The sequence below is a fragment of the Plantactinospora sp. B24E8 genome (assembly GCF_039871735.1).
In the GTDB taxonomy this organism is placed as follows: domain Bacteria; phylum Actinomycetota; class Actinomycetes; order Mycobacteriales; family Micromonosporaceae; genus Plantactinospora.
The window spans coordinates 171,292-285,171 of the sequence record NZ_JBDPMH010000007.1; the positions used below are offsets into that span (position 1 = coordinate 171,292).

103 protein-coding genes, 2 tRNA genes, 3 pseudogenes and 1 riboswitch (2 of these 109 cut by a window edge) are annotated in these 113,880 nt (G+C 72.4%); of the genes and pseudogenes, 66 read left to right on the forward strand and 42 right to left on the reverse strand.

Features of this window, described 5'->3' with window-relative positions:
* From ABGB21_RS13985 to ABGB21_RS14000, 4 genes are all read left to right on the forward strand, one after another.
* A protein-coding gene (locus ABGB21_RS13985) for a dipeptide ABC transporter ATP-binding protein (protein ID WP_347678075.1) crosses the window boundary here: on the forward strand, positions 1-853 show its 3' portion. It extends 188 nt beyond the left edge of the window; the window shows 853 of its 1,041 coding nt (coding positions 189-1,041); its start codon lies off the left edge, out of view; it ends in the stop codon at positions 851-853.
* Complete coding sequence (locus tag ABGB21_RS13990) at positions 850-1,866, forward strand: ABC transporter permease (protein ID WP_347652917.1); 1,017 nt, start codon at positions 850-852, stop codon at positions 1,864-1,866. Before ABGB21_RS13985 ends, ABGB21_RS13990 begins: the two co-directional genes overlap by 4 nt.
* 12 nt (positions 1,867-1,878) lie before the next feature.
* Positions 1,879-2,877 (forward strand): ABC transporter permease, encoded by a 999-nt coding sequence (locus ABGB21_RS13995; protein WP_347678077.1) that lies wholly within the window; start codon positions 1,879-1,881, stop codon positions 2,875-2,877.
* A 152-nt stretch (positions 2,878-3,029) separates the two neighbouring features.
* Positions 3,030-4,784, forward strand: coding sequence for an ABC transporter substrate-binding protein (locus ABGB21_RS14000; protein WP_347652915.1), 1,755 nt, complete (start codon positions 3,030-3,032; stop codon positions 4,782-4,784).
* A 44-nt stretch (positions 4,785-4,828) separates the two neighbouring features.
* On the opposite strand, the gene ABGB21_RS14005 is transcribed toward ABGB21_RS14000, so the two are convergent.
* Both ABGB21_RS14005 and ABGB21_RS14010 read right to left on the reverse strand, forming a co-directional pair.
* Positions 4,829-5,578, reverse strand: a complete 750-nt coding sequence (locus ABGB21_RS14005) for a hypothetical protein (RefSeq protein WP_347678079.1) — start codon at positions 5,576-5,578, stop codon at positions 4,829-4,831.
* Positions 5,579-5,607: 29 nt separating this feature from the next.
* Positions 5,608-6,102 carry a type II toxin-antitoxin system PemK/MazF family toxin gene (locus tag ABGB21_RS14010; RefSeq protein WP_347678081.1) on the reverse strand — a complete coding sequence of 165 codons (495 nt, stop codon included), beginning with the start codon at positions 6,100-6,102 and terminating at the stop codon, positions 5,608-5,610.
* 162 nt (positions 6,103-6,264) lie between these two features.
* On the opposite strand from ABGB21_RS14010, the gene ABGB21_RS14015 reads away from it, so the two are divergent.
* From ABGB21_RS14015 to ABGB21_RS14025, 3 genes are read left to right on the forward strand one after another with little or no spacing between them, the layout of a single operon-like run.
* Entirely contained in the window at positions 6,265-6,966 is a 702-nt protein-coding gene (locus ABGB21_RS14015) for a hypothetical protein (RefSeq protein WP_347678083.1), read from the forward strand.
* Entirely contained in the window at positions 6,963-7,325 is a 363-nt protein-coding gene (locus ABGB21_RS14020; protein WP_347652911.1) for a transcriptional regulator, read from the forward strand. Before ABGB21_RS14015 ends, ABGB21_RS14020 begins: the two co-directional genes overlap by 4 nt.
* On the forward strand, positions 7,322-8,524 hold the full coding sequence (locus tag ABGB21_RS14025; RefSeq protein WP_347678085.1) for an acetylhydrolase: 1,203 nt from the start codon (positions 7,322-7,324) through the stop codon (positions 8,522-8,524). Before ABGB21_RS14020 ends, ABGB21_RS14025 begins: the two co-directional genes overlap by 4 nt.
* An 83-nt stretch (positions 8,525-8,607) precedes the next feature.
* On the opposite strand, the gene ABGB21_RS14030 is transcribed toward ABGB21_RS14025, so the two are convergent.
* The 3 genes from ABGB21_RS14030 to ABGB21_RS14040 form a co-directional block, all read right to left on the reverse strand.
* The gene (locus ABGB21_RS14030; RefSeq protein WP_347652909.1) at positions 8,608-9,246 is read right to left on the reverse strand and encodes a hypothetical protein; all 639 of its coding nucleotides are present in this window, start codon (positions 9,244-9,246) and stop codon (positions 8,608-8,610) included.
* A gap of 105 nt (positions 9,247-9,351) precedes the next feature.
* The gene (gene metH, locus ABGB21_RS14035) at positions 9,352-13,035 is read right to left on the reverse strand and encodes a methionine synthase (protein WP_347678087.1); all 3,684 of its coding nucleotides are present in this window, start codon (positions 13,033-13,035) and stop codon (positions 9,352-9,354) included.
* A 17-nt stretch (positions 13,036-13,052) separates the two neighbouring features.
* A riboswitch (S-adenosyl-L-homocysteine riboswitch) is annotated at positions 13,053-13,140 on the reverse strand.
* Positions 13,141-13,210: 70 nt separating this feature from the next.
* Positions 13,211-14,038: an alpha/beta hydrolase gene (locus ABGB21_RS14040; protein ID WP_347678089.1), complete on the reverse strand. Its 828-nt coding sequence runs from the start codon at positions 14,036-14,038 to the stop codon at positions 13,211-13,213.
* A 197-nt stretch (positions 14,039-14,235) separates the two neighbouring features.
* Here ABGB21_RS14040 and ABGB21_RS14045 point away from each other — a divergent pair, with 197 nt between their 5' ends.
* Complete coding sequence (locus ABGB21_RS14045; protein WP_347652906.1) at positions 14,236-14,676, forward strand: VOC family protein; 441 nt, start codon at positions 14,236-14,238, stop codon at positions 14,674-14,676.
* A 118-nt stretch (positions 14,677-14,794) separates the two neighbouring features.
* Positions 14,795-15,274, forward strand: coding sequence for a GNAT family N-acetyltransferase (locus ABGB21_RS14050; protein WP_347678091.1), 480 nt, complete (start codon positions 14,795-14,797; stop codon positions 15,272-15,274).
* Positions 15,275-15,293: 19 nt separating this feature from the next.
* Here the strand turns inward: ABGB21_RS14050 and ABGB21_RS14055 are convergent, their stop codons facing one another.
* From ABGB21_RS14055 to ABGB21_RS14065, 3 genes are all read right to left on the reverse strand, one after another.
* Positions 15,294-16,547 carry a DUF6596 domain-containing protein gene (locus ABGB21_RS14055; protein WP_347678093.1) on the reverse strand — a complete coding sequence of 418 codons (1,254 nt, stop codon included), beginning with the start codon at positions 16,545-16,547 and terminating at the stop codon, positions 15,294-15,296.
* An 8-nt stretch (positions 16,548-16,555) separates the two neighbouring features.
* On the reverse strand, positions 16,556-16,969 hold the full coding sequence (locus ABGB21_RS14060; protein ID WP_347653071.1) for a YciI family protein: 414 nt from the start codon (positions 16,967-16,969) through the stop codon (positions 16,556-16,558).
* A 134-nt stretch (positions 16,970-17,103) separates the two neighbouring features.
* Entirely contained in the window at positions 17,104-19,275 is a 2,172-nt protein-coding gene (locus ABGB21_RS14065; protein ID WP_347652903.1) for a prolyl oligopeptidase family serine peptidase, read from the reverse strand.
* A 190-nt stretch (positions 19,276-19,465) separates the two neighbouring features.
* On the opposite strand from ABGB21_RS14065, the gene mshB reads away from it, so the two are divergent.
* From mshB to ABGB21_RS14080, 3 genes are all read left to right on the forward strand, one after another.
* Positions 19,466-20,443, forward strand: coding sequence for an N-acetyl-1-D-myo-inositol-2-amino-2-deoxy-alpha-D-glucopyranoside deacetylase (gene mshB / locus ABGB21_RS14070; protein ID WP_347653070.1), 978 nt, complete (start codon positions 19,466-19,468; stop codon positions 20,441-20,443).
* A 101-nt stretch (positions 20,444-20,544) separates the two neighbouring features.
* Positions 20,545-20,970 carry a hypothetical protein gene (locus ABGB21_RS14075; protein ID WP_347652902.1) on the forward strand — a complete coding sequence of 142 codons (426 nt, stop codon included), beginning with the start codon at positions 20,545-20,547 and terminating at the stop codon, positions 20,968-20,970.
* A 93-nt stretch (positions 20,971-21,063) separates the two neighbouring features.
* Complete coding sequence (locus ABGB21_RS14080) at positions 21,064-21,528, forward strand: hypothetical protein (RefSeq protein ID WP_347652901.1); 465 nt, start codon at positions 21,064-21,066, stop codon at positions 21,526-21,528.
* A gap of 28 nt (positions 21,529-21,556) precedes the next feature.
* On the opposite strand, the gene ABGB21_RS14085 is transcribed toward ABGB21_RS14080, so the two are convergent.
* Positions 21,557-22,561 (reverse strand): GNAT family N-acetyltransferase, encoded by a 1,005-nt coding sequence (locus tag ABGB21_RS14085; protein WP_347652900.1) that lies wholly within the window; start codon positions 22,559-22,561, stop codon positions 21,557-21,559.
* Positions 22,562-22,639: 78 nt separating this feature from the next.
* On the opposite strand from ABGB21_RS14085, the gene fdxA reads away from it, so the two are divergent.
* Positions 22,640-22,963 (forward strand): ferredoxin, encoded by a 324-nt coding sequence (gene fdxA, locus ABGB21_RS14090; RefSeq protein WP_331209664.1) that lies wholly within the window; start codon positions 22,640-22,642, stop codon positions 22,961-22,963.
* A gap of 104 nt (positions 22,964-23,067) precedes the next feature.
* On the forward strand, positions 23,068-24,147 hold the full coding sequence (dapC, locus tag ABGB21_RS14095; RefSeq protein WP_347653069.1) for a succinyldiaminopimelate transaminase: 1,080 nt from the start codon (positions 23,068-23,070) through the stop codon (positions 24,145-24,147).
* Between the two features lie 50 nt (positions 24,148-24,197).
* Here dapC and ABGB21_RS14100 read toward each other — a convergent pair whose 3' ends face one another.
* Positions 24,198-25,274 carry a hypothetical protein gene (locus tag ABGB21_RS14100; RefSeq protein WP_347652899.1) on the reverse strand — a complete coding sequence of 359 codons (1,077 nt, stop codon included), beginning with the start codon at positions 25,272-25,274 and terminating at the stop codon, positions 24,198-24,200.
* A gap of 69 nt (positions 25,275-25,343) precedes the next feature.
* The gene (locus ABGB21_RS14105) at positions 25,344-26,096 is read right to left on the reverse strand and encodes a hypothetical protein (protein ID WP_347678095.1); all 753 of its coding nucleotides are present in this window, start codon (positions 26,094-26,096) and stop codon (positions 25,344-25,346) included.
* Between the two features lie 176 nt (positions 26,097-26,272).
* Between ABGB21_RS14105 and ABGB21_RS14110 the strand changes: the two genes are divergently transcribed.
* The 7 genes from ABGB21_RS14110 to ABGB21_RS14140 all read left to right on the forward strand — a co-directional run bounded on the left by ABGB21_RS14110 (position 26,273) and on the right by ABGB21_RS14140 (position 35,018).
* Positions 26,273-26,938, forward strand: coding sequence for an SIMPL domain-containing protein (locus ABGB21_RS14110; RefSeq protein ID WP_347652897.1), 666 nt, complete (start codon positions 26,273-26,275; stop codon positions 26,936-26,938).
* Positions 26,939-27,231: 293 nt separating this feature from the next.
* The gene (locus tag ABGB21_RS14115) at positions 27,232-28,710 is read left to right on the forward strand and encodes a methionine--tRNA ligase (protein WP_347678097.1); all 1,479 of its coding nucleotides are present in this window, start codon (positions 27,232-27,234) and stop codon (positions 28,708-28,710) included.
* Positions 28,711-28,929: 219 nt separating this feature from the next.
* Positions 28,930-29,343 (forward strand): GntR family transcriptional regulator, encoded by a 414-nt coding sequence (locus ABGB21_RS14120; RefSeq protein ID WP_347652895.1) that lies wholly within the window; start codon positions 28,930-28,932, stop codon positions 29,341-29,343.
* On the forward strand, positions 29,340-30,275 hold the full coding sequence (locus tag ABGB21_RS14125) for an ABC transporter ATP-binding protein (protein WP_347652894.1): 936 nt from the start codon (positions 29,340-29,342) through the stop codon (positions 30,273-30,275). Before ABGB21_RS14120 ends, ABGB21_RS14125 begins: the two co-directional genes overlap by 4 nt.
* Positions 30,272-30,907, forward strand: coding sequence for a hypothetical protein (locus tag ABGB21_RS14130; protein WP_347652893.1), 636 nt, complete (start codon positions 30,272-30,274; stop codon positions 30,905-30,907). Before ABGB21_RS14125 ends, ABGB21_RS14130 begins: the two co-directional genes overlap by 4 nt.
* Before the next feature lie 66 nt (positions 30,908-30,973).
* The gene (locus ABGB21_RS14135; protein ID WP_347678099.1) at positions 30,974-31,681 is read left to right on the forward strand and encodes a nucleoside/nucleotide kinase family protein; all 708 of its coding nucleotides are present in this window, start codon (positions 30,974-30,976) and stop codon (positions 31,679-31,681) included.
* A gap of 160 nt (positions 31,682-31,841) precedes the next feature.
* Positions 31,842-35,018: a bifunctional diguanylate cyclase/phosphodiesterase gene (locus tag ABGB21_RS14140; protein WP_347652891.1), complete on the forward strand. Its 3,177-nt coding sequence runs from the start codon at positions 31,842-31,844 to the stop codon at positions 35,016-35,018.
* 237 nt (positions 35,019-35,255) lie between these two features.
* Here ABGB21_RS14140 and ABGB21_RS14145 read toward each other — a convergent pair whose 3' ends face one another.
* Positions 35,256-35,852, reverse strand: a complete 597-nt coding sequence (locus tag ABGB21_RS14145; protein ID WP_347652890.1) for a sugar O-acetyltransferase — start codon at positions 35,850-35,852, stop codon at positions 35,256-35,258.
* Between the two features lie 30 nt (positions 35,853-35,882).
* On the reverse strand, positions 35,883-36,836 hold the full coding sequence (gene dapD, locus ABGB21_RS14150) for a 2,3,4,5-tetrahydropyridine-2,6-dicarboxylate N-succinyltransferase (protein ID WP_347652889.1): 954 nt from the start codon (positions 36,834-36,836) through the stop codon (positions 35,883-35,885).
* A gap of 127 nt (positions 36,837-36,963) precedes the next feature.
* On the opposite strand from dapD, the gene dapE reads away from it, so the two are divergent.
* Positions 36,964-38,037, forward strand: a complete 1,074-nt coding sequence (gene dapE, locus ABGB21_RS14155; RefSeq protein ID WP_347652888.1) for a succinyl-diaminopimelate desuccinylase — start codon at positions 36,964-36,966, stop codon at positions 38,035-38,037.
* Between the two features lie 90 nt (positions 38,038-38,127).
* On the opposite strand, the gene ABGB21_RS14160 is transcribed toward dapE, so the two are convergent.
* Positions 38,128-38,295, reverse strand: a complete 168-nt coding sequence (locus tag ABGB21_RS14160) for a hypothetical protein (RefSeq protein WP_347652887.1) — start codon at positions 38,293-38,295, stop codon at positions 38,128-38,130.
* Positions 38,296-38,465: 170 nt separating this feature from the next.
* On the opposite strand from ABGB21_RS14160, the gene ABGB21_RS14165 reads away from it, so the two are divergent.
* Positions 38,466-39,317, forward strand: coding sequence for a TIGR00730 family Rossman fold protein (locus ABGB21_RS14165; protein ID WP_347652886.1), 852 nt, complete (start codon positions 38,466-38,468; stop codon positions 39,315-39,317).
* A 43-nt stretch (positions 39,318-39,360) separates the two neighbouring features.
* On the opposite strand, the gene ABGB21_RS14170 is transcribed toward ABGB21_RS14165, so the two are convergent.
* Together ABGB21_RS14170 and ABGB21_RS14175 are read right to left on the reverse strand one after the other, a co-directional pair.
* Positions 39,361-39,828: a hypothetical protein gene (locus ABGB21_RS14170; RefSeq protein WP_347678101.1), complete on the reverse strand. Its 468-nt coding sequence runs from the start codon at positions 39,826-39,828 to the stop codon at positions 39,361-39,363.
* 80 nt (positions 39,829-39,908) lie between these two features.
* The gene (locus tag ABGB21_RS14175) at positions 39,909-40,523 is read right to left on the reverse strand and encodes a dihydrofolate reductase family protein (RefSeq protein ID WP_347678103.1); all 615 of its coding nucleotides are present in this window, start codon (positions 40,521-40,523) and stop codon (positions 39,909-39,911) included.
* A gap of 176 nt (positions 40,524-40,699) precedes the next feature.
* Between ABGB21_RS14175 and ABGB21_RS14180 the strand changes: the two genes are divergently transcribed.
* Both ABGB21_RS14180 and ABGB21_RS14185 read left to right on the forward strand, forming a co-directional pair.
* Complete coding sequence (locus ABGB21_RS14180) at positions 40,700-41,038, forward strand: hypothetical protein (protein WP_347678105.1); 339 nt, start codon at positions 40,700-40,702, stop codon at positions 41,036-41,038.
* A gap of 40 nt (positions 41,039-41,078) precedes the next feature.
* The gene (locus ABGB21_RS14185) at positions 41,079-41,585 is read left to right on the forward strand and encodes a hypothetical protein (RefSeq protein ID WP_347678107.1); all 507 of its coding nucleotides are present in this window, start codon (positions 41,079-41,081) and stop codon (positions 41,583-41,585) included.
* 65 nt (positions 41,586-41,650) lie between these two features.
* Here ABGB21_RS14185 and ABGB21_RS14190 read toward each other — a convergent pair whose 3' ends face one another.
* Positions 41,651-41,842: a DUF397 domain-containing protein gene (locus ABGB21_RS14190; RefSeq protein WP_347678109.1), complete on the reverse strand. Its 192-nt coding sequence runs from the start codon at positions 41,840-41,842 to the stop codon at positions 41,651-41,653.
* A complete protein-coding gene (locus tag ABGB21_RS14195) occupies positions 41,830-42,582 on the reverse strand; it encodes a helix-turn-helix transcriptional regulator (protein WP_347678111.1) in 753 nt (250 codons plus the stop codon). Before ABGB21_RS14195 ends, ABGB21_RS14190 begins: the two co-directional genes overlap by 13 nt.
* Positions 42,583-42,809: 227 nt before the next feature.
* Here ABGB21_RS14195 and ABGB21_RS14200 point away from each other — a divergent pair, with 227 nt between their 5' ends.
* The 10 genes from ABGB21_RS14200 to nudC all read left to right on the forward strand — a co-directional run bounded on the left by ABGB21_RS14200 (position 42,810) and on the right by nudC (position 57,667).
* The gene (locus tag ABGB21_RS14200; protein WP_347678173.1) at positions 42,810-43,253 is read left to right on the forward strand and encodes a hypothetical protein; all 444 of its coding nucleotides are present in this window, start codon (positions 42,810-42,812) and stop codon (positions 43,251-43,253) included.
* 52 nt (positions 43,254-43,305) lie between these two features.
* The gene (locus tag ABGB21_RS14205) at positions 43,306-46,851 is read left to right on the forward strand and encodes an ATP-dependent DNA helicase (protein WP_347678165.1); all 3,546 of its coding nucleotides are present in this window, start codon (positions 43,306-43,308) and stop codon (positions 46,849-46,851) included.
* Complete coding sequence (locus tag ABGB21_RS14210) at positions 46,848-50,375, forward strand: UvrD-helicase domain-containing protein (protein ID WP_347652880.1); 3,528 nt, start codon at positions 46,848-46,850, stop codon at positions 50,373-50,375. The genes ABGB21_RS14205 and ABGB21_RS14210 overlap by 4 nt, the downstream gene beginning before the upstream one ends.
* Before the next feature lie 229 nt (positions 50,376-50,604).
* Complete coding sequence (locus ABGB21_RS14215) at positions 50,605-50,808, forward strand: cold-shock protein (protein ID WP_007072850.1); 204 nt, start codon at positions 50,605-50,607, stop codon at positions 50,806-50,808.
* A gap of 233 nt (positions 50,809-51,041) precedes the next feature.
* Complete coding sequence (locus tag ABGB21_RS14220) at positions 51,042-52,493, forward strand: DEAD/DEAH box helicase (RefSeq protein WP_347653066.1); 1,452 nt, start codon at positions 51,042-51,044, stop codon at positions 52,491-52,493.
* 218 nt (positions 52,494-52,711) lie between these two features.
* Entirely contained in the window at positions 52,712-52,921 is a 210-nt protein-coding gene (locus tag ABGB21_RS14225; protein WP_347652879.1) for a hypothetical protein, read from the forward strand.
* Positions 52,922-52,996: 75 nt separating this feature from the next.
* Positions 52,997-53,929 (forward strand): hypothetical protein, encoded by a 933-nt coding sequence (locus tag ABGB21_RS14230; RefSeq protein ID WP_347652878.1) that lies wholly within the window; start codon positions 52,997-52,999, stop codon positions 53,927-53,929.
* A 92-nt stretch (positions 53,930-54,021) separates the two neighbouring features.
* Positions 54,022-55,335: a pitrilysin family protein gene (locus ABGB21_RS14235; protein ID WP_347652877.1), complete on the forward strand. Its 1,314-nt coding sequence runs from the start codon at positions 54,022-54,024 to the stop codon at positions 55,333-55,335.
* Positions 55,332-56,657 (forward strand): pitrilysin family protein, encoded by a 1,326-nt coding sequence (locus ABGB21_RS14240; protein WP_347652876.1) that lies wholly within the window; start codon positions 55,332-55,334, stop codon positions 56,655-56,657. The genes ABGB21_RS14235 and ABGB21_RS14240 overlap by 4 nt, the downstream gene beginning before the upstream one ends.
* A gap of 86 nt (positions 56,658-56,743) precedes the next feature.
* Complete coding sequence (nudC, locus tag ABGB21_RS14245) at positions 56,744-57,667, forward strand: NAD(+) diphosphatase (protein WP_347653065.1); 924 nt, start codon at positions 56,744-56,746, stop codon at positions 57,665-57,667.
* Positions 57,668-58,029: 362 nt separating this feature from the next.
* On the opposite strand, the pseudogene ABGB21_RS14250 reads toward nudC, so the two are convergent.
* Both ABGB21_RS14250 and ABGB21_RS14255 read right to left on the reverse strand, forming a co-directional pair.
* Positions 58,030-58,266, reverse strand: a pseudogene (locus tag ABGB21_RS14250) (hypothetical protein); the annotation flags it as partial.
* 293 nt (positions 58,267-58,559) lie between these two features.
* Positions 58,560-59,534 carry a helix-turn-helix transcriptional regulator gene (locus tag ABGB21_RS14255; protein ID WP_347658531.1) on the reverse strand — a complete coding sequence of 325 codons (975 nt, stop codon included), beginning with the start codon at positions 59,532-59,534 and terminating at the stop codon, positions 58,560-58,562.
* A gap of 204 nt (positions 59,535-59,738) precedes the next feature.
* Here ABGB21_RS14255 and ABGB21_RS14260 point away from each other — a divergent pair.
* Positions 59,739-60,920, forward strand: a pseudogene (locus ABGB21_RS14260) (MFS transporter); the annotation flags it as partial.
* Positions 60,921-61,208: 288 nt separating this feature from the next.
* Here ABGB21_RS14260 and ABGB21_RS14265 read toward each other — a convergent pair.
* A complete protein-coding gene (locus ABGB21_RS14265) occupies positions 61,209-61,454 on the reverse strand; it encodes a mycoredoxin (protein ID WP_347658530.1) in 246 nt (81 codons plus the stop codon).
* 136 nt (positions 61,455-61,590) lie between these two features.
* Here ABGB21_RS14265 and ABGB21_RS14270 point away from each other — a divergent pair, with 136 nt between their 5' ends.
* From ABGB21_RS14270 to ABGB21_RS14280, 3 genes are all read left to right on the forward strand, one after another.
* Positions 61,591-63,798, forward strand: coding sequence for an ATP-dependent DNA helicase UvrD2 (locus ABGB21_RS14270; protein WP_347658529.1), 2,208 nt, complete (start codon positions 61,591-61,593; stop codon positions 63,796-63,798).
* Between the two features lie 128 nt (positions 63,799-63,926).
* Positions 63,927-64,187, forward strand: coding sequence for a hypothetical protein (locus ABGB21_RS14275; RefSeq protein ID WP_347658528.1), 261 nt, complete (start codon positions 63,927-63,929; stop codon positions 64,185-64,187).
* A gap of 133 nt (positions 64,188-64,320) precedes the next feature.
* Positions 64,321-64,686, forward strand: coding sequence for a WhiB family transcriptional regulator (locus ABGB21_RS14280; protein ID WP_347658527.1), 366 nt, complete (start codon positions 64,321-64,323; stop codon positions 64,684-64,686).
* Between the two features lie 434 nt (positions 64,687-65,120).
* Here ABGB21_RS14280 and ABGB21_RS14285 read toward each other — a convergent pair whose 3' ends face one another.
* The 3 genes from ABGB21_RS14285 to ABGB21_RS14295 all read right to left on the reverse strand — a co-directional run bounded on the left by ABGB21_RS14285 (position 65,121) and on the right by ABGB21_RS14295 (position 68,211).
* Entirely contained in the window at positions 65,121-66,521 is a 1,401-nt protein-coding gene (locus ABGB21_RS14285) for an AarF/ABC1/UbiB kinase family protein (RefSeq protein WP_347678113.1), read from the reverse strand.
* A 228-nt stretch (positions 66,522-66,749) separates the two neighbouring features.
* On the reverse strand, positions 66,750-67,811 hold the full coding sequence (locus ABGB21_RS14290) for a PqqD family protein (protein WP_347658525.1): 1,062 nt from the start codon (positions 67,809-67,811) through the stop codon (positions 66,750-66,752).
* A gap of 232 nt (positions 67,812-68,043) precedes the next feature.
* Positions 68,044-68,211: a DUF5679 domain-containing protein gene (locus ABGB21_RS14295; RefSeq protein WP_347658524.1), complete on the reverse strand. Its 168-nt coding sequence runs from the start codon at positions 68,209-68,211 to the stop codon at positions 68,044-68,046.
* 499 nt (positions 68,212-68,710) lie between these two features.
* Between ABGB21_RS14295 and ABGB21_RS14300 the strand changes: the two genes are divergently transcribed.
* Together ABGB21_RS14300 and ABGB21_RS14305 are read left to right on the forward strand one after the other, a co-directional pair.
* Positions 68,711-69,241: a M48 family metallopeptidase gene (locus ABGB21_RS14300; RefSeq protein ID WP_347658523.1), complete on the forward strand. Its 531-nt coding sequence runs from the start codon at positions 68,711-68,713 to the stop codon at positions 69,239-69,241.
* Positions 69,242-69,315: 74 nt separating this feature from the next.
* Positions 69,316-69,915, forward strand: a complete 600-nt coding sequence (locus ABGB21_RS14305; RefSeq protein WP_347678115.1) for a hypothetical protein — start codon at positions 69,316-69,318, stop codon at positions 69,913-69,915.
* 57 nt (positions 69,916-69,972) lie between these two features.
* Here ABGB21_RS14305 and ABGB21_RS14310 read toward each other — a convergent pair whose 3' ends face one another.
* Positions 69,973-71,277 carry a zinc-dependent metalloprotease gene (locus ABGB21_RS14310; RefSeq protein ID WP_347658532.1) on the reverse strand — a complete coding sequence of 435 codons (1,305 nt, stop codon included), beginning with the start codon at positions 71,275-71,277 and terminating at the stop codon, positions 69,973-69,975.
* Positions 71,278-71,503: 226 nt separating this feature from the next.
* Here ABGB21_RS14310 and ABGB21_RS14315 point away from each other — a divergent pair, with 226 nt between their 5' ends.
* From ABGB21_RS14315 to ABGB21_RS14340, 6 genes are all read left to right on the forward strand, one after another.
* Entirely contained in the window at positions 71,504-72,520 is a 1,017-nt protein-coding gene (locus tag ABGB21_RS14315) for a PDZ domain-containing protein (RefSeq protein WP_347658521.1), read from the forward strand.
* A gap of 104 nt (positions 72,521-72,624) precedes the next feature.
* On the forward strand, positions 72,625-75,615 hold the full coding sequence (locus tag ABGB21_RS14320) for a UPF0182 family protein (protein ID WP_347678167.1): 2,991 nt from the start codon (positions 72,625-72,627) through the stop codon (positions 75,613-75,615).
* A gap of 139 nt (positions 75,616-75,754) precedes the next feature.
* Positions 75,755-75,828: transfer RNA gene (locus ABGB21_RS14325), tRNA-Met, on the forward strand.
* A gap of 163 nt (positions 75,829-75,991) precedes the next feature.
* Positions 75,992-76,065 (forward strand) — tRNA-Met (locus ABGB21_RS14330).
* Between the two features lie 431 nt (positions 76,066-76,496).
* A complete protein-coding gene (locus ABGB21_RS14335) occupies positions 76,497-77,885 on the forward strand; it encodes a serine hydrolase domain-containing protein (protein ID WP_347678117.1) in 1,389 nt (462 codons plus the stop codon).
* Between the two features lie 64 nt (positions 77,886-77,949).
* Positions 77,950-78,681, forward strand: a complete 732-nt coding sequence (locus tag ABGB21_RS14340; protein ID WP_347653428.1) for a MerR family transcriptional regulator — start codon at positions 77,950-77,952, stop codon at positions 78,679-78,681.
* 40 nt (positions 78,682-78,721) lie between these two features.
* Here the strand turns inward: ABGB21_RS14340 and ABGB21_RS14345 are convergent, their stop codons facing one another.
* Both ABGB21_RS14345 and ABGB21_RS14350 read right to left on the reverse strand, forming a co-directional pair.
* Complete coding sequence (locus tag ABGB21_RS14345; protein WP_347678119.1) at positions 78,722-80,494, reverse strand: MFS transporter; 1,773 nt, start codon at positions 80,492-80,494, stop codon at positions 78,722-78,724.
* On the reverse strand, positions 80,491-81,042 hold the full coding sequence (locus tag ABGB21_RS14350) for a MarR family transcriptional regulator (RefSeq protein WP_347653430.1): 552 nt from the start codon (positions 81,040-81,042) through the stop codon (positions 80,491-80,493). The genes ABGB21_RS14345 and ABGB21_RS14350 overlap by 4 nt, the downstream gene beginning before the upstream one ends.
* A 185-nt stretch (positions 81,043-81,227) precedes the next feature.
* Here ABGB21_RS14350 and ABGB21_RS14355 point away from each other — a divergent pair, with 185 nt between their 5' ends.
* Positions 81,228-81,473, forward strand: coding sequence for a hypothetical protein (locus tag ABGB21_RS14355; protein WP_347653431.1), 246 nt, complete (start codon positions 81,228-81,230; stop codon positions 81,471-81,473).
* Between the two features lie 58 nt (positions 81,474-81,531).
* On the opposite strand, the gene ABGB21_RS14360 is transcribed toward ABGB21_RS14355, so the two are convergent.
* Complete coding sequence (locus tag ABGB21_RS14360; protein ID WP_347653432.1) at positions 81,532-82,836, reverse strand: ABC transporter substrate-binding protein; 1,305 nt, start codon at positions 82,834-82,836, stop codon at positions 81,532-81,534.
* Positions 82,837-83,013: 177 nt separating this feature from the next.
* On the opposite strand from ABGB21_RS14360, the gene ABGB21_RS14365 reads away from it, so the two are divergent.
* Positions 83,014-83,844, forward strand: coding sequence for a phosphoribosylaminoimidazolesuccinocarboxamide synthase (locus ABGB21_RS14365; protein WP_347653433.1), 831 nt, complete (start codon positions 83,014-83,016; stop codon positions 83,842-83,844).
* Here the strand turns inward: ABGB21_RS14365 and ABGB21_RS14370 are convergent.
* From ABGB21_RS14370 to ABGB21_RS14385, 4 genes are all read right to left on the reverse strand, one after another.
* Positions 83,825-85,021, reverse strand: a complete 1,197-nt coding sequence (locus tag ABGB21_RS14370; RefSeq protein WP_347653434.1) for a glycosyltransferase — start codon at positions 85,019-85,021, stop codon at positions 83,825-83,827. The two genes, ABGB21_RS14365 and ABGB21_RS14370, sit on opposite strands and share 20 nt — an antisense overlap.
* 104 nt (positions 85,022-85,125) lie before the next feature.
* Positions 85,126-86,343 (reverse strand): glycosyltransferase family 1 protein, encoded by a 1,218-nt coding sequence (locus tag ABGB21_RS14375; RefSeq protein ID WP_347653435.1) that lies wholly within the window; start codon positions 86,341-86,343, stop codon positions 85,126-85,128.
* 161 nt (positions 86,344-86,504) lie between these two features.
* Positions 86,505-87,596: a hypothetical protein gene (locus ABGB21_RS14380; RefSeq protein ID WP_347653436.1), complete on the reverse strand. Its 1,092-nt coding sequence runs from the start codon at positions 87,594-87,596 to the stop codon at positions 86,505-86,507.
* A gap of 9 nt (positions 87,597-87,605) precedes the next feature.
* A complete protein-coding gene (locus tag ABGB21_RS14385) occupies positions 87,606-91,469 on the reverse strand; it encodes a hypothetical protein (protein ID WP_347678121.1) in 3,864 nt (1,287 codons plus the stop codon).
* Between the two features lie 148 nt (positions 91,470-91,617).
* On the opposite strand from ABGB21_RS14385, the gene ABGB21_RS14390 reads away from it, so the two are divergent.
* A complete protein-coding gene (locus tag ABGB21_RS14390; protein WP_347653438.1) occupies positions 91,618-92,163 on the forward strand; it encodes a hypothetical protein in 546 nt (181 codons plus the stop codon).
* Between the two features lie 110 nt (positions 92,164-92,273).
* Here ABGB21_RS14390 and ABGB21_RS14395 read toward each other — a convergent pair whose 3' ends face one another.
* Positions 92,274-93,149, reverse strand: coding sequence for a sigma-70 family RNA polymerase sigma factor (locus tag ABGB21_RS14395; RefSeq protein WP_347653439.1), 876 nt, complete (start codon positions 93,147-93,149; stop codon positions 92,274-92,276).
* 142 nt (positions 93,150-93,291) lie between these two features.
* Between ABGB21_RS14395 and ABGB21_RS14400 the strand changes: the two genes are divergently transcribed.
* On the forward strand, positions 93,292-93,750 hold the full coding sequence (locus tag ABGB21_RS14400; RefSeq protein WP_347653440.1) for a carboxymuconolactone decarboxylase family protein: 459 nt from the start codon (positions 93,292-93,294) through the stop codon (positions 93,748-93,750).
* A gap of 145 nt (positions 93,751-93,895) precedes the next feature.
* On the opposite strand, the gene ABGB21_RS14405 is transcribed toward ABGB21_RS14400, so the two are convergent.
* Positions 93,896-94,354 carry a hypothetical protein gene (locus ABGB21_RS14405; RefSeq protein WP_347678123.1) on the reverse strand — a complete coding sequence of 153 codons (459 nt, stop codon included), beginning with the start codon at positions 94,352-94,354 and terminating at the stop codon, positions 93,896-93,898.
* A 14-nt stretch (positions 94,355-94,368) separates the two neighbouring features.
* Here ABGB21_RS14405 and ABGB21_RS14410 point away from each other — a divergent pair, with 14 nt between their 5' ends.
* From ABGB21_RS14410 to ABGB21_RS14420, 3 genes are all read left to right on the forward strand, one after another.
* On the forward strand, positions 94,369-94,953 hold the full coding sequence (locus ABGB21_RS14410) for a DUF5753 domain-containing protein (RefSeq protein ID WP_347653442.1): 585 nt from the start codon (positions 94,369-94,371) through the stop codon (positions 94,951-94,953).
* A 7-nt stretch (positions 94,954-94,960) separates the two neighbouring features.
* On the forward strand, positions 94,961-95,170 hold the full coding sequence (locus ABGB21_RS14415) for a DUF397 domain-containing protein (RefSeq protein WP_347653443.1): 210 nt from the start codon (positions 94,961-94,963) through the stop codon (positions 95,168-95,170).
* Between the two features lie 449 nt (positions 95,171-95,619).
* Entirely contained in the window at positions 95,620-96,069 is a 450-nt protein-coding gene (locus ABGB21_RS14420) for an MmcQ/YjbR family DNA-binding protein (protein WP_347653444.1), read from the forward strand.
* Here the strand turns inward: ABGB21_RS14420 and ABGB21_RS14425 are convergent.
* The 3 genes from ABGB21_RS14425 to ABGB21_RS14435 all read right to left on the reverse strand — a co-directional run bounded on the left by ABGB21_RS14425 (position 96,029) and on the right by ABGB21_RS14435 (position 99,062).
* Positions 96,029-96,994, reverse strand: coding sequence for a phosphotransferase (locus tag ABGB21_RS14425; RefSeq protein WP_347678125.1), 966 nt, complete (start codon positions 96,992-96,994; stop codon positions 96,029-96,031). The genes ABGB21_RS14420 and ABGB21_RS14425 overlap by 41 nt on opposite strands.
* Positions 96,991-98,496 (reverse strand): glycerol kinase GlpK, encoded by a 1,506-nt coding sequence (gene glpK / locus ABGB21_RS14430; protein ID WP_347653446.1) that lies wholly within the window; start codon positions 98,494-98,496, stop codon positions 96,991-96,993. The genes ABGB21_RS14425 and glpK overlap by 4 nt, the downstream gene beginning before the upstream one ends.
* 77 nt (positions 98,497-98,573) lie before the next feature.
* Entirely contained in the window at positions 98,574-99,062 is a 489-nt protein-coding gene (locus ABGB21_RS14435) for an ATP-binding protein (protein WP_347653447.1), read from the reverse strand.
* Positions 99,063-99,208: 146 nt separating this feature from the next.
* On the opposite strand from ABGB21_RS14435, the gene ABGB21_RS14440 reads away from it, so the two are divergent.
* Positions 99,209-100,480 (forward strand): DUF5931 domain-containing protein, encoded by a 1,272-nt coding sequence (locus ABGB21_RS14440; protein WP_347653448.1) that lies wholly within the window; start codon positions 99,209-99,211, stop codon positions 100,478-100,480.
* 71 nt (positions 100,481-100,551) lie between these two features.
* The gene (locus tag ABGB21_RS14445; protein ID WP_347653583.1) at positions 100,552-101,187 is read left to right on the forward strand and encodes a response regulator transcription factor; all 636 of its coding nucleotides are present in this window, start codon (positions 100,552-100,554) and stop codon (positions 101,185-101,187) included.
* A gap of 49 nt (positions 101,188-101,236) precedes the next feature.
* On the opposite strand, the gene ABGB21_RS14450 is transcribed toward ABGB21_RS14445, so the two are convergent.
* Positions 101,237-101,824: a DUF5709 domain-containing protein gene (locus ABGB21_RS14450; RefSeq protein WP_347653449.1), complete on the reverse strand. Its 588-nt coding sequence runs from the start codon at positions 101,822-101,824 to the stop codon at positions 101,237-101,239.
* 241 nt (positions 101,825-102,065) lie between these two features.
* On the opposite strand from ABGB21_RS14450, the gene ABGB21_RS14455 reads away from it, so the two are divergent.
* On the forward strand, positions 102,066-103,265 hold the full coding sequence (locus ABGB21_RS14455; RefSeq protein ID WP_347678127.1) for a glycosyltransferase: 1,200 nt from the start codon (positions 102,066-102,068) through the stop codon (positions 103,263-103,265).
* Here the strand turns inward: ABGB21_RS14455 and ABGB21_RS14460 are convergent.
* Complete coding sequence (locus ABGB21_RS14460) at positions 103,223-104,155, reverse strand: hypothetical protein (RefSeq protein WP_347653584.1); 933 nt, start codon at positions 104,153-104,155, stop codon at positions 103,223-103,225. The two genes, ABGB21_RS14455 and ABGB21_RS14460, sit on opposite strands and share 43 nt — an antisense overlap.
* A 56-nt stretch (positions 104,156-104,211) precedes the next feature.
* Positions 104,212-105,018: a histidinol-phosphatase gene (gene hisN, locus ABGB21_RS14465; protein WP_347678129.1), complete on the reverse strand. Its 807-nt coding sequence runs from the start codon at positions 105,016-105,018 to the stop codon at positions 104,212-104,214.
* Between the two features lie 51 nt (positions 105,019-105,069).
* Here hisN and ABGB21_RS14470 point away from each other — a divergent pair, with 51 nt between their 5' ends.
* Complete coding sequence (locus tag ABGB21_RS14470; RefSeq protein ID WP_347678131.1) at positions 105,070-105,657, forward strand: DUF2087 domain-containing protein; 588 nt, start codon at positions 105,070-105,072, stop codon at positions 105,655-105,657.
* A gap of 49 nt (positions 105,658-105,706) precedes the next feature.
* Positions 105,707-106,564, forward strand: a complete 858-nt coding sequence (locus ABGB21_RS14475; RefSeq protein WP_347678133.1) for an alpha/beta hydrolase — start codon at positions 105,707-105,709, stop codon at positions 106,562-106,564.
* Between the two features lie 51 nt (positions 106,565-106,615).
* Here ABGB21_RS14475 and rsgA read toward each other — a convergent pair whose 3' ends face one another.
* Together rsgA and aroA are read right to left on the reverse strand one after the other, a co-directional pair.
* A complete protein-coding gene (gene rsgA, locus ABGB21_RS14480) occupies positions 106,616-107,677 on the reverse strand; it encodes a ribosome small subunit-dependent GTPase A (RefSeq protein WP_347678169.1) in 1,062 nt (353 codons plus the stop codon).
* Between the two features lie 65 nt (positions 107,678-107,742).
* Positions 107,743-109,050, reverse strand: a complete 1,308-nt coding sequence (gene aroA, locus ABGB21_RS14485; RefSeq protein WP_347678135.1) for a 3-phosphoshikimate 1-carboxyvinyltransferase — start codon at positions 109,048-109,050, stop codon at positions 107,743-107,745.
* Positions 109,051-109,227: 177 nt separating this feature from the next.
* Between aroA and ABGB21_RS14490 the strand changes: the two genes are divergently transcribed.
* From ABGB21_RS14490 to ABGB21_RS14520, 7 genes and pseudogenes are all read left to right on the forward strand, one after another.
* Positions 109,228-109,968, forward strand: a complete 741-nt coding sequence (locus tag ABGB21_RS14490; RefSeq protein ID WP_347678137.1) for an SOS response-associated peptidase — start codon at positions 109,228-109,230, stop codon at positions 109,966-109,968.
* Between the two features lie 201 nt (positions 109,969-110,169).
* Positions 110,170-110,574 carry a WhiB family transcriptional regulator gene (locus tag ABGB21_RS14495; RefSeq protein ID WP_347653456.1) on the forward strand — a complete coding sequence of 135 codons (405 nt, stop codon included), beginning with the start codon at positions 110,170-110,172 and terminating at the stop codon, positions 110,572-110,574.
* A 121-nt stretch (positions 110,575-110,695) separates the two neighbouring features.
* On the forward strand, positions 110,696-111,310 hold the full coding sequence (locus ABGB21_RS14500; RefSeq protein WP_347678139.1) for an alpha/beta family hydrolase: 615 nt from the start codon (positions 110,696-110,698) through the stop codon (positions 111,308-111,310).
* A gap of 234 nt (positions 111,311-111,544) precedes the next feature.
* Positions 111,545-112,417, forward strand: coding sequence for a sigma-70 family RNA polymerase sigma factor (locus tag ABGB21_RS14505; protein ID WP_347653458.1), 873 nt, complete (start codon positions 111,545-111,547; stop codon positions 112,415-112,417).
* Between the two features lie 6 nt (positions 112,418-112,423).
* Positions 112,424-112,708 (forward strand): mycothiol system anti-sigma-R factor, encoded by a 285-nt coding sequence (gene rsrA, locus ABGB21_RS14510; protein WP_347653459.1) that lies wholly within the window; start codon positions 112,424-112,426, stop codon positions 112,706-112,708.
* A 550-nt stretch (positions 112,709-113,258) separates the two neighbouring features.
* Positions 113,259-113,474, forward strand: a complete 216-nt coding sequence (locus ABGB21_RS14515; protein WP_347653460.1) for a biotin/lipoyl-binding carrier protein — start codon at positions 113,259-113,261, stop codon at positions 113,472-113,474.
* Positions 113,475-113,484: 10 nt separating this feature from the next.
* Positions 113,485-113,880: pseudogene (locus tag ABGB21_RS14520) on the forward strand (GNAT family N-acetyltransferase); its annotated part runs 102 nt beyond the window's last position; the annotation flags it as partial.

Sequence of the window (113,880 nt, forward strand, 5' to 3'; positions counted from 1 at the left end):
GCTGCTGGTCCGGCTGCTCGAACCGACCGGTGGCCGGATCGTCTTCGAGGGCCGGGACATCAGCCACCTTGGTCGGGGTGCGCTGCGACCGTTGCGCCAGGACCTGCAGATCATCTTCCAGGACCCGTACGCCTCGCTGAACCCCCGGCACACCGTCGGCGAGATCGTCGCCATGCCGCTGCGGGTCAACCGGGTCTCCCCACCCGGCGGGATCCGGACCCGGGTACGGGAACTGCTGGAACTGGTCGGGCTGAATCCCGAGCACTACAACCGCTATCCGCACGAGTTCTCCGGCGGCCAGCGGCAGCGGATCGGGATCGCCCGGGCGCTGGCGTTGCGGCCCAAACTGATCGTCGCCGACGAGCCGGTCTCCGCCCTCGACGTCTCGATCCAGGCCCAGGTGGTGAACCTACTCCGCGACCTGCAGCGGGAACTCGGGCTGGCGTTCGTCTTCATCGCACATGACCTGGCGGTGGTCCGGCACTTCAGCCAGCGGGTCGCGGTGATGTACCTCGGGAGGATCGTGGAGATCGGGGACCGGGCCGAGATCTACGAGCGGCCCCGGCACCCGTACACCCGGGCGCTGCTGTCGGCCGTACCGGACGTGACAAAACTCGGCCCGGCCGGGCGGATCCGGCTGACCGGCGACGTACCGACACCGCTGGATCCGCCGTCCGGCTGCCGGTTCCGGACCCGGTGCTGGAAGGCCCGGGAGGTCTGCGCGACCGAGGAGCCGGCGCTGACCGTACGGGATCCCGGTGGCGCGGCGGTGGCCTGCCACTTTCCGGAGGGGGCGGTGGAGTCGTCGATCGGGTCAACTGTGGACGGCGCCGAGGGAGGTGACGGCCGGTGAGCGAGCAGCAGGTGACCGCGCAGGTCGAGGCGGCCGCGGCCCAGGTCGAGGCGGGCGGCGGGAACATCGGCACGGCCGGCGCGACGGAGTTCGTCGGCCGGTCGCCGGGACAGCTCGCCTGGCTGCGGCTGCGCCGGGACCGGGTGGCGATGGTCAGCGGTACGGTGCTGGTGCTGTTCATCCTGCTGGCGGCGGCCGCGCCACTGGTCGCCCGGCTCTACGGCAAGGGTCCGCAGGAGCGGTTCCCGGAGCGGCTGGACCGCAACGGTTTTCCGCTCGGCTACGCGGGGGTCAGCGGCGAGCACTGGTTCGGCATCCAGCCCGGGATCGGGCGGGACATCTTCATCCAGGTCGTCTACGGCCTCCGTACCTCGTTGATGATCGCCTTCACCGCGGCGGTGCTGACCATCGCGCTCGGGGTGGTGGTCGGAATCGTCGCCGGGTACGTCGGCGGCTGGGTCGACGCGGTGATCACCTGGGTCGTCGACCTCGCGTTGGCGTTCCCGTTCTACATCTTCTGCTTCGCGTTCGTGCCGCTGGCGGTGAACCAGTTCTACGGTCCGCGCGACGAGGTGGCGTCCTGGTTCCGCCCGGCGCTGCTGGTGTTGATCTTCGTGATGTTCAACTGGACCACCTCGGCCCGGCTGGTCCGCGGCCAGGTGCTGTCGCTGCGGGAGCGGGAGTTCGTGGAGGCGGCCCGGGCCTCCGGCGCCGGTCTCGGGCACATCCTGTTCCGGCAGCTGCTGCCGAACCTCTGGGCGCCGATCCTGGTCACCTTCTCGCTGAACGTGCCGGCGCTGATCACCGCCGAGGCGGCGCTGTCGTTCCTCGGCATCGGTGTCCTGGAGCCGACCCCGGACCTCGGCCGGCTGATCAACGACAGCGTCCGCTACCTGCGGGACGTACCGAGCTTCACCATTGTCGGTGGTACCACGCTCTTCCTGCTGGTGTTGGCGTTCAACCTCTTCGGTGACTCGCTGCGGGACGCGCTCGATCCGAAGTCGAGCCGGTAGGGGGGCGGGGACATGCTGCGGTTCCTGGTCAAGAAGGTGCTGCTCGCGCTGAGCACGCTGATCGCGGTCAGCGTGGTGACGTTCGGGCTGTTCTTCGCGGTGCCGAACAACCCGGCCGAGCTGATGTGCGGGGACAGCAAGAACGTCTGCAGCCCGGAGCGGGTCGAGATGATCGAGCGCCGGATGGGGCTCGACCGGCCGATCGTGGTGCAGTACGGCGACTTCATGCGGGGGATCTTCGTCGGCCGGACGATCGGTGCCGGTGAGACGGCCCGGGACTGCCCGGCGCCCTGCCTCGGTTTCTCGTTCCGCAACGACGAGCCGGTCAGCGGCATCGTGGGTCGTACCCTGCCGGTGACGTTGAGCATCGTCTTCGGCGCGGCGGTGGTCTGGCTGATGCTGGGGATCTCCATCGGGATGCTCTCGGCGCTGCGCCGGGGCACCGTCTTCGACAAGCTCGCGGTCGGCACCTCGCTGGTCGGCGCCTCGATGCCGATCCTGCTCTTCGGGCCGCTGCTGCTGATCGGCCTGGTCTACGAGACCGGCCTGCTGAGCTATCCCCGGTACACCCCGCTCACCGAGAACCCGGTGGCCTGGGCGTCCGCGATGCTGCTGCCCTGGTTCGCGCTCGGCTTCCTCAACTCCGCCACCTACGCCCGGCTGTCCCGGGCGCAGATGCTGGAGACGCTCTCGGAGGACTTCGTCCGGACCGCGCGGGCCAAGGGCCTGCCGAAGATCACCGTGTACGGCCGGCACGCGCTCCGGGCGGCGATCACCCCGATCATCACCATCGCCGGGCTGGACCTCGGCGCGTATCTGGGCGGCACGGTCATCACCGAGACCGTCTTCGGGTTCACCGGGCTGGGCCGGACCGCGCTCAACGCGGCGCTGAACCTGGACATGCCGATCGTGATGGCCACAGTGCTGCTCGCCGCGGTCTTCGTGGTGGCGGCGAACGTCCTGGTGGACGTCCTGTACGCGGTGGTCGACCCCCGGGTCCGGCTGGGATGACCAGTGTGGTCTCCCGGTCGGGGTCGGCGCGACCACGGAAACGTTGTCCCATCGTTACTGTCATGAAACTTACCTTCACGGCTGTTTACCTGAATATTTCTTTCAGTACCTGAGCACCTGAACCTGCGGGAACGAGACCAGGAGGAAGTCCGATGCGACCAAGGCTCACGGTGGCCGCGACGAGCGCCGCGCTCGTCCTCGCCGCCAGTGCGCTGGCCGCCTGCTCGGAGAACACCGGCGACAACGGTGACTCCGACAACGGCGGTGGGCGGCAGTTCACCAGTTCGATCGCGACCGACCCCAAGGACTCCCAGGGGCCGGCGGCGGAGGTTCCCGGGGCGCAGCCCGGCGGCACCCTCAAGCTGATCACCCAGGCCGACTTCGAACACCTCGACCCGCAGCGCACCTACACCTTCATCGGCATGTCGATCCAGCAGATGTTCGTCCGGACCCTGACCGTCTTCAAGGAGGACGGCAAGGGCGGCGTGCTGCTCGTCGGCGACCTCGCCACCGACGCCGGCAAGGACGTCAACAACGACTGCAAGACCTGGGAGTACACCCTCAAGGAGGGGGTGAAGTTCGAGGACGGCACGCCGATCCGGGCCGCCGACGTGGCGTACGGGATCGCCCGGTCGTTCGAGGAGAGCATCGACGGCGGACCGACGTACATCCAGGAGTGGCTGGCCGACAACCCGACGTACAACGCCAACTACAAGGGGCCGTACACCTCGGGCAGCGACACCGTCCCCGGGCTGACCGTCTCCGACGATCGGACCCTGGTCTTCAGCTTCGCCACGCCGCACTGCGACCTGCCGTTCGCGCTCTCCCTGCCGACCTCGGTGCCGGTGCCGAAGGCGCAGGACACCCGAACCGAGTACGACCGCCGGGTCGTCGCCTCCGGACCGTACAAAATCAAGGAGTACGCCAAGGACGCCCGGTTCGTGCTGGAGCGGAACCCGAACTGGGACCCGAAGACCGACCCGCTGCGGCACGCCTACCCGGACACCATCGAGGTCGAGTTCGGGCCGGACGACCAGGCGGCCACCGAGCGGGCGCTGGCCGGCAACGGCGCGGACGCCGCCGCGGTCGCCTGGGACGAGGTGCCGCAGGCGCTGGTCAACCAGGTCCTCGCCGACACCTCGCTCGGCGAGCGGGTGATCCGCAAGACCGCGCCGTCGGTCTGGTACCTCTCCATCAACAACGACCGGATCAAGGACCTGAAGGTCCGGCAGGCGATCGCCTACGCCATCGACAAGCAGGGCATCCTCGCCACCCAGGGCGGTGACGCGTCCGGCCGGCTCACCCACACCCTGCTCGCCGACACCACCATCGGGCAGACGAACTACCCGAACCCGTACGACGGCGGTCCGACCGGCAACCCGGAGAAGGCGAAGGAACTGCTCGGCGGGCAGCGGCCGAAACTGGTCTTCATGTCCCGGAGCACCGCCTTCGGCCAGCAGACCGCGCCGATCGTCGAGCAGAGCCTGGAGAAGGCCGGCTTCGACGTCACCGTGCAGTACGTCGACGACCACAACCCGACCGCCCGTACCCGGGGCAACCCGTACGACATCTACCTGAGCAACTGGGCGGCGGACTGGCCGAGCGCGGTCTCCACGATCCCGGTGCTCTGGGACGGCCGCAAGCTCGGCCCGCAGGGCAACTCGAACGTGTCGTACTTCAACGCCGACGACGTGAACGCCGAGATCGACCGGGTCAGCAAACTCCCGGCCGGCGAGGCGGGCCCGGAGTGGGCCAAGATCGACCAGATGATCATGGAGAAGTACGCCCCGGTGGTGCCGATCTACCAGGACAACACCTTCCTGGTGACCGGCCCGAAGGTCGGCGGCCTGCTCATCTCCGAGCAGTTCGGCACCCCGGTCTACTACAACGCCTACCTCAAGCCCTGACGGGATCAGGAAGGGCCCCTACCGCAAGGGGCCCTTCCTGAATCTCAGCCGCCGATCTCGTGCCACCGGCCGTCGGGACCCATCCGGAGTCGCTGCGGCGGCCGCATCAGCTGCACCAGGTCCTGCAGCCGGGCCCGCTCCGCCTGCTCGGCACCGGACGGATCGGTGAGCCGGAACCCGTGCAGCGGCACCCCGTCCGGGTCGACGTCGTCCGGCTCGGGGCGGCCCTCCAGGACAAAGCCGAACAGGGCGCGCAGCGCCGCCTCACCGAGGTCGAGCGGATGGAACGGCAGCGGGTACGGACCCTGCCGCGGCCACCCCGGTGCCGGCCGTACCGGATGATCGCCGGCCCAGTACGGCAGCTCGAAGTCGTACGGCTCGCCGATGTTCTCCACGATGCCGTCATCAGGCGAGAGACTGAGCGACCGGACCAGACGCCCGTCCTCCCAGACGGCGAACGAGAGCGCGTCGACCATCGAGTGCATGCCGTGCAGCAGGATGCGTCGTCCCGCGCCGAACGCGCGCAGCCGCTCCGGCAGTTCGGACGGACGGTGCGAGGTCAGCCGTCGGTCACACAGCAGTTCCGCACCGGCCAGCACCGTCGCGTACCCGACCTCTTCCGGCGGGTACGTCCCCTCGTAGAGGGTCGAGCCGGTCTCCGGTGCGACCTGGTGCTCGGGGTGGACCCGACGGACCAGGCCCTCGGCCTCGTCAACCGTGCACGGTGTCGGATTGCGCAGTGCCGGCCGGATGTCACCGTCGGCGTACGCCAGCATCGCTGTCTTGGCACCCATGCGGTCCCTCCCGATCCGGAGCGGGACGGTCAGCGCCAGCCGTAGCCGGCGCGCAGCGCCTGCCCCACCCGGTCGAACCGGGACCGGTCCAGGATCGCGCCCTCCCGCCGGATGCTGTCCTCGCGCATCGTCAGGACCCGGTCGAGGCGTACCCAGCTCGGCCGGTTGTCCCGGTCCCACGAGCCGGGGCCGAGCGCCAGCCAGTGCCGTTGGCCGTCCCGCTCACTCTGGCTGGAGAGCATCAGGCCGAAGAGGGTACGGCTGGCCCGGCCGACCACCAGCACCGGTCGGTCCTTGCCCTGGCGGGGATCGTCCTCGTACGGCACCCAGGTCCAGACGATCTCGCCCGGGTCGGCCTGTCCGTCCAGTTCGGGCGCGTACGTCAACTGTCGCCGTTGCAGAGCCGCCAACTGCCGCCGACGGGCGACCTGGGCAGGGGTGGGGCTGCCAGCGGTACGCGGGGCGGGGACCCGCCGGGTGATCCGGCTGACCGTCGCGGTCACGCCTCTCCAGAGATTCGCCACGAACCGGCACCCTACCCGTTCGCCGAGGTCCCGTCCGCCGGCGGCTCAGGCGTCTGCGGGCGGCGTCGGGCCGGGGGTGTGGGTCGCGACGGTCGCGGTCAGCGATCGGCTATCAATCGATCGCCACTAGCGCCAAAAGGTTTGTTATGGAAACCTATTGGCATGACTTCCGATTCGGTTCCGGTCAGCGGCGATCCCCGCCGACTGCTGGCTGACGCACGCGACCTCGCGCGCCGGGTTCGGCTCGCCCAGCGGGTGACATGGCTGCCGCTGCTGGTGCTGGCCGTGGTGACCTTCGGCGCGATCCTCGTCTACCGGTTCGGCCACGTGGTCGAGTTCGACTGCCGGTCGGTGGAGCGCGGCCAGCAGTGCAAGGTGTGGTACCAGACCGCGACCATCTATTGGTGGACCGCGCTGGTGCTGGCGTACCTGGTGATCGCCGTCGGGTACCGGCGGGTCGCCTCGGCCCGGGGCCTGGGCACCCGGGTGGCGCCGTACGTCATCGCGGGCATCACGCTGCTCACCCTGTTCACCGCCTTCTGGCAGGTGCGAGTGCACTACCTCCCGCTGCCGGACCCCGCGGGGCCCCCGGCCTGGTCCGTCCTCGCGTTGGGCCGCCTGACCGACTTCACCGGCTCGATCGGGCTGGCGCTACTGGTGCTGGCCTGGCTGGAGCGTCACCCCGCGCTGCTGCTGTTCGCCCTCGGGTACCTGACGGTGGTCGTGGTGCCGATCAACTTCGGGTGGGGAACCCACTGGGGGCCCGATTGGCAGTTCGCGCCGATGCTGGTCATCAGCGGCGGTGTGCTGCTGCTGGGCAGCGCCGGCTTCGCACTGGCGCAACGACTGCGGCGGCCCCGGTGACCGGACCCGTCGACACCCCGACGCCGGGCGAGACCGAATCCCCGCACCCGGTCACCGGGCTCGACGACGTGGTGCACCAGCGGGTCCGGCTCGGCATCCTCACCATCGCGCACGAGGCCCGCCGGGTCGAGTTCGGCTACCTGCGTACCCAGTTGGAACTGACCGCCGGGAACCTCTCCCAGCACCTGGGCGTGTTGGAGACAGCAGGTCTGGTGGAAATCGAGAAGGGCTACGCCGGACGGCGCGGCCGGACCTGGATCACCCTCACCCCGGCGGGCCACACCGCGCTCGTCGAGGAGATCACCCGACTCAAGCAGCTCATCGCCCGCGTCGAGACGATCCACGAGGAGGCGCCATGAACACCACACCGTCGATCGGCGGCGAACGACTGTCCCGCCGTGGCGTCATCACCGCCGCGCTGGCCGCCGGACTCACCGTGCCACTCGGCCTCTCCGGCCGGGCGAGCGCCGCTGCCGTCGCCGCCGGCCCGAGGCGGTTCGTCCTGCCCGCGCCGACCGGACCCTTCCCGATCGGTACGGTGCCGTTGCACCTCGTCGACCGTTCCCGTCCGGACCCCGTCGCCGGCCCGGGGCACCACCGCGAGCTGATGGTCAGCGTCTGGTACCCGGCCCGCGACGTCGCCCGGTACCCCCGGGCGCATTGGCTGTCCGACGCGCTCATGCGCGAACTGTTGACGTACCACGGGTTTCCGGCCGACGCGCTGCTGCCGGCGCTGACCGCCGGGCACGTGGGGGCGCCGGTACGGCGGGCGGGTGGCCGGATGCCGGTCGTGGTGTTCTCGCACGGCGCGCACGACCACCGCGGCCACAACACGATCGTGGTGCAGGAGCTGGTCAGTCACGGGTACGTCGTGGTCACCGTCGACCACACCCACGACGCGTTCAGTGAGTTCCCCGACGGCCGGCTCACCGTCCCGATCATCGGCGGCGAGCACTCCCTGGGCGCGGCGGACTTCGCCGCCGACATCCCGTTCGTCCTCGACCGCATCGCCGCCCTCGCCGCCGGGCGCAACCCCGACGCCGACGGCCGGCCGCTGCCGGCCGGCCTGCCCGGCCTGCTCGACCCCGGACGCGTCGGCATGTTCGGCTTCTCGAAGGGCGGTACGGCGACCGCGCTGGCCATGGGCCTGGATCAGCGCATCCGAGCCGGGCTGAGTCTCGACGCCCAGATGGAACCCCTCATCGAGACTGATCTCGCCCGGCCCTTCATGATGATGTCCGCGGACTACACCCGGGCCGAACCGTCGGTTGCCCAGTTCTGGTCACACCTGACCGGGTGGAGGCTGAACGTCCGGGCCGCCGACGGGCGCCACCTCGCGTACACCGACTACCAGATCATGCTTCCGCACCTGGCGGTCGCGGTCGGCATGACCGAGGAGGACCTGGAAGGCTGGGCCGGCACCCTCGACGCGACCCGGGCGGCGCGCATTCAACAGGCGTACCCGCTGGCCTTCTTCGACCTGCACCTGCGTCACCGGCGGCAGCGCCTGCTCGAAGGCCCGTCCCCGGCCTTCCCCGGGGTGTGTTACATCCCGTGAGGCGACGGGGCGCGGCGGCGATCCACTGACAGACCCGTAGCGGAACCGCCCCGGCGTCGAGGCGCGGTTGCCGGGGGCGGAACTCAGCCGATCCGGGTCAGCAGGTTGCGCAACCAGACCGGCCACCGGTGGCTGTCGTACACCTGCTCGGGGACCAGGTAGTGCTCCTCGTCGACCCGACGGATCACCTCGTCGCTGACCGGCAGCAGGACGAACTCGACGCTGAACGGGCGCAGCGGCCGGCCCAGCGAGCGTTCGGTCTCGTACGCGATGCTGCTGGTCACCGGCGAGCCCGGAGGATGCCGCTCGAACTCGAGGTTCCGGCGGGCGGTGTGCCAGTCCAGTGCCTCCCCGGAGCGTCGGGCGACGATCCGGCGCAGCGTCGGGTACGGAGCCAGGCCGAGCGGGTCAGGGGTGTCGTCGGCCGGCTCCAGGGTGTTCTCCGGGCGTACCGGCTGTCGGGTCGGGTCGACCAGGGAGAGCCACCAGCCGAGCCACTCCTCGCCCAGCACCTCGTCGGTCCCCCCGCCGCCCCGGGCCTGAGCCGCCGGCTGGCCGACCGCTGGGCTCGGCGCCGGTGGCTGGTCGAGGTCGAGTGGCCCGGGCACCAGCCAGTGGGCCGGCGGGTCGATCCGCTCGGCCGCCCGCATCCACAGTGCACAGTCGAGCAGATAGTCCCATCTGCGGATCCCCATCCGCCAGGAGATCGGACCACGGCGCACCTCGCGACTCCTCCCGCCGACCGACATCGGCCAGCGTAGAACGCCCGCCAAAACGCCAGGTCGGCGTCGGAGTCGGCCGGAGAGTCGACGAGGTCGGGGGTCGGCTCAGGCCCCTGGCTCGTACGACAGGTTCGGGCGGAGCCAGCGTTCGACCTCGGCGACGTCGAGCCCGACCCGCGCCGCGTAGTCCTCGACCTGGTCCCGGCCGAGCCGCCCCACCGTGAAGTACCGGGACGCCGGGTTTCCGAAGTACAACCCGCTGACCGCCGCCGCCGGGGTCATCGCGTACGACTCGGTCAGCCCGATGCCGAGCGAGTCGGCGTCCAGCAGCTCGAACAGCCGCCGCTTCAGGCTGTGGTCCGGACTGGCCGGGTAGCCGAGCGCCGGGCGGATCCCCCGGAACCGTTCCGCGTGCAGGTCCTCGATCGCCGGGTCGGCGTCCGGCTCGTACCACTCGCGGCGGGCCCGCAGGTGCAGGTACTCGGCGAACGCCTCGGCGAGCCGGTCGGCGAGCGCCTTCACCATGATCGCCCGGTAGTCGTCGTGCCGGGCCTCGTAGCTGGCCGCCAGTTCCTCGGCGCCGTGGATCGCCACCGCGAAACCGCCGAGGTGGTCCCCGGCCGGGGCGACGTAGTCGGCCAGGCACCGGTTCGGCCGGCCGGCCGGCTTGGCGGTCTGCTGCCGCAGCATCGGGAACCGGACGCCGTCGCCGGCACCGGAGAGCACGATGTCGTCGCCGTCGGAGTGTGCCGGCCAGAAGCCGTACGTGCCGACGGCGGTCAGCGAACCGTCCGCGATGATCTGGTCGAGCATCGTGTTGGCGTCGTCGTAGAGCTCCCGGGCCACCGGCTGCTCCAGGATCGCCGGGAACTTGCCCTTCAACTCCCAGGCGAGGAAGAGGAACTGCCAGTCGATCATCTCGCGGAGCTCGGTCAGCTCCGGCCGGACCGTCCGTACGCCGGTGAAGGCGGGCGCCGACAGTTCGTCGAAGGAGACCTGCTCCCGGTTGGCCCGGGCCTGACCGAGCTTGAGCAGGGCCACCCGTTCCCGGCTCTCGTGCTGTTCCCGCAGCCGCTGCTGCTCCTCCCGGTTGCGGGTGTCGAGGGCCTCGGCCCGCGTCGGGTTGAGCAGGTCCGAGACCACCCCGACCACCCGGGACGCGTCGAGTACGTGCACGGTGCTGCCCTCGTACGCGGGGGCGATCCGGACCGCGGTGTGCTGTCGTGAGGTGGTGGCCCCGCCGATCAGCAACGGCAGCTTCAGACCACGCCGCTGCATCTCGCTCGCGACCCCGACCATCTCGTCCAGCGAGGGGGTGATCAGCCCGGAGAGCCCGATCGCGTCGGCGCCCTCGGCGACCGCGGTGTCCAGGATCTTCGCCGCCGGCACCAGTACGCCCAGGTCGACGACCTCGTAGTTGTTGCAGCCGAGCACCACGCCGACGATGTTCTTGCCGATGTCGTGCACGTCGCCCTTGACCGTGGCCAGCACCACCTTGCCCTGGCCCCGACCGGTGTCGAGCCGCCCCTCCGCGCGGGCCTGCTCCTTCTCCGCCTCCATGTACGGCTCCAGGTAGGCGACCGAGCGCTTCATCACCCGGGCCGACTTCACCACCTGGGGCAGGAACATCTTGCCGGAACCGAAGAGGTCGCCGACGATCTTCATGCCGGCCATCAGCGGGCCCTCGATCACGTCGAGTGGCCGGGCGGCCTGCTTGCGGGCCTCCTCGGTGTCCTCCTCGATGAAGTCGACGATGCCGTGCACCAGCGCGTACGACAGCCGCTCCTCGACCGGGTTCTCCCGCCAGGAGAGGTCGACCGCACGCTTCGTACCGGAGCCGCTGACCGTGGAGGCGAAGCTGACCAGCCGGTCGGTGGCGTCCGGACGACGGTCGAAGAGCACGTCCTCGACGAGTTCCAGCAGGTCGGCCGGGATGTCCTGGTAGACGGCGAGCTGACCGGCGTTGACGATGCCCATGTCCAGCCCGGCCCGTACGGCGTGGAACAGGAACGCCGAGTGCATCGCCTCTCGTACCACGTCGTTGCCGCGGAACGAGAAGGACAGGTTGGAGATGCCACCGCTGGTCCTGGCTCCCGGGCAGCGCTGCTTGATCTGCGGCAGCGCGTCGATGAACGCCTTGGCGTACCCGTTGTGCTCGGCGATGCCGGTCGCGACGGCGAGCACGTTCGGGTCGAAGATGATGTCCTCCGGCGGGAAGCCCACCTCGTTGACCAGCAGGTCGTACGCCCGGGCGCAGATCTCCACCTTGCGTTCCGTGGTGTCGGCCTGGCCGATCTCGTCGAAGGCCATCACCACCACGCCGGCGCCGTAGCTCCGGATCTGCCGGGCCTGGGCGAGGAACGTCTCCTCGCCCTCCTTGAGGCTGATCGAGTTGACCACGCCCTTGCCCTGGACACACTTGAGCCCGGCCTCCAGCACGCTCCACCGCGAGCTGTCGATCATGATCGGGATCCGGGCGACCTCCGGTTCGGTCGCGACCAGGTTGAGGAAGGTGGTCATCGCCCGCTCGCTGTCGAGCAGGTCGGCGTCCATGTTGACGTCGAGGATGTTGGCGCCGCCGCGTACCTGCTCCAACGCCACGTCGACGGCGGCCTGGTGGTCGTCGCCCTCGATCAGCCGGCGGAACTTCGCCGAACCGGTGACGTTGGTCCGCTCGCCGATCATCACGAAGCCGGTGTCCGGGCCGATCGCGAACGGCTCCAGTCCGCTGAACCGGGTCTGGGTGGTCGGCGCCGGCACCGGGCGGGGCGGCTGGTCGGCGACCGCGGCGGCGATCCGCGCGATGTGCTCCGGGCTGGTGCCGCAGCAGCCGCCGACGATGTTGACCATGCCGGCGTCGACGAACTCCCGGATCAGCTGCCCGGTCTCCGCCGGCTGCTGGTCATAACCGCCGAACGCGTTAGGTAGCCCGGCGTTCGGGTGGCAGGCGACGTAGGTGTCGGCGAGCCGGGAGAGTTCCGCGACGTGCGGGCGCATCTCGGCGGCGCCGAGCGAGCAGTTCACCCCGACCGCGAGCGGCTCGGCGTGCGCGATCGAACTCCAGAACGCCTCGACGGTCTGCCCGGAGAGGGTCCGGCCGCTCAGGTCCACGATGGTCACCGAGATCCACAGCGGCAGGTCGGGCGCGACCTCGCGGGCGGCGGCGACGGCGGCCTTGGCGTTCAGCGTGTCGAAGATCGTCTCGATCAGCAGGATGTCGACGCCGCCCTCGGCCAGCGCGGCGATCTGCTCCGCGTACGCCGCCTTGACCTGGTCGAAGGTGACCGCCCGGAAGGCCGGGTCCTCGACGCTGGGGGAGAGCGACAGGGTCACGTTCAGCGGCCCGACCGAGCCGGCGACGAACTTGCCGCCCGCCTCGTCGGCGGCCTGCCGGGCCAGCTGCGCGCCGCGCAGGTTCATCTCCCGGACCAGCGACTGCAGGCCGTAGTCGGCCTGGGCGATGCTCGTCGCGGTGAAGGTGTTCGTCGAGGTGATGTCCGCGCCGGCCGCCAGGTACTGCCGGTGTACGTCGAGGATCACGTCCGGCCGGGTCAGGTTCAGCACGTCCGGGTCGCCGGTGACGTCGTGCGGATGGTCGGCGAGCAGGTCGTTGCGGTAGTCGGCGGGGGTCAGCCCGGCGCCCTGCAGCATCGTGCCCCAGGCGCCGTCGAGCACGACGATCCGCTGGTCCAGCAGGTCACGCAGCGCGGCGACCCGGGACGCCCGGCCGTCGGCACCGCCTGCCCGGCTCGACGTCGGATCGGCAGCGCCACTCGGTGCCGTGTTCATGAGACCACCTCCGTATGGGAACGGAGGCGCCCTTACCGAGGAACCGGGTGGAACCCAGGTCGAGCGTGGCGGGCGTCCTCGCCCGTTGCAGCGCCTCTCGACCCGACCGTCAAGAATACCGGACCACTCCGGGGCGGGTTGGCAACGTTCAGTCTTCGGGACACCGGAATGTTGCTCAGCAGGCACTCCAGGACTCGGCGGCGACCCGGTCCAGCCACTCCCGGACCAGTGCGTCGAAGAGCTCCGGCTGCTCGAACTGCAGGTTGTGGCCGGCCACGTCGAGCACCGCGAAACTGGCCCGGGGGTAGTGCGGCAGCAGGGCGAACTGGTCGACGTACCCGACGACGGAATCCTGTCGTCCGGCCAGGACCAGCGCCGGCCGCTGGTACGCCGGTCCGCTCTCCGGGTCGGTGGTCAGCACCCACCGCTGCCGGATCCGGGCCATCGCCGTACGGTCGGCGAGGTCGAGCCCAGACATGATCTCGTCCTGGAACCGGCGCAGCGTCTCCGCCGACTGCACCACGGCGATCTCGGTGAACTCCTCGGCGAGCCGTGGTTCGAGGGACCCGACCAGATCCGGGTCCGGACGGAGCACCCGGTGCTCCGGGCAGGTCCGGTCGGCCTGCTCCACCGCGGTGCCGGTCGGGCAGATCAGCGCCAGCCCGAGCACCTGCTCCGGACGCGACCGCGCCAACCCCCGGGCGAGGTAGCCGCCGTACGACTCGCCGACCAGCAGGAACGGGGCGTCTCCGATGGTCTCGTCGACGAAGTCCTGCACGGCGGAGAGGACGTCGTCCGAGCTCGCGATGTCGTCCGGGGCGGCCGACCGTCCCATCCCGGGCAGGTCCGGGTAGAGGCGGCGGTACCCCCGCCGGCCGGCAAAGACCGGTTCCAGGCAGCCGGACATCAACCGGTGGTCCGGGGTCCAGCCGTGCAACGCCAGCACCGGCACACCCTCACCGTGCTCGACGAAGTGCAGCTCTGCGGAGGTACGTCGGCTCATGGTGGCCCCCTTGATCGTGGTGCGGTGCGCCCGGCATCCTGCCGTCCGGGGACGACAGGTTCGAGCGGTTTACCGCCGGCCTGTGGTCGAGGTCACCGGAGGCCGGCTCGTCGGTTGACCTCAAGCTTGGTTGAGGTCGCACGCTGAGGGTCGACCGGTCGGCACGATGGCGGTCGACCAGTCAGGAGGAGCAGAAGATGATCAACCCGAGTGCGGCGCTGCGGATCGCCCGACCCAGTCGCGACCTGGCCGCCAGTGAGCGTTTCTACGTGACCGGGCTGGGACTGACGGTGCTCTATCGGGCCACCGGCGGCCCGGGCGAGCACGACCTGGTCATGCTGGGCTGGCCGGAGGCGGGCTGGCATCTGGAGCTGGTCGGTGGCCCGAACCTGACCGTCCCGCCCACCCCGGGTCCGGAGGACCTGCTGGTGCTCTACCTCGCCGGCCCGGTCGACGCTGCGTTGGTCACCCGGCTGGAGCGGGCCGGCGGACGCCGGGTCTCCCAGGGGGCGTACTGGGACCGCTGGGGGGTGACCGTCGAGGACCCGGATGGCTACCGCCTGGTGCTCAGCACCCGCGCCTGGTCCAACGCCGGCACTCCCGCCGCCGGACACCCGCTGGCCGGCCAGCCGGGATGAGACAACTTCCGGGAAGTAGTGGCTTCCGCCCGGGCGCGAGACCACTACTTCCCCGAAGTAGCGCGGTTCCCGGAAGTAGCGCGATCAGGCCGGCGGCCGGGCAGGGCAGACTGCCCGGATGACGATCAGGATCCGACGGGTCGAGCGCGCAGACGCGGCCCGGGTCGCCGAACTGCTCGGCCAGCTCGGCTACCCGACGACGGCGGCCGAGGCCGAGGAACGCCTCGACTGCTGGTCGGACGACCCGGCCAGCCTGCTGCTCGGCGCCGACGCCGACGGTCTGCTGGTCGGGGTCGCCGCACTGCACGTGACCCCGCTCCTGGAGCTCACCGGCCGGTTCGGCCGCCTGGTGGCGCTGGTCGTCGACGAGCGGTGCCGGGGCACCGGCGTGGGCCGGACGCTTGTCGAGGAGATCGAGCGGCAGGCCCGCCAGGCCGGTTGCCTCTTCATGGAGGTGACCAGCAGCCGCCACCGGGACGCCGCGCACCGCTTCTACCAGGGGCTCGGTTACCAGGAGACCAGCGCCCGGAAGGCCCGGTTCACCAGGTTCCTGTCCGCACCCGCGGCACCCGGGGGCGCCGGACCTGAACGGAAGTGAACTGGCGACCGACTCCCGGTCACCGGGCCTCGTCTGGTGGGACGGCGTCGAGCCGGGCCGCCCGGGTACGCAGGTAGCGCTGCTGGGGCAGGCTCATCGCCCGGTCGGCCGCCACCTCGTACGCCGCCCGGGCCGCCGCCCGCTCACCGGCCTGCTCCAGCAGGTGGGCCCGGACGGCGTACCAGCGGTGGTCGTCGGCGAGCCGGCTGTCGGTGCCGAGCTTGTCGACCAGGTCGAGGCCGGCGGCCGGCCCGTGTGCCATCGCCACCGCCGCCGCGTGGTTCAGCGCCACCATCGGATTGTCGGTCAGGGTCAGCAGCAGGTGGTACAGGGCGACAATCTGTGGCCAGTCGGTCTGTTCGGCGCTCGGTGCCTCGTCGTGCAGTGCGGCGATCGCCGCCTGGATCCGGTACGGCCCGATTCCACCCCGGGGCAGTGCCTCGGCGACCAGGCCCAACCCCTCGGCGATCTGGTCGGCGTCCCAGCGGCTCCGGTCCTGTTCCGCCATTGGGATCAGAGTCCCGTCCAGGCCGGTCCGGGCGCTTCGCCGGGCGTCGGTGAGCAGCATCAGGGCCAGCAGCCCGGTCACCTCGGGATCGTCCGGGAGCAGCCGGTGCAGCAGCCGGGTCAGTCGGATCGCCTCGGCGCAGAGGTCGGCGCGGAACAGGGCGGGCCCGGCGGTGCTCGCGTACCCCTCGTTGAAGATTAGATAGAGCACGTGCAGGACGCTGCCCAGTCGCTCGGCCCGCTGGGCGGCCGGCGGCAGGCCGAACGGTACCCCGCTGTCGCGGATCGTCCGCTTGGCCCGGCTGATTCGGCGGGTCATCGTCGCCTCCGGCACCAGGAACGCCCGGGCGATCTCGACGCTGGTCAGGCCACCGACCGCGCGCAGGGTCAGCGCGATCTGGGAGGCCGCCGACAACGCCGGATGGCCGCAGAGGAAGAGCAGGACCAGGGTGTCGTCGTACCCGGTCGGGGGCTGGTCGGCGGGCGGTGCCGTCCACCCCTCCGGCGGCAGCCGGCGGGCCACCGTCTCCTCCCGGCGTTGCCGGGCCTGCTCGGCACGGAGCAGGTCGGTCAGCCGGCGGGCGGCGACGGTGATCAGCCAACCCCGGGGATTGTCCGGTACGCCCTCGGCCGGCCACCGGGTGACGGCGGTGAGCAGCGCCTCCTGCACCGCGTCCTCGGCCGTGTCGAAGTGGCCGTACCGGCGGACCAGCGCGCCGAGGACCTGCGGCGCCAACCGGCGCAGCAGGTCCTCGGTCTGGGTCATCGGCCCGGTTACGCCAACTCCTCGGCGCCGTCGGCGATCGGCCGGACGTCGACGTACCACTCGCTGGTCAGCGACGCGCTCTCCGGGTGCGGGGTGTACGCCAACCGCGCGGCGATCTCGGTGGCCCGGTCGAAGCTGTCGCACTCGACGATGGTGTAGCCGGCCAGCACCTCCTGGGTCTCCGGGTACGGCCCGTCGGTCACCACCGGCGCACCGTCGCGCAGCTGGACCCGGCGGGTGTGCACCGGGGCGGCGAGGCCCCGGGCGTCGACGAACTCGCCCGACTCGACCAGGTCGTTGTTCCAGGCCGCCATGAACTCGTGCAGTTTGGCCACGTCCTCGGCCGGCCAGGCCGGCGAGTCAGGGGTGTCGCGGCCGGTGAGCGCGTCGTAGTCGCGCTGTGAACCGGTCAACATGATCATGTACTTCACGGTCTTCTCCTCTGCGGTCGGCGCCGGGGTGACGCCGTTCATCGGAGACGTCGGAGCACCGACGGCGTTCCGGACATCGGCCGGCCGGAGATCTGGACGGGGTCACAGACCGGGCGGAGGTACGTTCACAGATTGTGGCGCAGGAACTCGAGTTCCAGCGAGAGCAGACGCTCGGCGGTGCCACCGGCCGCCATGTGCGTCGCCCCGGTCAGCGGGATCACCGAGTGCGGTCGCCCGGCGGCGAGCAGGGCGGCGGAGAGCCGCAGCGTGTGCGCGGCCACCACGTTGTCGTCGGCCAGCCCGTGCACCAACAGGATCGGCCGGGCCTCGTCGAAGTGGCGTACCGGCTCGGCGGCGAGTTCGAGCAGCGAATGGTGGGCGTACACCTCGGGACTGTCGGTCGGCGTCCCCAGGTAGCGCTCGACGTACGCGGTGTCGTACAGGCCCCAGTCGGTGACCGGGGCGCCGGCGATGGCACACCGGAACAGGTCGGGCCGGCAGAGGGCGCCGAGCGCGGCCAGCCAGCCACCGAACGACCAGCCCCGGATCCCGACCCGGTTGAGATCCAGGTCGGGATGTTTGCCGGCGAGCGCCTGCAGCGCGTCCGCCTGGTCGGCCAGGATCACGTCGGCGAGGCGCCGGTGGATCACCTTCTCGAACGAGGGCGCCACTCCCGGGGTACCCCGGTTGTCGATGGTGACCACCGCGAAGCCGTGGTCGGCCCACCACTGCCGCTCCAGCCACGCCGACCGGGCCGCGACCACCTCCTGGACACCCGGACCGCCGTACACGTCGAGCAGGACCGGGAGTCGGCGGCCGGCGACGTGGTTGCCCGGGTAGACGACCGCGGCCGGCAGCCGGCGGTCGGTGACCCGTTCGAGCGCGGGTCGCGGCGCGTACGGCGGGGTCGCGGCCAGGTTCCGCAGCCGGCCGACCTCCTCGTCACCCTGCCACACCGCCCAGATCCCGCCGGGCTCGTCGAGCGAGCGGGAGTGCACCACGATCACGTTGCCGCCGACCTCGGCCGAGTGCCAGCCCGGATCGGCGGTCATCCGCCGGGCGTCGACCCCGCCGGCGCCGATCCCGGCCCGGACCCGGAACAGGTGCTGCTGGCTCGGCTCGCCGTTACTCCCCTCGACCAGCAGGTCCGGGGTGCCGTTGCGGGTCGGCAGCCAGCCGACCACCCGGCGTACGTAGAGCGAGGGCGGGGTGAGCAGGGTCCCGTCGGCGAAGAGGCACCGGGCGTCGTAGCCGTCGTGGGCGAGTTCGCCGCCGACCAGTACCCGACCGTCGGGCAGGTGGCGGGGGGTCCCGGCGACCGGGTCGACCCAGCGCGGGTCGGCGAGTTCGGCGTGCACCTGCGTCTCGCCGGTACGCGGGTCGACGGCGAGCACCAGCCCGTGCTGCTGCAACCGGCGCAGTACGGTGATCAGCGGCCCGGTTTCGGCCCACTCCACCGAGACCAGGTAGGGGTAGGTCTCCCGGTCCCAGTGCACGTCGACCCAGCCGCCGTCCAGGTCCAGCAGATGCAGGCTGACCTCGGCGTTCGGCCCGCCGGCCTGGGGATAGGCGATGGCGCGGGGCGGGCTGGCCGGGTCGCCGGGGTCGTGCAGGTACCACCGGGGCAGCCGGGACTCGTCGACCCGGGCGGCCAGGATCGACCGGCCGTCCGGCGCCCACCAGTAGCCCCGGAAGCGGTGGAACTCCTCGGCGGAGACGAACTCGGCGAGCCCCCAGGTGACCCCGTTCTCCTCCCCGGCGAGCAGCGTGTCGGTGCCGTCGGGGTCGATCACCCGGAGCTGCCCGGGCCGGACGTCCGGCGTGCTGCGGGTGTCGCCGAGGCTCGGCTCGACCACGTCGGTGACGTAGGCCAGCCGTTGCCCGGTCGGGTCCGGCCGGGGGTCCACGACCGGACCGGCGGTCGTCACCTCGACCACGTCGCCGTGCACCAGGTCCGCCCGGAACAGACGGCCGGCCAGCGGGAAGACCGCCACCCGGGCGGCCGGGTCGGTCGCGTACCGGGCGATCCCGCCGGTGCTGAGCCGGAGCCGTTCCCGCAGCGCCCGTTCGGTCGGGGAGGCGCCGGTGTCCTCCTCGCCGTCCAGCAGGACGGCCGGGTCGGCGACGAGGCGTTCGGTGCCGGAGGCGACGTCGAACAGCCAGAGGGCGTCGGCCGGGTCGGTCGGGCCGCCGGAGCGGAGGAAGACCACCCGTGACCCGTCGTTGGCCACCGTCACGGACCGCGGCGCGCCACAGGTGAAGCGCCGGGTACGGGCAGCCAGCTCCGGGTAGTCCACACCGTGATCGTAGGGCCGGGCGGAGGCCGATGTGGCCGAGCCGAAGCATCGGGTACCGGTCTGATACCGGTAGCCACCTGCTGACTCTCCGGGTGCGCCAACTCACTGCCTGCCCATGCCCGGGCGGGATCGGCGGCGTAAAGTGGCGCGGGTGACGAACCTGACCGTCCCGCCCGATCCGTCCGGCCCGGTGGGTCGGGCGGTCGACCCGCCCGCCCGGCGGCTGCTGCTGGTGCACGCGCACCCCGACGACGAGGCGATCGGCACCGGCGCGACGATGGCGTACTACGCCGCGGCCGGCGCCGGCGTGACGTTGGTGACCTGCACCCTGGGCGAGGAGGGCGAAATCCACGTACCGGCGCTGGCCGGGCTCGCCGCCGCCGAGGCCGACCAGCTCGGCGGCTACCGGATCGCCGAACTCGCCGCCGCCTGTGCGGCGCTGGGCGTCACCGACCACCGGTTCCTTGGTGGCGCGGGGCGGTACCGCGACTCGGGGATGATGGGGCTGCCGACCAACGACCACCCACGGGCGTTCTGGCGGGCGGATCTGGACACCGCGGCCGGCCACCTGGTCGAGATCATGCGGGAGGTACGCCCCCAGGTGCTCGTCACGTACGACCCGAACGGCTTCTACGGGCACCCCGACCACATCCAGGCGCACCGGGTGACGATGCGCGCGGCGGAACTCGCCGCCGCCGAGGGCTTCGGCCCCGCCAAGGTCTACTGGACGGCGGTGCCCCGGGGGGTGCTGGAGGCGGGGGTGGCCTCGTTCGCCGACGCGGACGTGGCGAACAACCCGTTCGCCGGCACCGAACACGTCGACGACCTGCCGTTCGGTACGCCGGACGAGCAGATCGCGGCCCGGATCGACGGCACCGACCAGCACGCCGCCAAGGAGGCGGCGATGCGCGCGCACCGTACCCAGATCCCGGAGAACTCCTGGCTCTACGCGGTTGCCGGCAACTTCGGCGGCGAGTTCATGGGGGTGGAGTACTACACCCTGGCCGCCGGGGTGAAGGGTCCGGGATCCGGTCCGTACGGCTGGGAGGACGATCTCTTCGCCGGGCTCGACCCGTCGACCGGGGCGGCGGAGCCGGCGGTGGTGGACCAGACGTCCGGTACGCCGACAGCCGCGTCCGGTACGCCGGTGGCGGCGGGCGCCCGGTGACTTTGCCCAGCCACGTGTCCGTGTCGCCCGAGCCGGATCCGGAGCCGTCGCCGCCCGGGTCGGAACCGGCGGGGCCGCTGGCGGCTGGCGGGTCGTCGGGGGTGGCTGGCGGGTCGCCGGCCGGATCGCCGGCGTTGCGGGCCGCGGCGGACCTGGTCCTGCGGATCGTCGGCGGGGTGCTCGCGGTGGTCGGCGCGGTGGTCACCGCCGCCCTCGAACTGGTCCTCGCGACGGCGCGGGTCGGCGGTGTGCTGATCGGGGTGTCGGCGCTGCTCGCGGTCCTCGCCAACGTGGCACTGAGCTGGTTCGCGCCCCGGGCCGTCGGGCGCCGGTGGGCGCTCGCGCTCCCCGCCGTCGTCTGGTTCGTCCTGATGGTGGTCGCGGCCGGCGGCCGGAGCGAGGGCGACATCCTGCTCGCCAACGACAACTGGGTCGGCCTGGCGATGATCTTCGCCGGTTCGGTGGCCTTCGCGGTGATGGGGTTCCGGCTGATCATGGCACCACCCCGGCCCACCGACCGGCCCTGAGTCGCCCCATGGATCCGTACAGCTCCGGGTGGTAGAAATCTGGGTCAGGAACGCCTCCGCCACACCGGGGGCCCGGATCCGGAAGGACGTGCGATGAAGGAGCGTTGGCTGCCGATCGGCGTACTCGCGGGCGTGCTGTTCGGGATCAACGTGGTGGCCCGGCTGGTGGCCCGGTTCGCCTTCGCCGACCGGACCGATCTGCAGGACCGGCTGTCGCTCGGCATGTTCGTCGTGATCGGCCTGATCCTGGCGACCCTCGCGTTCCTCCAGGGGCAGCGCCGGCCGCTGGCCGACTGGGCCGGCGAGATGGCGCTCGCCGTACTGGTCGCGATGGCACTGACGGTTTTCCTCGGGCCCCTCGTCAGCGGCAGTTACCCCTTCGCGAACGGCGCCGGCGAGTTCTTCTCGCAGATCTGGTTCTACGCCGGTTTCACCGCGGGCGGCGTTGTCCTCGGCTACCTGCTGCTGACCGCGCTCGGCCGGGACTACCGGTCGCAGTCGCTCAAGCGGTACGCCGAGGCGAAGCAGTCCAAGCCGCGCCGCGTCGTCCGGCGCTGACCCTGCCACCCGGCCCGGCCGGCGGCGGCTACGGCGCCGTACGGGTCTGGTAGGTGTGGTGGGTGGTGAAGCCCAGCCGCCGGTAGAGCGAGACCGCCGCCTCGTTGTGTTCCTCCACCTGGAGGAAGGCGTCGGTCGCCCCCTGCCCGACAGCCCACTCGACGAGGCCCCGCACCAGGTGCCGTGCGAGACCACGACGTCGTGCCGCGGGCACCACCTCCACCAGGGTCAGCCCGAGCCAACGCCCCTGTCCGGTGATGGTGCCCCGGGCCGCGGCGACCAGTTCCCGCCCGCCGTCGGAGTCGGTCGACGGCCGGTCGTACAGGTGGGCGAAGCGGACCTGGCCCACGGCGGTGAGCACGTGGTGCGCGGCGGGCGGAAGTTCCGCCGGGGCGGCGCTCGGAGCTGCTGCCTTGCGCCGGGCGGCCAGGGCGAGCCACTCCGCCGACGGCGTGTCGGCCAGTTCCACGGGCGGCAGTTCCGGCCGCTCCGCGGTCGCGGCCAGCACCGTGTTCAGCGGTGCGGTCTGGACCAGCACCACGGGTCGGGTGCCCCAGCCGCGTTCGTCGAGCGCCGCGCCGATCGGGGCGGCCAGCGGCAGCGGGACGTTGACCAGGGCCGGCTGACCCCGCTCCGCGTACCACTGTCGGACGGCGTCGATCGCCTCGTCCAGCGGTCGGTCCGGGTCACCGACCGGCAGCGCCGAGTTCGCCCGACCGGTCCAGTTGTCAGCGGCCCGCAGCAGCCAGTCGCCGAGCTGTCCCCGTACCTGTGCCGGCCAGGCCTCGTCGGCGGCCCGTTCCAACTCGATCACGGCGGTGGCACTGGGCCGGCGGGCCGGCGGCACCCGTTTGGCCCGGTGCACCTCGACCAGCGGAACCCGCAGCGGACCCTCCCGGGTGGCCAACGTGAGATGTGTCTCGGTCAGTTCGACGAGTTCGCCGAGAGCGTCGGTGAAGAGCGTGCGACCGCGGGAATTCCCGACAATCCGGCGGACCACGATCCGGTGTCCCACGTCCCGCCGTCCGAGCACAATCGACCCCCTCCCCGACGACATACTAGGCTCTTAGCGTCGCGGTCGATCGCGGCTGGCTTGCGGAGGAGAAGATCGGTGACCTACATCATCGCCGAGCCGTGCGTGGATGTGCTCGACAAAGCATGCATCGAGGAGTGCCCGGTCGACTGCATCTACGAGGGCAACCGGATGCTCTACATCCACCCCGACGAGTGCGTCGACTGCGGTGCCTGTGAGCCGGTCTGCCCGGTGGAAGCAATCTTCTACGAGGACGACGTGCCGGAGCAGTGGAAGGACTACACCACCGCGAACTACGAGTTCTTCGAGGACCTCGGTTCGCCGGGCGGCGCCTCCAAGATCGGCAAGATCGAGAAGGACACCCCGTTCGTCGCGGCCCAGCCGCCCCGGGGCGAGCACTGAGCGGCACGCCGGACCACCGGCCGGGCACCGCCGCGGCGGGGCTGACGGCCGGTGGTGTCTCCACGGCCGGCGGGGCGCCGCCGAGGCGTACCGCCGGTGGCAACCTGCCCGACTTTCCCTGGGATCTGCTCGAGCCGGCGAAGGCGCTGGCCGGGCGGCATCCGGACGGGATCGTCGACCTCTCGGTGGGCACCCCGGTAGACCCGGTGCCGGAGCTGATCCGGGCCGCCCTGGCGGCGGCCTCGGACACCCCCGGCTATCCGCTGACCGCCGGCAGCCCGGCGTTGCGCGCCGCGCTGACCGGTTGGGTGGCCCGGGCCTGCGGCGCCGACCCGGAGACGGTCGGGGTGCTGCCGACCATCGGCTCCAAGGAACTGGTCGCCTGGCTGCCGACGCTGCTCGGGATCGGCCCGGGTGACGTGGTGGTGATCCCCCGGGTCTGCTACCCGACGTACGAGGTCGGCGCCCGGCTCGCCGGGGCCGAGGTGGTCCGGGCCGACTCGCTGACCGCCCTCGGTCCGGATCCCCGGGTACGCCTGATCTGGGTCAACTCGCCGTCCAACCCGACCGGTCGGGTGCTGCCACCGGCCCACCTGCGCAAGATCGTCGAGTGGGCCCGGGAGCGCGACGTGGTGGTCGCCAGCGACGAGTGCTACCTGTCGCTGGGCTGGGAGGAGAGCCCGACCTCGGTGCTCTCCGCCGAGGTCGCCGGTGGCGACTACACCAACCTGCTCGCCGTGCACTCCCTCTCCAAGCGGTCCAACCTGGCCGGCTACCGGGCCGGGTTCGTCGCCGGTGACCGTGACCTGGTCGGCGAGCTGCTCGCGGTGCGCAAGCACGCCGGCATGATCCTGCCGGCACCGGTGCAGGCGGCGATGGTCGCCGCGCTCGGCGACGAGGAACACGTTGCCGAGCAGCGGGTCCGGTACGCCACCCGGCGTGCGGTGCTCCGTGGCGCGTTGACCAAGGCCGGGTTCGAGTTGGCGCACTCCGAGGCCGGGCTCTACCTGTGGGCGACCCGGGACGAGGACTGCTGGACCACGGTGAACTGGCTGGCCGAGCGGGGCATCCTGGTGGCGCCGGGCGACTTCTACGGTCCGGCCGGTAACCGGCACGTACGGGTCGCGCTCACCGCCACCGACGAGCGGGTGGCCGCCGCCGCCGACCGGTTGACGACCTCCTGATCGCCTGACCGCCCCGACCTTCCCCGCCGCTCTTCGGACCGGCGAGGGGGTCAGGGTCGACGGAGGCTGAGTGCGGTCAGGACGGCCCGGACAGTCGCCACGGTGGGTCGGAACACGTCGTCGCGGAGGAACCGGCCGGTCGGTGCCAGCACCGCGTCCCGCAGCCACCGGGCCGCCGGTACGACGGTGGCCCGGCACACCGCCACGATGCCCCGGAACAGCAGCCCAACCGTGTGCCGCCAGAGCCAGGCGATGGCGATCCCGAGCGGGCGGAGCAGGTAGCGCCAGAACAGTACGACGGTGTGCCGCCAGAGCCAGGCGATGGCGATCCCGAGCGGGCGGAGCAGGTAGCGCCAGAACAGTACGACGGTGTGCCGCCAGAGCCAGGCGATGGCGATCCCGAGCGGGCGGAGCAGGTAGGCGTAGGTCAGCCGGCCGATCGCGGCGATGCCGTGCCCGATGGCGACGCAGAGCCAGACCGCCCCCTGCCAGAGCGCGACGACCCCCCGGACGAGCAGCCGGCCCACCGGGCGGAGGATCCCGACCAGCCAGCGGACCGGCACCACCAGCAGGTAGCGCACCAGCCAGCGGACCGGCACCACCAGCAGGTAGCGCACCAGCCAGTACAGCGGCAGCCAGAGCACCAGGTAGCCGAGCCGGCCGAGTGGCCGGAGCAGGTACCGGTACAGGAAGCGACCGATGCCGGGCAGGGCGTGCCAGAACCAGCGGGCCGGGACCACCAAGAGGTTATGGAGCAACCAGCCGAGCGGGATCACCACCAGGTAGCGGAACGGCAGTACGACCAGGTGGCGGACCAGCCAGCAGAGCGGACGCCAGATCGCCTGCCGGACGAACCAGCCGAGCGGCCGGAGCAGGAAACGGTGGGTGAGCCGGCCACTGACGACAACAAGTTCCCAGAGCAGCCGGGCGGGTACGACCACGATCGCGGCCAGTATCCGTACCGGCCAGAGGATCCAGGCGGGTGCCTCCGGCTCGGCCCGGGATCGCGGGGCCGGTGGAGTCGGCTGCCGGGCCGCCGGGGTGGACTGCCGGGCCGGCGGAGTCGACTGCCGGTCCGGGGGTGGCGACTCCCGCAGTCGAGGCGCGTCGGCGTCGTTCGTCGTCACGACGATCACCGTAACGGGCGGGTGCCAGGAGCCGCCCCGGAACCGGTGTGCCCCGGCCGGACGGACAGGTCAGCCGCGCGGTTGCCCCACCGGGTCGCCGACGGTGCGCCGCTGCAGGATGCGCCACTCCGAGGTGTCGGTCCACTCCGGGGTGCCCGTCCGCGGTGCGTCGTCGGTCCATCCCGGAGTGTCGGTCCGGGGCACGTCGTCGGTCCGGTCCGGGGTCCCGGGCGCCTGCGGGGCGGGCGTCCAGCGGGCGTCGATGACCTGCGGCTCGGCGGCGGCGTGCCGGCCCGGGCCGGTGAGGCCGAGACCGTCGGCGCCGAGTGGCCGGTCCTGGTCCGGCCCGGTCGGCTCGACAAGTTCCGGCGGGGATTCGGCACCCTCGCTGGCGGGCCGGGGCCAGCGTCGCCACCGGTGCACACTCGCCACCCCGACGAGCAGGAGCGCGCCCAGGACCAGCGCCGTGCCGCTGCGTACCGGAGCGGCGAGGTCGACCGGGTGACCATTCAGACTCAGTTTGTGGTCGATCACGTTCAGCAGCGTCGGATTCACCAGTGCGCCCACATCCGTGGCCACGTACGCGACTCCGGTCAACGCCGCGCCGAGTGGGGAGAATCGGAGTGTGGCGATGAGGCCGAGGACAATTCCCGCGGCGGCCAGGGTCAGTACGGGCAGCAGGAGAAGATCGGTGTCGACGGCCAAGCCACTGTCTTGCGCGTTCGTGAACTCCCGCGCGGACCGGTCCTGCCCGATGGCGAGCAGGAGCCAGGCCAGCGGAGACACGACGGCCGCACCGATCACCGTTCCGATGTGTCGCATTCTGGCAACGTACCGATCTGTCCGCCGGAATGGGCATGGCCAGATGGGAAATTAAATGAAAGATAAGCTTGCCGCGCACGGCATCCATGTATTGCCATTAATGGTCGACGTTCTGTTTCCTGAGTTCGTGTCGGTGCCGGGCAGCGGCGGTCGGGTCGGCCGGTTAGGGTGACCGGATGACGGATCCTGCGGTCCTGGTGGTGCGCGGCGAGGCGGTCCGGGAGGTGCCACCGGAACTCGCCCGGTTCACGGTGACCGTCTCGGTACGGGATCGCGACCGCGCCGAGGCGCTGGCCCGGCTCGCCGGGCGCAGCGACGCGGTCCGGCGCCTCGTCGACGGTTACGCCGCCGCGATCGAGCGGCGGGAGACCGGCAACCTCTGGGTACGCCCCGAGCGGAAACGCTCCGGTGACCGGGTGACCGGGTACGTCGCCAGCGTCGCCACCACCGTCACCGTCACCGACTTCGGGGTGCTCGGCGAACTGATGCTCCGGCTCGCCGACGAGGACGAGACCGGGATCGCCGGACCGTGGTGGGCGCTGCGGCCGGAGAGCCCGGCGTACCGGGAGGCCCGGCGCGCCGCCGTCGCCGAGGCGATCGGCCGGGCCCGGGAGTACGCCGCCGCGCTCGGCGCGGAGCTGACCGCCCTGCGGGAACTCTCCGACGCCGGCCAGGGCGACGGGCACCCGATGGTGCTCGCCGCGGGCGTCAGGTACCGGAACGGCGGTGGGGTGCCGGACCTCGACCTCGACCCGGAGCAGCAGACGGTGCGGGCCGAGGTGGTGGCCCGGTTCAGCATCAGCCCACCCCGACTGGAGGTCGTCCCCGACGCGGCAGGCTGACCCGTGCCGCGGCACGGGTCGACCCCGGACACCGGAGCAGGGTGGTCGGTCGGGTAACCGGATCGCCGGCGGCGGACGTACCCGATAGGGTGCTGGCATGTCCACCGCGACCCGAGTCATGCGCCGGCCCCTCGGGGGCCGGAGCTAGTCGCGCGGGCAGCCCGCGTCGCACGGGTCCCTCGTCACCGAGGGGCCCGTTTTCCGTTTCTTCCGGTCCGTGCGCCGACCCTGGTCGGCCGGCACGGCGCGCGGGGAGACCGGTCGGGCCCCTCCCGCCACTGTGGAGGATCGCCATGACCTACCTGACCACACCGATCTACTACGTCAACGACCTGCCGCACGTCGGGCACGCGTACACGACGGTCCTCGCCGACGCGCTCGCCCGCTGGCACCGACTCTGCGGGCGGCCGGTGCGGCTGATCACCGGCACCGACGAGCACGGTGCCAAGGTGCAGCGGTCGGCCGTCGAGGCCGGGGTGACCCCGGCCGCGCTCGCCGAGGCCACCGCCGGCCGGTTCCGCACCACCTGGGACCGGCTCGGCATCGGGTACGACGAGTTCGTCCGGACCACCTCCGCCGCGCACCGCAACACGGTGACCGCCCTGCTGACCCGGGTCCACGATGCCGGTCACCTGCGTCCGGGCCGGTACGACGGCCGGTACTGCGTGGCCTGCGAGGCGTACACGGCCGAACCGGTCTGCGGACTGCACCACCGGCCGACCGAGCAGGTCAGCGAGGAGAACTGGTTCTTCCGGCTGAGCCGGTTCGCCGAACCGCTCGCCGAGTGGTTCGACCGGTGTCCGGACGCGGTGCGGCCGGTCAGCCGGCGCAACGAGGCGCTCGGCTGGTTGCACCGGGGACTGACCGACTTCTCGATCAGTCGGGCCAACCTGACCTGGGGCATCCCGCTGCCCTGGGACCCGACCCAGGTGACATACGTCTGGTTCGACGCGCTCGGCAGTTACCTGACCGCGGCCGGCTGGCCGGACCCCGACTTCTCCCGCTGGTGGCCGGCGCGGCACATCATCGGCAAGGACATTCTGCGGTTCCACGCCATCTACTGGCCGGCGATCCTGCTGGCGGCGGAGCTGCCGTTGCCGGAGCGGATCACCGTGCACGGCTTTCTGCTGCAACGCGGCAGCAAGATCGCGAAGTCGGGGGAGCGGACCGTGGCGTTGGACGACCTGCTGGACCGGTTCGGTCCGGAGGGGCTGCGCTACCACCTGCTGCGGGACAACCCGGTCGGGCCGGACGGGGAGTTCTCGGTCGCCTCGGTCGAGGCGCGGTACCAGGCCGACCTGGCCAACACCCTGGGCAACCTGCTGTCCCGGGTCACCGCCCTGGTCGTCTCGCGCGCGGGCGGGGTCGGGCCGGCCCCGCGCCCGGACTCGCCGCTGGCCCGGGTGGCCGACTCGTCTGTCGAGGCGAGTGCGGCGGGCTGGGACGCCGGTCAGCCGGCCGAGGCGTTGGCCGCCACCTGGCGGCTGGTGGCGGCGGCCAACTCGTACCTGGTCTCGGCGCGGCCGTGGCGGGCCACCCCGGGTTCGGCCGAGGCGACGGCGGTGCTCGGTGACGTGCTCGAGGCGTTGCGGATCGTCGCCGTACTCGCCGCGCCGGCGTTGCCCGAGAGCGCCGACCGGATCTGGCGGCAGCTCGGCCTCGACGGGTACGCGCCCCGGGTGCCGGACGACCTGGCCTGGGGCGGTTACCCGGGCGGTCGTCCGGTCAGCCGGGCCGCGCCGCTCTTTCCCCGGCTGGCGCCGGTCGGCTGAGCTGTCCCGGTCGGCTGAGCTGTCCCGGTCGGTCAGTTGGTGAGCAGCACGATGCCGAGGGCGAGCCCGGCGGCGACAAGTAGGAACACGACGAGCAGTACGGGCCGGCCGAAGCGGCGGCGGATCTGCCGGGCCACCTGGGTCATGGGGACCTCCTGGGTTGACGGAAGGGAGTGGATGAACCACGATTCTACTATCAGACTAGTGAAACGAGAGAATGTGATCAGGTTTCAGCTGGACCGCCGGTCCGGGGTCAGCCCCTACCTGCAACTGGTCCACCAGGTCCGCCAGGCGATCCGGCTCGGGCACCTGCGCCCCGGCGACCAGTTGCCCACCGCCCGTGAGGTCGTGGAACAGGTGGCGATCAACCCGAACACCGTGCACAAGGCGTACCGGGAACTGGAACGGGACGGGTTGGTCGCGGCCCGTCCCGGCGTCGGCACCTTCGTACAGGCGTCGCTCTCCGCGCGTCGTCCCGCCGAGGACCCGGCGCTGCGGGTACAGCTCGCCGACTGGGTGGCCGCCGCCCGCCGGGCCGGGCTCGACGAGGACGACGTACGGGCGGTCTTCGACACGGTCGTCCGGCACGCGTTCGCCGGGACCAGCGTCGACCGGTCGGGCGGCGTCGCATGAGCCCGACAACCGCCAACCGGAGGTACGCCCTGGAAACCACCGGGCTGGGCCGGCGGTACGGCCGGCGCGGCTGGGCGTTGCGCGACTGCACCCTCGGCATCCCGGCCGGTCGGGTGACCGCGCTGGTCGGGCCCAACGGAGCGGGCAAGACCACCCTGCTGCACCTGGCCGTCGGGCTGCTGACCCCGACCACCGGCCAGGTACGGGTCGGCGGTCGACCGTTGGGCGGCCGGGCCGAGGACCTCGCCCGGGTGGCCTTCGTGGCCCAGGACAAGCCACTCTTCCGCTCCTTCACGGTCGCCGAGACGCTGCGGTTCGGTCAGGTGACCAACCCGCGGTTCGACCGCGAACTGGCCGAGGCGCGACTGCGCGCCCACCGGATACCCCCCGACCAGAAGGTCGGCCGGCTCTCCGGCGGGCAACGCACCCTGCTGGCCCTGACCCTGGCCCTCGGCAAACGCGCCGAGCTGCTCCTGCTCGACGAACCGCTCGCCGACCTGGACCCGCTCGCCCGGCACGAGGTGCTCGGCGCGCTGATGTCCGCCGTCGAGGAGGGCGGCGCCACCGTCGTACTCTCCTCGCACCACCTGACCGATCTGACCGAGACCTGCGATCACCTCGTGCTGCTCGCCCGAGGGCGACTCCAGGCCTGCGGTGACTTCGACGAGCTGACCGCCGCGCACCGGATCCTGACCGGGCCCGCCGAACTCGCCGACCGGCTCGCCGGTGCCCCGGGCGACGTCGTGCACCTGGACCGGACGGCCCGGCAGACCACCGCCCTGGTACGCGGCACCCGACACGACCACCATCCGGCCACCGTCTCCCGGGAACCGGCGCTCGACGAGCTGGTGCTCGGCTACCTGCGCAACCCGGACGCCACCGCGATACCCCGCCCCGGTCTCGTCCCCGCCGGAGAGGGGGAGGCCCGGTGATCTGGTTCGCCTGGCGGCAACAGCGCTTCCAGTTCACCGCGGCCGCCGGTCTGCTGGCGGTCTACACCGGACTGGCCGTCGGCGCGCGGTTCGACGCCGAACTCGTCACGGTCACCCAACTCTTCGCGGGCTACCTGACCATCGGTGTCTGCATGTTCTGGGGTGCGCCACTGGTCGCCCGCGACATCGAGCAGGGCACCCAGCGACTCGCCTGGACCCAGAGCGTCACCCGGGGTCGGTGGCTCGCCACCCGGCTCGGTGTCGCGGCCCTCGGCGCCCTCGCCGCCACCGCCGTGCTGGCCGGCCTGATCAGCTGGGTCCTGCCCGCCGGGCCGGTCGCCGACCCGATGACCTGGTACCACTACGAGTCCCACGGCGTCGTGCCGTTCGCCCGGGTTCTGCTCGCCCTCGCCCTCGGTGCGGCCCTCGGGGCGCTGACCCGGAACACCCACCTCGCCATGGCCGTCTCCGTACCGCTGCTCGGCATCCTCCAGCTCGGCGGCGCCCGTCGGCTCCGGGAGAGCACCGGGTGGGACTTCTGGCCCCTCCAGTGGGCGGAAGCCGGCTGTTATCTCGGCGCCGCCGCCCTGCTCACCGTCCTCACCTACGTCGCGGTACGCCGTCGGGTCTGAACGCCTCCCTACCCCGGCCGGCCCGTTAGGGACCGGACGGCGTGACGACGGTGGCATAGTTTCCGGGTGTCGTACCCGCACCGCACCCTTGACGAGCTGGTGGCCCGGGCCGGCGGGCTGGTGTCGGCCGGGTCCCGCCGGCTGCTCGGCATCACCGGTGCCCCGGGCGCTGGCAAGTCCACCCTGGCCGGTCAGCTCGTCGCCGCGTTGAACACCGGCTCCGGCACCAGCCCGGATCATCCGGTCGCGGTGCTGGTGCCGATGGACGGCTTCCACCTGGCCGAGGCGGAGCTGCACCGGCTCGGCCGGCACGACCGCAAGGGTGCCCTCGACACCTTCGACGGCGCCGGTTTTGTCGCCCTGCTGCGTCGGCTCCGCGCCGCCGACCCGGAGACCGTCCACCCGTCCGAGGGCCGCCGGGAGCCGGAGACCGTCTACGCGCCGGAGTTCCGCCGCGAGATCGAGGAGCCGGTCGCCGGGGCGATCGCGGTACCGCCGTCGGTGCCGCTGGTCGTGGTGGAGGGCAACTACCTGCTGGTCGCAGACGGTCCCTGGGCCGAGGTGCGGACACTGCTCGACGAGGTCTGGTTCCTGCACCTCGACGAGGCGGAGCGGCTGCGCCGGTTGACCGCCCGGCACGTCACCTTCGGCCGGCCACCGGTCGACGCGGCGGCCCGGGCCCGGGGCACGGACCAGGTGAACGCCACGTTGATCGCCGGTACGGCCGACCGCGCCGACCTGGTGGTCCGGCTGGCACCGGTCAGCGGGCGCTAGATTCGTACCCGCCGATGGTGGGTGCCGGCGCCCGGTTTCCACATCGTCCCGTGAGCAGTACCCGGCGGGGTGATGGCGGAGCGCATCCCGGACTGATAGACCCATCGGCGAAGCTGTTTCGGTCGCCTCGCGGGGCCGTCCGACGATCGGCAGGAGACCGGTGTCAGATCGGAAAGTGTTGACCTGGTACGCCGTCTCGCTCGGAGTACTGGTGGTCTGCTTCTTCGCCGTACCGGCCGCCCGGACGGTGCTGACCGGTGCTGTGGGACTGGTTGTCGTCGTCGCTGTCGCGGTCGGAGTCCGACGACACCGTCCGAACCGGGCGTACGCCTGGTGGCTGCTCGGCGCCGCGATCGGGGTCTTCGCGGTCGGCGACACCGTCTACCTGCTCGGCGCGAACCTGCCGCTCGGCGCCTCCCGATCCACCTCGGCGCTGATCTCCGACGTCTGCTACCTGGTGATGCTGCCGCTGATCGGTGCCGGACTGCTCGGGCTGACCCGGTCCACCACCGGGGCCCGGGACCGTTCCGGACTGCTCGACTTCCTGATCTTCACCTCGGCCGGCGGTTTCCTGCTCTGGGTGCTGGTGATCCGGCCGTACCTGCTCGGCTCCGGGGCGGCCACCTTCGAGAAGTCGGCACTGGCCGCGTACGCACTGGTCGACCTGCTGCTGCTGGCCACCACCGTACGACTGGCGGTCAGCTCGCGGCGCAGCGTCGCCGCGCTGCTGCTGGTGGTCGGCGCGGCCGGGATGCTCGTTGCCGACCTGGTCTACGGCGCCGCACTGCTGCGCGGCGACTGGCAGGCCGGCGGCCCGGTCGAACTCGGCTGGCTGCTCTTCTACGGCGCCTGGGGCGCAGCCGCGCTGCACCCGTCGATGACGGTGCTGACCGAGCCGGCCGCGCGGCGGGACAGCGAGATCACCAAGACCCGCCTGGTCCTGCTCGGCTTCGCGGCGACCCTCGCCCCGGCGGTCCTGCTGGGCCAGGTGGCGACCGGCGGGGTACGCGACGGCGCGGTGATCGCCGTGGCCGGCGGCATCGTCTTCGTCCTGGTGCTGAGCCGGCTCGGCGACGCGGTCGACGCGCACCGCCAGGCGGTCGCCCGGGAGCGCGGGCTGCGTCAGGCCGGTGCCGAATTGGTCGCGGCGGCGGACGCGGCAGAGGTCGACCGGGCGGTACGGCGGGCGGTGGCCCGGCTGGTGCCCCGGCAGGCGGCACACCGGATCATCTGCTCGGTCAACCGAAGCGACGGGGTGCCGGCCGGCGCGGTCAGCATCTGGGGCCGGAGCCTGGTCGGCACCCCGCCGCTCTATCCGGCCCCGACCACGGCGGTCGCCCGGCGCAGCCGGCTGCTCCGGGTCCGCACCCTGCAGCCGGCCCTGGCCGACCAGCTGCACGGCTTCGACACGGTGGTGCTCTGCCCGCTGGTCGGGGACGGGCGGTCCGGCGCGGCATCCCGGGTCGGCGCACTGCTGGTCGCCGCCGACGGCCGGCTGCTGCCGACGCTGCGGGACTCGCTGGAGGTGCTGGCCGCCCAGACCGCGTTGGCGTTGGAGCGGATCAGCCTCGACCAGGAGATCAACCGCCGGGACAGCGAGGCGTACTTCCGCAGCCTGGTGCAGAACGCCGCCGACGTCATCCTGATCGTCAACGACGACCACGGCATCCGGTACGCCAGCCCGTCGGTGCGTACCGTGCTCGGCGTCGACCCGCCGGACTGCACCGACCTCGGCGTCCTGCTCCAATCCGACGAGCAGCTCTCGGTCGCCGCCCTGCTGGACTCGGCGCGGGGCGGCCCCGACCGCCGGGGCGAGGGGCTCGACTGGAGCGTACGGCGGGCCGACGGGCAGCGGGTGCAGTTGGAGGTGACCTGCCGGGACCTGCGCCGGGACCGGTCCGTACGCGGTTTTGTGCTGACCCTGCGGGACGTCACCGAACGGGTCCGCCTGGAGCAGGAGCTCACCCACCGGGCGGTGCACGACACGCTGACCGGACTGGCCAACCGGGCGTCCTACCAGGACCAGGTCTACGAGGCGGTGGAGAAGGCCCGGGACGGCGACCGGACGGTCGGCGCGCTCTCCATCGACCTGGACGAGTTCACCACGGTCAACGACACGCACGGGCACGCGATCGGGGACGCGATGCTGATCGCCGCCGGGCAGCGGCTGCGGGAGGTGGTCGGCCCGGACAACCTGGTGGCCCGGCTCGGCGGCGACGAGTTCGCCGTCCTGGTGCCGGACGCCGACGATCCCGGTGCGGTCGAGCGGGTCGCCGACGAACTGGTCCGGGAGCTCACCGAGCCACTCACCGTCGGCGACACCGTGGTCAACGGCTCGGTAAGCGTCGGGGTGGCCACCACCGCCGACGCCGGCGACGCCGGTGAGCTGCTGCAACGCGCCGACCTGGCGCTGTACGTCGCCAAGGGGGCCGGCAAGGGCCGGTGGTGCCGCTACCAGTCGGAGCTGCACACCGCCATCGTGGAGCGGCTGGAGCTGCGGGCCGCGTTGACCGAGGCGGTGCAGAAGCTGAGTTTCTCGGTGGAGTACCAGCCGATCGTCGACATGCGGACCGGGGGAGCGGTCGGGTTCGAGGCGCTGGCCCGGTGGCACCATCCGGCCCGGGGTCCGGTGCCGCCGGAGCAGTTCATCGGGCTGGCGGAGGAAACCGGGCTGATCGAGCCGATCGGCACCTGGGTGCTGCGTCAGGCGGTCGAGGCGGCCGCCCGCTGGCACCCCGACCGTGGCGGGGCGCCGGACGCCCGAACCGCTGCCGGTGGGCCGTACGTCAGCATCAACGTCTCGGCCCGACAGCTCGGCACCCCCGGCTTCGTCGGTACGGTGCGGGCGGCGCTGGAGGCCGCCGACGTACCGCCGAGCCGGGTGATGCTGGAGATCACCGAGAGTCTGCTGCTCCGGGACCAGGAGCCGGTCTGGACCGAGCTGGCCGAGCTGCGGTCACTCGGCCTGCGGGTGGCGATCGACGACTTCGGCACCGGCTTCTCGTCCCTGAGCTACCTCCAGCAGATGCCGGCTGACGTGCTGAAACTCGACCGCTCGTTCACCGAGACCATCGCCTCGTCGCGGCGGCAGCGGCTGTTGGTGGAGGGGATCATCCGACTGGCCGGCACGCTCGGCCTGGAGATCATCGCCGAGGGCATCGAGACCGAGGCGGTCCGGACCATCCTGCTCGACCTGGGCTGCGCCTCCGGGCAGGGTTACCTCTTCTCCCGGCCGCTGCGCGGCCCGGACGCGCTGCGCTGGCTGCGCGGCGACCCACCGGCCGACCCGCCGCCACCGGCCGCGACACCGCCGCGCCCCCGCCCGCCCGGCGACTGAACCTTGCTGTCACGGCGTCCGCCGGCGTCCGCCTGTTCCGGCTTCTCCGTCCGGACAGCCGCTGGGACACACATGTCCCGTGGAGCCTATGACTCTGAGTCATATTTATGCCCGAGAGTCATACCGTGCATCCGACATGATGTTCCCGGGCAGCGGCCGTGCCGGTGGGGAGCCCAGCCGGGGACGACCGCGCTCGGGAGAGCGGGGACCGGACGTCGGGCGTCCTGAGATGGCGGTTCAGGTCGACGGGTCGGTGGTCGGGGTGATCGGGCGGACGACCCGGGCCGGGTTGCCGACCGCGACGACCCCGGCCGGCAGGTCCCGGGTGACCACGCTGCCGGCCCCGACCACGGTGTCCGGCCCGATGGTGACGCCGCCGAGCACGATCACCCCACCGCCGAGCCAGACGTTGTCGCCGAGCACGATCGGCCGGGCCGCCTCCCACTTCGCCCGTCGCGGCTCCGCCTCGACCGGGTGGTACGCGGTCAGCAGCTGCACGTTCGGCCCGATCTGCACGTCCGCCCCGATGGTGATGGCGGCGACGTCCAGCAGCACGGTGTTGAAGTTCAGGTACGACCGGTCGCCGATCCGGATCTGCGTACCGTAGTCGCAGTGGAAGGGCGGTCGGACCGTCACGCCGGTGCCGAGGTCGCCGAGCAGTTCGCGCAGCAGCGTGTCCCGCCGTTCCGGCTCGTCCGCGCCGACACTGTTGTACGCCCGGACCAGCCGGTCGGCCCGCAGCGCCAGCGCGACGAGTTCCGGGTCGTCGGCCCGGTACAGGTCACCGGTGAGCATCCGCTCCCGGGCGGTACGGGTGTCGGGTTCGCCGTCCATCGCCGCCCGCCCGGTCCGGTCCCGCCACCGTCAGTCGTTCGCGTGCAGGGCCGCGTTGAGTTCGATGCCGCGCCCGGTCCGGGGTTTCGCCTCCAGGGCGCCGGTCACCGAGTTGCGCCAGAAGAGCAGGCCGTCGACTCCGGACAGTTCGCGGGCCTTGACCACCCGACCGTCCGGCAGGGTCACCTTCGACCCGGCGGTGATGTAGCAGCCGGCCTCGACCACACAGTCGTCGCCGAGCGAGATGCCGATGCCGGCGTTGGCGCCGAGCAGGCTGCGCTCGCCGATCCGGACCTTCTCCTTGCCGCCGCCGGAGAGGGTACCCATGATCGAGGCACCGGCGCCGATGTCCGAGCCGTCCCCGACCACCACGCCGGCCACGATCCGGCCCTCGACCATGGAGGTGCCGAGGGTGCCGGCGTTGAAGTTGCAGAAGCCCTCGTGCATCACGGTGGTGCCGGCGGCGAGGTGGGCGCCGAGGCGTACCCGGTCGGCGTCGGCGATCCGGACCCCGGACGGGACCACGTAGTCGGTCATCCGGGGGAACTTGTCGACCCCGTAGACGGCGAGGTGCCGGCCGGCGGCCCGTTCGATGACCCGCAGCTCGTCGACCCGGTCCGGCGGGCAGGGCCCGGCCGAGGTCCAGGCGACGTTCGCCAGCACCCCGAAGATGCCGTCGAGGTTCAGCTCGTTGGGCCGGACCAGGCGGTGGGAGAGCAGGTGCAACCGGAGGTACGCGTCGGCGGCGTCCTTGATCGGGTCGGCGAGCGAACCGATCTCGGTGACCACCACCTCGGTACGCAGCCCGGGCAGCGCCCGCTCGCCGAGCGCGCCCGGCGGAAGGTCGAGTACGTCACCGTTCTCGCCGGCCACCAGCGGCGATTCGCCGAGGCCGAGCTTGCCGGTCGGGTACCAGGTGTCCAGCACCTGGTCGCCGGCGATGGTGGCTACTCCGATCCCCCAGGCGGGTTGTGCGGTCGTCACCGGAAACCTCTCACTCGTACGGGGCGTCCGGCCGTCCCGGTCGGCGGGGCGGTCGGGCGTGGGGGACGTCATTCGCGAGTGTGGGACGCGTCCCGCCGTCACGAGTGTGACGGTACCGTCTCCCACCATGGAGAACCCGCTCACCCCCGAGGTGTTGGCCGATCCGGTGGCGTTGACCCGCGCCCTGGTCGACATCGAGTCCGTCTCACTGAACGAAAAGGAGATCGCGGACTTCGTCGAGGAGGTGCTCGGCGGCGTGCCGCACCTGGAGGTGCGGCGGCACAGCAACACGGTGATGGCCCGTACCCGGCTGGGCCGGGCCCAGCGGGTGGTGCTGGCCGGGCACCTGGATACCGTGCCGTTGAACAACAACTTCCCGTCCAGCCTGCAGGGTGATCTGATCTACGGCTGCGGCACCTCCGACATGAAGTCCGGCGTGGCGTACGCGCTGCACCTGGCGGTGAGCGTGCCGGAGCCGAGGTACGACGTCACGTACTTCTTCTACGAGGCCGAGGAGATCGACTCCCGGTACAACGGGCTGACCCTGGTCGCGGACGCGCACCCGGAGTGGCTGGCGGCGGATTTCGCGGTGCTGCTGGAGCCGACCCACGGCGTGGTGGAGGCGGGCTGTCAGGGCACGATGCGACTGCGGCTGACCACCCGGGGCCGGCGGGCGCACTCGGCCCGGTCGTGGAACGGGGTGAACGCCATCCACGCGGTCGGCCCGGTGCTGGAGCGGCTGGCGAACTACCAGGCCCGGATGGTCACCATCGACGGCTGCGTCTACCGGGAGGGGCTGAACGCGGTCCGGATCGGCGGCGGGATCGCCGGCAACGTGGTGCCCGACCTGTGTGAGGTGGAGCTGAACTTCCGCTTCGCCCCGGACCGGACGGTCGAGCAGGCGGAGGCGCACGTCCGTGAGGTGTTCGAGGGCTACGAGGTGGAGGTGACCGACTGCGCGCCCGGCGCGCTGCCCGGACTCACCGCGCCGCCGGCCCAGGAGTTCCTGGCGGCGGTCGGGGCCGACCCGGTCGGCAAGCTGGGCTGGACCGACGTGGCCCGGTTCGCCGCGCTGGGCGTACCGGCGTTGAACTTCGGTCCGGGTGACCCGAACCTGGCGCACGCCCCGGACGAGCATGTGGAGATCGGCAAGATCCGCGACGGTGCGGCCACCCTGCACCGCTGGCTCGCCTCGCACTGAGCGAGCCGTAGCCGGCCGGCGACTGACCCCCGCCGGCCGGCTACGGAGTTTCCCGCTGCCGCCCAGGCCGGACGGCCGGGGACGGATGGTTCACCCCTCGATCGGTTGACGCAGCGGGGACCCGGTCGGGTCGGGTCCCGGGTCGAGCTCGTCGGTGCTGTCGGGGGCCGTGTGCCGGGTCATCCGACGCTCGGCCACCACTGCCCGGATCCGGCGCTGCATCTGCCGGCGGAGCCGGATTATCTCGACGTTTGTCATCACTGTCGCCCCCCGAAGGTGTGCGCGACGGTGGTGTGGGCGTCGCGCGTCCCCCTGTGTAATGGGTAGACGCAGTCCGGGCCGGTTTGGTTGCTCAGTTGCAGGATGTTTGTCACCGTTACGGGGACGACGCCGCACCTGTGGTTGTCCGCCCGATTACCGTGGACGCCATGAACCACAGCTTGGGGCGGGACGGCGGTCGTGGACCGGGGCCGGAACGGCACCGCGGCGCGGTCACGCTGCGCCGCGAGGCCATCCCGTGGAGTACGGCCGACCAGCGGCTGCTCGACTCCCGCAGCCGGGCCGACTGGAAGACCAAGGACGCCTGGCGGGCGCTGCGGATCCTCTCGGAGTTCGTCGAGGGCTTCGACACCCTCGCCGACCTGCCGCCGGCGGTCAGCGTCTTCGGCTCGGCCCGCAGCAAACCCGACAGCCCGGAGTGTGAGCTGGCCGAGGCGCTCGGCGGTGCCCTGGCCCGGGCCGGCTACGCGGTGATCACCGGCGGCGGGCCGGGCGTGATGGAGGCGGCCAACCGGGGGGCCACCGAGGCGGGTGGGCTCTCCGTCGGACTCGGCATCGAGTTGCCGTTCGAGCAGGGCATCAACGACTGGGTCGACATGGCGATCGACTTCCGGTACTTCTTCGCTCGCAAGACCATGTTCGTCAAGTACGCCCAGGCGTTCGTGGTGCTGCCGGGCGGCTTCGGCACCCTCGACGAACTGTTCGAGGCGTTGACCCTGGTGCAGACCGGCAAGGTGACCCGGTTCCCGGTGGTGCTGATGGGTGAGGCGTACTGGCGTCCGCTGCTGGACTGGCTGCGGGACACCCTCGCCGCCGACGGGAAGATCAGCCCGGCCGACCTGGAACTGATCATCGTCACCGACGACGTCGACGCGGCCGTACGACACATCGTCGAGGCCGACGCGGCGCTGGCGGCCGAGCAGGAGGCGCTGCAGGAGAGCGCGATCGCCCAGGCCGGAGCCGCCCAGGCCGAAGCCGACCGCGCCGCCCCCTCGCGCTGAGAGAAAACGGTCGCGCACCGGAGTCTGTTCGAGTCCTGACGCCTCAGAAGTGGGCGAGGATCTGGCGGACCGGGTGCCCCAGGATGTTGCCGAGTTCGGCGAGTTCCGCCTCGGTGAACTCGTACTCCGGCCGGCAGGCGTCGCGGATGCCGATCTCGAACCGGGCGTAGCCGCACGGCCAGTCGTAGTCGAGGGTGTCCAGCGGGAGGACCGTGCCGCAGCAGGGCATGGTGCCGTCCAGGTTGTCGAATTCCCCCTCGGCCAGGGTGACCAGTGCGTCGAACCAGTCGAGGGAGATGTCACCCCGGCAGCGGGGGCAGGTAATCCGTTCCAGGTTCTCTCCCGGGTGGATCACCGCGATCCGGTCGTGGAACTCGACCTTCACCTCCTGCATTGTGCCGTCCGGGTCCGGGAAGATCCGGCGGACGTAGACCTCCGCCGCCTCGGCGGCGGCGCTGGTCGGCTGCCAGTGGACCGCGGTCGGGATCGCCGAGATGTAGAACTCGCTCATGGCAGGGAATTCTGACCGATGGCACCGACGGAGAGATCGCCTCCACCCCTCGGCAGGTGGAGGCGATCTCCGGTCAGCGGTCAGTCCCTGGTGAAGGTGCCGACCGGGACCTCGCCGACCGGGGCGTACGTGCCGATGACAACTCCGGTGCTGGAGATCGTGCTGTCGACGAGCTTGAGCCCGGCCGGCGTCGTGCCCTCGCCGAAGAGCCGCTTGCCCGACCCGACGAGCACGGGGAAGGTCCAGATCCGGAACTCGTCGACCAGGTTGTGTCGCAGCAGGGTCTGGATCAGGTCGGCGCTGCCGTGCACCTGCAGCTCCGGCCCGTCCTGCTGCTTGAGGGCGGCGAGCCCGTCAGCGGCGTCACCCTCGATCTGGACGGAGTTGCTCCACGCCGTCAGGTCGGGGCGGCCACGGGAGGCGACGTACTTGGTGGCCTCGTTGAAAATCTTGCCGCCCTCCTCCTCGGAGGCGTGCGGCCAGTGCGCGGCCATGATGTCGAAGGTCCGACGGCCCAGCACCATGGCGAACGGCCTGGTGGTCGCCTCGGCCATCACCTGACCCATCGCCTCGTCCCAGTAGTTGACCGACCAGCCCTCGTGCGCGAAGCCGCCGCTGGGGTCCTCGCCCGGGCCGCCCGGGGCCTGCATGACGCCGTCGAGGGTCAGGAACGTGGTGACGATCAGCTTGCGCATGACGGGAAGTCCTCTCGCTCGGTCTGGTTGGTGCCGCGTCTCCGTTGGCCAGAACTCTTCCACCGACGATTCAATCTGTCAAGACAAGAAAAGTTGTCGGTGTGTCTCGGGTGCTTTACTGGCCAGGGACGCGGTACGACATGCGCTACGACGGCTCGGACGGAGGCGCCGACCAGATGAGCGAGATGGATCCGCACATCCACGTCGAGCAGCGGGTGACGCATGCCGGTCACGACGTCAGGAACCTGCTCGCCTCGACGTTCGGACTGGCGGCTGACGCGCCGGCCGTGGTCACCACGGGCTGCGGGCGACAGGTGCCGTACGCGATGACCTCGCCCCGCCCGGAGAGCGTCACCTGCCTCGCCTGTCGGGATCACGCGCACCGGGAACACCTGCGCTTCGCCGACCAGGTCGAGCAGTTGGGCCGGATGCCGGGCAGTGTGATCAGCGACGACCAGGCCACCCTGGCCGCCGAACGGCATCGTGACCTCGCGCAACGGTTCCGGAGCCGGTGACGGGCGGGCGGCCGCCCGACCGTCGGCACAGAATGTCGCAGTGAGCTGGTCGCTGTACGCCGTGCCGCTGCACGACGTCACCCGCGACGGCGGATGGGAGTGGGCGGCTTCCGCTGGCTCGGTGCGCAGACTGCCCGACCAGCCGCCGAAGCCGACGCCACCGGCCCGGGTCGGAGACGTCCTCGACGCCGTACGTGCCGCCGGGTGTCACGGCACGGCATGGTTCGAGGTCGACGGCGTGACCGCTGGCTCGGAACTACCCGGATGTCCGGGCGCCGGGACCTGCGTCACCGAGCAGGGACCGGATCTGGGTGAGGTCGGTTTGCACGTCACCGGACAGGTGCGTCACGGGCAGCCGTTGTCGATCGACGCCGCCGTGGTGGGGATGTCGTTCCGGAAGCCGAACACGCTTGCCGTGCTGCGTGCGGTGTGCGCGCTGGCCTCGGTCGCGGGGCCGCTGCTGGTCCACGACGACTCGGCGGACCAGGTGTTCGTGGTGTGGCCGGGCGAGCGGGCCGACGACCTGCGGGGAGAGTGGCCGTGGTAGCCGAAGGGTCAGCTCGCGCAGCGGGTGCGCCGCGCGGTTGACCGTGCGGGGGAGAGCCCGCCGGGTTACGCCTGGCGGGTCGAGGAGACGAAGGAACGCCAGGCGGTCGGGGTGAAGACGAGGGTACCGCCGGTGCGGTCCTTGCTGTCCCGGACCAGTACCCGGCCGGGCAGGTTGTCGGCCACCTCGACGCAGTCTCCGCCATTGGAGCTGCTGCGGGTGCTGGTGCGCCAACGGGCGCCGGTCAGGTCAGCCATTCTCGTGCCTTCAACAGTGCGATCGACTGGTCGCGTGGCAGTGCCAGCGATCTCAGAGTGTCCCAGGTGCGCCAGAGTCCGGCAACGTGCTTGCTGCTGACCCGTCCCTCCGCCTGGTCGTCCAGGTATGCCTCGTCGGGCCGGCCGTCCAGGCTGGCCAGCACAAACGCGCCGGCCTGACCGGGGTGCAGCCCGGCGTGCAGCGGCAGCACGTGCACCATCACGAACGGCCGCTGGGCCATCTCGACCAGGTGGTCGAGCTGCGGGTGCATGATCTCCGGATGGCCGCGACGTAGCGCCATCTCGTCGATGACAAACACGGTCAGCGGCGGCCGGGGACGGTCGAAGACGTTGACCTGCCGCTTGAGCCGGGTGGCCACGTGGCCGTCCACCTCGTCGCCGCCGAGCGGACCGCTGCTGAGCACCGCCCGGGCGTACGCCTCGGTCTGCAGCAGACCGGGGATCACCGAGTTCTGGAACGAGCGAAGGGCGGTAGCGTCACGCTCGATCTCTGCCCACGGCCGAAACCAGGGCAGATCCCGGCGGCGCAGCGCCTCCGGCCAGAGTTCCTCCACGTCCCGGCCGAGCGCCTCGGCCGCCGCCGTCCGGTGTCGCGGCTGCGGGATCCGACCCGGGCTGACCCACCGGCCCACCGTCTTCGAGTCGACCCCCAACTTCTCCGCCAGGGACTCGGCGGTCTCGCCCAGCTCGGCCATCGCCCGTCGTACGGCCTCGTTCACCGTCGCCTCCCCATTGGACGTCTTGGATGTCTGCCACCATATCCATACGCGGTGTGATTGTCCGACCACAACTCGCAGGCTCTTGGTGAGCGGAACCGTTCGGCCGTGGCGGCAAACACCCGGGCGGAACCGCGCGGGGACCGCCCCGACGGTCCTCCCCCCCGGAACCGGGGTGGTCCCCGCTCCAGAAACCCGTCGACCGCAAGACGAGAGGAGACCGGCATGCGATGGGAAAGCGGGACGCCACGAGAACACCGGCGGGACTGGCGGCGGCTGTGGCGCCACTGCCGGTGCGGACTGCGCTGGCGCTGCCCGGACGACGTACCCCGGCCACGGCCGACAAACCGGGGACCCGCCTGGCCCGGGTCACGCCGGTGAACCCGCCGCACGCGCGCCGCCGCCCGCACACGCCGATGCGGCCGACGTACCGCTGCCGCACCTGCGCGGCGCACTGGCCCTGCCCGACCGCACGGCTCGTGCTGACCCGGCTCTACCGGGACGACCCGGCCGGCCTGCGCCGCCACCTGACCACACACCTGCGGCACGCGCGGCGTGACCTCGCCGAGACGGCACCCGGCGTGGACGCCGACGCGCTCACCGTACGGTTCCTCGGCTGGCTGCCGGCCGACGACGCTGGTAGGCCGGACGGGACGGCCGTAGCGGATCCGTGAACGTCACTGTCCGGCCGTGCCTGCCGAGATCACGTCGGAGCGACATGGTGTGATGGGCGGCGTGCAGGCGTACCGGCTGGTCCGCCGGCCGGCCGACGCTGGGCCGGTACGGCTGCCCGACGCTGCCCAGGAAGAGGTCGTCGCGCACACCGACGGGCCCCTGCTGGTCCTCGGCGGCCCCGGCACCGGCAAGACGAGCACCCTGGTCGAGGCGGTCGCCGCCCGGGTCGCCGAAGGCGTCGACCCGGAACACATCCTGGTGCTGACCTTCGGCCGACGCACCGCCACCGCGCTGCGGCACCGGATCGAGGCCCGGATCGCCGCCGGCACCCGCCGGGTCCTGCACGAACCCCTGGTCAGGACCTTTCCCGCGTACGCCTTCGGGCTGCTGCGCCGGGCCGCCGCGCAGCGCGGTGAACCCTCGCCCCGACTGCTCACCGGCCCCGAACAGGACCTGATCATCCGGGAACTGCTCGGTGTGGTCGGGTTGGCGGAGGGCGAGCCGACCGAGGAGATCGAGGACCCGGTCGGCTGGCCGGAGGACCTGCGGCCCGCGCTGCGTACCCGGGCCTTCGCGCAACAGCTCCGCGACCTGCTGATGCGGGCCGCCGAACGCGGCATCGGCCCGGTCGAACTGGCCCGGCTCGGCGAGAAACTCGGCCGCGCCGACTGGCCAGCCGCCGCCCGCTTCCTCCGGCAGTACGTCGCCGTACTCGCCCTGCGCGACGTCAGCAACCGGGGCTCCGTCGCGTACGACCCGGCCGAACTGGTCCGGGCCGCCAGCGGACTGCTCACCGACGACCCCGAACTGCTCGACGCCGAACGCCACCGCCTCGGGTACGTCTACGTCGACGAACTCGCCGAAACCGACCCGGCCCAGATCGAACTCCTCGAACTCGTGGCCGGCGGCGGCAAACCCCTCGTGACCTTCGGCGACCCGGACTCGTCGACGTACGCCTTCCGGGGCGCCGACCCGGCGATCGTCGGCACCTTCGCCCACCGGTTCCGGACCGCCTCCGGCGCGATCGCCCGCACCCTGACCCTGCGTACGTCGTACCGGGCCGGGCCCGGCCTGCTGGACGCGACCCGGCGGCTGGCCCGCCGGCTGCGCGGCCCGGTTTACCACCGTGACCTGGTGCCGGCGGCCGACGTCCCGGCCGGCACCGTCGAGGTCCGCACCTTCCGTTCCGCGACCAGCGAGGCGGCGTACCTGGCGCACACGCTGCGCGCTGCGCACCTGCTCGACGGGGTGCCGTGGTCCCGGATGGCGGTGCTGCTCCGCTCCACCACCCTGCAACTGCCGCCGCTGCAACGCGCCCTGCACACCGTCGGGGTGCCGACCGTGGTGCACGCCGAGGACCTGCCGCTGCACTCCCAGCCGGCGGTCGCGCCGCTGCTGCTGCTCCTGCGCTGCGCCCTCGAACCGGACCGGCTCGACGAGGAGGCGGCGGTCACGCTGCTGCACTCGCCGCTCGGCGGCGCCGACCCGCTCGCCGAACGGCGACTACGGCAGGGACTGCGGGCCCTCGCCCTGGCCGGTGGTGACCGGCGGCCATCCGGAGACCTGCTGGTCGAGGCGCTGCGGGACCCGGCCGACCTGCTCGCGATCGAGCGGCGCTGGGCCGAACCGGCGAAGGCGGTCGCCACCCTGCTCGCCGCCGCCCGGGACGCCGCCGCGGTGCCCGGGGCCACCGTCGAGGACGTGCTCTGGGCGGTGTGGCGGGCCAGCGGGCTCGCCGAACGCTGGGCCGGCGCGCTGGCCCGGGCCCGGACCGCCACCGGGGCGGCGGACAGCGGACTGCGCTGGCGGGCGTCAGCGGCCGACCGGGACCTGGACGCGGTTGTCGTCCTCTTCGACGCCGCCGCCCGGTTCGTCGACCGGCTGCCGGGTGCGCGTACCGAGGTTTTCCTCGACCACGTGCAGGGACAGCAGCTGCCGGCCGACACCCTCGCCCCGAGCGCCGACCGGGGCGAGGCGGTACGCCTGCTCACCGCCCACGCGGCGAAGGGACTGGAGTGGGACGTGGTCGCGCTCGCCGGCGTACAGGAGGGGATCTGGCCGGACCTGCGGCTGCGCGGCACCCTGCTCGGCTCGGAGCGGCTGGTCGACATCCTGGCCGGCCGGGGCGACGGCACCGGCGACCTGGCCAGTCTGGTCGGGCAGAGCTCGGCGATGCTCGACGAGGAGCGGCGGCTCTTCTACGTCGCCGCCACCCGGGCCCGGCGCCGGCTGCTGGTCAGCGCGGTCGCCTCGGCGGCGGTCGGGCTCGCCGACCAGGAGGAGCAGCCGAGCCGCTTCCTCTACGAACTCGGCCCGACCGTCGAGAACGCCGACGACCCGGCCGACCCGGCTGATCCGGGAGCCGACGCGGTCGATACGGCAGCCGACCCGGCTGATCCGGGAGTCGACCCGGCTGATCCGGGAGTCGACCCGGCTGATCCGGGAGTCGACGTGGCCGAGCCGGGCGGGTCGGTTGAGCCGAACGAGACGTCGGGAGAGGGTCCCGCCGACACCGACCCGGAGAACGACCGGAAGGGCGCCCTGCTCAGCACGGTGCCGCGGGCGTTGACGTTGTCGGCGCTGGTGGCGGAGCTGCGGACCGCGCTCACCGACCCGGAGGCGTCGCCGGCCCGACGGCACGCGGCGGCGACGGAACTGGCCCGGCTGGCCCGGGCGGGGGTGCCGGGCGCACATCCGGACGACTGGTGGGGGCTGCGGCCCCTCTCCGACGACCGGCCGCTGGTGGACGAGGGCGAACCGGTGCGGGTGACGCCGTCCGGGATGGAGAGCGCCTTGCGGTGCAGCCTGCGCTGGCTGCTGGAACGGCACGGCGGGCGGGCGCCGACCAGCGCCGCGCAGGGGGTCGGCAACCTGGTGCACGCGGCGGCGATGCTCGCCGAGGACGCCAGCGTCGACCGGGGCAAACTGCTGGAGTACGTCACCGCCCGGTTCGACATGATCGAACTGGCTGCCCGGTGGCTGGCCGGGCCGGAACGGGCCCGCGCCGAGGTGATGGTCGACAAGCTGCTGCGCTGGCTGGCCGGCAACCCGCGCCGGCTGCTCGCCATCGAGCACGAGTTCGCGGTACGCCTCGACGACCCGAAACGGCCGATCGAGCTGACCGGCCGGGTGGACCGGCTGGAGGTGGACGACGAGGGCCGGCTCGTCGTGATCGACCTGAAGACCGGCCGGTCGACGGCGGTGAGCGCGACCGAGATCGGCGAACATCCGCAGCTCGGGGCGTACCAGGCGGCGGTCGAGGCAGGCGCGTTCGACGACCTGGTCACCGGTGCGGAGCCCGGCGGGGCCGCCCTGGTGCAGCTCGGCACCCCGACGAAGGACGCGAAGGAGCAGGTCCAGCCCCCGCCGCCGGGCGAGGGTGAGGAGGCCGGCTGGGCGCAGGCGATGGTGCGGCGTACCGCCGAGACGATGGCCGCGGCGACGTTCTCCGCGGTCGCGAACTCGAAGTGCCGGGTCTGCCCGGTCCGGACCAGTTGCCCGGTCTCCGGGCAGGGCCGGCAGGTTGTCGAGCCGCCGAGGTGGCGGGGCGGTGGTGGCCAGCGGCCGCCGGAGCAGCGGGGCGGAGGCAGCCGGTGACCCAGCCGTCGTTGTTTCCGGCGACGGCGCCACGGCGGCGCCGCGTCGTGGACGCCGGACCCCGGTTCACCCCGGTCGAACTGGCCCGGCTGCTCCGGCTGCCGGCCCCGACCGTGGAGCAGGCGGAGATCATCGCCGCGCCGGTGGAACCGCTGCTGGTGGTCGCCGGCGCCGGTTCCGGAAAGACCGAGACGATGGCCGCCCGGGTGGTCTGGCTGGTCGCCAACGGGTACGTCCACCCCGGGCAGATCCTCGGGCTCACCTTCACCCGCAAGGCGGCCGGTGAACTCGGCACCCGGATCCGTACCCGGCTCGGGCAGTTGGTGCGCCGGCTCGGCCGGGACAGCCGGGACCTGACCGGTGACCCACTCGGCGGTGAGCCGACCGTGGCGACGTACCACTCGTACGCGGCCCGGATCGTCACCGAGCACGGGCTGCGGGCCGGCTACGAACCGTCCACCCGGCTGCTCACCGAGGCGTCCCGGTGGCAGCTCGTCGACCTGCTGGTCCGCAACCACGACGGTGACATGTCCGAGGTGGAACGGATGCCGAGCACGGTCACCGACGCCGTCCTCGCGCTCACCGGCGACCTGGCCGAACACCTGGTCACCCCGGACGAACTGGCGACCTGGACCGGCCGGTTCTTCGCCGACGTGCAGTCCCGCCCCGGCCGGGTCTACGCCGACGTCCGCAAGGCGCTGCAGATCCAACAGTTGCGGCTCCGGCTGCTTCCGCTGATCCGCGCGTACGACCAGCGCAAACAGGACTTCGAAGCGATGGACTTCGGGGACCAGCTGGCCCGGGCCGCGCTGGTGGCCCGGGACCATCCCGAGGTCGGCGCGATCGAGCGGGGCCGCTACCGGGTGGTGCTGCTCGACGAGTACCAGGACACCAGCCACGCCCAGGTGGTGCTGCTGCACTCGCTGTACGGCGGCGGCCACCCGGTGACCGCGGTCGGCGACCCGTGCCAGTCCATCTACGGGTGGCGGGGGGCCAGTGCCGGCACCCTGGACCGGTTCCCGACCGAGTTCGCCCAGCCGGACGGGCGACCGGCGCAGATCCGTACCCTGACCACGAGCTGGCGTAACCGGCCACAGATCCTGGACGTCGCGAACGGGCTCGCCGCGCCGCTGCGGGCCGCCGGGGCCCGGGTCGCCGAACTCGGCGCCGCGTTCCGGGTCGACGAGGAGATCCCGGCCCGGACGGCCCGGGGACGATCCGGCGGCACCGTGCACTGCGCGCTGCTGGAGACGTACGCCGACGAGGCCGAGTGGATCGCGGACAGTGTGCTGGCCGCCTGGCGGGGCGCGGCCCGGATGCCGGAGGCGTTGCCGGAGCACATTCCACTGGAACGGCGGCCGACCACGGCGGTGCTGGTCCGGCTGCGCAGCCAGATTCCGGCGATCGAGGCGGCGCTGCGGGACCGGGGACTGCCGGTCGAGGTGGTCGGCCTCGGTGGTCTGCTGGACACCCCGGAGGTCCGGGACGTGGTCTGCACGCTGCGGGTGCTCTCCGACCCGACGGACGGGGCGGCGCTGCTCCGGCTGCTGACCGGGGCGCGGTGGCGGATCGGACCCCGCGACCTGGTCGCCCTGCACCGGCGGTCCAGCGCGATCGCCGCCGCCCGGCGGGCGATGCCCCGCCAGGACGACGAGCCGGAGATCGTCACCGACCGGTTGGACGAGGCGAGCCTGGTCGAGGCGCTCGCCGACCTGGGTCCGGCACAGTTGTACTCGGCGGAGGGTTACGCCCGGCTGCGGGCGTACTCCCGAGAACTCGGCCTGCTCCGGCACCGCCTGGACCAGCCGCTGCCGGACCTGCTCGCGGACGTCGAGCGGACCATGGGGCTGGACGTGGAGGTGGCGGTCCGGGCCGGCAGCAACGGTCGGGGTGGCGACGCCGGCCTGGCGCGCGGGCACCTGGACGCGCTCGGGGACGTGGCGGCCCGGTTCGCCGGCGACACCGGAGGGGCGCCGCTGCACGCCTTCCTGGCCTATCTCGCCGCCGCCGAGGACGAGGAGCGGGGCCTGTCGCCGGGTGAGGTCGAGGTGGTCGAGGGGGCGGTGCAGATCCTCACCGCGCACGCCGCCAAGGGCCTGGAGTGGGACGTCGTCTCGGTCGCCGGGCTGAGCCGGGGGGTCTGGCCGGGAGCGGCCCGCGCCTCCGACCACTTCCTGCAGGGTTTGGGGGTGCTGCCGTTCCCGCTGCGCGGTGACGCGGACGGGCTGCCGAGGCTGGCGCTGGAGGACGCGGAGGACCAGAAGGGGGTGGCCCGGGCGCTGGCCGCCTTCGCCGACGACTGGCGGGCACACGACGAGCGGGAGGAACGGCGGCTGGCGTACGTGGCGGTGACCCGGCCGCGTCGGCTGCTGCTCTGCTCCGGCTACTGGTGGGGGGAGGGAACGAAGCGGCCCCGGGGCCCGTCCGTCTTCCTCCGGGAGGTGTACGACTGGTGTCTGGGCACACCGGACGCCGACGGCGCGGGCAGCGGGTTTGTCGTCGACGCGTGGGCCCCGGAGCCGGCCGCCGACGCGACCAACCCGACGACCGAGGTGGTGCTCCGGGCCGAGTGGCCGGCGGACCCGCTCGGCGTCCGGCGGCCCGTGCTGGCCGAGGCCGCCGCCCTGGTCCGCCGGTTGATGTCGGAGGAGTCTGACGGGGAGCCGTCCGGCGAGCCCACGGAGGTCGGGGAGCCTGCCGAGGTGGGGGAGCCGGGGCCGGAGCTGGAGAGCGGGGCGGCGGAGGCGATGGACGGCGGTTCAGTGCCGGCGGTGGATCCGGCGGCGATGGACGACGGTGCGCTGCCGGCGGTGGATCCGGCGGCGGCGGTCGCGGCGGCCTGGCGGCGGGAGGCGGAGTTGCTGCTCGCCGAACGGGACGCGCTGATGCACCGCGCCGGTCCGGTCGAGGTGGCGCTGCCCGGGCACCTGTCGGTCTCCCAACTGGTCGGACTGCGCCGCGACCCGGCGGCGCTGGCCCGCAGCCTGCGGCGGCCGATGCCGGCCCGGCCGGAGCCGCACGCCCGGCGCGGCACCGCCTTCCACGCCTGGCTCGAGCAGCGGTACGGCGCCGACCGGCTGCTCGACATCGACGAGTTGCCGGGGGCCGAGGATGCGGAAGCGGCGCCCGACGAGGTCCTCGCCGACCTGCAGGAGCGTTTCCTCGCCAGCGAGTGGGCGGACCGGACGCCGGTCGAGGTGGAGGTGCCGTTCGCGACCGTGATCGGCGGCCTGCTGGTGCGGGGCCGGATGGACGCGGTCTTCGCCGCCCCCGGCGGGCGGTACGACGTGGTCGACTGGAAGACCGGGCGGCAGCCGTCCGGTGCGGAGGCGGACGCGGCGGCGGTGCAGTTGGCCGCGTACCGGCTGGCCTGGGCGGAGTTGGCCGGTGTACCCGTCGACCGGGTACGGGCCGCCTTCCACTACGTACGGGAGAACGTGACCGTACGGCCGGCCGATCTGCTCGACGCCGCCGGGCTGGCCGCCCTGGTCGCGGGCCTGCCGGAGGCGGACGCGCCGAACTGATCCGGTGAAAGCTGGGTGTGGTGCCCCGTTCCGTGCTAGTGTTACCGCGTTGCAGTTTTGGTTCCCAGAGACTTCGTGTGCGCCTGCGGGATTGTGACCGTAGGCGCCCTTTGTTGTGTCCGGAGTTCTCCGGGCGGGGCGACCAGGGCGACAGCAGCTCACGCTTGCCGCGTGGGCGACTTTCGGGCCGTAAGGTGCGGTCCGAACGTTCCGTCAGGAGACGAAACACATGGCAATTGGCACCGTGAAGTGGTTCAACGCTGACAAGGGCTTCGGCTTCATCACCCCGGACGGCGGCGGCGCCGACGTCTTCGCGCACTTCTCCGCGATCCAGAGCTCGGGCTACCGGAGCCTGGACGAGAACCAGCGGGTGGAGTTCGAGATCACCCAGGGTCAGAAGGGCCCGCAGGCGGAGAACATCCGCCCGCTCTGATCTGAGCCACAGCTCCACCACCACACCCCGACCCGGGGGGTGGTGACGCGGCCAGCCCGTGCCCCAGGCCGGGCTGGCATCCGCGTATTTTCCCGGTCCGTGCCCACGGCCACCGGGCCGGTACGCCGTGGGCGGCCCCGCCGCCCCGGCTCTGGTCGCCGGTTGCCTTCCTCGACACGTACCGCTGTCAGGAAGGTCCCGTGTTGACCCGTACCGTCGGATCCACCCGTCCCATCACCTCGTTCGCGGACGCGCCGCTGGCCACCGGCCTGCACGCCGCGTTGGCCGCGAACGGCATCGTCGAGCCGTTCCCGATCCAGTCGGCGACCCTGCCGGACTCGCTGGCGGGTCGGGACGTGCTCGGCCGGGGCCGTACCGGCTCCGGCAAGACTCTCGCCTTCGGGCTTCCCCTGCTGTCCCGGACCGCCGGCCGCAAGGCCCGCCCCCGGTCCCCGCTCGCCCTGGTCCTGGTCCCCACCCGGGAACTGGCCCAGCAGGTGACCACCGCCCTGGCCCCGTACGCCGGCGCGGTCGGCCTGCGGTGCGCCACCGTGGTCGGCGGGTTGTCGCTGGTCCGGCAGGCCGACGCGCTGCGGGCCGGCGCGGAGGTGGTCATCGCCACCCCCGGTCGGCTCGCCGACCTGGTCAACCGGGGCGACTGCCGGCTCGACCAGGTCACCGTCACGGTGCTGGACGAGGCCGACCAGATGGCCGACATGGGCTTCCTGCCGCAGGTCACCGACCTGCTGCGGCAGGTGGCGCCGGACGGGCAGCGGATGCTCTTCTCGGCCACCCTGGACCGTGGCGTCGACCGGCTGGTCCGCCGCTTCCTCACCGATCCGGTGACCCACTCCGTGGACCCGGCGACCGCCACGGTCACCGCGATGACCCACCACGTGCTGCAGGTCGACGCCGAGGACAAGGGGGCGGCGACGACCCAGATCGCGGCCCGCGACGGTCGCGTGATCATGTTCGTCGGTACCAAGCACCGGGCCGACCGGCTGGCCCGACAGTTGCTGACCAGCGGCGTACGGGCGGCGGCGCTGCACGGCGGCAAGTCGCAGCCGCAGCGGACCCGGACCCTGGAGCAGTTCCGCGCCGGCCAGGTCACCGCCCTGGTGGCGACCGACGTCGCGGCGCGTGGCATCCACGTCGACGGGCTCGACCTGGTGGTCAACGTGGACCCGCCGACCGAGGCGAAGGACTACCTGCACCGGGGCGGCCGTACCGCCCGGGCCGGTGAGTCGGGCCGGGTGGTCACCCTGGTCCTGCCCGAGCAGCGCCGCGAGGTGGCCTCGCTGATGAACACCGCCGGGATCCGGCCGGAGACGGTCCGGGTACGCCCCGGCGACGAGGCGCTGGTCCGGGTCACCGGGGCCCGGATGCCGTCCGGGATCCCGGTCACCCCGCCGACGGCCCCGGCCGCCGCGCCGTCGTCGTCCCGGTCCGGGCGGTCGTCCCGCAGGTCCGGGGCGGGTGCGTCCCGGACCCACGGTGCGTCGTCGTCCCGCAACCACGGCACCGGCACGGCACCGACACCCGCCCAGGGCACGGCGTCGGCCCGGTCCGGCGCGGGGTCGACCCGGGCCGGCACGACGGGTACGCACCGGTCCGCAGCGGCCTTCTCGGCGTCCCGGTCGACCGGCCGCCCACCTCGCCCGCGGGGTCCGCGCCGGTCCGCCTGAACGCGGCTGCCCGGTCTGCCGGGCAACCCGCCCGAGGTCTCCGGCGGTCCGCCCGCCCGGGACGCCGGGCGGCCGGAGCGGCGTCCCCGATCGGCCAGTCCAGTTGTGCCCGCGAATACACCCGATCGGGTCCGATGGGCGACTGTGGATCGACTCTTGACAGGTCATCCTGTCCTGGGATCCGGCGGCCAACGGGGAGGTCGCGGTGGGAGGTTGTCATGACCGTGAGCGTCGGGGCGGGTTCGGTTCGGGAAATCCTGGTGGTACTCGCACTCGCGCTCTGCGGGCTGCTGCTCGCCACCCTGGTCGCCTTCACTCCCTGGTACGGCATGGCCGCCGGCAACTCCGCCGAGGCGGAGGTGGTGGAGGTGCACTCGCCGGCCGGACCACCGATGACCGCCGGGGTCAGCGCCGCCAGCAACGGTTGAACGGTTGTCGGCCGGTCGGACGCCGGTGGGGTTCGCCGCCGTCGGGCACCCGTGGTGTTCACTAGGGGAATGCCGGTGAACCTCACCCCTCCACCCAGCGGGTCCCAGGCACAGCCGGGATCGGCCTGGGCGGCGGGTGCGGTGACCCGACTGGGTACGCCGCCTCCCGTACCGCCGGCCGGACCACCGGCACCACCGCCACCGGGCGGAGCCGGTGGCGGCTGGGACCGTCGCCGGCTCTGGTGGTTCGGCGGGGCGGCCGGTGCCGTACTGGTGCTCGGCCTCGTGGTGGTGCTCGCGATGACCCTGACCGGCAGTCAGGGCCCGAGCCCGTTCCAGGGCAGGCCGCAGGCGCCGGAGGACGTGCGTCCCCCGTTGGCCCGCAAGTGTCCGCCGCTGGCCGGGTCGGCGGCACCGAGCAACCCGCCGGCCGATCCCGGCCCGGCGCCCCGGGTGCCGCGGAACGCGCCGGGCAGGCCGGTGGAGGGCGAACGGACCGTCGACCGCGAGGCCGGTATCTCGTACGCCACCTACGGGGCGCCCTGGGAACCGTGGCGGGCGGTCTGGAACGCGGGCAGCCTGCAGGTGCCGTACAAGGTCGGGCAGCACTTCGTCACCGAGCCGGAGTACGACGGGTTCAGCGACTACCACGCCTCGATCCTGTCGGCGGCGGTGCCAGCGGCGGAGAACGACGCCCTCACCTTCGACCTCGAATGTGTCGGCCGGCAGGTGGCCAGCGACGCCCGGGCTGAGTACTACCCGCAGCCGAACCGGATCGAGTCGATCCGGGACGAGCGGACCACCGTCGGCGGCCGTCCCGCCTGGGTGACCGTGTTCCGGCTGCACTTCGAACAGCGGGACCTGCGGGCCACCGACGAACTCGCCGCGATCGCCTGCATCGACGTCGGCCGGCCGACCGCCGCGGTGCTCTACGTCTCGATTCCCGGCACCCACCGGGAGTTCGACTGGGTGGTCGACCACGTCCTCGACTCGGTGCAGGTCGACTAGGTGTGGCTTGGGAAGGCCGGGCCGAGCCCGGCCGGCGCCCGGCCAGCGGGTACGGCGCCCGCGACGGTGCGGGAACGCGCTAGGGTCGGTGCGTGGCGGCGGGAAGATCGAGAATTCCAGGAGTGACACACCCGGTCGAGCGGTTCACCCTCGACAACGGCCTGCGGGTGGTGCTGGCACCGGACCGCAGTGCCCCGGTGGTCGGGGTGGCGGTCGTCTACGACGTCGGCATCCGGTCGGAACCGGAGGGGCGGACGGGCTTCGCCCACCTCTTCGAGCACCTGATGTTCCAGGGCTCGGAGAACCTGGAGAAGCTCGCGCACTTCCGACACATCCAGGGCGCCGGCGGCACGTTCAACGGCTCGACCCACCTGGACTACACCGACTACTGGGAGACGCTGCCGAGCAACGCGCTGGAGCGGGCGCTCTTCCTGGAGGCGGACCGGATGCGCGGCCCCCGGCTGACCGAGGAGAACCTGCGCAACCAGGTCGACGTGGTCAAGGAGGAGATCCGGGTCAACGTGCTGAACCGGCCGTACGGCGGGTTCCCCTGGCTGAAGCTGCCGCCGGTGCTGTTCAGCACCTTCCCGAACGCGCACGACGGCTACGGCTCGTTCCAGGACCTGGAGAGCGCCTCGATCGCCGACGCGACCGACTTCTTCGACCGCTACTACGCCTGCGGCAACGCCGTACTGGCGGTCGGCGGGGACCTGGACGTGGCGGAGGCGACCGCGCTGGTCGAGCGGCACTTCGGTGACGTGCCGGCCCGGCCGGCCCCGGAGCGGCCCAGTTTCGCCGAGCCGGACCTGACCGGTGAGCGGCGGGAGTCGTACACCGACCCGTTGGCGCCGCTGCCCGCGGTGGCGGCGGCCTGGCGGGTGCCGGACCCGATCGGCGACTTCGCCGGCTACCTGCCGTACGTGGTGCTGGCCGAGGTGCTCACCGACGGCGACGCGTCCCGGCTGGTCGAGCGGCTGGTGCTGCGGGACCGTACGGTGACCAGCGTCGGCGGCTACCTCGGGCTGATGGGCAGCCCGTTCGACGTACGGGACCCGACCGCCCTGGTGCTGCAGGCGCATCTGCCACCGGGTGGGGACGTGGACAAGGTGCTCCGCACCGTCGACGAGGAACTGGACCGGGTCGCCGCCGACGGCCTGACCGCCGACGAACTGGCGCGTACCCAGGCCCGGATGGCCACCCACCTGCTCCGGGAGACCGACGCGGTGCTCGGGCGCACGTTGCAGATGGCGGTGCTGGAGCAGCAGCGGGCCGAGCCGGAACTGCTCGGCGAACTGCCCCGGCTGGTCGGCGAGGTCACCGAGGAGCAGGTGCGCGCGGCGGCCGCCACCCTGCGTCCGCAGCGTCGGGCCGCCGTCGAGGTCGTCCCCGGTGGAGGTGCCCGGTGAGCATCCGTACGCTGCCCCCGCTCGGGCCGAACCGCAAGCTCAAGCTGCCCCGGACCGCCGAACGGACCCTGCCGAACGGGCTGACCGTGATCGCCGTCCGCCGGCCCGCCGTGCCCCTGGTCGAGCTGCGGCTCTGGCTGCCGTTCGGTCGGGCGAACCTGGCCCGGGGCCTGATGCTCTCCCAGACCCTGCTCTCCGGTACCACCACGATGACCTCGGTGCAGCTCGCCGCCGAGCTGCAGAAGGTGGGCGGCGGGCTGAGCGCCGGACTCGACGCCGACCGGCTGATGCTCTCCGGCACCGGCCTGGTCACCGGGCTGGACCGGATCCTGGAACTGCTCGGCGAGGTGCTGACCGGGGCGACGTACCCGAAGGACGAGGTCGACATCGAACGGGCCCGGCTGATCGACGGGATCCGGATGGCCCAGAGCCAGCCGACCCACCTGGTCCGCCGGGCGCTGCTCAAGCGGATGTACGGCCGGCACCCGTATGCGGTGCAGACCCCGGAGCCGGAGCAGGTGGCGGCGGTCCGGCCGGCCGCGCTGCGTACCCTGCACGCCGACCGGGTACATCCGACCGGGGCGATCCTGCTGCTCGTCGGTGACGTGCAGCCGGCCCGGGCACTGGACGCCGCCGAGCGGGCCCTCGCCGGCTGGACCGGGGACGGCGCGCCGGGCGAACTGCCCCCGACGCCACCCCTGGAGCCGGGGCCGCTGCTGCTCGTCGACCGGCCCGGCTCGGTGCAGTCGTCGCTGCGGATGGCGTTGCCGGCGGTGCCGCGTACCCATCCCGACCATGCCGCGCTGCAGTTGTCGAACCTTGTCTTCGGGGGCTACTTCTCGTCCCGCTGGGTGGAGAACATCCGCGAGGACAAGGGTTACACGTACGGGCCGCACTCCACGATCGAGCACTCGGTGGCCGGGTCGGCGCTGGTGGTCGCCGCCGAGGTGGCCACCGAGGTGACCGGTCCGGCGATGTTGGAGACCGTGTACGAGCTGGGCCGGCTCGCCTCGCTGCCGCCGAAGGAGGACGAGCTGGAGCAGGCCCGGCAGTACGCGCTCGGCACCCTGCAGCTCGGCGTCTCGACCCAGGCCGGGCTGGCCGCGGTGGCCAGCGCGTACGCCGGTGCCGGGCTGCGGCTGGAGTATCTCGCCGAGCATGCGGCGCGGCTGGCGAAGGTGACCCGGGACGAGGTGGCGGCGGCCGCCGCGACGTACCTGGCCCCGTCCCGGGCGGTCAGTGTGGTGCTCGGCGACGCGGGGCGGATCGAGGCACCGTTGGCGGTGTTGGGACCGGTCCGGACGGAGGCCGAGGGGTCGTGACGTCCCCGGCGACACCCGGTCCGGATTCCGGGACCGGTCCGGAGGATCGTCCGCTCTCCGGGGCCGGTCCGGCCGACCATCCGCCGCTGGCCCGGTCCACTCTGGACCGGGCCGCCCACCGCCGGACCGACCAACGGTGGCTGGCGGAGGCGTGGTTGCGGGCCCGGGTGCTGCTGGTGGACGTGGCCGGCGGTGGACGGACGCTGGTCGGGCCAGCGACCGACAAGCCGGAACTGGTGCTCTTCGGCCCGGAGAGTGTGTCGCCGGGCGAGCCGGGTGCCCGGCTGTTCCTCGGGGTCGAACCGGACGGGGTGCCGGTCTTCGCGGTCGACACACCGCTGCCGACGGTCGACGGGACCCGGGCGGCCGGGTTGCGTGAGGTCGGGCACCTGCTCAGCGACCGGGACGCCGGGCTGCTCACCACCGCGATCGCGCTCTTCAACTGGCACGCGCGGCACCCGTACTCGTCGGTCACCGGCCTGCCGACGACGATCGGTGATGCCGGCTGGACCCGGCGGGACGAGACGGGGCAGCAGCTCTGGCCGCGTACCGACCCGGCGATGATCGTGCTGGTGCACGACGGCGTGCCGGGGCCGGAGGGCCGCTGTCTGCTCGGCAACAACGCGGCGTGGCGGGCCAGCGAGGGCGTACGACGGTTCTCCTGCCTCGCCGGGTACGTCGAACCGGGTGAGTCGGCCGAGGACGCGGTGCTGCGGGAGGTGACCGAGGAGGTCGGCCTGGTCCCGCACCACATCGGGTACGTCGCCAGTCAGGCCTGGCCGTTTCCGGGTTCGCTGATGCTCGGCTTCTTCGCGCTGGCCGATCCCGGGCGTCCACTGCGGCTGGATCCCACGGAGATCGCCCACGCCGGCTGGTTCACCCGTCGGGACATCGCGGCGGTGCTGGCCGGGGAGCGGGTCGAGGTCGGTGCGGGGCTGCGTCTCGGGCTGCCGCCGGCGTCGTCGATCGCGCTGTTCCTGATCCGTCGCTGGCTCGACACGACGGCCTGACGCGGCGGCCTGACGCCGGCGCGGCGGAGATCGGCGACCGCGGCGGGGGACGGGACAATCTTGGCCCGCGACCGTCGTTGCCGCGACGATCACGGGCCAAGATCATGGGCCGTCGGGGTCGGGTGTGGCGTGGTACGCGGCGGGGGAGCCGCCCGACCGACGACGGTCGTCTAGGTGGGTAGCCCCAGGCGGGGGCCGGTGTGTGCCGGTCGGAACCCGCCCGGTGTCGGGGCCAGGGTGTCGGGTTGCGGGCCGACGCCGGTCGGCCGCGGGGTCAGGTCGGTGGGCGGTACGGTCAGCTCGTCCGCCGGTACGCCGGTGTCGTTCGATCCGGTGTGGAGTGTGGCGGCGCGGTGACGGCGCGGTGGCTCGCCCACCGGAAGCACCTTCACCCGTTGCCGTCCGGCCCGGACCGCGCCCACGCTGGACAGCGCTCTGGCGAGGAGCAGAGCGGCGTCCCGGTCTTCCGCGCGGACGACCTGTCGGCGCTGCTCAGGGGTGGTCTGTTCGTCGCGGAGGCATTCCCCCTGCGCCCATGCGGCGGCCAGCTCGTCGTCGGCGGCGGCACGGATATCCGTGCGAACGATGAGAAACCGCATGCGTGTCTCCGACAAGACGGTGACGGATGATGAGTCTCTGATTACCGAGCGAAGTCGTTTCGTGGAACTTCCACGCGGCCTCTTGGCCTATGTTCACCCATCGCGGGTCATCGGGCAAGTGAAACGCGCCGATTGGAGTAGTCGCTCGTCCGATCAGGTGACAATCGGTCACCACGGCGGGAAGCTCCAACAGGGACGGGGCCGTCGACTCCCGGTCGGGAGTCGACGGCCCCGTTGGCCCGGTTCCGGGCGGCGCCGCCCGGTCCTCGTGGTCGCGTGGTCGGACCGCGCCGCTACTGCTCCGTCAGTCGTCCGGTACGCCGGCTGCGTTGGGCCGGTGGGATCGCCGGGGCCCGGCCGGCGGTGCCCCGGGCCGGTCGGGCCGACCGCCGGGCGGCGTTCTCGGCCAGCCACTCGAGGGTCTCGTCGGGACTGAGTGCCGCCCCCTGCAACCACTCGAAGATGACGTTGTACGTCGCGATCTCGTGCTGGTCGGTGAGGATCAGGTTCTTCGACTGCCCCTCGATCGCCAGGGTCTCCGGGTCCTGCAGCTCGGCGAACCGGTACAGCGAGAACCCGGTGTGCGGCAGGTACCAGTCGGCGATCGCCGTCTCGGCGAGCAGCACCTGGAGCGTGACGTTCGGCAGTGCGGCGAGCTTGCGCAACTGGGCCAACTGGGCGCGTACGACCTCCCGGGGACCGGCCCGGCTGCCCAGGGCCGCCTCCTCGATCACCGCCGAGTAGCGCGGCGGCTCGCTGCCCCGGGTGAGCAGCGACTGCCGGGCCATCCGGGCGGCCACCTCGGTCTCCGGGTCCTCGGTGTCGTCGTGCTCGGGATCGGTCACCAGCTTGCGTGAGGAGAGGATGCGCACCTTGGCGTACCCCTTGGTCTGCAGCAGGCCGGGGACGATCACCGGGCTGTACTCGCGGATCTCGGCGCAACCGGCCTCCAGCTCCGCGAAGACCTGCTGCCGTGGGGTCATCACCTGGTACGACCGCAGCCAGCTCCGGATGTCGCCGGCCTCGCCGACGATGTTGACCAGGTCGTCCCGGACCGGGCCGGTGACCCGGTACAGGTCGAGCAGGTCGAGTACGTCCTTCAGGTCCGGCCGGCTGCGGCCGTTCTCGAGTCGGGAGAGTTTGGACGCCGAGGCCCAGCCCACCGCCTCGATGACCTGGTCACCGGTGAGCTTGGCGTTCTCCCGCAGGCGGCGCAGTTCCGCGCCGAGCCGGCGTCGTCGCAGGATCGGGCTGGGTTGAGGAGGCACTGGATTCTCGCTATCGATCGCGTCGGGCCCTGGTGGGCTGGGTGTGGACGGTCCGTTGCGCGCCCCAGCGGACCAGTATGCCCCTCGCTGCGCACTGTCCGCTGCTGAATCGACACGGCGTGTCGCAATGGGTGATGGTTGCCTGTTGTTGGCGCTCCACCCTGTCCACGTTCGACGACGCCCCCATCCCGAAGGGACCGCCCGATGCGAACCGTCCTGCGCCGCCCCGACTTCCGGCTCCTCTTCGCCGGCCTCGCGTTCAGCATGACCGCAGAGTCGATCATGTTGTTGGCGTTGGCCGTCTGGGTCAAGGACCTGACCGGTTCGGACGGCATGGCCGGCGCGACCATCTTCGCGATGATCGCGCCGATGGTCTTCGCCCCGATCGTCGGCTGGGTGGTGGACCGGTTCCGGCGCCGGCCCTTCCTGATCGCCGCGAACCTCGGTACCGCGCTGGTCCTGACCCCGCTGTTCCTGGTCCGCGACCGGGACGACGTCTGGATCATCTACGCGGTCGGCGCCCTCTACGGCCTCGGCTACGTCGCGCTCAACGCGGCGCTGAACGGCCTGCTCAAGGAGATCATGCCCGAGGACCTGATGGCCGACGCGAACGGCGCGCTGCAGACCGTCAAACAGGGACTACGGCTGGTCGGCCCACTGGCCGGTGCGGCGCTCTACACCACGGCGGGCGGCTGGCCGCTGGCCCTCGTCGGGGTGCTGGGTTTCCTGGCCGCCGCGACCGCGGTCACCCTGCTGCGCGTCGACGAGCCGGGGCCACAGCGCAGCCGGTTGCGCTGGCTGACCGAGATGGGGGCGGGCCTGCGGCACCTGACCGGCGAACCGGCCCTGCGCCGGGCCGTGGTCGGGGTCGCGCTGGCCGTACTGGTGATGGGTTTCAGCGAGTCGTTGATCTTCGCGTACGTCGACCGGGGGCTCGGCCGGGAACCCGCCTTCGTCGGCGTGCTGGTGACCGTACAGGGCATCGGCGGGCTGCTCGGCGGGCTGCTCTCGCCCGTGGTGGTGCGCCGGTTCGGCGAGGTGGCCGCCCTCGCCCTCGGGGTGGCCAGCTTCGGGACCGGCGCGCTGCTGCTCGCGTACCCGACGCTCTGGCTGGCGTTCGTCGCCCTGGTCCTGCTCGGCTTCAACCTGCCGATCGCCCTGGTCGGGATGGCGACGCTGATCCAGCGTCGTACCCCGGGGTTCCTGCTCGGCCGGGTCGGCGCGGCGTCGGCGGCGTTGATCAGCGGACCGCAGGCGGTCTCCATCGGCACCGGCGCGCTGCTGGTCGGGGTGCTGGACTACCGGCTGCTCTTCGTGGCGATGACGGTGGTGATGACCGTGGCGGCGAGCTACCTGTGGGCCGGTCGACGGCTCAGCCCGCCGGCGGCCGCCCGACCGCCGGTGGCGGTACCGGCGGCGATCCCCAGGCCACGCGACGGCCGGTCCGACACCACCGTCCCGGCGGCCCGGTCTGACACTGTCGCCCCGGCGGCCCGGTCCGACACCGTCGTGACGGCGGCCCGGTCCGACACCGCCGTGGCGCCGACGGCGCCCGCCGTCACGACGGGCGCCCTGCCGGGCGGCGGAACGACCGGCGGGCAGCGCTGAACGGACGGGCGGTCGGGAAGGCCCCTTCCTCTGCACGTTGCGACAGGAAGGGGCCTTCCGGACAGGTCAGTTTCCGGCGAGCGCGGCCAGCTGCTTCTTGACGTCGACGATCGACGGGTTGGTCAGCGCGGTGCCGTCCGGGAACCGGACGGTCGGCACCGTCTGGTTGCCACCGTTGACGCTCATCACGTACTCGGCGGCCGCCGGGTCCTGCTCGATGTCCACCACCTGGTAGCCGATGCCCTCCCGGTCGAACTGCGACTTCAGCCGGTGGCAGTAACCGCACCAGGACGTGGAATACATCGTCAACATCGTCGGGACCTCCGCGGTGTGCGTGTCGTCGGGCCAGGTCGGGCCGATGGGGGTCGGCCGGACATCGGATCGGACGGGATGTCGATCACACAGGCTAAAGGTGCAACGTCGGCGGGGGCTGCCATGATTCCTAGCTGTGGCGGCTGACTCAGACCTGGAACGGATCCTGGCCGGGCTCGACCCGGAGCAGCGGACGGCGGTGACCGCGCCGGCCGGGCCGGTTTGCATCCTGGCCGGCGCCGGCACCGGCAAGACCAGAGCGATCACCCACCGGATCGCGTACCGGGTGCGTAGCGGTGAGATCGCCGCCCGGCATGTGCTCGCGGTCACCTTCACCGCGCGGGCCGCCGCCGAGATGCGGGCCCGGCTCGGTGGGCTCGGGGTGCCGGGGGTGCAGGCCCGGACGTTCCACGGCGCCGCGCTGCGCCAGGTCCGCTACTTCGCACCCCGGCTGCTCGCCGGCCGGGAGATGCCCGAACTGCTGGACAGCAAGGTGCGGCTGGTCACCCTGGCCGCCGCCCGGGCCGGGCTGCGTACCGACCGGGCCGCCGCCCGGGACCTGGCCGGCGAGATCGAGTGGGCCAAGTCGTCGCTGGTCGAGCCGGGGGAGTACGTGGTCGCGGCGGCCAAGGCCACCCGGGAGACCCCGTTCGAGCCGGCGAAGGTCGCCGAGGTCTTCACCGCCTACGAGAAGGCGAAACGGGCCAACGGGGTGATCGACTTCGAGGACATGCTGCGGGCCGCGGTCTGGGGGATCGAGGAACACCCGGACGTCGCCGAGCAGATCCGGACCCAGTACCGGCACTTTGTCGTCGACGAGTACCAGGACGTGAACCCGCTGCAGCAACGGCTGCTGGACGCCTGGCTCGGCGGCCGGGAGGACCTGACCGTGGTCGGCGACGCCAGCCAGACGATCTACTCGTTCACCGGCGCCACCTCCGGCCACCTGATCGACTTTCCCCGCCACCACCGGGACGCGGTGGTGGTCCGGCTGGTCCGGGACTACCGCTCGACGCCGCAGGTGGTCGGACTGGCCAACGCGGTGATCCGACAGGCCAGCGGCGCCGAGGCCCGGCTGCGACTGGAACTGGTCGGACAGCGCCCGCCGGGCCCCGAACCGGACGTGCGGATCTTCCCCGACGAGCCGGCCGAGGCCGCCGCGGTCGCGGTCCGGTGCCGGGAGCTGATCGCCGCCGGCACACCGGCCCGGGAGATCGCGGTCCTGTTCCGGACCAACGCCCAGTCCGAGGCGTACGAGAAGGCGCTGGCCGAGGCGGAGGTGCCGTACCAGGTCCAGGGTGCGGAGCGGTTCTTCGAACGGGCCGAGGTCCGGCAGGCGCTGGTCGCGCTCCGGGCGGCGACCCGGAGCACACCGGGGGACACCCCGCTGGTGCCGGCCGTGGTCGAGGCGCTGACCGCGGTCGGCTGGGCACCGGATCAACCCCCGTCCGGCGGTGCCGCCCGGGAACGCTGGGAGGCGCTCGCCGCGCTGGTCCAGCTCGCCGAGGAGTACGCGGCCAGCCCGGCCGTCCTGCCGATCGGTGAGGCAGCCACTGTCGAACGGCCGGCCTCGTTGGCGGACTTCAACGAGGAGCTGGCCCGGCGGGCCGCCGCGCAGCACGTACCGACGGTCGAGGGGGTGACCCTGGCCTCGCTGCACTCGGCCAAGGGACTGGAGTGGGATGCGGTGTTCCTGGTCGGGCTCTCCGACGGCACCCTGCCGACCAGCTACGCCCGCACACCGGAGCAGGTCGAGGAGGAACGGCGGCTGCTCTACGTCGGGGTCACCCGGGCCCGGGAGTGGCTCTGGCTGTCGTACGGACTGGCCCGCTCGCCGGGCGGCCGGTCCCGGCGTCCGTGCCGGTTCCTGCCCCAGTTCGACCGGTCCGGCGGTGGCCGGCCGGGCGGTGGGCGTACGTCGGAGGGCGCCGGGAGCGGTCGGAAAGCCGACCGTCGGCGGGTGGTCGTCTCGTGTCGGGTCTGCGGCGCGACCCTGCTCGCCGGGGCGGACCGGAAGTTGGGCCGGTGCGCGGACTGCCCGTCGGACCTGGACGAGGGGCTCTACGAGCGGCTGCGCGAGTGGCGCAGCCGGGTCTCCGGTGCGCAGAAGGTCCCCGCCTACGTGGTCTTCACCGACGCCACCCTGTTGGCGCTCGCCGAGCGGCGTCCGTCCCGGTCGGAGGAGCTGCTCGCCATCGCCGGCATCGGTCCCCGCAAACTCGGCCTGTACGGCGACGCGGTACTCGCGTTGATCGATGGGTCCGAGGTCGACGACGTGCTGATGGCGGCCGGTCCGGAGGACGGCGGAGCGGCCCCGGAAGAAAGTTCTGTAATCCAGCCGTAAATCGTTTGCCCTCGCCCCCGGGGGAGGCATAGCCTCATGGCACACCTTTGAGAGCGGCGGCTTTCCGGCTGCTCACGAGGGGTTTGAGTCCGATGTTGGTTACGAGTGAGAGTCAGGAGGCGAGTCCCATGGTGACGAAGACGTATCTCGTCGAGCGACCGTGGGCGCTGCCCGCTGTCCTCGCTCCGCTGTCGGAGGCCCGGTGCATCCTGGCCGCCGACACCCCACGGCTTTCGCCGGCGCACCAGGTCTCGACCCAGGCCGAGCTGGGTCAGGCCCGCGTGTCCGTCGAGCGCCAGGGGACCAGTGGATTCACGGGCAATGGCATCCGGGTCGGCGTCAAGCGGATGGATGTCAGCGGGGTTCCACCTCGAGGGAGACCGGTCTAGCACAGACCTGCCGGCTCACCTCGAGGCCGCGGAACCCGTACACCGGGATCCGCGGCCTTAGTTATTTCCGCACTACAGCAGTACGTCGGAACTGCGATCTACGAGATCGGAACGAGAGAGAGGTGACCGGGCGATGAGTCTGGCGTTGGCCACCCTCGACGCGAACGTCGAGTGGGAGGCGAACCTGCCCTGCCGGAAGTTCGACCCTGACCTGTGGTTCGCCGACTCGCCTGCCGAGCTGGAGCTGGCCAAGTCGCTCTGCGGGGACTGCCCGCTGCGCGTCGAGTGCCTGGCCGGTGCGGTGGAGCGGGCCGAGCCGTGGGGTGTCTGGGGCGGCGAGATCTTCGAGCGTGGCGCGGTTGTTCCGCGCAAGCGGCCCCGTGGCCGTCCGCGCAAGGAGGACGTCGCCCGGGACGCGGCGCTCCGGGTCGAGGCCCAGGCGCGGCTGGCGGCCAACGGGCTCGCCGAGTCGCGCAACACGGTCCGGCTGGCGGCCTGACATGAACCCGATCCGTACGACCGCCGGATTCGCTCCGGCACCCCGGGTCGCCGAGGTAACCGCGGCGACGTCGACCAATCAAGCCCTGCCCACCCTGAGCGGAGTACCGAAGATGTATCTCATCCACGAAGCGTTGTCCCGGGCCCGAATGCGGCGGCCTCAGGCCGGTCGCACCATCACGAGCACTGAGGCAACCCGTTCTGCCCGTACGATCGCCATCGAGGCCCGCCGCCGGGCCGCGCGCGATCTGGGCAGCCTGTAACAGATCCCGTCGGCGGGTGTGCCCGCCGACCTGACGAACCGTCGAGCCGAGATGACCGAGGGGCCCGTCGCGGTGGAGAGATCCACCGGCGACGGGCCCCTCGCCACGTCCGACCCGAGCTGGCCTGACTGCCCCGACCGGGCCTGATTTGGCCGGCCTGGCACAGTCTGGTTCAGGGCACCGGGGCGAATCCGGGTAGCCAGCGTTCCACGATGCCCCGGTACGGCGCCTTCGCCTCCAGTTGGCAGAGCACCCCGATCGAACCGAGGGTGACCCGGTGGATCAGCAGGTACGAGGGGGGCAGGTTGAGCTGCCGACCCAGCTGGTAGGCGGGCGACCGGGGGTTGGCGATCCGGGCCGCCTCGACCCGCAGCCAGGCACGGGTGAACCGGAACTCCTCGACCGACAGCGGTTGCAGGATCGGCATCAGGAAGTCGAGTACGGCCTGGGCGTCGATCGGGTTGTCGACCCGGATGAAGCCCTCCTCGCGCAGCCCGGCGACCACGGCGTCGGCCTCGCCGGCCAGGGCCAGCCGGACCAGCCGGCCGATCGGCTCCGGGTGCCCGCCGGGGAGTCGGGCCACCGCCCCGAAGTCGATCACCCCGAGTCGACCGTCCGGGAGCAGTCGGAAATTGCCCGGGTGCGGGTCGGCGTGCAGCAGCCCGGCCCGCATCGGCGCGGAGAAGTGCAGGGTGGCCATCAGCCGGCCGGCCTGGTCGCGTTCGGCCTCCGTACCGGAGTCGATGATCTGGGACAGCGGCTTTCCCTCGACCCAGTCCGTCACCAGGACCTGGGGCGCGGCCGCCACCACACCGGGGACGAAGATCTCCGGGTCGTCGGCGTACGCGGCGGCGAAAGCGCGCTGGCTCTCCGCCTCCAGCTGGTAGTCGAGTTCTTCGCTGATCCGTTCGCGGAGCTCGCTGAGCAGCGGCTTGATGTCCAGGCCGGGCTGGATGGCCCGGAACATGGCGCCGAGCCGGGACAGCTGCTTGAGGTCGGAGAGCAGCGCCGGCCCGGCACCCGGGTACTGCACCTTGACCGCCACCGGCCGACCGGTCGGCGTCGTCTCCTCCTGGCCGGCGGCCCCGGCACGGGTTCTACCGCCCCGGCGCCGACCGGCGGGCGGGACCGGGGCGTCGGTCTTCCAGATCGCCCGGTGCACCTGCCCGATGCTCGCGGCCGCCGCCGGTTTGTCGTCGAATTCGAGGAAGTACGACCGCCAGTCCGGCCCGAGCTGCTCGGCGAGCACCTTGTGCACGCTGGCGGCCGGCAGCGGTGGCGCCGCCTCCTGGAGCTTGGTCAACGCCTGCCGGTACGGTGCCGCGATCTCCTCCGGCAGGGCCGCCTCGAATACCGACAGGGCCTGGCCGAACTTCATCGCACCGCCCTTGAGCTGCCCGAGGACGCTGAACAGTTGCTCGGCGGTGCGTTGCTGGATCTCGTTCGAGATCACCTCGGAGGCGAGCCCGGTCACCCGCTTGCCGACGCCGAGCACGGTCCGGCCCGCGAAGCCGAGCGGCAGAGCGGCGAGCTTGGCGGTCCGGGAGACGGCACGGCGCGGGATGTCGGTCACCAGATCATTGTTACCGACGCGACGCCGTTGCGGCCGCCGTCGGCAGGTGGCTCGGGCCACGTCCTGCCAGCGATGGTGCCCGTTTTCGCAGCTGGCCCGGTGCGCAGGGCGGTTTCGTCACGCCGTGGGCGGGATCGTGCTATTGCCGGAAGCCGCCAGTCGGCCCACCGGACGGTGGTTCAGCCACCCCGGCGTCGGGCTGCCGGGCCCAGCGGGCTGCCACCCCGACTACCGACCCGGTGGGCGGCGGCGACCGCAGCCACAGGCCGGGTGGGGTGGCCAGGTACGTCGCCGGACCCGGCCCGGCCAGGGCAGCTCCACCGCCCCACCGACCGTCTCCGGGGCGCCGCCCTCGAGGAAGGCGAGTACCTCGGCGACGGTGTAGCCGACCGCGCTGATCAGGTTGACGGTCAGACAGGGTTCCGGCGTGGTGCCACCGGCCAGTTGGGCGGCCAGCCCGGGCCAGCCGGGGTCGCGGTCCTGTCTGTGCAGGTCCAGGCAGTTGAGGCAGGGCGAGCCGGAGACCGGGACCAGGGGACCGACGACCGGTGTGCCGTCCCGCAGGTCGAGCAGCAGGTGAGCCTGTCGCCGCTGGGCGAAACCGGCGGCGAGCAGCCCGGCGGGCCGGTCGGCGCCGACCTGGACCACCAGGTCGGCGTCTCCGCGTCGCAGCGGCCGGGTGTCGGTGCCGGGGATGCAGCGGACGATCGCCTCGGCGACGGCCGTGGCGCGCGGTCGGCGTACGTCGGAGGCGGGGAGTCCACCGCCGGAGGAGTCGGTCGGGAGGACCGGACCGGCCAGGTCGGGGTGGACGTGGCCGATCCCGGCCTGGGCCAGGGCGATCGCGAGCGGGGCGGCGAGCCGGCCCGGACCGGTCACCACGACCCGGGCGGCTGCCCGGCGGCGGAGGAGCTGGGCGGGGGTGCCGGGTGTGTCCGGTCCGCGCAGGGCGAGGGCGGCGGCCTCGGCGGCGAGGCGTTGGCGTACCGGCTCGGCGAGGTCGGTGGGGAACAGGGTGTGCCCGGCGACGACCAGGCCGGCGGCCCGCAGGGTGTCGATCAGGGTACGGGCGTCGTCCCGGGTGACGTTGATGTTGTCGGCGTGCTCCAGGACGGCCCGCTCACTCCGGGTGCCGTCGAGCAGGTCGAGGAGCCGGGCGGTGGCCGGGTTGGCCAGCTCGACCAGGACCGCACGGCGGGGGTCGAGGCCCAGTTGCAGGGTGTGCCGGTCCCGCCAGAGACGGGCGAGGCCGGGCAGCAGGGTGGGTCGGGGCAGCACGTTTCGGGTCATGGCGTGACACGCTGTCACCGCGTCGGTTCGGCGTACCGGCCGTTGTCCACAACGTACCGGCGCTGCGCACCGCTCTATCCACAGGATTTGACAGGTTTTCCACAACCCGTAGGTAACTTTTGTCGCCGCGTGGACATGTTGTCCGGTGTCCGTACCGCGACAGCCGGTGGGCTGGAAAGCGGGAAGGGGTGGCTGTTCGCCACCCCTTCCCGCAGCTCGCGTCCTGTCGAGGTCAGACCTTGGCCTTGCCCAGGATCCGGTTGACGGTCGTGCCGCAGACCGGGCACTTGCCCTTGGCCATGTTCATGCCCGTCTTGGAAACCTCGACGTTGCCCTCGAAGTCACGCTTCTCCTTGCACTTGACGCAGTAACCGTTGTAGGTCTGGGCCCTTTCGGCCACGGTGCCCTCCTCGTCTCTTTCGTCGGCTCTTTCGAGCCTGACGTGCGCCCGGCGGCGGGCCACGTAGGCGCCAGCGCTGGGGTTTCTCCGCGGCCACCGCTGTGACCGCCGGTCCGCGGACCCTACCCAGATCTGGGCAGTTCCATGTCAGCAATCTGTCGACACTGTGAGGAAGCCGACGACCAGAGTGTGCATGCCGGAATAGGTCGGATAAGTCAGTTTCGCAGGGACACGCCGGATGAACCGCGTCGAACGGCCGTCCGGGGGGCTGGAAACATCGGTCCAGCATGATCGTCTACCGTGGGCGACGCGGTCCGGCAGAGCCGCCGCAGACCCGCTCGGTGCTCGCGGGACGATCATCTTAATGAATTTTTTCCGGACGGTTCAGGGCTAACCGGTATTTTTCCGGCGGCAATCTCCGTGTTGACTCTTGCGGTCCCCTGGTTGGTAAGCATTAGTTTTCCATCGTGAACGAAACCCGGGGCGGCGCGGACCGGTAATGGCGGGGTTGCGCAAGCCGGTCGTCGAGGTACGGCGCAGTCAGCGTCGGCGCCGGACGGTGTCCGCCTATCGGGACGGCGAGCGCGTCGTGGTGCTCATCCCCGACCAGTTCTCCCGGGCCGAGGAGAGCGAGTGGGTGGACCGGATGCTCGCCCGGCTCGCCGCCCGCGAGGAACGGGCCGGTCGCTCCGACGAGGAACTCCTGCTCCGCTCCCGTCGACTCATCGACCGCTACCTCAGCGAACACGGGCGGGCTGCGGTCCCGGCGAGCGTCCGCTGGGTGACGAATCAGAATGGGCGTTGGGGTTCGTGTACGCCCGCCGACCGGACCATTCGGATCTCCCACCGGATCCAGGAAATGCCGGACTGGGTGATCGACTACGTGTTGCTGCACGAGTTGGCGCACCTCGTGGTGCCGAGCCACAACGCACGATTCTGGGCCCTGGTCGGCCGTTACCCGAAGACCGAGCGGGCCCGGGGCTACCTGGAGGGTGTCGCGGCCGCCGCCGGCATCGAACTGGCCGACTGAGCCGCCGGTTGGGCCGCCGGGCCTGTCCGGCCGCCGGCGTCCGGGCCGTCGTCGGGCCGTACTAGGGTCGGGCGGTGGCCCGCCGTGTGATCGTGGTGATGCTCGGACCCGTCCCCTGGGCGCCGCCGGGGACCGAACCGGCGCGCTGGCGCTCCGCGCTCGCCGAGGACGTGGTCGACCTGGTCGCCACCCTCAACGGGGTGGACGCCGCGATCGCCGCCACCGCCGCCGACCGGGCCCTGGCCGACGCGATCGGATGGCCCGGCATGCCCGTCTACGACCTCGCGACCAACCGGGTCGGCGCGGTGCTCGCCGCCGCCGCCGAGGACGGCTACGACCAGGCGGCCGTCGTCGCCGCCGACGCACCGGACGTGCCGGGGCTGCTGCTCGGCAAGCTGCTTCGCCCGCTGACCACCCGTACGGTCGTGCTCGCGCCCGCGCTCGGTCCGGAACCGGGCCTGCTCGGGGTGGCGGCCCGGCTACCGGCACCGGACTGGCTGCCCGAGATCGATCTGGACGTCGCCGACGTCCGCCTCATCCGGGGCGCCGCCCCACGACCGGCCGAGGTCGCGGTCAGCCCGGGCTGGCGGCGTCTCCGGGGCGCGGCGGACCTGGCCACCCTCGACCCGGCCGTCGAGGGCTGGGACACCACCCGGATGCTGCTCGGCCGCTGAACCGGGCAGGCGGGTGGGCAGGACGGGCCGGTTTCCCGGCCGGCCCTGCCCCGAGACCTACTCCGGCCTACCGGAACCGGCGGCGCCCGGCCCGTCGGACTCGTCCGGCCTGTCGGACTGCCCCGGCCCCGGCTCGTCGGTACGGTCCTCGGCGGACCCGGCGGACCCGGCGGACCCGGCGGGCCGGTCCTGGCCCGGCTCGGCCGGGCCGGGCACGGTGAAGTCGAAGTCGTCGAGGTCACCGAGGTCGAGCTGGGAGCGGGCGAAGGCGTCCGGGTCGGCGAAGTCCGACTCGCCGGGCAGCAGGTCCGGGTGGCCCCAGAGAGCGTCCCGTCCGGCGATGCCCCGGTGCTCGGTCAACGCCGCCCACAGTGCCGCCGCCTCCCGCAGCCGGCGGGGACGCAGCTCCAGCCCGACCAGCGCGGCGAACGTCTGCTCCGCCGGACCGCCGGCCGCCCGACGGCGGCGGAACGCCTCGCTGAGCCGGTTGACGTTCGGCAGCCGGCCCGCCGCGGCGGTGTCCACGACGTGGCACACCCAGCCCTCGACCAGGGCGAGGGTGGTCTCCAGCCGGGTCAGCGAGGCCTTCTGCGCCGGGGTGTCCTCCGGGGTGAAGATCCCCTCCACGGCCAGCGTCTGCATCGACTCCGGGTTCGTCGGATCGAGTCGGCCCATCGCCTCCTCGATCGCCTCCCGGTTCACCGTGATGCCGGCCGCGTACATCTCGACGGCGGTGAGGACGTGGCCGCGCAGCCAGGGCACGTGCTGGAAGAGCCGCTGGTGCGCCGCCTCACGCAGGGCGACGTAGAGGCGTACCTCGTCCTCGGGCAGCTCCAGGCCCTCGCCGTACTCCTTGATGTTGGCCGGGACGAGCGCGGCCGTGCCGGCCGGGCCGAGCGGCAGGCCGATGTCACCGGCCGAGAGCACCTCGGCGGCGAGCGAGCCGAGCGCCTGCCCGAGCTGTCCGCCGAACAACGCCCCACCGAGCGTGCTGAGCATGGACTGCATCGGGCCGAGCTGCGCCCGGGCCTCCGGCGGTACCAGGTCACCCATCGCGCCGACCATCCGCCCGGCGACCGGGTCGCAGAGCTTCCGCCAGACGTCGAGGGTCCGGTAGATCCACTCGTTGCGGTTCCACGCCACCGAGAGACGGATGCCGGAGGGATGTGCCGAGGCGGGTTCGAGCCACAGGTCGGCGAGGCGGAGCGCCTCCTCGACCGCGTTGCGCTCGTACGGCGTCACGGCCGGGTCGCCGGCCGCGGCGAGCTGGCTGGCCGCGACCTGGCGGGCCAGGTCCCAGTTGACCGGGCCGCTGCCCGGCGCGGCGAGCAGTTGCTGCAGCTGGGCCATGAACTGCTGCATCTGCCGCGGGTCGTTGGGGTCGGGCGGTTGACCACCCGGCAGGGCGAAGCCGAACGGAATATCAGGCACCCGTCCACGGTACGCGCGCCGAACCTCCGTACGCCCGCCCCGGTGTTGCGCCGACAGTGAACCCGGGAAAACCCTGAGCTGTCCCACCCACCCCGGCTCGGGGAAGAGACGGGTTCACCCGGCGGGCGGCCAGCCGCCGCTCGGTACGCTTCGGCCTATGAGACGTCGCGGTGTCACGGTTCTGCTCGGTGCGGTGATCACCGCCCTGCTCAGCCTCGGTCTGCTCGCGGCCCCGATCCCGTACGTCGTACTCGGCCCCGGCCCGACGGTGGACACCCTGGGCCGGCAGGACGACAAGGAGGTGATCCAGGTGTCCGGCCGGGAGACCTCCACCTCCGCCGGGCAGTTGCGGCTCACCACGGTCGGCGTCCAGCCCGAGGTCAAACTGATCACCGCGATCGCCGGTTGGTTCTCCTCCGACGAGGCCGTGGTGCCGTACGAGCTGATCTACCCGCCGGGGGAGACGCAGCAGCAGGTCGAGCAGCGCAACGCCGAGGACTTCGCCGCGTCGCAGACCAGTGCCGAGACCGCGGCGCTGCGCGAACTCGGGTTCCCGGTACGGGTGACCGTCAAGAACGTCGTCGCGGGCGGTGCCTCGGACGGCGTCCTGAAGGCCGGGGACGTCATCACCTCGGTCGACGGGCAGCCGGTGCCGACCGCCGGCACGCTGACCCGGTTGGTGCAGGCCAAGCCGGCGGGCAGCACGCTGACGATCGGCTACACCCGGGACGGCGCCGACGCCACCGCGACCGTGGTGACCCGGTCCACCGACGGCGGACCGCCCCGGATCGGCGTCGAAATCGAGCAGCAGCAGCCGCACCCGTTCGAGCTGAAGATCGACCTGGGCGACATCGGTGGCCCGAGCGCCGGCCTGATGTTCGCCCTCGGCATCGTCGACAAGCTCACCCCCGAGGACCTGACCGGTGGCCGGATCATCGCCGGCACCGGCACGATCAACGACGAGGGTCAGGTCGGGCCGATCGGCGGGATCCCGCAGAAGCTCGTCGGGGCGAAGCACGCCGGTGCGACGTACTTCCTGGTGCCGGCCGACAACTGTGCGGAGGCGGTCCGCAACGCCCAGCCGGGACTGCCGATGGCCCGGATCGGGACCCTGCAGGACGCGCTCGCCGCGTTGGCCACCATCCGGGCGGGTGGGCAGCCGCCGAAGTGCTGAACCGACCGGTGGTGGTAGGGGACCGATCGTATTCAGGAATACCCCGTAGTCTAGGTGCCTGATCAGAGCCGGTCACTTCCGAACGTGCGGAGCCAACAGTGGTCATGCGTAGCAGCCCCCTACCAAGAATGAGTCGGCGCGGCCGCGTCACCGTGGGCGTACTCCTCGGGGTGTTCCTACTGCTCACCCTGCTCGGCTGGGGTGTGCAGGCGTGGACCGACTGGCTCTGGTTCCAGGAGGTCGACTACACCGAGGTCTTCTCCGGCGTGCTGGTCACCCGGATCCTGCTCTTCGTCGCGGTCGGTCTGGCGATGGCACTGCTGGTGGCCGGCAACATGTGGCTGGCCTACCGGCTCCGTCCGCTGCTGCGGCCGAACTCGCCGGAACAGGTGACGCTGGAGCGGTACCGCTCGGTCCTGGCGCCCCGGATCGGGGCCTGGCTCGCGGCGATCGGGGTTGTCGTCGGGCTCTTCGCCGGCCTCTCCGCACAGACCCGATGGGGTCAGTGGATGCTCTTCCGCAACTCCCAGAACTTCGGGGTACGGGACCCCGAGTTCAACATCGACGTCGGCTTCTACGTCTTCCAGTTCCCGTTCCTGCGCTACCTGCTCGGGGTCGGCTTCACCGCGGTGGTGCTGGCGGTGATCGGCTCGCTGGCGGTGCACTACATCTTCGGCGGGGTACGGCTGCAGGGTGTCGGCGACCGGATGACAAACGCCGCCCGGGCCCACCTGACCACCCTCGTGGCGGTCTTCGTGCTGCTCAAGGCCGTGGCGTACGTGCTCGACCGGCGGGCCATGCTGCTCGAGTTCAACGAGGGTGTGGATCTCTACGGCGCCGGCTACGCGGACATCAACGCCCTGCTGCCGGCGAAGGAGATCCTGGCGTACATCTCGATCGTGGTCGCGGTCGCGATCATCGTCTTCTCCAACGCGGTGATGCGGAACCTGGTCTGGCCGGGCATCTCGCTCGCCCTGCTCGGCATCTCGGCGGTGGCGATCGGCGGAATCTACCCGTGGGCGGTGCAGACCTTCGAGGTCCGGCCGAGCGTGCGGGACAAGGAGGCGCTCTACATCGAGCGCAGCATCCAGGCCACCCGGGACGCCTTCGGTCTCACCGAGAGTAAGGTTTCGCCCTACAGCGCGTCGAACCTGCGGCCGCCGGAGAACCTGGCCACCGACACCACGGTGGTGCCGAACGTCCGGCTGCTCGACCCGCAGCTGGTCTCCGAGACGTACACCCTGGCGCAGCAGGTGCGGAGCTTCTACGACTTCGGCGAGAAGCTGGACATCGACAGGTACCAGATCGGCGGCAAGACCCAGGACGTCGTGGTCGGCATGCGCGAGATCAACTACCTGAAGCTGACCGACCAGCAGAGCAACTGGATCAACCGGCACACCATCTACACCCACGGGTACGGCATGGTGAGCGCGCCGGCCAACCGGGTGGTCTGTGGCGGTCAGCCGTACTTCGTCTCCGGCTTCCTCGGCGACCAGCGCCAGGAGGGCTGCTCCTCGGCGGCCGAGCAGATCGTCGCCGAGCAGCCGCGGATCTACTACGGCGAGCAGATGGACGACGCCGACTACGCGATCGTCGGCCAGACCGACCCGGAGCGCCACGTCGAGTTCGACCGGCCCACCGGCGAGGGCGGCGAGCAGACCTACACCTACACCGGCGCCGGCGGCGTCGACATCGGCTCGTTCGGTCGCCGACTGCTCTACTCGATCAAGGAGCAGGAGCCGAACTTCGTCCTCTCCGGCGCGGTCAACGACAACTCCAAGCTGCTCTACGTGCGGAACCCCCGGGACCGGGTGGAGAAGGTGGCGCCGTTCCTCACCCTGGACGGCGACCCGTACCCGGCGGTGATCGGCGGGCGGATCCAGTGGATCGTCGACGGTTACACCACCGCCGCCACCTACCCGTACGCCCACCAGGTGAACCTGCAGGAGGAGACGGCCGACGAGCTGACCGGCCTCGGCACCTTCGAGCTGGCCCGGGAGAACATCAACTACATCCGGAACTCGGTCAAGGCCACCGTCGACGCGTACGACGGCACGGTCAAGCTCTACCAGATGGACGACAAGGACCCGGTGCTGAAGGCCTGGAACAAGGCGTTCGGCGGCGACCTGGTGATCCCGAAGTCGGAGATCCCGGCCGACCTGGCGGCGCACTTCCGCTACCCGGCGGACCTGTTCAAGGTGCAACGGAACCTGCTGGCCAGGTTCCACGTGACAAACCCGGGCGAGTTCTTCACCGGGCAGGACTTCTGGGAGGTGCCGAACGCTCCGGACGCGCCGGACAGCGGTAAGCGGCAGCCGCCGTACTACCTGCTGACCCAGTTCCCGGAGCAGGAGGCGCCGCGTTTCCAGCTCACCTCCGCGGTCACCCCGGCCGGCCGGCAGAACCTCGCCGCGTTGATCAGTGGGTCGTACGTCGACGGCCAGCCCCGGCTGGAGGTGCTGGAACTGCCCGACCAGACGGCGGTCTCCGGGCCGGTGCAGGTGCACCAGAACATGACCAACAACGCGACGATCCGACAGCAGCTGAACCTGCTCACCTCGAACCAGGCGCAGGTGCAGTACGGCAACCTGCTGTCCCTGCCGTTCGGCAACGGCATGCTCTACGTCGAGCCGGTGTACGTGAAGAGCAACCAGCAGAACGCCTATCCGCTGCTGCAGCGGGTGCTGATCTCGTACGGCGACGGTGGCCAGTACGTGGCGCTGGCCAACAGCCTGGAGGAGGGGGTCAAGGACCTCGTCCGGCAGGCGAAGGAGGCCAACACCGGCACTCCGCCGCCTCCGCCGCCCGGCGACAACACCAACCCGCCGCCGTCACCGCCGCCGGGCGACAACACCCCGTCGCTGACGCCGGAGCTGACCGCCGCCGCGACCAAGGTGCAGACTGCGATCGCGGAGGTGAAGGCCGCCCAGACCTCGGGCGACTTCGAGCGGTACGGCCGGGCGCTGAAGGCGCTGGACGACGCGATGAACGAGTTCCAGGCGGCCCAGCGGGCGGCGACGCCCGCTGCCGGGCCGACCCCGACGGGTTCACCGGCGGGTGGTACGCCGACCGCGCCACCGTCGCCGGGCAGCTGAGTCCCGGTAACAACAATCCTCGCTGAGTCTTGTCGATCGGGAGGAATCAACACCGGCGGTCGCCCTCGGCGGCCGCCGGTGCCGATTCCGGAATCGTTTTGCCTTGGCGGGGCCGGCTGGGCTAACCTCTACGAGCCGACGCGGGGTGGAGCAGCTCGGTAGCTCGCTGGGCTCATAACCCAGAGGTCGCAGGTTCAAATCCTGTCCCCGCTACTGAACACGACAACGGCCCCTCGGAATCGTCCGGGGGGCCGTTGTCGTGTGGGCTGTTTCCGAGCGCTGGGGCCTCCGTCGCCGGGCCCGGTCGGCTCTGTACGGGCAGTTCTGCCCTCGTTTTGCGGGCGATGGGCGGTGTGCGCTAGGGTTAACAGGCCGACGCGGGGTGGAGCAGCTCGGTAGCTCGCTGGGCTCATAACCCAGAGGTCGCAGGTTCAAATCCTGTCCCCGCTACGAGAAAAGCATCAAAATCAGAGCCCGTCTCCCGCAGGTCAGGGAGGCGGGCTCTGATTTTTTGCCGAGCAATTGGTCAGCAGGTGAGCTGCGGGCGGGCGGGCGGGCGGTCGTCGTCCGGGCCGGTGTCGCACCGTTCGGGTGGACCACGGCCCGATCCCGTACCGATCGACGCGGCCCGCACATTCCCGCCGTGGCGACCCCCTGGCCGGCGGTCACGCCGACGGCACCCGGTTCGCACCGATCAACGTGCCGTCTCTGCCGGGCGCCCGAGGTGATTCCGTACAGGAGATGTCCCACCAGGCTTGACCTTGCCCCTGGGGCAGGGTCCGAGCATTCGTGGCAGGAACGCGCGGAAACACGGAGCGAGCCGGCACGGGGAGGTCGTGGCCGGCTCGGCACCCGGCGCGCAGAGGACGGAAGGAAACCGAATGTCACACGACACGCTCTCCGAATTCGTCGCGGCGACCGCCACGAGGTTCGGCATCCCGGGCGCGGCCGTCGGAGTTTGGGTGGAGAGCCGGGAGGTCTACGCGTGCCACGGCGTGACGAGCGTCGAGAACCCCGTCGCGGTCGACCCGGACACGCTGTTCGCGCTGGGCTCGGTCACGAAGACCTACACGGCGAGCGCGCTGATGTGCCTCGTCGCCCAAGGGCGGGTCGACCTGCACGCGCCGGTGCGGAGGTACGTCCCCGAGCTGGCGCTCGCCGACGAGCGGGCCGCGGCGGAGGTCACCGTGTTGCAACTGCTCAACCACACGTCGGGACTGGACTGGTCGGTCATCGTGGAGCCCGGGGAGGGGAACGACGCACTGGCCGGCTACGTGGCGCGGCTGGCCGACCTGAAGCTGATCGCGCCGCCCGGCACCCGCGTCTCGTACAGTCAGGCCGGCTACAACCTGGCCGGCCGGATCGTGGAGAAGGTCACGGGCCTGACGTATGAGCAAGCCGTCGCCTCGCTGCTCACCGAGCCGCTGGGGCTGTCGCACAGCCTCTTCGCCCCCCTCGACGTGATGACCCGGCGGTTCGCCGTGGGGCACAACCGTGGCGAGGACGGCAGGCTCTCCATCGCGCGGCCGTGGCGGCCGGGTGGACGCGGCAACAACCCCGGCTCGGGTCTGGCGTCCTCGGTGCGTGACCAGCTGCGGTGGGCCCGGTTCCACCTGGGCGACGGACGCGCCGAAGGCGGCGAGCGGGTCCTCCCCGCCGAACTGCTGCGGAGCATGACGGAGCCGACGGTGGCGCTGCGGGGCAGCAGCGCCGGCCAGGCCCTCGGCATCGCCTGGTTCCTGCGCGACGTGGACGGCGTCCGTACTGCCGGGCATGTTGGGTCGTCGGACGGCCAGTTCGCCGAACTGCTCACCGTTCCTGGGCGTGACTTCGCGGTCGTCTCGTTCGCCAACGCCGGTCCGGACGGTACTCCGTTCAACCAGGCCGTGGTGCGCTGGGCGCTCGCGCACTACCTCGGGGTGGTCGACCGGGACCCGGAGCCGGTTCCGTACGACGCGGGGCGCGCCGCCGAGATCGCGGGACGCTACGAGAACGACGCGATGGCGCTGGTCATCGCGACCGACGGGGCGGGGCTGACGCTCGAGGTCGGGATCAGGCCGGAGATCCGCGCGGGACTGGCGGGCGAGGCGCCCCCGGACTACCCGCCGGCCGCGACGGGCCTGCTCCCGGGCGATGGCGACGAGTACCTCATCACCGAGGGCGGGCTGACCGGGCAACGCGGCTTCTTCACCCGCGACGCGACCGGCGGGGTCGTCGGGGTGGACTTCGGCGGCCGCCTCTTCACCCGGGTCCGGACAGCCGTGCGCTAGCCCGCTACCCGGGTGACAGGCGGTACGTTTCGCTTCCGGGCTGGTCGAGGGGAGACCGACGAAAATGATCACCATTGGCCAGCTCGCCGGGTACGCGGGCGTGACGATCAAGGCGGTCCGCCACTACCACGAGCGCGGACTGCTCAAGGAACCACCGCGTGGCTCGTCGGGCTACCGGAGCTACGGTGCCGACCACGCCATCGAGCTGGTCAAAATCAAGACGCTGGCCGAAGCCGGTGTGCCGCTCGCCAGGGTCAGGGAACTGCTCGTGGCCGACCCGGACCGGTTCGCCGCGGCGGTCGCCGAGATCGACCGCACCCTGCGGGAACGGGTTGAGGAGTTGATCCGTACCCGCGAGCGGATCGCCCGACTCAGCGGCGGCGACCGGCTGTTCGTCCCGCCCGAGGTGGCCGACTTCCTCGACCGACTGCGGGTGCTCGGCGTGAGCGAGCGACTGGTACGGATGGAGCGGGACACCTGGATCCTGTTGTACTCGGTCTCGCCGGAGGAGGCGGCCCCGCTCTTTGCCGGCAAGCGCGACTCGATCGACGACCCGGAGTGTGTCGGGATCTACCTGGAGTACGACGCGGCGTTCGACTGGGCTCCCGAGGATCCGCGCCTGCCCGTGCTGGCAGACCGGATGCGGCGCTGGATGGCCAACCGCGACGGTGGGATCGAGGACGAACAGCTTCCGGACCCGACCGCCGCCCGGCTGGTCGGGACCTCGGCCAGCGTGACGTCGCCGGCCTGGGACCGGCTCGCCGAACTCGTCAGCCAGTGGGGCGTACCCGGCTGAGCCCGCTGGCCGGTGTCCGGTGGACGTGTGGCCGGTCGGGTCAATCGGCCTCGGGTCGGCGCGGGAGGTCGGTGGGCGGTTCAGCCGCCGGTGCCTTCGTGGTCAACAGTGAGGCGATCGCCCCGACCACCGCCATCGCGATGGCGAGCCAGAACACCACGGTCAACCCGTGGTGGAACGGTACGGAGATCAGGTTGGGGAAGAACTCCCGACCGACCAGGGTGTGCGCGCTCGATTCGGGCAGCGTGCCGAGCAGTTCTGGGCCGAGCAACTGTTCGATCGGGTTGTAGCCGAGGAAGGCGGCGAAGAGCGTACCGACCGGCGGCAGTCCGGCGATGGAGTGCGCGGTGCTCTCCGGTACGCCCTGTGCGGTCAGCCCGGACTCCAGGGTGCCCGGCAGCGAGCCGGCCAGCCCGGCCACCATCAGCGAGAAGAAGACACCGATCGAGAGGACCATGCCGGCGTTCTGGAAGGTCGCCCGCATGCCGGAGGCGGCACCCCGGAGCCGGGCCGGCACACTCGACATGATCATCGCGGTGTTCGGCGCGGCGAAGAGGCCGCCACCGAGACCGTTCAGGAAGACCAGTACGGCGAAGACCCAGTAGTTGAAGTCGCTCGGGATGAGTAGCAGGCCGGCGAAGGAGGCCGCCATCACCAGCAGGCCACCGGCGGCGAAGATCCGGGCGCCGAACCGGTCGGAGAGCGCCCCGGCCAGCGGGCCGGCGGCGAGGAAACCGATGGTGAGTGGCAGCAGGTAGATGCCGGCCCAGAGCGGGGTCTGCTCGTAGTTGTAGCCGTGCAGCGGCAGCCAGATCCCCTGCAGCCAGATGATCAGCATGAACTGCAGGCCACCCCGGGCGATCGAGCCGAGCAGGCTGGCCGCGTTGCCGCTGGCGAAGGCGGAGATCCGGAACAGCCGCAACGGGAACATCGGCTCGGCCACCCGGCTCTCGACCAGGCAGAACAGCGCGAGGATCGCGACCCCGCCGATCAGCCCGGCCAGCACCCACGGATTGGTCCAGCCCATGGTGTGTCCGCCGTACGGCTGGATGCCGTACGTGATACCGGCGAGCAGCACGGTGAGTCCGATCGCGAAGGTGAGGTTGCCCCACCAGTCGATCCGGGCCCGGACCCGGACCCGGTTCTCCCGCAGTGACCGGTACGCCCAGACGGTGCCGAGCAGTCCGATCGGCACGTTCACCCAGAAGATCGAACGCCAGTTCCACTCGGCGAGCAGACCGCCGAGCACCAGACCGATGAACGAGCCGGCGATGCCGGCGACGATGTTGATGCCGAGGGCGGTACCCCGCTGCTTCGCGGGGAAGACGTCGGTGAGGATCGCCGCCGAGTTCGCCATCAGCATCGCGCCGCCGACGGCCTGGAGCACCCGCCAGCCGATCAGCCACAGCGCGCCCCCGCCCCCGTCGAACGGGTCGAGGGAGAGGACCACCGAGGTGACGGTGAAGAGGGCGAAGCCGGCGTTGTAGATGCGTACCCGGCCGTACATGTCGCCGAGCCGGCCGAGGGTGACCACCAGGACCGCGGTGACCAGCATGTAGCCCATCAGCATCCAGAGCAGGTAGCTGACGTTGCCGGGCTCCAGCGGGTTGAGGTGGATGCCGTTGAAGATCGCCGGGAGTGAGATCAGCACGATCGAGGAGTTGATCGTGGCGAGCAGCATGCCCAGGGTGGTGTTGGTGAGGGCGATCCACTTGTAGCCCGGGTGGTCCGCCCCGCCGCTCAGCGCGCCCCGTACCCGCCCGTCCGGGCGACCGCTGCCGCCGCCGGATCCGGTGTCGGTGGTTGATGTCATCGTGTTCCGCTTCCTGGTGTGACCGAGGGGTTGCCCCCGGCCGTCGGCCCGTGCCCGGCCGAGGTGTGGTGGTTGCCGGGGGATCCGGAGTCGACCGGGGCCCGGGGCGGCCCGGCGAGTCGGTCCAGTACTCCGAGGGTCGTGACGATCGCCGCCCGCTCCTCGGCGGTGACGTCGGCGAGCAGGTCGGCCAGCCGGTCGGCCCGGGCTCGACGTCGGTGGGCCACGAGTTCTCGGCCGGCATCGGTGATCTCCACCGCCACCACCCGGCGGTCGGTGGGGTCGCCGCGTCGGTGCGCCAGGCCGTCCCGTTCCAGCCGGCTGATCAGCTGCGTCATCCCGGGCTGGGTCACCCCCTCGGCGACCGCCAGGTCGGAGATCCGCTGCGCGCCGGCCTCGTCCAGCAGGTACAGCGTCGACGCGGCGGTGAGACTCAGGCCGTCCGGGGTGGTGAGCCGGCGCAGCAGCCGCAGCAGGCGGTCGAAGCTGCCGACCGTACGGAGCGGGTCGACGTCGGCGCCGCCGGGTCCCGGAGTTCGTTCCGTCACCGCACCGTTTTACATCACATGCTTATAGAAGTGTCTTATGATGCGCCCCACAGACTGTTCGGCGTATCGGTGTTGGTCACTTCCTGGTGGCTCGCCCCGCCGGTTCGGCGCGCCGAACGGAGGTTCTGCCGGCATACCCGGCCGCGTCGCCAGCGGGACTTGCTTCCAGCACCGAGGATGGGGGTATGGAGATTTTCAGGAGATGGTGGGTCCGGCTGACCACGGTGCTCGGCGCCGCGGCGTTGACGGTGCTCGTACCGGCGGTGGCCTGGGCCTCGACCGGACCGGGCGAACTGGTCCTGGAGGCGGCGCGTCGTCGTTCCCGGGGCGGTTTCGGCCTCTTCGGCCTGGTGTGCTGCCTGGTCGTGGTCGGGTTGATCGTGGTGGCACTGCTTGTCGTGCTGCGCAACCGCCGATCGGGTCGCGACTGACCGCCGGGTCGCGACCGATGGGTGGGGCCGGCGGCGCCGGAGGCCAGGCCGCCGGCGGTCAGCTGGTCAGAGCGGCGTTGGCCTGACTGATGAAGGCGGCGGCGGCCTCCCGGGGAGTCGCCCGCCCGAACTGGACGCTCTCCGCCGCCTGGACCAGCAGCGTCTTGACCGTGGAGTGTCCCTTCGGTGGGGGCACCGGAGCCGCCCCGAACCGGTCGGCCATCTCGGCCTCGAAGTCGGCCGTCAGTTTCATGCTCTCGTCGGTCAGCGACTCCTGCACCACCCTGCGGACGTCGAGGTTGGCGCTCAGACCGCGCTCGGTGCCGAGGATGCCGCCGGCGGTGACGTCATTGACCAGGAAGTCGATGACGTGCACCACGGTCTCCGGGTGGCGGGTGCCCCGGAAGCCGGCCCAGTAGATCGCGGCCCGGGCCCACTGGGCATCCGGCTTCCCCGGATAGCTGACCACACCGAGTTTGTCCTGGGTCAGCTTCTGCAGTTCCGGCAACTGGTTGGACCAGACGAACGAGGCCGCCGCCCGGCCGGTGGCGACCAGTTGCTTGGTCACGTCGCCGCTGTTCGCCGGCTGGATCACCGTGGCGGGCGGGGTGGCGCCACTGCGCCGGGCGCCCTGCCACAACTCGAACCACTCGGTGAGGTCGTTCTCGGTGAAACCGACCTGGCGGCCCTCGTAGAGTTCCTTCTGCCGCGACCGCAGCCACATCCACAGCGCCTTGTAGTCGGCGGACGGGTCCATGGTGCCGGCCACCTTGCCGCCGCTGGCCACCGTCACCTGTTCGGCCCAGGCCAGGTACTCCGGATAGGACATCCCGATCCGCGGTTCCGGCAGGTTGAGCCGTTGCAACAGGCTTTTGTTGTAGATCAGGCCCGGGGTGTTCTCCGCCCCCGCCGCGGCGACGGTCCGGCCGCCGATCTGGCTGGACTGGGCGAGACCGCTCGGAAACTTACGGAGATCCAGCACATCGGCCCGGACGTACTCGGTCATGTCCAGGAGAATGTCTCGCTGGGCGTACTCGGTCAGGTAGTTGTCGTCGATCTGGAAGATGTCGGGTGCGTTGCCGGCGGCGGCCTCGGTGGAGAGCCGGTCGTAGTAGCCGGCGTTGCCCTGCCAGGTGAAGGTGAACCGTACGTGCGGGTACCGCTGGCTGTAGATCTCCAGGGCCTGCTTGGTCAGCGCGGCCCGCTGGTCGCCACCCCACCAGAAGACGGAGAGCTCGATCCGCTCCGGTCCGGGCGCGGCCTTCGGGCTGGTGCAGCCGCTGAGGACGATCACCGCGGCGAGCAGCGCGGCGCCGAGCCGACGCCGGGTCCGGCCGGTCGGGGTGGGGAGGGGGAGAGGCACGACAGCTCCTGACGACACCGGTCATCTGCGACGGCAACCGGATCATTTACACAGTCGGCCTCACCGGGTGTCAACGGTCATCCGGCCGGGATCGCCGATCCACTACCCGAAACCGGAGCCGTCGGGCGGTTCGGGGGTGTTCCGGGCCCGGCCGGATCCCGTGATGTACTTGGGCGCGTGGAACTGCTGCATTCAGGCAAGGTCAGGGACGTGTACGCCGACGGCGCCGACCTGATCCTGGTCGCCTCCGACCGGGTGTCGGTCTACGACATCGCGCTGCCGACCCCGATCCCGGACAAGGGCAAGCTGCTCACCGCGCTCTCCCTGTGGTGGTTCGAGCAGCTCGCCGACCTGGTGCCGAACCACGTCATCTCGGCGACCGACGTGCCCGAGGAGTTCGCCGGCCGGGCGATCCGGGTGCGCCGGCTGGAGATGGTGCCGGTCGAGTGCATCGCGCGCGGCTACCTGACCGGTTCGGGACTCGCCGACTACCAGCGGACCGGCGCGGTCTGCGGTGTCCCGCTCCCGCCCGGACTGGTCGAGTCCTCGATCCTGCCCGAGCCGATCTTCACGCCGACGACCAAGGCGGCGCAGGGCGAACACGACGAGTCGATCACCTTCGACGACGTCGCGGCCAAGGTCGGCGCCGAGACCGCCGAGCGGCTCCGCTCCATCACCCTGGACGTCTACTGTCGGGGCGCCGAACTGGCCGCCGAACGGGGTGTCCTGATCGCCGACACGAAACTCGAACTCGGCTGGGCGCCGGACGGCACCCTGACCCTCGGCGACGAGGTCCTCACCTCCGACTCGTCACGCTTCTGGTGGGCGGAGAACTACCAGCCCGGCCGTTCGCAGTACGCGCTCAGCAAGCAGTTCGTCCGGGACTGGGCGGTCGGCACCGGCTGGGACAAGACCGGCCCGGCCCCGGAGATGCCGCCCGAGATCGTCGAGGCGACCCGGGACCGCTACATCGAGGTCTATGAACGGATCACCGGTCGCCGCTGGTGACCGGCACAGCCGGCAGGTCGTGGGCGGCCAGGAAACCCGCCACCGCCGCCGACCACGGATAGCGTTCCGCCTGCTGCCGGGCGGCCGTCCGGCGTTCGGACACCGGGCGGGCGGCCAGGGCCAGCACCGCGTCCGCGTAGCCCGGCCCGCCGCCGGTCGCGGCGAGCCCGGCGCCGCCGAGGACCTCCGGTAACGCGCTCTCCGCGCTCGCCACCACCGGCGTACCGCTGGCCAACGCCTCCAGGGCGGCCAGGCCGAAGGTCTCCACCGGCCCGGGCGCGACCACCACGTCCGCGGTGGCGAGCAGCCGCGCGAGCAGGTCACGGTCGGCGACGTACCGGAGGAACCGGACCGGCAGCTTGTCGCGCGCGGCGGTGGCCCGCAACCGGTCCCGGTGCGGCCCGTCCCCGACCACCAGCAGGACCGCCGGTACGCCCCGGGCGCGCAACTCGGCCAGCGCGGCGAGGGACCGCTCGGGGCGCTTCTCCGGCGACAACCGGCCGCAGTGCAGCAGAACCAGGTCGTCGGTGCCGGCGTGGGCGGCCCGCAGTTCCGGGTCGTACCGGTCCGGGCGGAAATGGTCGAGGTCGACCCCGAGCGGCACCTGGTGCAGGTCGGGCGCGCCGATCCGGCGGAACTCGGCCGCCGCCCAGCCGGTCGTGCAGACGATCCGGTCATGGCCGGCGACGGTACGGGCGTTGAGCCGGTCGGCCAGCCGGTCGGCGCCGGACCAACTCCGGGTCGACAGCCGCAGCAGCCCGGCCAGGCTCTCGTGCGACACCATCACGGTCGGAATGCCCTGCTCACGGGCCCACCGTCCAACCCAGCGCAGGGTCGTCCGGTCGGAGATCTCCAGTCGGTCCGGCCGGAGTTCCCGCAACAGCCGGACGAGCCGTCGCCGGTCGAGCAGCACCCGGTAGCCGCCCATCCCGGGCACGGGCGGGCTGGCCAGGGTGATCACCCGACCCTGTCCGGTCAGCTCGTCGCCGTCGTGTCGACCGGGCACCACCAGGACCGGCTCGTGACCGGCGGCAGCGTATCCGGCCCCGAGCTGCCGCAGCGCGGTACGCAGCCCACCCGAACGTTCGGTGACGAAGTTTGCCAACCGGACGATCCGCCCGGCGCCCGCCGATCCGGCCCGACCGCACAACCGGTGACCGTGGTCGAGGCGATCCATCGGAGGCGTCACGTGGTGGCCGCTCGGGGCCGTCAGGCGGTGGCCGGTCGGGGTTGTCTCGGGGCGGCCTGCCGAGGTGGTCAGGCGGTGGCCGGTCGGTGGCGTCACGCAGCGGCCTGCCGGGGCCGGAAGAGGCGGCCGGGGCGGGTGCCGCCGGTGCCGGCCGTACCGGTGCGGTCGATTCCGGTCTCCTCGGACCGTACCGCCAGGTAGTGGTCGATCAGCTCGTCACCGATCGCCGACCAGGTACGGCCACCGACCGCGTCCCGCCCGGCCCGGCCGTACGCCGCCCGGCGCCCCGGGTCGGCGACCAGCTCGGCGATCGCCGTGGTGAACGCCTCCGGATCGTCCGGCGGCACCAGGGTGCCGGTGCGCCCCGGCTCGACCAGGTCCAGCGGCCCACCGGCGGCCGGGGCCACCACGGGCAGCCCACTCGCCATCGCCTCCTGCACCGTCTGGCCGAAGGTCTCGTACGGGCCGGTGTGCGCGAAGACGTCGAGGCTGGCGTAGATCCGGGCCAACTGCAGGCCGTGCCGGGGGCCGAGGAAGAGCGCGTTCGGCAGGTCCCGCCGCAGCGCCGGGGCGGCCGGACCGTCGCCGACCACCACCACCCGGACCCCGGGCAACTCGCTCGCCCCGGCCAGCAGCTCCACCCGCTTCTCCGGCGCCAACCGGCCCACGTAGCCGACCAGGATCTCGCCGTCCGGGGCCAGGGCGTGCCGCAACGCCGTACTGCGCCGGTGCGGGTGGAACCGGACGCTGTCCACGCCCCGCTGCCACAGCCGGATCCGGTGGATCCCGTGCTCGTGCAGGGCGGTCGCGGTGGCGGTGGACGGGACGAGGGTGCGGTTCGCCGCGTTGTGCACGTACCGCAGCCACCGCCAGGCGGCTGCCTCGGTGACCCGGACCCGGTACGCGCGGGCGTACGCCGCCACGTCGGTCTGGTAGACGGCGACCGACGGCAGGCCGAGCGCCCGGGCCACCGCCACACCCCGGGCACCGAGCACGAACGGGCTGGCCAGGTGCACGACGTCGGTGCCGTGCGCGCGCAGCGCGGTGGGCAGTTCCCGGCCGGGCAGGCCGAGCCGGAACTGCGGGTAGCCGGGCGTCGGCACCGACGGCACCCGCAGCACCAGGTACGGCAGCGCCGCGTCCCGGGCCCGGTGGTCGGCGCGTTCCCGGGGCCCGGCCGAGGCCGGCTGCGGAGCGATCACCATCGGTTGGTGGCCACGACGTACCAGGTGCTCCGCCACCCGTACGACCGAGTGGGCCACTCCGTTCACGTCCGGCGGGAACGACTCCGTGACGATCGCGATCCGCATGGGCTCACGGTCGCGGAGGTCTCCACCGTCCAGGCCACGACACCGTGACCGCCCGGCGAACTGTCATCGACGAAGCGACGTGTCGACGCCGGGGCCCGGCGTGGCCCCGGTGGGGCCCTGGAGGGGCACGACGGCGTGACGAGGGCCGGCGTCCCGGCGGTTCAGGCCACGGCGGGTGGCGGTGCCGGGCGTGGGCCGGCGTCGGTCGCCGGGCCCGGGTGGTCCGGGGCGGCGGCATCGACGAGCTGGGCTGCGAGCGGCAGACCGACGGCGAGGGCGAGCAGGACCGCGCCGGGGAGCACGGAGACGCCGTCGGCCGGATAGTACCGACCGGCGATCTCGAACAGGATGGACGAGGTGATCATGGAGAGGAACGCCCCGCCGATGACCAGCACCGGACTGGCCACCGCGCTGACCAGGGTGAGGGTCGTCCAGAGCGCCCCGGTGCGGACGGGCCGGCCGACGGGATGCCGCCGGAGCAGGGCGACGACCAGCACGGCCAGCGGTACGGCGACCAGGGTGGCCCGGCTCGTCAGCGACTGGTCGAGTCCCCGCCCGGTGGCGAGGCCGAGACCGGCCAGGGCCAGGGCCGGCGGTGCCGCCACCCCGAGGACCGCCACCAGCGGGATCCGGCGGGGCCGGGCGGCGACCACGGCGACCGCCGCCAACGCGGTGAGCAGCACCGGCAGCACGGCGGTCAGCACCGACAGGCCAACCGGCAGGAAGGGGTGGTTGACCGCCGGGGTGCCCTGGGCCAGTGGCAGCGGTGCACAGCCGGCCGCGACGATCGCGACCACGGCGAGCCGACGACGGACCACGGGAAGTTCGGTTCCCGGGCCGAGACGCCCGCCCAGCCAGCCGGCGGCGGCGGCCGCGAGCGCGCCCGAGAACAGGGCCAGCGCCAGGCCGCTGCCACCGGCGGCGCCGGACCGCTCCAGCACACTGTCGACCCCGAGCAGCAGTACGGTCAGCAGCACCGGCCCGAGCGCCGCACCACGCCGGCCGGCGAGCACGGTGAGCAGGCCGAGCGCCGCGAGCAGGATCGCCGTCCAGCGCAGTTCGGCGACCCAGAGGAAGATCTCCCCGTCCCCGCCCGGCATCGGCGCGGTCCGGGCCACCACCGGCATCGCCGGGGTGAGCACCGCCAGCGTGTACGCCCAGCCGACGATCGCCGCCGCCAGGATCAGCATTCCGGATCGGACAGTGCCGGTCGACGTGACGTCCCGCCCGGTCGCGGAGTGAGGAAAGATCACCCGGCAAGCCTAGTTCCCGGAACCAGGCTCCGGGGTCCCTGAGCCGAGGAGGAAGGTACGCCGCTCGTCGTCGGCGAACGGGCGGGTCGCCCGGGTGGCGGCGGTGGCGAGGAGCCGGTCGACCGGCCCGCAGACGTCGCAGTGCCAGACCCGTACCGTTCCGTCGGAGTGGACGGTGCCGACCACCCCGTCCGGGGCGAAGGTGAAACCCAGCGGGCCCGGCCCGAGGACACGCAGGGTCACCGGTGTGGTGCCGCCGACGGCGGGCCAGAGCTGCACGCCGGTGAGTTCCTCCCCGCCGAGCAACGCCAGGTGCCGACCGTCCGGGGTGTACGTCAGCCGGGTGGTGGCGTAACCCTGCCCGACCGCGGCGAGGACAACACTCGGGGCCCCGCCGCCCACCGGCCAGACCCGGACGGTGCTGTCCCGGGCCAGCGCCGCGACCCGGCCACCGTCCGGGCTGAACGACACCGAACTGACCGGTTCGGTACCGCCGGTCAGCGTCACGACGGCGCCGCCCGGCGGCGGTACGTCGGCCGGACCGTCGGGGACGTCGTGCAGTCGTACACCGCCGTCGGGGCCGCCGATCGCCAGCCGGCCGCCGTCCGGGTGGAACGCGACCGCGGTGCCGACCTCCGCCAGCCGTACCGGCTCCGGACGCGGGCCGTCGACGCCGCCCCACAGGGTGACACCGCCGGAGCCGCTGGTCAGCAGCCGACGACCGGTCGGGTCGACGGTGATCCGGGTCGCCGGGCCGGCCGGGACGGCGTACCGGAGCCGTCCGGTCGGCCGGTCCCACATCCGCAGCACACCGGCGGCGTCGAGGGTGGCCAGACGTGTCCCGTCCGGAGCGAAGGCGACATCCATGGTCATCCCGGTGTGTCCGGCCAGGACCAGATCGGCGGATCCGTGATCCGGGGGAGCCGGGGTCGTGCCGGGAGCGGGCCGGACCCGGACCGTACCGTCGTGGATGCCGGCGGTGGCCAGGTACCGGCCGTCCGGGCTGAACCGGGCGACGTGCACCAGACCCGGGTGCGGGCGGACCACCGCCGGGTCGTACGCCCCGCCGACGTCCCAGCCGCGGACCGTGCCGTCCTCACCGACGCTGACCAGCCGATCGTCCGCGGTCAGGGTGAGCGCGCAGACCGCGCCGGCGTGCCCGCGCAGCGTCAGCGGGTCGTTCGTTCCGGCGGTGTCCCAGATCCCGATCACGCCGTAGCTGTTCTTGGTGACCAACCGACGTCCGTCCGGGCTGAAGACGGCCGGCAGCACTCCCCGGAGCCGACCGAGCAGCAGCGGTCGGTCGCCGCCGCCCACCTCCCAGATCCGCAGGCTGCCGCCCTCCCCGGCGACGTTGTCGGTGGCCGCGACCCGCCGGCCGTCCGGGCTGAACAGCAGCCCGTCCGCGCTGCCGGTGGAGTCGGCGAGCTCGGTCGGCGCCCGGTCCGACCTGGTCAGGTCCCAGACCCGGGCCGGCGCGGCGACGGTGGCGGCGGCCAGCTGGCGCCCCTGCGGTGACCAGGCCAGCGAGTACACCGCCCCACTGCCGGCCTGCGGCAGGACCCGGGCCCGAGGGCGCCGGGAGACGTCCCAGATCCGGACCGCACCGTCGCCGTCCCCGGTCGCCAGCGACCGGCCGTCCGGGCTGAACCGCACGTCGAGGACCGCGCCGTGGTGACCGGGCAGCAGGACCGGGCCGGCGTCGAGGTCGGCGGTGTCCCAGAGCCGTACCGCCGGGTCCCGGTGTCCGCTGGCCACCCACCGGCCGTCCGGACTGATCGCCACCGCGTGCATGTCCCGCCCGGGATCCGGCAGCGGCACCGACGGTCCGGACGGGTCGGTGCCGTCCCACCGCCACACCCTGCCGTCCGGTGCGGCGGCGGCGACGTACCGGCCGTCCGGGGTCAGCGCGGCGTTCTTGACCCGGGTGCCCGGGACCTGCCCCGGGTCGAGGAGCCGTCGGGTGTCGAGGCCGCGCCAGTGCAGGGTCGCCTGCCGCAGCGCCGTCTCGGCCTCGCTGTCCGGGCGCAGGTCGTACGCCATCCGGGCCAGCATGAACGCCAGTTGCGGATCGCGCGGCAGTTGCGCCCGCGCCCCGGCGACCAGCTGCCGGTGTACGGCGAGATCCCGCTGACCCCGGGCCCGTCCCGCCTGCACGACCGCGACCCCGGCCAGGACGGTCACCACCGTGACTACCCCGGCCAGCGCACCGCCGAACAACCGGCGCCGGTTACGTCGCCGGCGTAGCGCACCGTCCTCGGCCGCCCGGCTGGCGTCGAGGAACTCCCGTTCCGGGCCGGTCAGGCTCTCCGGGTGCGTCTGTGCCCAGGACCGGGCCCGGGACAGCGCCAATCCCCGGTACAGGCCGTCCGGATCGTGGTCGAGGGACCGCCACGACGCGGCGGCCTGGGTCAACCGCCGGTGCACCCGTACGCCGTCGAGGTCCTCCTCCAGCCATCGGCGCAGTCGGGGCCAGGCGTCGAGCAGTGCCTCGTGGGCCAGCCGGACCGACCGGTCGTCCACGGTGACCAGCCGGGCCGCCGCCAACCGTTCCCGCACGCCGAGCGTCAGCGGGTCGGTCTCGTCCAGTTCGGAGCGGTCCACCCGGCGCGCGGTGGGCAGCTCGGTGCGGTCCACCCGGTGTGCCGCGGCCGGTTCGTCGCCGGTGCCGATCTCCACCAGTCGGAGCAGCAGGTGCCGGGCCACCCGGCGCTGCGCGACGGAGAATTCCTGCCAGACCTGTTCGGCGGTCTGCGCGACGGCGCCGTCCACCCCACCGGCCGCCTGGTAACCGGCCAGGGTCACCGCGTTGCCCCGACGCCGCCGCCATGTCTCCAGCAGCACGTGCGAGGCGACCGGCAGCGCGCCGACCCGACCGGCGACCTGGGCGACGATCGTGGAGACCAGCGCGCCCTCGACCATCGCCCCGGCCCGTTCGGCCGGCCGGACCACGGCGTCCCGGAGCTGGCCGGCGGTCATCGGTCCGATCAGCACCTGGGCGTCGGCCAGCGCGCCGACGAGTGCCGGCAGTTCGGCGCAGTGGCCGTAGAAGTCGGCGCGGACCCCGAGCACCACCCGCAGCCGGCTCTGGGGGGCGGTCACCGCGGCGAGCAGGGCGGCCACGAAACCGGCCCGGTCGGCGGGTTCCCGGCAGAGCGTGAAGATTTCCTCGAACTGGTCGACGACCAGCCACAACTCGGACTCCGGCGGCGTGTCGGCGAGGACCTGGCGGACGGTCAGGTGCAGCCGGGACGGGGCGGCGGCCAGGTCGGCGCGGAGCGTACCGGCCGGGATCCGGAGCAGCCGGCCGAGCTGCACGGCCAGCTCGCCGAGCGGGTCCGCCCCTGGCGTCAACACCAGCACCGTCGGCGCCGGGTCGCCGGCCGTCACCGCCGGTACCAGTCCGGCCCGGAGCACCGAGGACTTGCCGCTGCCGGAGGCGCCGAACAGCGCCACGAACCGGCGGTCGGTCAGCCGTCGGCGCAGGTCGGCGACCACGTCCTCCCGGCCGAAGAACCACTCCGCGCGCTCCGGCCCGTACGCCAGCAGGCCCTGGTACGGCGGGTCGTCCTCGGTCGTCGGGAGTGGCCCGGACCGTCCGCCGCCGGTCTCGGTACGGGCGAGCTGCCGCCACCGTTCCGCCCACTCGTCCGGGTCCCCGCCGCAGGCGTTGACGTACGCCAGGGTGACGGCGAGGGTCGGCAACCGGCGCCCGCCGGCGGCCTCGGAGAGCGTCGTCGCCGAGAAGTGCGCCCGCCGGGCCAGCTCCCGGTAGCCCGGATGGCCGGCCTTCTCCCGGAGCAGCCGCAGCCCGGCCGCGAACTCCATCAGCGCGGGGCTGCCCGGCCCCAGTTCACCCTCGGGTCGCGGCACGGCACACATCCATCCGTACGTCGGTTTGTCCGGGGTTGATTGTCCGGTCCGGCGCCCCGAAGCCGGACAACGAGTCGGCGACTAGACATCGATTCATCGGGAGCCGACAGGTGCTCCCACCAGCGGAAAGATCACGAGGTGATCAGAAATGCGGTTCATCCGTACATCGGTCGGCGGGGTACGCGCCCTGGCCGTCCTGCTCGGACTGACCACGGCCCTGCTCGTCGGAACGGCGGCGCCGGCCAGCGCCGCGATCATCACCGTCCAGGACAGCTTCGAGGGAGCGCAGGCGGCGAACTGGAGCTTCACCCACGTGGGTGACGGCACCGGTGGGATCAGCACCCTCCAGGCCCGTACCGGGGCACAGGACGGGTTCATCTCGATGCGTAGCGCCGGCTTCTCGTCGGTCGGCCGGCGGGTGTTCCTGCCGCCGACCACCAGCTGCACGGCCGGCATCTGGGTCAACCCCGTGCTGGCCAACCAGCAGATCAACTTCGAGATCATCGAGCCGAACAGCTTCACGTACGTGGCGTTGAAGACGGTGGTGCTCAGCGGCAGCGCTCCGTACACCTTCATCTCGACGTCGTGGAACCACGGCCCGACGGACGTCCTGGTCCGGGTCTCGCTGATCGGGGTCAACGGCACGACACTGGCCGCCTGGGTCGACGACCTCGGCATCCTCTGCACCACCTGAGGTGAAAGGAACGGGCCCTTCCGGTCGCTTCAGCACCGGAAGGGCCCGTTCCCGCCGGCCCGGCCCGGCCCGGCGCGGTCGATCGGGCGGGCGGGCGCGTCGGGCCGGAGTCAGGAGTCGAAGATCTCCAGGTCGAGGTTCTGGAGCTCGTCGGGGTCGGCGACCACGTCGATCGCGGCGATCCGCCCGCCGACGATCGTGAAGCTGAGCGCCAGGAAGAGCTTGCCGGACGGCGTCCGGACCACCACCCCGGCGGCCCCGTCGACGTACGCGGGAACCGCGGCCTTGGCCCCGCCGTTGACGAGGGCGGCGACCCGCTCGGCGCCCCGTACCTCGGCACCCGCGCCGAGTCGGGCCGCCGCCTCGTCGGCGCGGACCACGACGTCGGGGTCGAGCAGGGTCAGCAGGGCGGCGAACTCCCCGGCCCGGGCGGCGGCCAGGAACGCCTCGACGATCTCCCGCTGTCGGGACAGGTCGGTGTCCGGGGTCGCCGCGTCGGCCCGTACCCGACGTCGGGCCCGGCTGGCGAGCTGGCGGGCGGCCGTCGGAGTCCGGCCGACGATCGGCGCGATCTCGTCGAACGAGACGGCGAACATGTCGTGCAGGACAAATGCGAGCCGTTCGGCGGGGGTCAGGGTCTCCAGGACGACGAGCAGGGCCAGCCCGACCGCGTCGGCGAGCAGCGCCTCCTGTTCCGGATCGGTCGGTCCGCCGCTGGTGGCCGGCTCGACCGGCCGGTCGTGGATCGACTCCTCCCGGCGGGAGGTACGGGACCGCAGCATGTCCAGGCAGATCCGGCCGACGACCGTGGTCAGCCAGGCGTCGAGGTTGTCGACCGCGTCCGCGTCGGTCCGGTTGAGCCGGAGCCAGGTTTCCTGGACCGCGTCGTCGGCCTCGGTGAGCGAGCCGAGCATCCGGTACGCCACCGCCCGCAGTCGGGGCCGGTTCCGTTCGAAGTGCTCGACCAGTACGTCGTTCCCGCTCACGGTCCGCTCCTCGCATGTTCTGTGTCGTTTTGTGGCTTCCGCCACATGTGTCACATCGGTCGGTCGGGGTCCGTCGACATGCCGACGGACCAGACCACACCGATGTGACACCACACCGGTGGAGAGTGGCAAGGAGAGACCCATGCAGGCACGTCTCGACAACCCGGCGACCCTGCTCCCGGAGGTCCTGCCGGCGATCAACACCATCTACAAGACGACCCACTCTGCCGGGGTTCCGGCGCCGACCCTGGAGCTGGTGCACATGCGGGCCAGCCAGATCAACGGCTGCAGCGTCTGCCTGGACATGGGCGCGCGCAAGGCCAGGCAGAGCGGCGAGACTGACGATCGGCTGTTCGCCGTGGCGGCCTGGCGGGAGACGCCGTACTTCACCGACGCCGAACGCGCGGCCCTGGCGCTCACCGAGGCGGTCACCCGGATCGCCGACCGGCCGGAGGCGGTCTCCGACGAGATCTGGGCGGACGCGGCCAAGCACTACAACGATAAGGAGCTTGCCGCGCTGGTGCTCTGGATCGCGGTCAGCAACATGTTCAACCGGGTCAACGCCGCCGTCCGGCTGCAGGCTCCGGTGAACTTCGGCTGACTGACCGGCGTACGCGTCAGGCCGCGGCCGGCGGAACCGACGGCGGTGACCGGGCAGCGATGACCTGGTGGCGGGCCGGGATGGCCGGTCAGGACGGGTTGGCCGCCTCGACGTCGAGGCGGCCAACCGGTGGGCGGGTCGGGGGTCAGGCGGCGGCGGGAACGGGAGTACGTCGGCGGCGGATCGCCCGTGCCAGGGCGAGGATCCAGAACACCGCAGCCGCGACGCCACCCACCACGAACGCGGTGACGAGCAGCCAGGTGTAGCCGCCCTCGTTGGAGAAGACGCCGTTGCGGGCGCCGGTGTCCCGGGCCGCCACCTGCTGTCCGGCGGTCATCCCGTCAGGGTCGTCGTAGAGGATGACGTCGGTGCGCTGCTCGCCGCCCTCGGCGGCGACCCAGTTGCCGTACCAGGTGCAGCTGCGCCGGCCGCAGTCCTCGCGGACGGCGGTGAAGGTGCCCTCGGTACCGCCGCCGGCATTCGCCTGCCAGGACGGGACCAGGTCGGAAAGGCCGAAGGTGAAGCCGATGGCGGCGATGACCGGAAGTCCGACCCAGAGGAAGAACTTCGACTGCCAGCCGCTGAATTTGTCGAAGAGACTCACGGCGCGTCAGGCTAGTGGAAGGGGCGGACAAGAAGGTGCCCCTTTCCCGACTGTCCTCGTTCGAGACGGAGGCGAGCGCCATCTTCGGCTTCGAACCGCTGCTCGTTCCCGGGCTCCTTCAGACGGCCGACTACACGCGAGCGCTGATGAAAGCGTGTGGTGTGCCGGATCCTGACGCCCAGTTCCGGGTCGCCGCTCGGCTTGGTCGGCAGGCCGTCTTGACCCGCGACGAATCTCCTGAGATCCACGCTGTCCTCGACGAGGGCGTACTGCGCCGGGCGCTCGGCGGTCCGGCGGTGATGGCCCGGCAACTGCGCCACCTGCTGGAGATGGCAAGACGTCCGCGTCTGAAGATCCAGGTTGTACCGCTGGCTGTCGGCGGACATACCGGGCTCGACGGGGGTTTCAGCATTATCGACTTCCCTCGGCACAAGTCGGTGGTCCACCTGGAGCACAAGCTTGCATCCCTGTTCCTGGAAGAACCGGCGGACGTGGCCACCTTCCGGCGGACGGCGGAAGCCCTGGCGGGGCTGGCGCTCTCTCCGGCAGAATCGATCGAGTTCATCGCGAGAGTCGCTGACGAGCATGAGCGGGTGTGAGGGCAGGATGGTTAGGCAGGTTCTCGCTGACCTGGTGTGGCGCAAGTCGAGCCGTAGCGGCTCGGACGCCAACTGTGTGGAGGTGGCGGAGTTGCCGAGCGCGGTGGCGGTACGCGACTCCAAGGACCCCGACGGCCCGGTCCTGGTGTTCGCCGCCGGACCGTGGGCGGCCTTTGTCGCAGGCACCCAAAGGGACGCCGTTGGCAGTTCGCACTGAACCTGCCGGCGGTGCCGACCGGCTCCGTCCCGGGATCTCTGCGACGAACCTAGGCTGCGTGCCATGGAAGGAACGGCCTGGATCCTGCTGTGTCCCTGCGCGTTCTTCGTACTGCTGGTCTTCGCCGCAACGACGGTGCTCTGGTTTCAGACCCGGCCGGATGGCGGTAGCTGAGACTCGTGGGGGTCCGGATCCTCGAGGAGCGGTCCCAGGGTCATCTTCCGGTTCAGATGCTCCACGAAGCACGTCCGGTGCGCTGCCATGGTCTGGCCCTCGGTCCCACCGTTGTGGACGTCGACGAACAAGCCTTCCCCGGATTCCGCCGGGTTCACCGACCTCCAGCAGTAGGCGCAGTTCCACCGCTCGGCGCTGTCCACGTCGATACCCTACGCCGTAGTCGATCAGGAGCACGGCATCGCAAGAAGGCGGTCGTGTGCTTAGCTTCCGCCATGGGACACCCGATCATGTTCGACGAGGCGGACCCGTACCTGCACCGGCTGCGGGCGATCGCACTGACCTTCCCGGACGCGGCCGAGAAGGTCTCCCACGGCCGCCCGGCCTTCTTCACCACCAAGGTCTTCGCCTACTACGGGGGTTCGGAGAAGGTCGACGGCGGCCACCAGCGGCACGACCAGTCGCTGGTTGTCCTGGTCGACCCCGACGAACGGGCGGCGCTGCTCACCGAGGAACACGGCTACCTGCCGATGTACCTGGGCGTTGCCGGCTGGGTCGGTGTGGACCTGACCGACGACCCGGACTGGGACGAGGTCGCCGAGCTGCTGGACGCCAGCTACCGGCGTACCGCAGGGGCACGCCGGGTCGCCGCACTCGACGCCGCTCGCGCGACACCGGCAGCGGTCAGGACCGGGGTACGCCGTCCGCCACCCAGTCGCGGATGACCTCCGCCGCCCGGTCCGCGACCGGGTTCCCGAACGGGCGGGTGACGAGGTCGCTGAGCGCGAACATGTCCAGGATCCGGCCCAGCCGGGCCCACTGTTCGACAAGCGGCAGGTCGTCCGGCTGGTGCTCGGCGAAGCCGCGCCGGAACCCGACGACGTAGCGGGCGGGGTCGTCGGCACCGAACCGGACCATGTTCGCCGCGTCGCCGTACGGACAACCGGAGTAGGCGAACTCCCAGTCCAGTACGGCGTCCACCCGCCACCCGCCACCGGTCCGGCTGACCAGGATGTTCTTCGGATTCACGTCGGCGTGCACCAGTCGGCTCCACCCGTCGACAGCGACCAGCGCCGGGGCGTACGCCCGGCAGAGGTCGAGCCAACCGGCCCGGGTGGCCGGGTCCAGCCGTACGTCGGGAGTGTTGGCCATGCAGGCGGCGGCGACCTCCGGCAGCTGCGCCGACCACGGCTGTTCCTCCCGGACGGTGAGCCGGTCGTCGGCGAAGAAGCCGGGGCGGTCGTACGTCACCGCACCGATACCGGCGACGACCCGTCCCACCTCGGCACCGAGTTCGGCCATGGCCGCCGAACCGAACCCGTCCGAGGCGAGCACCTCACTCAGCGGTGTGCCGGCCACGTACTCGATGACCATCGCCGGACGGCTCTGCTCCCCGGCACCGGCCGGCAGCACGAGCAGCACCTCCGGCACCGGAACGTGCCGACGCGCGGCGTCCATCACCGCCGCCTCGACGGCCGGGTCCGCGCCGCCGAACCGGGCCACGACGGCACCGTCGGCCAGGGTGAGCAGACAGGTCTGATGCGAGTAGCCGCCGGCCAGGGTGCGGGCCGCCAGCACGGTGCTGTCGAGCGCGGCGGCGATCCGGGAGATCTCCTCGGCCGGCGGTCCGACCTCCACGTCGGCGGTCACTCCTCCTCTACCCAGTCCAGGGTGCGGGCCACCGCCTTGCGCCAGTTGCGCAGCTCGCGGTCGCGGTGTGCCGGGTCCATCGCCGGGTCCCACTGCGCGTCGGCGCGCCACTGCGTACGCAGCGTCTCCAGGTCCGGCCAGAAACCGACCGCCAGACCGGCCGCGTACGCCGCGCCGAGGCAGGTCGTCTCGCTGACCGCCGGCCGGACCACCGGTACGTCGAGCACGTCGGCGAGGAACTGCATCAGCAGCCCGTTCGCGGTCATCCCGCCGTCGACCCGGAGCCGGCGCAGCGCCACGTCAGAGTCGGCGTTCATCGCGTCGACCACCTCACGGGTCTGCCAGGCGCTCGCCTCCAGCACCGCCCGGGCCAGGTGCCCCTTCGTGACGTACCCGGTCAGGCCGGCGATCACCCCACGGGCGTCGCTGCGCCAGTGCGGCGCGAAGAGCCCGGAGAACGCCGGTACGACGTAACAGCCGCCGTTGTCCTCGACGGTCCGGGCCAGTTCCTCGACCTCCGGCGCGCTGGAGATCAGCCCGAGGTTGTCCCGGAGCCACTGCACCAGCGACCCGGTCACCGCGATCGCCCCCTCCAGGGCGTACGTGGCCGGCTCGTCCCCGATCCGGTAGCCGACCGTGGTCAGCAGCCCGTGCCGGGACGTCACCGGACTCTCCCCGGTGTTGAGCAGCAGGAAACTGCCGGTGCCGTACGTGCACTTGGCCTCGCCGGGGTGGAAGCAGGTCTGCCCGAACAGCGCGGCCTGCTGGTCGCCGAGGGCGCTGGCCACCGGCACCCCGGCGAGCGCGCCGGTGGCGGTGCCGTACACCTCCGACGAGGAGCGGATCTCCGGCAGCATCGGTGCCGGGATACCGAGCGCGTCGAGCAGTTCCGGATCCCAGTCCAGGGTGCGCAGGTTCATCAGCAGGGTCCGGCTGGCGTTGGTCACGTCGGTGACGTGCCGACCGGTGAGTTTCCAGATCAGCCAGCTGTCCATGGTGCCGAACAGGACCTCGCCCCGCTCGGCCGGGTCCCGCAGCCCGTCGACGTTCTCCAGCAGCCAGCGCAGTTTCGGCCCGGCGAAGTACGTCGCCAACGGCAGCCCGGTGCGGTCCCGGAAACGCTGTTCGCCGTACTCGGCGTCGAGGCGGCGCAGCAGCGGACCGGTCCGGGTGTCCTGCCAGACGATGGCGTGGTGCACCGGCCGGCCGGTCGCCCGGTCCCAGACGACCGTGGTCTCCCGCTGGTTGGTGATGCCGATCGCGGCCAGCCGGTCGGCGTCGATCGACGCGCCGGCGAGGGCGTCCCGGACGACCTGCTCGACGTTTGTCCAGATCTCCTCGGCGTCGTGTTCGACCCAGCCGGGGCGGGGAAAGATCTGCCGGTGTTCGCGCTGGGCCACGGCGACGATGCCGCCGTCCGCGTCGAAGACGATGCACCGGGAGGAGGTGGTGCCCTGATCGATCGCGGCGACGTACCGGTCGGCAACGGGGTGATCGGTCACCCGCAGCACCGTACCCGGCGGCGTGGGCCACGTCACCCGTCCAGGTGTCCGGAGCCCGTGCCGCCGCCGGCGGCGGGTCAACCCGCCCCGGTCACCTCTTCCGGCCGTTCGAGGTTGACCTCCGGCTGGCCGGCGCCGACCCGGGCGCTGATCCGTACCGTGGTGCCGTCCGTCCCACTGCGCACCAGCATCTCGTCGCTGAGCTGGCGGGCCAGCCACAGACCCCAGCCGCCGGCCGCGTCCGGCTCGGGTCGTCCCCGCTCGTCCAGCAGGTCGGCGGCGATGCCCGCGCCCGTGTCGGAGACGGCGCAGTGCAGGACACCGTCGGCGAACCAGAGCCGCAACCCGCCCTGCCCGCCGCCGTGCCGGACGGCGTTGGTGATCAGTTCGTTGACCGCGAGTACGAAGTCGGCCAGGCGTTCGCCGTCGAGCCCGACCGCCTCGGCGTGGTCGGCGACGCTGTGCCGCAGCTCCGTGACCTGAGCCCGGTCGAAGGTCCGGAGGAGCAGCGTGCCCGCACGGGCGGGGGCGGAGCCGGCGGGAGAGAGGGGGTCCGAGTCTTTCATCAACCATCCCGCCGCTGGTCGTCAGGCCTTCCGCCGATTTCCCACCTTACGTCAGGCCCGGTGCACCCGCATGCGCTCACCCGGTTCCACCGGATGCCGGCGGGCGCGGGGTCGTCGGGAGTCGCCCGTTGTGGGATCGTCTGGGCGTGTCGGAGTGGTCGATCGACGGGCGGGACGGGGCGGTGCAGCCCGAACCGGCGGCTGCCCCGACCGCGCCGGCTGGTCCGGCGGTCCGGCCGGCTGCCCGGACCGCGCCGGCTGGTCCGGCGGTCCGGCCGGCGGGACGGGGCCCGACGCCCGGCAACCTGCAGGGGCCGCTGTGGCGCTCCATCGCCGTCTACCGGTTCGCCGCCCTGGCGTACGTCGCCGTGCTCGCCGTCCGCAACCTGACCGGGTACGCGCACCCGGTCACCGGTGGGGTGTTGCTGCTGGGCATGGCCGGCTGGACGCTGTTCAGCGCCTACGCCTACGCCAACCCGGCCTGGCGGCGCTGGCCCCTGCTGCTGGCCGACCTGGCGGCGGCACTGACGGTGGTCCTGACCGCCCCGCAGGTGGTGGGTCGGGAGGCGCTGGCCTCCGGGATCCCGCCGCCGAGCGTCGCCTGGCTGGCCGGACCGGTGCTCACCTGGGCGGTCTCCGGAGGCCGTCGACGTGGGGTCGCCGCCGCCCTGGTGCTCGGCGCCACCGACCTGGCGGCCCGGGAACGGCTGACCCAGGCGTCGCTGACCGGTGCCGCCCTGATGCTGCTCGCCGGGATCGCGGTCGGGCACTTCGCCCGGCTGGCGGTGATCGCCGAGGAACGACTGCAGCAGGCCGTCGAACTGGAGGCCGCGACCCGGGAACGGGAACGGCTCGCCCGGGGCATCCACGACTCGGTGCTGCAGGTGCTGGCCCTGGTCCAGCGCCGGGGCGCACACCTCGACGGGGAGGCCGGCGAACTGGCCCGGCTGGCGGGTGAACAGGAGGCGGCGCTGCGTACCCTGATCGCGACCCGGCCCCCCGACGACCTGGACCGGCGGGAGGTCGACCTCCGGGCACTGCTCGGCGGCCACGCCACACCCACGGTCTCCCTCGCCACCCCGGCGACGCCGGTGCTGATGCCGGCGGACCTGGCCGGCGAGGTGGCGGCGGCGGTGGGCGCGGCCCTGGACAACGTGGCCCGGCACGGCGGCGGCCGGGCCTGGGTGCTGGTGGAGGACGACGCCGCCGAGGTGACCGTCTCGGTCCGCGACGACGGGCCCGGCATCCCGGCAGGCCGGCTCGGCGAGGCGGCCGGCGAGGGCCGGCTCGGCGTCGTGCAGTCCATCCAGGGGCGGATCATCGACGTCGGCGGGACGGTACGGATCGTCACCGCACCGGGGGAGGGGACCGAGATCGAACTACGGGTTCCCCGTGGACGGCGCCCGCCGACGTCCTGAGCGGACGGTCGCACCCGTTGGGCGTACCGGACTACGCTGCGGCGGTGACCGACGAGCCGACGATCCGGGTGATGGTGGTCGACGACCACCCGATGTGGAGAGAAGGAGTGGCCCGCGACCTGACCGAGGCCGGGTACGTCGTGGTCGCCACCACCGGCGAGGGACGTCAGGCCATCCGGGTCGCCCGGGCCACCCGGCCCGACGTGGTGGTCCTCGACCTCCAACTGCCCGACATCTCCGGTGTGGAGGTGATCCGTGGCCTGCTGGCCGAACTGCCGGAGGTCCGGGTGCTGATGCTGTCGGCCAGTGGCGAGCAGCAGAGTGTGCTGGACGCGGTCAAGGCCGGCGCCACCGGCTACCTGCTCAAGTCCGCGGCCCCGGCCGAGTTCCTGGCGGCGGTACGCGGCACCGCCGCCGGTGACGCCGTCTTCACCCCGGGCCTGGCCGGGCTGGTGCTCGGCGAGTACCGGCGACTCGCGGTCGCCCCGCAGCCGGCGAGCGACGCAAACCTGCCCCAGCTCACCGAACGGGAGACCGAGGTGCTGCGGCTGGTCGCCAAGGGGATGTCGTACCGGCAGATCGCCACCCGGCTCGGGCTCTCGCACCGCACGGTGCAGAACCACGTCCAGAACACCCTGGGCAAGCTGCAGATGCACAACCGGGTGGAACTCACCCGGTACGCGATCGAGCAGGGCCTCGACAGCTGACCGGCGGAACCCGGTCACGCCGACCGGCTTCGACAGTCGACGGCGCCGGCTACAGCGCGGACGACGACGGCGGCGGGTCGGTCTCGTTGACCGCGAGTTCCTCGGCGCTCGCCCCGCCGCCGGCCGCCCCGGCGTCGTACGCGATCGAGTCGGTCTCGTCGTCGTAACGTGCCCCCTGGTCCGGCTCGACCAGCCGGCCGACCGGCCCGGCGCCCGGCGCGTCGCCCAGCTTGCCGTGGTCGTAGAGCGACACCGCTGACCGGGGATCCGAGGTGGGTCCGTCGTCCAGCACGTCCGCGTCGAGTTGTGCCTCGGCGGCGGCCTCCTCGCTGTCCGCCTCGGCCGCGATCCCCGGGTCCACCGGGCCGGCGAGGGGATCGTCGACCGCCCGTTCGGGCTGCTCTCGCGCGATCTTGTAGTCGAGTGACTCGCCGTCGAGCTGCTCCTCGGCGGTGGTGCCGAACCCGTCGACGGCGAGCGGTCGGTCGGCGGGCAACTGGGCCGGGTCCGGACCGTCCGCCTCACGCCCGGACCGGACGTCGTCGCCGGCCGTCGAGTCGTCGTCGGCGGTGTCGGGGAGGCCCTCCGCCTCGGGATCGGAGACCGGCTTCGGGAACTCGCTGTCACGCTCGCGCATGACTGATCACTACCCAATGCGCCACCGGATAACCCGCCCGGTCCGCCCCGGGGCCTATCGGACCCGCCGTCCAACTCGCCGACGGCGGGGCTGGGCGGCATCGTCGGCGGATCGCCGGACCTGCCCGGTGTCGGACTTGCTGGCGAGCGCCGGACTTGCCAGGTTTCCGCTCGGTCCGGCGTGGTTAATGGGAGCCTCTGATCGAACGGCCGTTGCCCGTAGCCCACGTTGGAGGTGACCCATGCGCGTCGGCCTCGTCTGCGCACACGCCGGCCCGCCGCAGGAGGTCCGCAACCGGCACGCGGGCACCCACCAGCACGTCGCCCGGATCGCCGCCGAACTCGCCGGACGGGGTCACGAGGTACGGGTCTACGAACGCCTCGACGACCCGGATCTGCCGCCGACGAGCGAGATCGCCGGATATCGGGTGGAACGGGTGCCCGTGGGCCCCGCACGTCGTACCGCCGCCGGTGAACTCGTGCCGCACGTGCCCGAACTCGGCCGCTGGCTGACCGGGCGGTGGGCGGCGGACTGGACCCCCGAGGTGGTGCACGGCCATTTCTGGATCGGCGGACTCGCGGCGGCCAGCGCCGTACGGGAGACGGTGATCCCGGTCGTGCAGACCTTCCACTCCCTCGCCGTCGAACAGTCGCGCACCCTCGGCCGGGCGTACGCCGGCCCGGGCGAGCGGATCCCGCTGGAACTCGCCCTGACCCGGGCGGTGGACATGGCGGTGGCCCAGTCCAGCGACGAGGTCGACGAACTGACCCGGATGGGGCTGCAACGCGCCTCGGTGGTCGTGGTGCCGACCGGGGTCGACACCGACCTGTTCACCCCGGAGGGCGAGGCGGCGCCCAGGGACGCCCGTCCCCGGATCCTCGCCGCCGGCGGCCTGAACCCCGGACACGGGCAGGAGGACCTGATCCGGGCGCTGCGGCTGGTCGGGGACGCCGAACTGGTGATCGCCGGAGGTCCGCCCGGCGGCACGCTCAACAACCACGCCGAGGCCCGCCGGCTGCGGGAGGTCGCCGAGCAGAGCGGGGTCGCCGACCAGATCCGGCTGGTCGGCCCGGTGCCGCACGACGAGATGCCCGCCTGGTACCGCTCGGCCGACCTGGTGGCCTGCACCCCCCGGTACGCCTGCGCCGGGCGGGTGCCGTTGGAGGCGATGGCGTGCGGGGTGCCGGTGGTCGGCTACGCCAGCGGCGGCATCGCGGACACCGTGGTCGACGAGGTGACCGGCCGGCTGATCCAGCCCGGCGACGTACGCACGCTGGGCATCACCCTGCGCCGGCTGCTCGCCGCCGACGCGGAGCGGTTCGCGTACGGGCACGCGGCCGTGGACCGGGCCCGGTGCAGCTACACCTGGGATCGGGCCGCCGGTGCGTTGGAGCGGCTCTACGAGCGGGTGGTGAGCCGCCGCCAGCCGGCGGCCAGCTGACCACCCCGGCGGGGTACTTCCCGTACCGGAAGTCCTCTGCCGAAAGTGATGAGCAGGGTCCCTTCCCTACGCTGGCCGGGGAGGGCGGGGTGCTGGTGCTGCGGTTCGGCGTACCGGGTGAGGCCGAGCACCGCGACCAGGGTGATCAGGAAACCGAGGCCGGCCAGCCACTCCCGGCCCGGCCAGATCCGGTCGCCGAGCAGGAGCAGCCCGACGACCGCGGCCGGGACCGCGCCGGCGGCGTCCATCGCGGCGACCGCGGCGGTGGTGGAGCCGCGCTGCATGGCCAGCCCGAGCAGGAGTTGGCCGACGACCGAGTGGGTGATCAGCAGGTACAGCAGCGGGTTGCCGAAGAACGCGTCGGTGGAGTGCACCGAGGCGAGCGGCCGGGCGGCGACCGCGGCGGCGGAGAACGCCAACCCGGCGAGCGCGCCGAGTGCCACCGAGCCGGGCGCGCCGTGCAGGCGTACGGCGAAGAAGCCGAGCCCGCCGATCAGCACGAGTACGACGACCAGCCCGACCACCGCGGCCGGACCGAGCTGCCGGGACGGGGCCGGTCGGGCGGCCAGCACCAGCGCGGTGATCCCGACCAGGAGCAGGACCAGGAGCAGCACCTCGGCGGCGGGCAGTCGCCACTTGAGGACCAGGACACCGAGCAGGGCGGTGACCCCGAGCCCGGCCGCGACACTCGCCTGGACCAGGAACAGCGGCAGGTCGCGGCGGGCCAGGAAGGCGAGGGCGAAGCCGAGGACCTGGCAGCCGATCCCGAGCAGGTAGCTGCGCTGTCCGGCGAGCCGGAGCAGCAGTCCGTAGTCGAACGTGCGGCGCAGTGTGGTCCGGGTCGCCGCCACCGACTGGAGCAGGTTGGCGAGGCCGTAGGCGATGATCATCGCGGCGAGGAAGCACCAGCCGGTGGACACCTGGCGAGGATAGAGGGTGGTCGGGGTTACCGCCCGGTGGGCCAGCCGAGCCGGTCGAGGAGATCCTGGTGCAGCTTGCCGTTGCTGGCCACCGCGCTGCCGCCGGCCGGTCCGGGGCGTCCGGCCAGGTCAGTGAAGGTGCCGCCGGCCTCGGTGACGATCGGGATCAACGCGGCGAGGTCCCAGAGCGACAGCTCCGGTTCGACCATCACATCGACCGCGCCCTCGGCGACCAGCATGTAGCCGTAGAAGTCCCCGTACGCCCGGCTGCGCCAGCTGGTCTGGATGATGTCGAGCACCGGGTCGAGCCGGCCCGACTCCTCCCAGCCGGTCAGCGACGAGTAGCAGAAGCTGGCGTCGGCCAGCCTGCCCACCCCGGAGACCCGGATCGGGGTCGCCGCCGACTGGTGCCGGCCGGCGAAGGCGCCGAGCCCGGTCGCCGCCCACCAGCGCCGGCCCAGGGCCGGGGCGGAGACCAGTCCGACGACCGGCTGGTCGCCTTCCATCAGCGCGATCAGGGTGCCCCAGATCGGCACCCCCCGGACGAAGTTCTTGGTCCCGTCGATCGGGTCGATCACCCACTGTCGGCTGCCGGAGCCGGCGGCCGGGGCGGTCGCCCCGAACTCCTCGCCGAGCACCCCGTCCCGGGGACGGGTCCGGGCCAGCGTCGACCGGAGAGCCCGCTCGACGGCGGTGTCCGCGTCGGTGACCGGGGTCAGGTCCGGCTTCGACTCGACGTGCAGGTCGAGGGCACGGAACCGGGCCATCGAGATCGAGTCGGCGGTGTCGGCGAGCATGTGCGCCAGGGATAGATCGTCCGCGTACCGGGCCATGTCCGGAAACCTACTCGATCCCGACCAGCCGGTGCGTTAGCATCCGGCGCCGTGACCGTTGACGCCGAGAAACCCGAGATCACCTCCGATCTGCTGGTCGGCCTGCTCGCCGAACCGGACCGGCTGGCCACCTTCGCCGCGGTGGTGCTCGGCGCCGCCGACCAGGCGGAGATCGTCGCCCGGACCGGGCTGCCGGTGCGTACCGTCGCCGCCGCGCTGCGCCGGCTGGAGTCCGGCGGCCTGGTCGAGACGGTGGACGGTCGTACGGTCGCGGTGGTCGACGCGTTCCGGGCGGCGGTCCGGGCCCGTCCGTCGGCGCCGCCGGACCCCGCCGAGTTGGACCCGGACCGGGCCACGGCGGCGGTGCTGCGGACCTTCGTCCGGGACGGCCGGATCAGCCAGCTGCCGGCGGCCCGGGGCAAGCGGCGGTTGCTGCTGGAGCATCTCGTGACGATTTTCGAGCCCGGGGTGCGGTATCCCGAGGCGGAGGTGAACACGCTGCTGCGGGCCTGGCACGACGACCACGCCGCGCTGCGGCGCTACCTGGTCGACGAGGACCTGCTGACCCGGCGGGACGGCGTCTACTGGCGCAGCGGCGGCCCGGTCGACGTCGACCCGACCTCGGAGGAGCCGCGCTGACCGACCGGGCCGGGTTTACCCCGCTCGGCGCGGCGGGTACCGGGAACCCGTGTTCGAGGGTTTTGTGGACCGGCGCATCGACGTGGGTGAGGTCGAGCTGCGGGTCAGGTACGCCGGCGACGGGCCGCCGGTCCTGCTGGTCCACGGCCATCCACGGACCGGCGCCACCTGGCACCGGGTCGCGCCCCGGCTGGTGGCGCGCGGATTCACCGTCGTCTGCCCGGACATGCGGGGCTACGGCCGGTCCGGCAAGCCGGTCCCGCGCCCCGACCACAGCCAACAGTCCAAGCGGACGGTGGCGCTGGACCTCGTACGTCTGATGCGCACGCTGGGCCATCCGGCGTTCGTCGTGGTCGGCCACGACCGGGGCTGCTACGTGGCGCTGCGGATGGCGCTGGACCACCCGGACGTCGTACGCCGGCTGGTGGTGCTGGACGGGGTGCCGATCAGCGAGGCGCTGGCCCGGTGCGACGCCCGGTTCGCCGCCGCCTGGTGGCACTGGTTCTTCTACGCCCAACCGGACAAGCCCGAACAGGCGATCCTGGCCGACCCGGACGCCTGGTACGAGGGCCGACCGGAGCTGATAGGCGCGGAAAACCACGCCGAGTTCCGCGAGGTCGTCCGGGATCCGGCGACGATCCGGGCGATGCTCGAGGACTACCGGGCCGGCCTCGGGGTGGACCGGGAACACGAGGAGGCGGACCGCCGCGCCGGCCGTACCGTCTCCTGCCCGACGCTGTTCCTGTGGTCCACCCGGGACGACATGGTCGAGCTGTACGGTGACCCGCTGCGCATCTGGCGGCGGTGGGCGGACGACGTCCGGGGCGCGCCGATCGAGTCCGGCCACCACGTCGCGGAGGAGAACCCCGAGGCGCTCACCCGGGCGCTGCTCGACTTCCTCGGCTGAGTCGTCGCCGCCGTCACTCGGTCTCGCCGGCCCGGGGGCCAGCAACGGCCGTCACTCGGTCTCGCCGGCCCGGGAGGCCAGCAACCGGCGGTACGACGCCAGCCGGCGCGGGTCGGCGTTGCCGGCCGCCACCCAGGCGTCCAGGGCACATTCGGCCTCGTCCGGGGTGTGCTCGCAGTTCGGCGGGCAGTCCACGGTCCCCTCGACCAGGTCGGGAAAGCCGTGCAGCAGGCTTTCGGCCGAGACGTGGGCCAGACCGAAGCTGCGGATCCCCGGGGTGTCGATGATCCAGCCCGGATGGTCGCGGACCTCCGGCACCGGCGGCAGGCGCAGCGCGACGGCACTGGTCGAGGTGTGCCGGCCCCGGCCGATCGCGCTGACCGTGCCGACCGCCCGGTCCGCCTCCGGGACCAGCCGGTTGACCAGCGTCGACTTGCCCACCCCGGAGTGGCCGACCAGCACCGAGACCCGTCCGCCGAGCAGCCGGCGCAACTCGCCGAGATCGGAGTCCGGCCCGACCAGTACGTGCCGCAGGTCCAGTTCGGCGTAGTAGCCGAGCACCCCGTCCGGGGTGGCGAGATCCGACTTGGTGAGGCAGAGCAGCGGCTCGATGCCGGCGTCGTACGCGGCCACCAGACAGCGGTCGATGAAGCCGGTCCGCGGCGGCGGGTCGGCAAGCGAACTCACGATCACGAGTTGGTCGGCGTTGGCCACCACGACCCGTTCCAGCCGCCCCTCGGCGGTGGTCTCGTCGTCGTCGGCGGTACGCCGCAGCACCGACCGCCGGTCGGCGATCCGGACGATCCGGGCCAGTGCCCCGGGCGCCCCGGTGGTGTCGCCGACCAGCGCGACCCGGTCGCCGACCACCACCGAACGGCGGCCCAGCTCACGGGCCCGCATCGCGGTAACCGTGCCGGCCCCGTCGGCCGGGCCGGCACCGGTCACCGTCGGGTCGTCCTCGACCACACAGGTGTACCGCCCCCGGTCGACAGCGATCACGAACCCGTCGACCGCGTCCGAGTGGCGGGGCCGGGTACGGGTACGCGGACGCGACGAACGACCGGGTCGGACCCGTACGTCGTCCTCGTCGTACTCGCGTCGTTTGCCCGCCAGCGTCCGCCCCCTGTCTCGTTCGGTGTCCGTGCGACCGGTGGCGGGACGGGACGCGCCGTCGCCGGCTACCGGTGTCCGCCGCCGGCCACCATCGTCGACCATAGTGCCGGGAACTCCGGCATGGTCTTGGAGGTGCAGGACACGTCGTCCAACCGGATGTCGGGGACGGCGAGTCCGAGCACCGCCGCGGCGTGTGCCATCCGGTGGTCGGCGTACGTCCCGAACGTCCCGCCGCGCAGCGGCCGGGGTCGGATCTCCAACCCGTCCGCCGACTCGGTGACGTCGGCGCCGAGCGCGGCGAGTTCCCGGGCCAGCGCGGTCAGCCGGTCGGTCTCGTGTCCCCGGATGTGCGCCACCCCGCGCAGCCGGGACGGGGCGTCGCCCAGCGCGGCGAGCGCGGCCAGCACCGGGGTGAACTCGCTGACCTCGGAGAGGTCGGCGTCCAGCCCGTGGATCACACCGGTGCCGCGTACGGTGAGCCCGTCGGTGCCCAGGGTCAGCTGACCGCCCATCCGCTGCAGCAGCGTACGGAGCGTGTCGACGGGTTGCAGGCTGCTGCGTGGCCACCCCCGCAGGGTCACCGACCCGCCGGTGACCAGTGCGGCGGCGAAGAACGGCACCGCGCTGGAGAGGTCCGGCTCGATGTCCCAGGCGTGTCCGGAGAGTCGTCCCGGCTCCACCGTCCAGACGTTCGGCACGCTGTCGTCGACGGCGGCGCCGGCCGCCCGCAGCATCTGCACGGTCATCCGCAGGTGGGGCGCGGACGGGACCGGTGGACCCTCGTGCCGGACCACGATGCCGTGCTCGAACCGGGCCGCGCCGAGCAGCAGTCCGGAGACGAACTGGCTGGAGGCGGAGGCGTCGATGGTCACCTCGCCGCCGGTCACCCGCCCGGTGCCCCAGACGGTGAGCGGCAGTCCGCCGCCGGGGGCGGCGTCGACGCGTACCCCGATCGCGCGGAGCGCGCCGACCAGCGGGCCGAGCGGTCGGACCCGGGCCTGCGGGTCGCCGTCGACGGTGACCGGACCCTCGGCCAGCCCGGCGATCGGCGGGACGAACCGCATGACGGTGCCGGAGAGGCCGACGTCGACGTGCGCCGGGCCCTGCAGTGGGCGGGGCCGGAGCAGCCACCGTTCGTCGTCGACGACGGAGACGTGCGCGCCCATCGCGCGCAGCCCGCCGGCCATCAGTTCGGTGTCCCGGGCGCGCAGTGGGCGGCGCAGCGTGGACGGGCCGTCGGCGACCGCGCTGAGCACCAGGGCCCGGGCGGTCAGCGATTTGCTGCCGGGCAGCCGCAGGGTCGCGTCGACCGGTTCGGTCGCGGTCGGCGCGGTCCAGGGTCCGTGCCGGCGGGTCACGGTCAGGTTCGACACGATCACAGTCTGCCCCGTACGTCCGACAGGACGATCACCCGGCTCGGTGACTCTCGCCTGCCGGGACGGTCGGTTCGCACGGAACGACCGGTTCGACCGCGGGGACGGGCCGGCCCGGACCGCCGACGGCGGTGGACGGGACCGCGCGGAGAGCCGCTGAGGCGCTAGCGTGGCGCCATGTGCGGCAGGTACGCGACCACCCGCGGTGCGGCGGAGCTGAGCGCCATGTTCGAGGCGTTCGACGAGACCGGTGAGCGGCTGCGGGCCGACTACAACGTCGCGCCCACCGACCCGGTGCCGATCGTCCGGGTCTCGGAACGGGCCGGCGCCTCGGTGCTCTCGGTGGCCCGTTGGGGGCTGCTCCCGCCCTGGGCCACCGACACCCGGGCCGGCGCCCGCATGATCAACGCCCGGGCCGAGACGGTCGCCACCACCCGGGCGTACGCCCCGTCGTTCGCGCGGCGACGGTGCCTCGTCCCGGCCGACGGCTGGTACGAGTGGGTCCGCCGGGACGGTGTCCGGCAGCCGTACTTCATGACGCCCCGGGACGGGTCGGTGCTCGCCTTCGCCGGCCTCTGGACGGCCTGGCGGGGCACCGGCACCCCGATGCTCACCTGCAGTGTCGTGACCACCGCCGCGCTCGGCGACCTGGCGTCGGTGCACGACCGGATGCCGCTGCTGCTGCCCCGGGACCGGTGGGCGGAGTGGCTCGCCGACGGTGCCGAGCCGGACCGGCTGCTCGCCCCGCCGTCCGAGGAGTGGCTGGCCGGCTTGGAGATCAGGCCGGTGGGCCGGGCGGTCGGCGACGTCCGCAACGACGGCCCCGACCTTGTCGCCCCGGTCTCTGTGCCGCCGTTGCGGCCGATTCCCGGGCAGCCCGCGTTACCAGAAGAGCCCGGGGTAACGACGCTGTTCTGACGACGGATCCGGGCATTCGCCTGCACCGATTTGCCACTGTTCGCGGTAAAACGTCGTACCGAGTTTTCGGAACCTTTGCGATAGACCCTTGTCACCCCTTCTCCGAGTGCGATAGAACACAGCGCCGGCGGTGGGTGTCGGGCTCGCACCGGGCGAGCGGCACCCACGGATTTTTGTCGGTCCCACGGGGGAGGTGGGTGAATGACACGGGCGCGCATGCCACGCCCGCATGAGGTTGCCGCGGCGCGACGAGACCCGAGACTGATCCGGGCACTCAGCGAGCGGCGTCTGGACGAAGCCTGGCGGACCAGGGGTGTCTGCCAGAGCGTGGACCCGGAGACGTTCTTTCCGGCACCCAGCGAGCCGGCGGATTCCGCGGTGGCGTTGTGCCGTACCTGCGACGTACAGGGCCCCTGTCTGGCCTGGGCGTTGGAGGTGGGCGACTGCCACGGGGTGTGGGGGGCCACCACGCCACGGGAACGCCGGGCCATGCTGGTCGCCTGGCGTGACCAGGTGGACGCCGACCCGGACGCGGTCGACGACGCCGGGCCGCCGGTCCGGGACCGGCTGCTGACCCTGATACCGGTCGGATCGGGAGGGCGCTGACCAGCCAAACCGGGCGTTGACGCCGACGTCGGCCGCCGTCGCCGACCTGCCGGGGAACGGCGGCCGACCCACCCGGGGCGATCCCGGCAGTCGTCCGCCCGCGCTGCCATACAGTGACGCGGTGCAGCGCAGCGACGAGATCACCACGCCACGTGGCCCGGCCCGGGTGGACGTCGACCTGCCCCGGAGCCGACCCTCGACCCTGCTGGTGCTCGGTCACGGGGCCGGCGGCGGGATCGACGCGCCGGACCTGGTCGCACTCCGGGACGTCGCGGTCCGGGCCGGGCTCGGCGTGGCCCGGGTGACCCAGCCGTACCGGGTCGCCGGCCGTCGTGCCCCGGCTCCCGCCGGCCAGCTCGACGAGGCGTGGACGACGGTGGTCGGGGACCTGCTCCGTCGCCAGCCGGGTGTCCGGACCCTGGTCGTCGGCGGCCGGTCCAGCGGTGCCCGGGTCGCGTGTCGGACCGCCCGGGCAGTCGGCGCCGCCGGCATCGTGGCGCTCGCGTTTCCCCTGCACCCGCCGGGCAGACCCGAACGGTCCCGGGCGGCGGAACTGGAGACCGGCCTGCCGACCCTGGTGGTCAACGGCGACCGGGACCCGTTCGGCGTACCGGTCGCCGGGCCGACCGTCCGGGTCGAGGTCCGCCCCGGCGAGCGGCACGACCTGCGACAGGATCCACCGGGTACGGCCGACCTGGTGCTGGCCTGGCTGCGGCGGCAGGGCTGGGCCGGCTGACGGCCGTGTCCGGCGCGCCCGGGTGCTCGTTGCTCCTCGTGATGCCGGACACCGGTACGAAGGCCTGTTCACGTACCGGAGCCCGGTTTCATCCTCCCAGGCCCTTCCTGGTCCCAGCGGTGGCGGATCCGCCCGGATTTGCCACGGCGGGGGCCAGGGACGGGTGGCTGTCGGAATGCTCCGCCGGTCGACCGGGTTACTACCTGGCGGAAGCTACCTGAGCGCGCGAGGGGGTTGGAACCGGTGTCGACCGAGACACGGAGCCTGGAGTACGGCCGCGAGACGCGGCGCCCCGACCGGAGGCGGAACGGTCCGGCCTCACGGTCGCCGGTCGACCGGGCCCCGACGTACGCCGGTGCGGGCCGAACCGAATCGCCCGCCCGCAATTTCCGCGTATCCTCGGCGGGACAGCCGAGTGGTGCCGTGGCGGCGTTGTCGGCCGCCGCACCGACTCGGTATCGAGGCGAGGGAGACGCGCGGTTGACACGACCGGAGAGAACGGACGAGCGGACGGACGAGCGTCGGGCCCGGTTCGAGCGTGACGCGCTGCCGTTCGTCGACCAGTTGTACGCGGCGGGCCTGCGGATGACCCGGAACCCGGCCGACGCCGAGGACCTGGTCCAGGAGACCTACCTGAAGGCGTTCGCCGCGTTCCACCAGTTCGAAGAGGGTACGAACCTCAAGGCCTGGCTGTATCGGATCCTGACCAACACGTACATCAACTCGTACCGTCGTCGGCAGCGGCAGCCGGTGCAGGCGCCGACCGAGGAGATCACCGACTGGCAGCTCGCCGAGGCCGAGTCGCACACCTCCAGTGGGCTGCGTTCGGCCGAGACGGAGGCGTTGGACCGGCTGCCGGACAGCGACGTCAAGGAAGCGCTGCAGCAGCTCCCGGAGGAGTTCCGGCTGGCCGTCTACCTCACCGACGTCGAGGGGTTCTCGTACAAGGAGGTCGCCGACATCATGGGTACGCCGATCGGCACCGTGATGTCCCGGTTGCACCGTGGCCGGCGGAACCTGCGCAAGCTGCTGGAGCGCTACGCTGCCGAGCGGGGCTTCACGTCCGCCCCGTCGACCAGGTCCGCGACCGCCGGTCAGGAGGTGTGAGCGAGCATGAGTTGTGGTGAACCGCACGAGACGGACTGCCGTGAGGTGCTCGCCGAGGTCTACGTCTACCTGGACCTCGAATGCGACGACAAGCGGCGGGTGCTGATCCGGGACCACCTGGACGAATGCTCACCCTGCCTGCGGGAGTACGGCATCGAGCAGGAGGTCAAGGCGCTTGTCGCCCGGTGCTGCGGCAACGAGACCGCGCCGGCCGACCTGCGGGAGCGGCTCCGGGCCCGGCTCGCCGAAATGGTCTTCGGCACCGAGACCCGGGAATACCTCCCCGACTGACCCACCCGGCCGGCGAACGGGCTGACACGTCACGCCAGGGAACTCGGCTGACACGTCACGCCGGAGCCGGGCTGATACGCCCGGCCGGAGAATCGGACTGATACGACGCGCCGGAACCGGGCGGCAGGGTTCGGGGCGGGAATCAGCGTGGACGGGTCTGCCGTCCGCGTCCCACCCCACCAGGCCGTCCAGGTCCGGCGTCGTCGCGTCACCTTGCTCAGGAGTTGGGGCGCTTGCCGTGGTTGGCGGCGCTCTTCTTGCGTGCCTTCTTCTTGCGTGACTTCTTCGCCATGTCGACCTCCCGTCTGTCCAGCGGCACCCGGTAGTGCGGTGCCGTCGCCGAGCGGCGGCGAGAACCCGCACTCCGCCCGCGCCCGGCAATCCTCCCATGACCGGACCGGGGGCCTGCGGCGCCGGGGGCCGGTGACCGCGTCCGTCCGGCCCGTACCGGCACCTGATCAGCGCTGCGGGTCCTCGACCGGGCGGCCGCATGGTTGGATACCGTTCGCAGGGCAGGAGCGTTGACCCTGGCGCCGACGAGGGAGGGCCGATGGCCGAGGAGATCCGCGCCGAGATGGTGGCGAACGTGTGGAAGGTCGTGACCGCGGTGGGCACCACCGTTTCCGAGGGCGACACGCTGGTGATCCTCGAGTCCATGAAGATGGAGATCCCGGTTGTCGCCGAGTCCGACGGGGTGGTGCGGGAGCTGGCCGTCAACGAGGGCGACGTGGTGCAGGACGGCGACCTGATCGCCGTCATCGAGTGAGTCGTCGCCGATGGCTGAGGTACTGGTCCGGCCCGCCGAGCCGGCCGACTTCGCGGCGATCGCCCGGTTGACCGTGGCCGCCTACCGGGCCGACGGCCAGCTGGAGGCCGCCCCCGACTACGCGGCGGAACTCGCCGACGTACCGGCCCGGGCCGGGGCGGGCGAACTGCTCGTGGCGGTGGACCCGTCGACCGGCGAGGTGCTCGGTTCGGTGTTGTTCGTGCTGCCGGGTACGCCGTACGCCGAACTCTCCGAGCCGGGCGAAGCCGAGTTCCGGATGCTGGCGGTCGACCCGGCCGCCCAGGGGCGGGGCGCCGGCGAGGCGCTGGTCCGGGGCTGCCTGGACCGGGCTGTCGCGTCCGGCTGCCACCGGGTGGTGATCTGTGTGCGCAGTTTCTCCGCCCCG

Bases quoted from the DNA above. Each gene is read 5' to 3' on its own strand.
- ABGB21_RS14335 (WP_347678117.1), top strand. From the start codon at position 76,497: ATGTCACACGACACGCTCTCCGAATTCGTCGCGGCGACCGCCACGAGG.
- ABGB21_RS14105 (WP_347678095.1), bottom strand. From the start codon at position 26,096: ATGCGACACATCGGAACGGTGATCGGTGCGGCCGTCGTGTCTCCGCTG.
- ABGB21_RS14225 (WP_347652879.1), top strand. From the start codon at position 52,712: ATGACCGTGAGCGTCGGGGCGGGTTCGGTTCGGGAAATCCTGGTGGTA.
- ABGB21_RS14265 (WP_347658530.1), bottom strand. From the start codon at position 61,454: ATGTTGACGATGTATTCCACGTCCTGGTGCGGTTACTGCCACCGGCTG.
- ABGB21_RS14110 (WP_347652897.1), top strand. From the start codon at position 26,273: ATGACGGATCCTGCGGTCCTGGTGGTGCGCGGCGAGGCGGTCCGGGAG.
- ABGB21_RS13995 (WP_347678077.1), top strand. From the start codon at position 1,879: ATGCTGCGGTTCCTGGTCAAGAAGGTGCTGCTCGCGCTGAGCACGCTG.
- ABGB21_RS14055 (WP_347678093.1), bottom strand. From the start codon at position 16,547: ATGACCCAGACCGAGGACCTGCTGCGCCGGTTGGCGCCGCAGGTCCTC.
- ABGB21_RS14275 (WP_347658528.1), top strand. From the start codon at position 63,927: ATGGTGACGAAGACGTATCTCGTCGAGCGACCGTGGGCGCTGCCCGCT.
- ABGB21_RS14420 (WP_347653444.1), top strand. From the start codon at position 95,620: ATGGGACACCCGATCATGTTCGACGAGGCGGACCCGTACCTGCACCGG.
- rsrA (WP_347653459.1), top strand. From the start codon at position 112,424: ATGAGTTGTGGTGAACCGCACGAGACGGACTGCCGTGAGGTGCTCGCC.
- ABGB21_RS14190 (WP_347678109.1), bottom strand. From the start codon at position 41,842: ATGGCTGACCTGACCGGCGCCCGTTGGCGCACCAGCACCCGCAGCAGC.
- ABGB21_RS14515 (WP_347653460.1), top strand. From the start codon at position 113,259: ATGGCCGAGGAGATCCGCGCCGAGATGGTGGCGAACGTGTGGAAGGTC.
- ABGB21_RS14000 (WP_347652915.1), top strand. From the start codon at position 3,030: ATGCGACCAAGGCTCACGGTGGCCGCGACGAGCGCCGCGCTCGTCCTC.
- metH (WP_347678087.1), bottom strand. From the start codon at position 13,035: ATGAACACGGCACCGAGTGGCGCTGCCGATCCGACGTCGAGCCGGGCA.
- ABGB21_RS14205 (WP_347678165.1), top strand. From the start codon at position 43,306: ATGGGCGGCGTGCAGGCGTACCGGCTGGTCCGCCGGCCGGCCGACGCT.
- ABGB21_RS14435 (WP_347653447.1), bottom strand. From the start codon at position 99,062: ATGAAAGACTCGGACCCCCTCTCTCCCGCCGGCTCCGCCCCCGCCCGT.
- ABGB21_RS14160 (WP_347652887.1), bottom strand. From the start codon at position 38,295: ATGACAAACGTCGAGATAATCCGGCTCCGCCGGCAGATGCAGCGCCGG.
- ABGB21_RS14060 (WP_347653071.1), bottom strand. From the start codon at position 16,969: ATGATCATGTTGACCGGTTCACAGCGCGACTACGACGCGCTCACCGGC.
- ABGB21_RS14320 (WP_347678167.1), top strand. From the start codon at position 72,625: ATGCGTAGCAGCCCCCTACCAAGAATGAGTCGGCGCGGCCGCGTCACC.
- ABGB21_RS14490 (WP_347678137.1), top strand. From the start codon at position 109,228: ATGTGCGGCAGGTACGCGACCACCCGCGGTGCGGCGGAGCTGAGCGCC.
- ABGB21_RS14080 (WP_347652901.1), top strand. From the start codon at position 21,064: ATGAAGGAGCGTTGGCTGCCGATCGGCGTACTCGCGGGCGTGCTGTTC.
- ABGB21_RS14415 (WP_347653443.1), top strand. From the start codon at position 94,961: ATGGTTAGGCAGGTTCTCGCTGACCTGGTGTGGCGCAAGTCGAGCCGT.
- ABGB21_RS14455 (WP_347678127.1), top strand. From the start codon at position 102,066: ATGCGCGTCGGCCTCGTCTGCGCACACGCCGGCCCGCCGCAGGAGGTC.
- ABGB21_RS14400 (WP_347653440.1), top strand. From the start codon at position 93,292: ATGCAGGCACGTCTCGACAACCCGGCGACCCTGCTCCCGGAGGTCCTG.
- ABGB21_RS14495 (WP_347653456.1), top strand. From the start codon at position 110,170: ATGACACGGGCGCGCATGCCACGCCCGCATGAGGTTGCCGCGGCGCGA.
- ABGB21_RS14340 (WP_347653428.1), top strand. From the start codon at position 77,950: ATGATCACCATTGGCCAGCTCGCCGGGTACGCGGGCGTGACGATCAAG.
- dapE (WP_347652888.1), top strand. From the start codon at position 36,964: ATGGAGAACCCGCTCACCCCCGAGGTGTTGGCCGATCCGGTGGCGTTG.
- ABGB21_RS14215 (WP_007072850.1), top strand. From the start codon at position 50,605: ATGGCAATTGGCACCGTGAAGTGGTTCAACGCTGACAAGGGCTTCGGC.
- ABGB21_RS14290 (WP_347658525.1), bottom strand. From the start codon at position 67,811: ATGACCCGAAACGTGCTGCCCCGACCCACCCTGCTGCCCGGCCTCGCC.
- hisN (WP_347678129.1), bottom strand. From the start codon at position 105,018: ATGGCCCGGTACGCGGACGATCTATCCCTGGCGCACATGCTCGCCGAC.
- ABGB21_RS14165 (WP_347652886.1), top strand. From the start codon at position 38,466: ATGAACCACAGCTTGGGGCGGGACGGCGGTCGTGGACCGGGGCCGGAA.
- ABGB21_RS14115 (WP_347678097.1), top strand. From the start codon at position 27,232: ATGACCTACCTGACCACACCGATCTACTACGTCAACGACCTGCCGCAC.
- ABGB21_RS14005 (WP_347678079.1), bottom strand. From the start codon at position 5,578: ATGGGTGCCAAGACAGCGATGCTGGCGTACGCCGACGGTGACATCCGG.
- ABGB21_RS14310 (WP_347658532.1), bottom strand. From the start codon at position 71,277: ATGCAGCAGTTCATGGCCCAGCTGCAGCAACTGCTCGCCGCGCCGGGC.
- ABGB21_RS14200 (WP_347678173.1), top strand. From the start codon at position 42,810: ATGGGAAAGCGGGACGCCACGAGAACACCGGCGGGACTGGCGGCGGCT.
- ABGB21_RS14015 (WP_347678083.1), top strand. From the start codon at position 6,265: ATGACTTCCGATTCGGTTCCGGTCAGCGGCGATCCCCGCCGACTGCTG.
- ABGB21_RS14370 (WP_347653434.1), bottom strand. From the start codon at position 85,021: ATGGATCGCCTCGACCACGGTCACCGGTTGTGCGGTCGGGCCGGATCG.
- ABGB21_RS14345 (WP_347678119.1), bottom strand. From the start codon at position 80,494: ATGACATCAACCACCGACACCGGATCCGGCGGCGGCAGCGGTCGCCCG.
- ABGB21_RS14175 (WP_347678103.1), bottom strand. From the start codon at position 40,523: ATGCGCAAGCTGATCGTCACCACGTTCCTGACCCTCGACGGCGTCATG.
- ABGB21_RS14355 (WP_347653431.1), top strand. From the start codon at position 81,228: ATGGAGATTTTCAGGAGATGGTGGGTCCGGCTGACCACGGTGCTCGGC.
- ABGB21_RS14390 (WP_347653438.1), top strand. From the start codon at position 91,618: ATGCGGTTCATCCGTACATCGGTCGGCGGGGTACGCGCCCTGGCCGTC.
- ABGB21_RS14145 (WP_347652890.1), bottom strand. From the start codon at position 35,852: ATGGACGGCGAACCCGACACCCGTACCGCCCGGGAGCGGATGCTCACC.
- ABGB21_RS14045 (WP_347652906.1), top strand. From the start codon at position 14,236: ATGATCAACCCGAGTGCGGCGCTGCGGATCGCCCGACCCAGTCGCGAC.
- ABGB21_RS14300 (WP_347658523.1), top strand. From the start codon at position 68,711: ATGGCGGGGTTGCGCAAGCCGGTCGTCGAGGTACGGCGCAGTCAGCGT.
- ABGB21_RS14040 (WP_347678089.1), bottom strand. From the start codon at position 14,038: ATGAGCCGACGTACCTCCGCAGAGCTGCACTTCGTCGAGCACGGTGAG.
- ABGB21_RS14450 (WP_347653449.1), bottom strand. From the start codon at position 101,824: ATGCGCGAGCGTGACAGCGAGTTCCCGAAGCCGGTCTCCGATCCCGAG.
- ABGB21_RS14170 (WP_347678101.1), bottom strand. From the start codon at position 39,828: ATGAGCGAGTTCTACATCTCGGCGATCCCGACCGCGGTCCACTGGCAG.
- ABGB21_RS14025 (WP_347678085.1), top strand. From the start codon at position 7,322: ATGAACACCACACCGTCGATCGGCGGCGAACGACTGTCCCGCCGTGGC.
- ABGB21_RS14280 (WP_347658527.1), top strand. From the start codon at position 64,321: ATGAGTCTGGCGTTGGCCACCCTCGACGCGAACGTCGAGTGGGAGGCG.
- ABGB21_RS14125 (WP_347652894.1), top strand. From the start codon at position 29,340: ATGAGCCCGACAACCGCCAACCGGAGGTACGCCCTGGAAACCACCGGG.
- ABGB21_RS14180 (WP_347678105.1), top strand. From the start codon at position 40,700: ATGAGCGAGATGGATCCGCACATCCACGTCGAGCAGCGGGTGACGCAT.
- ABGB21_RS14315 (WP_347658521.1), top strand. From the start codon at position 71,504: ATGAGACGTCGCGGTGTCACGGTTCTGCTCGGTGCGGTGATCACCGCC.
- ABGB21_RS14445 (WP_347653583.1), top strand. From the start codon at position 100,552: ATGGTGGTCGACGACCACCCGATGTGGAGAGAAGGAGTGGCCCGCGAC.
- ABGB21_RS14460 (WP_347653584.1), bottom strand. From the start codon at position 104,155: ATGATCATCGCCTACGGCCTCGCCAACCTGCTCCAGTCGGTGGCGGCG.
- ABGB21_RS14050 (WP_347678091.1), top strand. From the start codon at position 14,795: ATGACGATCAGGATCCGACGGGTCGAGCGCGCAGACGCGGCCCGGGTC.
- ABGB21_RS14375 (WP_347653435.1), bottom strand. From the start codon at position 86,343: ATGCGGATCGCGATCGTCACGGAGTCGTTCCCGCCGGACGTGAACGGA.